The organism is Ochrobactrum sp. WV_118_8 (assembly GCF_039631535.1).
Classification (GTDB): Bacteria; Pseudomonadota; Alphaproteobacteria; order Rhizobiales; family Rhizobiaceae; genus Brucella; species Brucella anthropi.
Window position 1 is genome coordinate 55,508 of the sequence record NZ_JBDIUZ010000001.1, and the last position, 114,168, is coordinate 169,675.

Here is a 114,168-nt window from a genome sequence, read left to right on the forward strand (position 1 = left end):
CTTGAAAGAACCACCACGATCAATCGCCGTTTTCAGCGCATTGGCCGCTATAAGCGCCGTCGCATCGGGCTGGCGTGAAGCCTGGGTGACCTTCTCCTGCAAGGAGGTCAGTTTCGATTCGAGCGATGAAATCGTGCCGCTGTTTCCCGAAACTCCGGCTGTCGCCTCATCCGCCCGGCTCTGTGTCGCTGAAAGCTTGCTTTCCAGCGCGTCCAACCGCTCGGTCAGAGCAGTGGTATCGACTGCCGCGTCCTGCTCAGCCTCTTTCGGCAAGGCGGCAAATTGCTGCTGAAGATCGGCGAAGGAACCTGCCACCGCCTCTGCCTTGATCTCGGCTGCCTGAACATTCTTTTCCAGAGCCGCAAGCTGCGCGCGGCTTGTATCGTCAAGCGGCGCCGGCGTCGGATTGGTCCGCAAGTCGGCGATCTGCTGTTCCATATGCGCAAGCTGTTCCGCTGTCACTCTCGCGCCCGGAGAGGGGATAACATTGCCCCATTGCAGCGCCAGCAAACCGCCAAGCCCGATTACACCACCAGCAATACCGGCCAGAAGATGCGACGCGCCCGCACCGCTCTTTTGAGCAGTCTGCTGGGTTTCCGGTTTCACGCCCGAGGTAAAAGGTGGTTTGGTATAAGTCGAACTTTCCGGCGTTTCCGTCTTCACGGTCTTTTCGGCAGTCGTCGCTTCGGGTTTGGGTGATACAGGCTTCGGGGTTTCAGATTTTGAGAAATTTCCCACCGGCTCCGCATCTGGCGTCGCCTTCGCCGGTTCGTCAACCCGCTTCACATCCGATGGATCAAGATTGATTGTCACAGGATTACGGGCCGATTTGGAGTGTCGCGGAGTGCCGGGTTTCGCCATGGATCCTCTCGTAAATGCCGATTGGTTGCCTCAAACTCTAACAGATAAAATCGCCAGATGAAGGAAGGTTGCGCCGAAATGAGTCAAAGTTTGGCAAACAGCCGGAAAAGTCCGCCTTCATCCGGATGGTCTGCGACAAGCGCATTTGCCCGCCAGAGCGACGGCAACCGGTCGGCCACACGGGCAGAAATGCATAAAAACCGCGTTTTCTCGTCAAAAGGCGGCGCGATTTCATGCATCGCTTCGACGAAGCTCGTCGCGGCAACGCCGGAATAGAGCATGACCGCGACAAAAGGCGCGCCGTCAAGCACATTCCGAAGTGCTGACGCAGAATAAGGAATTGTCTCCGTGTCATAGACATCGGCAACATGCATATCGAGTTTGGCGGCCTGTATCTCGTCCTCGAACACCGGTTGGCGCACCCGTCCGGCGAGATAAAGAACACGGGATTGTTCGGGAAGATCGCGCCGCATCGTCGCTGCAAGACGAACCGCATCACCGCCCCCGTCGATCACATGACCGAACCCGGCCTTCTGCGCTGCCTGCGCTGTTCCCTGTCCCACAGCAAAGAGCGGCAGGCCAAGAAACGGCTTCAGCCGTTCCGTGTCGATATGGTGAAAGGCATTGGCGCTCGTCACTGTCAAAGCCGCAAACGGGCCATCGGGCAGAGCAAAGGAAAGCGCAACGGTTCGGCTCAGTGGAAGGAGAACCGGCTCATAGCCTCTCGACGCCAGTTTGGCGGCAGTCTCGGAGCCAGCCGGCTGTGGCCGCATCACCAGAACGCGACCAAGAGATGCGATTTGTGCTGGCCCCGCCAAATCTACTCCCAGCCCTCGAAGAATTGGGGACCAGCCTTCGCGCGCAGATGCTCCGCGGCTTCTTTGCCAAGAACGGCGGCATTTGATGCCGGACCTTCCGTCCTTATCTCGTGCGCTTCAGACCCGTCCGGCTTCAAAATCATGCCGTGAAAGGAAACCGTATCGCCGTTCACGGTTGCAAGACCGGCAATCGGCGTGCGGCAGGAACCGTCAAGGGCAGCCAGAAATGCCCGTTCGCAGGCAAGTGCAATACCAGTCTCGCGATGCGCAAGGGGCGCCAGCAGCGTGTCGATACGCGTATCGCCGATACGGGTCTCGATGCCGATGGCACCTTGTCCCGGCGCAGGCGGGAAGCTTTCCGGATCGGCCAGGTCTGTAATGACATCGCCTAGCCCCAGACGCCGCAACCCCGCACAGGCGAGAAACGTCCCGTCGACTTCTCCGGCTTCCAGTTTGCGAAGGCGAGTATCGACATTGCCGCGGAAAATCACCACTTGAATGTCGGGACGAAGACGGCGGATCAAAGCCTGACGACGCAATGATGACGATCCAACAGTTGCACCCTGCGGCAGATCGATAAGGCGGGAGGCCGTACGACCGATAAAGGCATCGCGCGGATCTTCGCGCTCAAGGAAAACAGAAAGATGCAGACCATCGGGCAGAACCGTCGGCATATCCTTGGTCGAATGGACCGCAAGATCGATTCGACCATCCGTCAGCGCCTGCTCGATCTCTTCGGTAAAAAGCCCCTTGCCGCCGATCTCGGAAAGCGCGCGATCCTGAATACGGTCGCCCGCCGTCGACATGGGAATGATTTCAATAGCTTCTTCCGGCAGACCATGTGCCTCCATAAGGCGACGACGCGTTTCGTAAGCCTGGGCGAGAGCAAGCTTGCTGCCCCGCGTGCCTATCTTCAACGTGCCATTCTTTAAGGATGCTGTTTGCATATTGCGTCGTCCATGGTACCGGATTTTTTCAATGAATTATGAGACAGGCAGGGTCTAACCGCAAATGCGCATTCTTGGAATAGAAACAAGTTGCGACGAAACAGCCGCCGCAATCGTCGAACGTGACGATCAAGGTGAAGGACGGATTCTGTCCAATGTGGTTTTGAGCCAGATCGCCGAGCACGAACCCTATGGCGGTGTGGTGCCGGAGATTGCCGCACGCGCCCATGTCGAAGCGCTGGACCGGCTGGTTGCGCGCGCGCTCGAAGATGCCGACATGAAGCTTGCCGATGTCGATGCGGTGGCCGCCACGGCAGGACCGGGGCTGATCGGCGGACTGATCGTCGGGCTGATGACCGCCAAGGCACTGGCCATGGCGGCACAGAAGCCGTTTTATGCCGTCAACCATCTGGAAGGCCACGCATTGACGGCGCGTCTGACCGACGGCCTGCCGTTTCCTTATCTGCTGCTGCTCGTTTCCGGCGGTCATACGCAGATGGTGCTGATACGCGGTATTGGCGACTACGAACGCCTCGGCACCACTATTGACGACGCGCTGGGCGAAGCCTTCGACAAGACGGCAAAGCTTTTGGGTCTACCTTACCCGGGCGGTCCGGCAGTCGAACGTATGGCGCTTCAGGGCAATCCGAAGCGATTCGCCCTGCCGCGACCGCTGAAGGGCGAAGCACGGCTCGATTTTTCCTTTTCCGGTCTCAAGACGGCAGTGCGCCAGACGGCAACAGAACTGGTTCCATTGTCGGTGCAGGACGTGGCCGATATTTGCGCCTCTTTCCAGGCTGCAGTCGCCGACACGCTGTCCGACCGGGTGGGCCGGTCACTTGAACGTTTCAGAAACGAATTTCCCGATTGCGAAACACCGGCGCTTGTCGTTGCGGGCGGGGTCGCGGCCAACAAGACCTTGCGCGGCGCGCTCGAAACTCTTTGCGCCCGGCACGGTTTCAGCTTCATCGCTCCGCCGCTCGATCTGTGCACCGACAATGCTGCAATGATTGCCTGGGCCGGTGCCGAACGGGCCGCAACGGAAGCTCCTGATTCGCTCGATCTTGCACCGCGCTCGCGCTGGCCGCTTGACGAGAAGTCGGCTCCGCTGATCGGAACCGGACGACGTGGAGCCAAGGCATGAGCGAAAAGACTAGCAAGATTGCTATTCTGGGTGGTGGTGCCTGGGGCACGGCCCTTGCGGCTATGGCATGCAGCCGCGGCCATGATACATGGCTTTATGCTCGCGACGAGGCGATGGTCGAAGCCATCAACCGGACACACCGCAATCCGCGCTATCTGGGCGAGATCGACCTTCCCGGCGCTATAAATGCAAGCACGGACGTGGCTGCTGCCGCCGAACATGCGGATGCCGTTCTGGCCGTCATTCCCGCGCAGGCCATGCGCGCCGGGCTTTCGCAGTTGAGCAGTCTTATTCCGCAAACCGCACCCGTCGTGCTCTGCGCGAAAGGGATCGAACGCAGCACCGGACGGCTGATGTCGGAAATCGTAGCCGAAGTTCTGCCGAACCATCGGATCGCAGCGCTATCCGGTCCGAGTTTTGCAACAGACGTCGCCAGAGGACTTCCGACCGCTGTGACGGTTGCCTGCGAGGAAGCAGCAATTGCCGATCGGCTCGCAGCACTTTTGTCCGGTCCAGCCTTCCGATGCTATTCGACAACCGATCTCAAAGGGGTCGAAATCGGCGGTGCTTTGAAAAATGTCCTCGCTATTGCTGCCGGTGCTGCCGTCGGGCGCGGGTTCGGCGCAAGCGCACAGGCTGCTCTCGTCACGCGCGGGTTTGCGGAACTCCGCCGTATCGGTCAGGCCATGGGTGCCAGACCCGAAACCATCATGGGGCTTTCCGGCCTTGGCGATCTGATGCTGACCTGCTCTTCGTCGCAGTCACGCAATTACTCCTACGGGCTGGCACTCGGACGCGGCGAGGATCTGACCAATCGCCCGCTTGCCGAAGGCGTGGCGACCGCACCGATTGCCGCCGAACTATGCCGCAAACATGCTATCTCCGCTCCCATCATCGATGCGACGGGAGCACTGCTTGACGGCACCATCACCATTGACGAAGCCGTGACGGCTCTGCTCAACCGACCACTCAAGACCGAGGACTAGAGCGTGATCCCGAAAGTGGGAACCGGTTTTCGGACAAGATCATGCTCGAACGGAAAGGATAATTGACAATGCTTTTTGCTCTTCTGTGCAACGACAAGCCGGACCATCTGCAAGTGCGCCTCGATACGCGCCCTGCACATCTCGACTATCTCAAGGGTCTTGGTGACGGGCTGAAGTTCGCAGGCCCATTCCTCGGTGAAGACGGCAAGCCAAACGGCAGTCTGGTCGTTGTCGAAGCTGCCGACAAGGCCGCAGCAGAAAAGATCGCTGCCAATGATCCGTACGCACTGGCAGGCCTGTTTCAGAACGTAACTGTGCGTCCGTGGAATTGGGCGATCAACAATCCCGCCAACGCTTGAGGCTCATGACTGATGGCTTATTGGCTGTTCAAATCCGAACCGTTCAAATGGTCATGGGAAATGCAGAAAGCCCGTGGCGAAAAAGGCGAGCAATGGGATGGTGTGCGCAATTATCTGGCGCGCAACAACATGCGCGCCATGAAACTGGGCGACAAGGGCTTCTTCTATCATTCCAACGAAGGGCTGGAAGTCGTCGGCATCGTCGAGGTCTGTGCGCTGGCGCATCATGACAGTACGACGGACGATCCGCGCTGGGAATGCGTGGATATCAGAGCTGTGCGCGACATGCCGAAGCCGGTAACGCTGAAAGATGTGAAAGCCAATCCGAAGCTAGAGAAGATGGCGCTCGTCACCTCGATGCGTCTTTCGGTGCAGCCAGTGACGGAAGATGAATGGATCGAAGTCTGCCGCATGGGCGGACTGGACGCAAAGAGCGCTTTGGCATGAGCATGTCTGCATCCCCAAACCGGTTCCCGCTTTAGGGAGACATGCTCTGATGCTCGATCCGGCACATAAAAGCGCGCGTGATTTCATTCTGGCCAATACCAGCCTGCAAGCGCCGCCGCACGTGCCGGAAATTCGTCTGCATCTGGCCGATGAAGCGCACGACCTCTGGCACAAGACCGAGGAAGAGCTTGCTACAATCGGCCTGCCACCGCCCTTCTGGGCTTTCGCCTGGGCTGGTGGTCAGGGTGTGGCACGCTATATCCTTGATCATCCAGAAACGGTGAAAGACAAGACGGTACTCGATTTTGCATCCGGTTCCGGCCTTGTCGCCATTGCCGCCATGCAGGCAGGGGCATCAAGCGTGCTGGCGTCGGACATCGATCCCTTCGCGCTTCCCGCCATCGAGATCAATGCATCGGCCAATGGCGTGTCGGTTGCTCCCTCTCTGGATGACCTCATCGGCAATGACGGTGGTTGGGATGTGATCCTGGCAGGCGATGTCTTTTATGAAAAGCCACTCGCCGAGCGGCTTATTCCCTGGTTTTCAAAACTTGCCGAACGTGGCGCCCGTATCGTCGTCGGCGATCCGGGACGCGCCTATCTACCGAAAGACCGGCTGCAGCAACTTGCCGTCTATACCGTGCCTGTTACCCGCGCCCTTGAAGACGCTGAAGTGAAGCGAACGACCGTCTGGGCGTTTATTTAAGCAAATTTCTTCGCACCCGCCACACACACGACGACCACCGCTGCCGTCGCGACCATACCCATGCTGACGGGTTCCCCCGCAATACCGGCAGCCAGCATAAGGCCAAAGAAAGGCTGGAGAAGCTGTAACTGGCCGACAGTGGCGGCACCACCCTGCGCAAGGCCGCGATACCAGAAGAAGAAGCCGATCAGCATCGAAAACAGCGAGACATAGCCGAGGCTTATCCAGGCTGGCGTGCCGATGCCTGCCCATGTCTCCGGACGCGTCAAAACACTCAGCGGCAGCATGACCGGCAGCGAGAACACCAGCGCCCAGCAGATAACCTGCCAGCCGCCGAGCCTGCGCGAAAGCTGCGCGCCTTCGGCATAGCCCAGACCGCAGACGATAACAGCAGCGAGCATCAACACGTCACCCAGAAGCGTGGACTGGCTTCCCTGCCCATAGGCATAGGAAGCGACAATGAGGCTTCCAACCACTGAAAACAGCCAGAACATCGGGCGCGGATGCTCACCACCGCGCAGGACAGCGAAGATTGCCGTGGCGAGCGGCAGAAGTCCGATAAAGACAATCGCATGGGCGGATGTCATATGCTGGAGGGCAAGCCCCGTCAGAAGCGGGAAACCGACGACCACGCCAAGCGCCACAACAATCAACGAGATGGCATCGTTACGGCGGGGAAAAGGTTCCCGAAACGCCAGCAGAAGCGCCATGCCAAGCAGTCCCGCGATAGACGCTCGCGCCATTGTCAGAAACGTCGGATCGATATCGATCACCGCCAGCCGCGTTGCCGGCAGCGAGCCGGAAAAAATCAATACGCCCAAAAACCCGTTGACCCATCCGGCGGTCTTATTCCCAACATTCTCACGCATAGTGTCTTTTCGACTTTCTCTAAAATCGTATAAGGATTCGTGAGACAATGCCGCGGAACTGCCCGAATAATCAGAGACAGTTTCGGGACAATTCTGGCAAACTGTACTGGTACAAGGGATAGTACAGATGATTTCGACGGGCCTTCTGCGCAGCCTCGAAGCTGTAGAAGCCGCTTACGCAAGCGGAGAAATCGAGCGTGGCGATGAAAACGCTACCGCCGACAGGACCCCGCTCGTTGAAAAGGTGATGGGCATTATTCGCGGACGCATTACGGCGATGAGCCTTGCGCCGGGTGCACGACTACCTTCCATCCGTCGCCTCGCCGAAGCGATGAATGTCTCGAAATCCACTGTCGTCGAAGCCTATGACAGGCTGGTGGCGGAAGGCATAATCCAGTCGCGCCGCGGTGCCGGTTTCTATGTTTCGGAGCGCGCTCGCCAGCCATTTTCGCTGGCCACCAACACACCGCACAAGGAACGCCAGATCGATCCTTTCTGGGTCATGCGACAGTCACTTGAGGCAGACGACACCGCACTTAAACCGGGGTGCGGATGGCTACCCGACACGTGGCTTCCACAGGAAGCGATCCGCCGGGCGATGCGCGCGGTTGCTCGCGACGAGGGGAGCAATATTGCCACCTATGGCGAACCGCTCGGTTTCCGCCCCCTGCGCCAGCACCTTGCTCACCGACTCGGTGAACAAGGCATCGACGTTTCGAGCGGAGAAATATTGCTGGCCGATTCCGGCACGCAGGCCATCGACCTGATCTGCCGTTATCTGTTGCAACCGGGCGATACGGTTCTGGTCGATGATCCCTGCTACTTCAACTTTCAGGCCGTGCTTCTGACACACCGTGTAAAACTGGTCGGCGTGCCCTATACCCATACCGGCCCGGACCTCGAAGCCTTTGCGAGAGCAGCCAGCGAACACGCGCCGAAACTCTATATATCCAATGCCGGATTGCATAACCCGACCGGCGGTTCGATGACGCCAGCCACGGCCCACCGGCTGCTGAAGCTCGCCGAAGCGCATGGCGTCACGCTGGTCGAAGACAATATCTTCGGCGACTTCCACCCCTCGCCTACCCCGCTTCTTGCCGAACTGGACGGGTTCGACCGCGTCCTGCATGTTGGCAGTTTCTCCAAGACGCTGTCCGCCGCAGCCCGCGTCGGCTATATCGCCGGACGTCGCGACTGGATCGACGGGCTGACCGACCTGAAGCTCGCCACCAGCTTCGGGGGCAATGTGTTGTCGCAACAGATTGTGCATGCGCTTTTGACCGATGGTGCCTATCGCCGCCACGTGGACAGCCTGCGCGCCAAACTGGCCGATGCGATGACGCTCATCGCCAGCCGCCTGAAGGCAGAGGGCCTCACGCTGTGGACCGAGCCGCAAGGCGGCATGTTTCTATGGGCTGAATTGCCGGATGGGCTGGACTCCGGCCAGATTGCGCGGCATGCTCTGGACAAAGGCGTCGTGCTTGCGCCCGGCAATGTCTTCAGCCCGTCACATACGGCCAGCCGTTTCCTGCGCTTCAACGTTGCGCAATCGCTGGAGCCGTACATTTTCGCTGTGCTGCGCGATGCGATGAGAGACGCGCGCACCAAAATCGACAGCTGAAAAACTCCCTCAACATTAGCACTCCCGTATCGAAAACAATTTCAAGCAAAAGAGACACAGTCATCTAGACGGCTGCGGTTATACTCCTGCGACATGTCTTTGGAGGAGACATCGCGCATTTCGTCGTCAGTTGGGTGTCGAAAGACATGCCGTCATGACGATCCAGCGCAGGGAGAACGGAGAGAGCAGGCTGGCGTTATGTTCGCGCCTGCTGGGAGGGAGTAGCATTGAATACGCACCAGTCCGGGGCGGATACGCTTTCGCGTCCCGAAGATGAAAAACTATCTGTCGCTGCCAATCTGGCATATGGTTTTCAGCATGTGCTGACCATGTATGGGGGCATCGTGGCAGTTCCGCTGATCATCGGTCAGGCGGCTGGTCTCAGCCCAACCGAAATCGGCCTCTTGATCACAGCATCGCTTTTTGCCGGTGGCGTTGCCACCGTCCTGCAAACCGTCGGCATACCTTTTTTCGGCTGCCAGCTGCCTCTGGTCCAGGGCGTCTCTTTTTCGGGCGTCGCCACCATGGTGGCCATCGTCACATCGAGCCAGACCGGTGAAGCCGGCTTGCAGGTCGTGCTGGGAGCCGTCATTGCGGCAGCCGTCATCGGCCTTATCATCACGCCGATATTCTCACGCATCACGCGTTTCTTTCCGCCGCTCGTCACCGGTATCGTCATCACCACCATCGGCCTGACGCTGATGCCTGTTGCGGCGCGCTGGGCAATGGGCGGAGACAGCAACAGCCCCGAATTCGGCAGCATGGCCAATATCGGTCTTGCCGGCCTCACACTGGTCATCGTGCTCATTCTCAGCAAGATGGGCAATGCCACGATTTCGCGACTTTCGATCCTGCTCGCGATGGTCATCGGAACCTTTATCGCCTGGGCGCTCGGCATGACCGATTTTTCGCGGGTGAGCGAAGGTTCAATGGTGGCGCTGCCGGAAATCTTCCACTTCGGCATGCCGATATTCAGCCTCGCCGCAACGCTCTCTATGTTCATTGTGATCATGGTCACGCTCGTCGAGACTTCCGCCGATATTCTGGCGGTCGGTGAAATCCTCGGTACGAAAGTGGATTCGCGACGTCTCGCCAACGGCCTGCGCGCGGATATGCTTTCAAGCATCCTGTCGCCGGTTGTCGGTTCCTTTACGCAAAGCGCCTTCGCACAGAATGTCGGCCTTGTCGCTGTGACAGGCGTGAAGAGCCGTTATGTCGTGGCAACTGGCGGGCTGATCCTCATCACGCTCGGCCTCCTGCCGGTGATGGGTCGGGTGATTGCCTGCGTTCCTCCGGCAGTTCTGGGTGGAGCGGGTATCGTCCTGTTCGGCACGGTGGCTGCAAGCGGCATCCGCACACTCGCCAAAGTGGACTACGAGAACAATATCAATCTCATTATCGTGGCAACCTCGATCGGCTTCGGTATGATCCCGATCGCCGCACCCCAGTTCTATCATAACTTTCCGACCTGGTTTGAAACCATTTTCCACTCCGGCATCAGCTCGGCAGCGTTGATGGCCATTGCGCTCAACCTGATGTTCAATGAAATCAAATTGGGCAACAGCAACCAGATGTCAGTCTTCGCGGAAGGTACGGAACGCATCATCCGCCATCACAACATCTCGGAGCTGCATGACGGAGATTATTTCCTGAACGGCAAGCTCTACGATGCCAAAGGCAATGAAGTCAGGGTCGTTGCTGCTGCCGCCGCACACTGAGACGATTATCTCAGGACACGGATCATGGTTCGGTCCGTCAGATGAGGCAAGAGGCGCGCCATGTCGGCGCGCCTCAATGCTATGCAGCCTTCTGTGGGCGTATAGCCGGGTCGGGCAAGGTGAAAGAAGATTGCACTGCCGCATCCGCGACGGCGCGGCGCAATATTCCAGTCCATGACAATGCAGACATCGTAGAGATCATCACGCCGCCACATATCCTCGTGGCTTGCCGCATAAGGCAGCCTTACCGGGCGGTTGTAATTGGCGTCAGACGGTGCATCACACCAGCCATCCAGACGGCGGATGCGCCCGAGCGGCAACCGCGATGACGGCAGCATACCCTTGTCGCCGCGCCGGTATCCATAGAGCAGCCGCATGGTTGCCAGAGGCGTTGCTCCGTCGCCTTCACGCTTGAAAGCGCTGATTCCCCCCTTGCCAAGAGCGCATTCCAGCACCAGATTGCCGGCAACAAGCAAGCCGCGAGTCTTGTGGCCCGGTTTGGCCCGCACATCGATAATGCCAATTCCCCGGCTAATTTCGTGTCTGGCCAAGCCCCCGCCTCCGTGTCATGCATGTTTCAAACCGTTGTCGGCGAGAGCAAAAATCTCTTTCGCGTTTCGCCGCTTCAACTTGTCTCCATTAAATGTCATAAAACACCAAGAGCCATTTAAATCAAAGAGTAACGAGGACAGGCATGACAGGCCGTACGATACTGATTGTGGACGATGACGAAGATCTCCGTTCTATCCTCGTCGAACAGCTGGAGCTGTGCGAAGAATTCCAGATTTTGCAGGAAGACAATGCCACCAAGGGCATCCAGACTGCACGAAACGGCATTGTAGACCTCCTGATCATGGATGTCGGCCTGCCGGATATGGATGGACGTGAAGCCGTAAAATTGCTGCGCAAGGGTGGTTTCAAGGCACCGATCATCATGCTCACCGGCCACGATACGGAATCGGATACGATTCTCGGCCTCGAATCGGGCGCCAATGATTATGTCACCAAGCCGTTCAAATTCGCAGTGCTTCTGGCGCGCGTGCGCGCGCAGCTGCGTCAGCACGAGCAGAGCGAGGACGCGACCTTCATCGTCGGCCCTTATACGTTCAAGCCCGGCCAGAAACTCCTCATCGACGAGAAGGGCAGCAAGATTCGCCTCACCGAAAAGGAAGCGGCGATCATCAAGTATCTCTATCGCGCCGGCGACAAGGTTATCGGCCGCGATGTGCTTCTTGAAGAAGTATGGGGTTATAATTCAGGTGTGACCACGCATACGCTGGAAACCCACGTCTATCGTCTGCGCCAGAAAATCGAAAAAGATCCGTCCAATGCGGCGCTTCTGGTCACAGAAAGCGGGGGATACAAGCTTGTCCCATGATGGACAGCGCCCGATGCAGGTGTATTGACGACCCATGGCGCTTGATGACGATATTCGCATTCTCGGCACGGTAGGCCTGTTCGAGTCTTTTACGCCCGAACAGTTGCGGTTGCTTGCCTTCGGTGCGGAACGTCTCGTTCTCAGGGCCGGACGTGAGCTTTTCCGTGAAGGGCAAAGTGCCGACTGCGCCTATATCGTCGTATCGGGCAATATCACCCTGTTTCATGAACAAGACGAAGGGCGGATTGCGATCCGCCCCGTCGGCCCTGGCGCCATGATTGGCGAAATGGCGTTGATCGCGCAGACCTCGCGTCTTACCGGTGCAGTCGCCGAAGCGGAAACCGAGGTTATCCGCATCAGCCGCGCAATCTTCCGTCGCATTCTGGAAGAATATCCCGAAGTGGCGGCGGCACTCCATGCGCATGTCAGTCGCAATCTGCTGGAACTGATCGGCGAAATCGAAAAGGTCGCACCCCGCCTGAATAGCGATTGACCCTTTTCAGAGTTCAATCACCCTTTCCATTCCGATGGCATTGAGAAAAGCCTGATCGTGGCTCACGATGATCAATGCTCCCTCATAGGCATTGAGAGCGGTTTCCAGTGCCTCGATGGAATCGAGATCGAGATGATTGGTCGGTTCATCAAGGATCAGAAGTTCGGGAAGCTCTGTTCCACCCAGAACGCAGGCAAGTGCCGCCCGCAACAATTCGCCTCCACTGAGACTGTTGGCAAGCCGAGAAGCCCCCTCGCCGCGAAACGAAAAACGCGCCAGTGCTGCACGGGCATCATTGTCGTTCGACCCCGGATTGAGACGCCGATAGTTTTCATAAAGGGTCTGGCCGCGATCCATCAGGCTCATCTGCTGGTCAAACATCACCATGCGCTCCGGGCGCATGACGGTTCCGGCCAAAGGTTGAAGCTCCCCCGTAATCAGCCGCAACAGGCTGGTCTTGCCTGCGCCATTCGGCCCTGCGACAACCACACGCTCGGCTCCCACGATCTTCAATGACAGGTCGCGGATCACCGGGTAGTCGGCTTGCGGTCCGCCCGAGACACTTCGCATATCGAGCATGACGCGACCGGAAGGCGGAACCGCACCAGCCACATTGAAATGCATCGGCCTTACTCGCTCGACTTTTGCTTCCGCCTCCTGCAACTGCTCGTTGGCCCGGCTAGACTGGCGTTCCGCCAGTGCATCGCCCCGGCCTTTCGATTGCTGCGCACGGTCCTCCCGGGCATCGAGCAGCATTTTGCTCATTCCTGCATCGGCGCGTGATTTGCGACCGCGCGCATCGCTGCGCGCCTGTCTTTCGGCTGCAGCCTGTGCCTTGCGCTCCACCTGCTTGACTTCACGCCGTGCCGTTACGAGATCGCGCACCGCCGTCGCGCGCTCTTCGGTCTTTTTTGCGTGATAGAAGTCCCAGTTGCCGCCATAGAGCCGAAGCCCGTCCGGAGATAATTCTGCTATCGCATCCATGGACTGCAACAGTTCGCGGTCATGGCTGACCACCACGGCTGCACCGCGCCAGGCGGTCAGCAAACCGACAACTGCCAAACGACCGGCACGATCAAGATTATTGGTCGGCTCGTCCAAGAGAATGAGATCAGGCTTGCGAAATATGAGGGCTGCAAGCGCCGCGCGCGTCTGCTGACCTCCACTCAAGGTCGACAGGAGTATCTCGGAAGCCATATCAGGCAATCCAAGCCGCTGCAGCGCGTCGGTAAAGCGCTGCGGCAGAAGCCAGTCGGCCTCACTAAGATCGCTGTCACTGGCCAAGCCCTGTTCGACACGTGCCAGTATATCGAAATCTGTGCGCGCATCGAAAAGATCAGCCAGCGTCTCGGAATCATCGCCGCCGACGTTCTGCCGCAAAACACCGATGGTTCCGTTCACCGTCACATTTCCGCTTGTCGGAAGCAGTGCGCCATTCATCACGTGCAGCAGCGTCGATTTCCCGACGCCATTGCGTCCGACCAGACCGATACGGCCTGCGGCTATGCTGAAATTAATGGATTCGAAGAGAGTACGGCCATCAGCCGTAACGCAGGAAACATCCTGAAGTGTAAGAAGAGCAGACATCGCGAACCATGGAAACGTTGAAAACACTGGTCATTTGAAACAGTGCAATCCGATCCATCGTTCTTCTCTCCTCTTCTAAACCGGCTCTTATATAGGCCTTACGATCCGATCAATCCAGATCGAATGTCGCAATGACTGGCACATGGTCCGATGGGCGGTCCCAACCGCGCGCATCGCGAAGGATTTGCAGACCCTGCATATACCCTTCAAGATCGGCAGAACCCCAGACGTGATCCAGCCTGCGGCCACGATCCGATTCGGCCCAATCCTTGGCGCGATAGCTCCACCAGGTGAAGATTTTCTGGTCCGCCGGAATAAGCTGTCGCATCAGGTCGCTCCAGCCACCCTTCACACGCAAATCTTCCAGCGTTTCGGTTTCGATCGGCGTATGGCTGACGATCTTGAGCAACTGCTTGTGCGACCAGACATCGTTTTCGAGCGGAGCAATGTTGAGATCACCAACGAGAACGGAAGAATGTCCGTCTTTCCGGTCGGCGACGATAGCGCGCATTTCTTCGAGAAAAGCGAGCTTATGCGCGAATTTCGGATTGATTACCGGGTCCGGCTGATCACCGCCCGCAGGAACGTAAAAGTTATGAATACGGAGCTTCTTACCGCCCGCCTCGACGACAGCGCTCAAATGGCGGCAATCGCCCATGTCGCAGAAACCGATCTTTTCCACGCCCGTCAGAGGACGCCGCGATATCGTAGCAACGCCGTGGTAGCCCTTCTGACCGCTGATCGCGATGTGCTCATAGCCAAGAGCCCGGAACCCTTTCGACGGAAACAGATTATCGGGGCACTTCGTTTCCTGAAGGCACAGAACATCCGGCTGATAATCGCGCAGAAACTGTTCGACCAGCGGCATACGCAGACGAACGGAATTGATGTTCCAGGTAGCAACGGAAAAGGCCATGAAGATAGGACTCGCAGCAACGAAAAAGATGCTGCGAACCTAATCATTTATCCGGCAAATGCAAACGGCTTGCCTATCACAAACTGACGATTACTGACCTTTGCGCTTCATTGCGATGCGCTGATAGTCGATCTTGAACATATCGTCGGTGAAACGCACGCCGCTGCGCACGTTGAAGATCATGACAGTGGTATCAAGCTTCTGGGCATCGGTGATGGTCCACTGCTTCAGCTCGTAGGATTTAGGGTCGAACATCATGGTGATTTTCGAATCGCCAAAGATCGACTTGTCGCCCAGGACCAGCGTGGTCATGTCCGGCTCCTGCTTCACATTCTGAAGACGGCCACCACCCAGATCAATCCGATCTGCCAGCAGAAGCTTCAAGGGCGTCTTCGAAAGCGGATAGAGATCCCAGGTATCAAGCTTGCGATTGTTGATGACGACCGATTCGCCATCCGAAATCACCCGGATTGGAGAATTATTGTAGTTGAAGCGAATCTTGCCCGGACGCTCGATATAGAAAGTGCCGCCCGTCTGTTCGCCCTTCGGGCCGAACTGTACGAACTCGCCGGTCATTGTACGCACCGATGAAAAATGATCGGCGATCTGCTGTGCCGCCGCACCGCCGCCTGCCCCCTGCGCCATCGCGGCGACGGGAGCGAGAACCAGCGACGTCATGCCAAGCCCAAGCGCTCCCATTCCCAGCACGGCGGCAAGGCGACCAGCTTTCGCGAAGGCGGAGAAACGGGAGAACATCATCGACAAACTTTCTCTTTTCATCATTCTGTTTAACTACGCCGCCAGTTGGGCGCGAGTATGGCCATCAGAAATCATCGTCGCCAGTGGGAACCAAAATTTCACGCTTGCCCGCATGGTTGGCCGGACCGACAATGCCCTCCTCTTCCATGCGTTCGATGATTGAGGCAGCCCGATTATAACCAATACCGAGACGGCGCTGGATGTAGGAAGTCGAAGCCTTCTTGTCACGCAGCACCACGGCCACGGCCTGATCGTAAGGATCGTCGGAATCTTCCAGATTGCCGGTTCCAGCCGGGCCGCCGCCTTCGTCGTCTTCTTCATCCTCGGTGATGGCATCGAGATATTCCGGCACACCCTGCAGCTTCAGATGCTGCACGATGCGTTCCACCTCGTCGTCGCCGACGAATGGTCCGTGCACGCGCTGGATGCGACCGCCGCCAGCCATGAAGAGCATATCACCCTGGCCGAGAAGCTGTTCGGCGCCCTGCTCACCCAGAATGGTGCGGCTGTCGATCTTCGACGTCACCTGGAAGGAAATACGGGTCGGGAAGTTCGCCTTGATAGTGCCGGTGATGACATCGACCGAAGGGCGCTGCGTCGCCATGATGACATGGATACCCGCCGCACGGGCCATCTGCGCCAGACGCTGCACTGCACCTTCGATATCCTTGCCGGCGACCATCATCAGATCCGCCATTTCGTCGATGATCACGACGATATATGGCATCGGCTCCAGATCGAGCTCCTCCGTCTCGTAAATCGCCTCGCCGGTATTGCGATCAAAGCCGGTCTGGACCGTACGTGCAATCGGCTCGCCCTTCTTCTGCGCAAGGCCGACGCGCTGGTTGAAGCCGTCAATATTGCGAACGCCGACCTTCGACATTTTGCGATAACGGTCTTCCATTTCGCGTACGGTCCATTTGAGCGCGACCACGGCTTTCTTGGGATCGGTTACGACAGGCGTCAGCAGATGCGGAATGCCGTCATAGACGGAGAGTTCCAGCATCTTCGGATCGATCATGATCAGGCGGCATTCCTGCGGTGTCATGCGATAAAGCAAGGACAGGATCATTGTGTTGATCGCCACCGACTTACCCGAACCGGTCGTACCGGCGACGAGAACGTGCGGCATCTTCGCGATATCGGCGATCACCGGCTCGCCATTGATGGTCTTGCCGAGCGCAAGCGCCAGTTTCGCCTTCGACTGTTCGAAGTCGCGACTTGCCAGCATCTCGCGCAAATAAACCATTTCACGCTTCGGATTCGGCAGTTCGATGCCAATGGCGTTACGGCCGGGAATGACGGCCACGCGTGCTGCAATCGCGCTCATCGAGCGGGCGATATCGTCGGCAAGACCGATGACGCGCGAGGACTTGATTCCCGGTGCGGGCTCCAGTTCGTAAAGTGTCACCACCGGACCAGGCTTCACATTGATGATTTCACCACGCACGCCGAAATCTTCCAGCACACCTTCCAACAGACGGGCGTTCTGTTCCAGCGCATCCTTGGAAAGCGCGGGATCGCGCTGGACGAGCTTCGGTTCGGCAAGGAAATGCAGCGATGGCATTTCAAACACGCCGTTGTCCTTGAGGAAGGACGGCTGCGCCTCGCGCTGGGCGCGGGCACCGGGTTTCGGCGACGGAGCGGCCTGTTCCACGCGAGCCTTTCGGCTACGCGGCGGCGGCGCATCGTGCCATTCCTGACCGGCGAGCGGCGCATCGTCATCCATATCGTCCATATCGAAAGGCGGTTCGTCATCGGCAGCCGCTGGCGCCCCGAAACCGGGTTCGCGGCGCGGCGCATTGCGTGTTTCGGCGTTGCGGCGCACAACGCGCATATCGTCGAAATCTTCCGCGCGCGGGCGACGACGGCCAAGCCCCGTCAGGCGCTTGAAGTTCGCGGTCGTGGTCAGTACCAGATGGGTGAGCGCGCCCATAAGCTGGAAACCACCACCGGCTGATGTTTCATCGTCCTCGTCATCTGCTGCGAAATCATCCTCCTCCGCGCCACGGCGGCCCGAGGGCTGTGCAGGATTGACGATCCCCACACCGCGCCCAATGATACCGCTGGCGAAAAGGCAGAGCCAGAAGGCCGGTACGGCGAGGATAAGCGCAATGCCTGAAGCGATCGCGCCTTGCGGGAAACTGCCAAGGAAAAGACCCGGGAACTTCAGGATCATGTCGCCGAAGACGCCACCGAGACCAATCGGCATCGGCCAGCTTTCCGGCACGGCGAAGCAACTGGCGATGGCTGCAAACAGGAGTGCAGCGCCGAGCCACGCGAAACTGCGCTTGGCTACGCGGCCAATGCCGCCGCGTGTCATCATCAGCAGCGACCAGACGGCGAGCGGAAGCAGAGCGGGAACACTCGCCAGACCGAAAAACTGCATGGCAATGTCAGAGAACACTGCGCCCGGATAACCCAGCGCATTCGTTACCGGATTGTCGGTCGCATGGCTGAAGCTCGGATCGGCAACATTCCAAGTCGCCAATGCGCCGACCGCCATGCCGGTGAGCGCCAGAAGCCCCAATCCGAACAGGATATAGAACTGCCTGCGGAAGAGATTGGCCAGTTTTAGCCTGTCTTCCGTAATCCGCTCGTCACGCAGCGGGTATGAGGGCGAATATCCTTGCCGCATATAGCCTGTCCCGAACCGAAAATATTTGCTGGCCCCTGAGCGGAAATGCTCCGGGCACATTGAATCGGTCCGATCCTAGTCGCGGGATGGTTAATTCCTCATTAACCATGCATCAGGCCACAGATAAATCCTGTCGACAAAATGAAAAAGGCGCGGTTTTCCGCGCCTTTTTCCTCTTGAGACAATCCCGCTCTATTGAACGGATTCGCCGTGCAAAGCGATGTCGAGGCCTTCGATCTCGGCCTGTTTGCTGGGGCGCAGGCCCATGACGGCCTTGACCACGTAAAGAATGATCGCGGTGGCGATCGCCGTATAGACAATCGTGATGGCAGCACCGAAGAACTGCTTGCCGATGGTTGCACCTTCGCTGGCCGGGTTGATCGCCGCATCGGCGAAGAGACCGGTCAGCACCGCACCGACGAAGCCGCCGACACCATGGACGCCGAACGCATCGAGCGAATCGTCATAACCGAGAGCATGCTTGATCTTTACGGCCGCCACATAGCAAACCGCACCAGCCACGATGCCGATGATGAGCGCACCCATGGGGTTGACGAAACCGGCGGCAGGCGTAACGGCAACAAGGCCGGCAACGGCGCCTGAAATGATACCGAGCACGCTCGGCTTGCCTGCAATCGCCCATTCCACAAACATCCAGGCCAGAGCCGCACCAGCAGTCGCAACCTGCGTATTGAGCATGGCGACGCCAGCAAGTGCATTGGCACCGACAGCGGACCCGGCATTGAAGCCGAACCAGCCAACCCACAGAAGGGCAGCACCAATGACCGACAGCACGAGATTGTGCGGCGCCATATTGGTGTGGCCGTAACCATCGCGCTTGCCGATGATGAGAGCCGCAACCAGACCGGCCACACCGGCATTGATATGGACGACCGTGCCGCCAGCAAAATCAAGCACGCCATCCGACGCCATGAAGCCGCCGCCCCAGACCCAATGCGCGACCGGGATATAGACGATGAACAGCCAGAGGGTCAGGAAGACAAGCATGGAGGAAAACTTCATGCGTTCGGCAAACGAACCGGCGATAAGTGCGGGCGTGATCACCGCAAAAGTCATCTGGAAGGTGATGAACACATATTCGGGGATCGTTCCCGTCAGCGATTCCATCGTGACGCCGGAGAAAAAGGCCTTGGAAAGACCGCCAATATAAGAGTTGAGCGATCCACCATCGGTAAAGGCCAGCGAATAGCCTGCAACCATCCACAGAATGGACATGAGACAAGTAATGGCGAAGCTCTGCATCACCGTGGAGAGCACGTTCTTCTTGCGCACCATGCCGCCATAGAACAGAGCGAGACCCGGTATAGTCATCATCAACACAAGCGCGGTTGAAGTCAGCATCCACGCCGTATCGCCCGTATCGAGGGTTGGTGTCGGTGCGGCGTCCTGTGCCAATGCCGTCCCGGCCATGGCGACGAGCGCAGGCAGGGTAGCCAGAAGGGCCGTTTGCTTGTTTCTTCCTGTTATGAGCATCGAATTTCTCCGTCGAAGGGCGGCTTCAAACGCGGCTGCGCTGGAAAGACCGGTTCAAACAGAGAGAAACAAAAATCGTGCCAGTTGGCCCTGGCTGGCAAATTAACTGCAAATTTTCTGATATTCGGTGCGCCGGATGCGGAAATTCCGGGCCATGGAAGAGGTGGTGCCGCTACGATTTCGAATCGAATGACGCCGTAAGTGATTCATTCGATTCGGTTTTTGCACCACGAGCATTCTACTAATCAGCAGCGAAATGCCTTATTTTTAATCGACTGATTGATGTGCGATTAAAAAATAATCAATTCTTTTTGTCATGGACGCGGATCAACCCTTCCTGCGCGACCGATGCGATCAGCACGCCATCGCGTGTATAAAGCGCACCCCGGTTGAAACCGCGCGCGCCGGAGGCGCTGGGGGTGTCCTGCGTATAGAGCAACCAGTCATCCAGCCTGCATGGACGATGAAACCACATGGCATGATCGAGGCTTGCAACCTGCAGATCACGGTCGAAAATGGTGCGGCCATGCGGATGCAGGGACGTATCGAGCAGCGTCATATCGGAGAGATAGGCGAGAATGGCGGCCTGCAATGCCCGGTCATCCGGCACGATACCGCGCGCTCTGACCCAGACATGCTGGACAGGCTCAAGCTTCTCGCGCGAGAAATAATGGGTCAGCGAGACAGGCTTGATTTCGATAGGTCGCTCCCGCTCCCAGTATTTGCGCACATTGGGCGGCGCCATATGGAGATATTGCTCCTTGATGTCGCGATCGCCGACAAGCTGCTCAGGCATCGGTAGTCCTTCCGGCATGGGAAGCTGGTGATCGAGCCCACCCTCATCCACCTGAAACGAAGCCGAAAGGGAAAAAATGGCCTTGCCATGCTGCTTTGCCAGAACGCGCCGTGTGCTGAAGCTCGATCCGTCGCGGATGCGGTCCACCTCATAGACAATCGGGATCGCTGGATCGCCGGGCCGCACGAAATAGGCATGCAGGGAGTGGACATGTCGCTCGGGCTCAACCGTGCGCTGCGCTGCGATCAGCGCCTGCCCGATCACCTGCCCGCCGAAAACCCGCTGCCAGCCGACCTGTGGACTGTTGCCGCGGAACAGATCCACCTCAAGAGTTTCCAGATCGAGGATGGAAAGAAGCTCACGCATTGCGTCAGTTTGAGCCTCAGCGGACTTTTCTTGATCGGTCATGGACAGCCTGTCTCCTGCAACCATATATATGCTTTGGGTTCTTGTTTGAGCCGGAGCATTGGAACCTGTCAAGAACCGTGCGGGAGAAGCTGTATCGGCAGAGGCCCGGATACCTCGCTTCGGCAGTTCGCGTTCCGACATGCACCGCGGCAAAATATCGGGTTTCTTGGACAACGATATATGCCAAAACACCGCTAGAGCGGTTCCAGTCAAACCAGAATCGTGGAACCGCACTATCTCTTTGTTTCTAAGCATTTGCCTGGCGCAAAACCGCTTCGCACTTTTGCTGGAAATGCTATCGTGAGATAGATTCTCGAAAGGAAATGACTATGGCCGCCCGGAAGAAGCAGGAAGCAGCACGCAGTAACGATGTGGTGATTGCAGGCGGCGGCTATGTCGGGCTCGTCACGGCAGTTGCGATCAAATCGGCGGCACCGCATCTTTCTGTCACCGTGATCGACGGTGCACCGGCTGGTGCCTGGAAGAACGACCCGCGCGCTTCCTCGATTGCCGCGGCTGCATCACGTATGCTTGACCAGCTCGGCTGCTGGCAGGAAATCCTTCCCGAAGCCCAGCCCATCACGGAAATGGTCATCACCGATTCGCGCACTTCCGATCCGGTGCGCCCGGTTTTTCTCACTTTCGAAGGTGAAGTCGAACCCGGCGAACCTTTTGCCCATATGGTGGAAAACCGTGTCCTTAACACCGCCCTCCATAATAAGGCCGAAGCGCTCGGAATTGTCTTCCTTGAAGCCACCAGTGTTGAGAATTTCAACACTCTCCCTGAAGGAGTAACCGTCACCCTCTCCAATGGGGATACGCTTGAAACGCGCCTGCTGATCGCCGCAGATGGTGCGCGCTCCCGCCTGCGTGATCTTGCTGGCATCAAGACCGTCAACTGGGATTACGGCCAGTCCGGCATCGTGTGCAATGTCGCCCATGAACTGCCGCATGGCGGCCGGGCTGATGAGCATTTTCTTCCAGCCGGTCCATTTGCGATCCTTCCGTTGAAGGGTAATCGCAGCTCACTGGTCTGGACCGAGCGCACATCGGATGCCGAACGCCTCATTCGCGAAGACGACTTCGTATTCGAGGCTGAACTGGAACAGCGCTTCGGGCATCGTCTCGGCGTCCTGCATGTCGAAGGCCCGCGCCGCGCCTTCCCGCTCGGCCTGACGCTGGCACGTGAATTCGTGAAGCCACGTTTCGTGCTGGTGGGCGATGCGGCGCACCGTATCCATCCCATTGCCGGTCAGGGCCTCAATCTTGGCTTCCGGGATGCCGCCGCAATTGCCGAAGTCGTGGTCGAAACGGATCGCCTCGGCCTCGACATCGGTTCATTTGCCGCTCTGGAGCGTTATCAGTCCTGGCGTCGCTTCGATACCGTGCAGATGGGTGTGACGACGGACATCCTGACCAAGCTTTTCTCCAACGACAACCCGGCCATCCGCTCTATCCGCGATATTGGTCTGGGGCTCGTAGACCGGGTACCGGCGTTGAAATCCTTCTTCATCAAGCAGGCCGCCGGTCTTTCAGGCGATACGCCGCGCTTGCTGAAGGGACAGGCTATCTGAATTCTCGCCAAGTTCTGGTTGATTGCTGGAAGCCGTGGTCAAGCGCCCTATATCGGTAGCGGAAATCCCAACCGAGAGGAGAGCTTCCCATGGACAGAAAAGCAACCGCCGTCTGGCAAGGCACGCTGAAGGAAGGCAAAGGCACCCTCAACACGCAAAGCGGTGCACTGAAAGACCTGCCTTACGATTTCAAAGCTCGTTTTCAGGACGAAAGCGGTCGCTCCGGCACCAATCCGGAAGAACTTCTGGGTGCTGCTCACGCAGGCTGCTTTGCCATGCAGCTTTCCGCACTCCTGACGGAACACGGAACACCACCGGAAAAGCTGGAAGCAACTGCGGCAGTCACTGTCGGCCCCGCAGCTGGCGGTGGCTTTGAGATCAGCCGCAGCGCGCTCACGCTCAATGCCTCTATTCCCGGCATTTCGGTCGAGGATTTCGAAGCGCTCGCCAACAAGGCCAAGCAGTCCTGCCCTCTCTCGAAAGCACTGGGCGCCATTGAAGTTACGCTGGACGCAAAGCTGGTCTGAAAAATTCCAAGACGCGGAAATGATGAGCGGGCGCAAGCCCGCTTTTCTATTCGGGCAGGTGGCAAACAGCCTCGATATTATGCCCATCCGGGTCCGTCACGAAAGCAGCGTAGTAATCAGGATGGTAATCGGCACGCAAGCCGGGTTTGCCGTTGTCGGCCCCCCCGGCAGCAATTGCCGCTTCATAAAAGCGGTCAACCTCGGAGCGGGTTCCAGCCGAAAAAGCCACATGAAGCACGCCATCGAGCTTCGCGCCCTTCTGCTTGCCGATCCAGAATTCCGGCTTGCCATTGCGGCCATACCCTACCCAGTCGCCGAACTCCATGGCGCGGCTTATGCCAAGGGGGGCGAGTGCCGCATCATAGAATGCTCGCGACTTGGACATGCTGGAAATGTTGAAACCAATATGATCGAGCATGATTGCCCTGTCTCCGATGGATCTATTCTCCAATGAGATATCGGCGCAGCTACAAAGATCAAGCCTTCTGCGATGGCAACCAGAGCTCTGATCAAGAAAAAGGGGAAGGTTTGCACCTTCCCCCTTCTCAAATTCCAGATCAGTCACGCTACTAGACGCGGCGTTCGACCATCATCTTCTTGATATCGGCACAAGAGACGTGGAGGCCACAGGCCGACAGAGACCGCGGATAAAAGCGATTGCCGCGATTACACGCGGCGCTCGACCATCATCTTCTTGATTTCGGCAATCGCCTTGGCAGGGTTCAAGCCCTTCGGGCAGGTCTGCGCACAATTCATGATCGTGTGGCAGCGATAGAGCCGGAACGGGTCTTCGAGATTGTCGAGGCGTTCGCCCTTGGCTTCGTCGCGGCTATCGATCAGCCAGCGATAAGCTTGCAGCAGCACGGCAGGACCGAGATATCGGTCGCCGTTCCACCAGTAGCTCGGGCACGAGGTCGAGCAGCAGGCGCACAGAATGCACTCGTAGAGACCGTCGAGCTTCTGACGGTCCTCATGGCTCTGCAGCCATTCCTTCTGCGGCTCCGGCGAAACCGTCTTGAGCCATGGCTCGATGGAACGATGCTGGGCGTAGAAATTGGTGAGGTCCGGCACAAGATCCTTCACCACCGGCATATGCGGCAGCGGGTAAACCTTGATGGCACCCTTGATGTCGTCCATGCCCTTGGTGCAGGCAAGCGTGTTTGCGCCGTCGATATTCATGGCGCAGGAACCGCAAATGCCTTCACGGCACGAACGGCGCAGCGTCAGGGTCGGGTCGATCTTGTTCTTGATATAGAGCAGACCGTCCAGAACCATCGGACCGCAATCGTCGCGATCGACATAATAGGTGTCGATGCTCGGATTGGCGTCGTCGTCCGGCGACCAGCGATAGATACGGAATTCGGTAACCCGTTTCGCACCGTCGGGGCGCGGCCAGGTCTTGCCCTCTTGCGGGCGCGAATTCTTGGGAAGTGCGAGTTCAACCATTGCTCTTTCCCTTGATTAGTAAACGCGCTTCTTCGGCGCAATCTTGGCGAGGCTGATGCCGCCTTCCTCTTCCGTCGTCAACGGATCGAGGTGGACAGGACGGTAGTCAAGCTTGACCTTGCCATCCGGCGACAGCCAGGACAGGGTGTGCTTGCGCCACACGGCATCGTTGCGATCCGGGAAATCCTCATGCGCATGGGCACCGCGGCTTTCCTGGCGCGCTTCGGCGGAAACAACCGTCGTCAGCGCATTCGCCATCAGGTTTTCCAGCTCGAGCGTTTCGACGAGATCGGAGTTCCAGATCATCGAACGGTCGGTAACCTTGATGTCCGGCAGTTCATGCCAGAGCTTTTCCATGCGCTCTACGCCTTGCTTGAGCGATTCCGACGTACGGAACACAGCAGCATCTTCCTGCATGGTACGCTGCATCTTCTCGCGCAGTTCTGCGGTCGGCTGGGAGCCGTTGGCAAAACGCAGACGATCGAAGCGCTCCATGATCTTGTCGCAGGCGGTAACGTCGAGGTCCGGAATCTTCGACTTGCGATCAATGACCTGCCCGGCGCGGATTGCAGCCGCACGACCGAACACCACAAGGTCGATCAGCGAGTTGGAGCCGAGACGGTTTGCGCCGTGCACCGAAGCGCAGCCCGCTTCGCCGACAGCCATCAGGCCCGGCTGTACGCGGTCTGGATCAGCCTCGGTCGGGTTCAACACTTCGCCCCAGTAATTGGTCGGAATGCCACCCATATTGTAGTGAACCGTCGGGAGAACCGGGATCGGTTCCTTGGTCACATCGACGCCTGCGAAAATCTTGGCCGATTCCGAAATACCCGGCAGGCGTTCATGCAGAACAGCCGGATCGAGATGGTCAAGATGCAGGAAGATGTGATCCTTGGCCTTGCCGACGCCACGGCCAGCACGGATTTCCATGGTCATGCAGCGCGAGACAACATCACGCGAGGCAAGATCCTTGGCCGAAGGAGCATAACGCTCCATGAAGCGCTCGCCTTCGGAATTGACCAGATAACCGCCTTCGCCGCGCGCGCCTTCAGTAATCAGGCAGCCAGCGCCATAGATGCCAGTTGGATGGAACTGTACGAATTCCATGTCCTGCAGTGGCAGGCCGGCACGTGCAACCATGCCGCCACCATCGCCGGTGCAGGTATGAGCAGAGGTTGCCGAGAAATAGGCACGGCCATAACCGCCCGTCGCCAGAACCACCATCTTGGCCGAGAAGCGATGGATCGTGCCGTCATCAAGGTTCCACGCCACGACGCCGGTGCAGACACCGTCGGTCATGATGAGATCGAGCGCGAAATATTCGATGAAGAACTGCGCGTTGTTCTTGAGCGACTGGCCGTAGAGCGTATGCAGGATCGCGTGGCCGGTACGGTCGGCAGCAGCACAGGTGCGCTGGACCGGAGGACCATCGCCAAAATTCTGCATGTGACCGCCGAACGGGCGCTGATAGATCTTGCCTTCTTCCGTACGCGAGAAAGGCACACCGTAGTGTTCCAGTTCGTAGACGGCGGCAGGCGCTTCACGCGCCAGATATTCCATCGCATCGGTGTCGCCGAGCCAGTCCGATCCCTTGACGGTATCGTACATGTGCCACTGCCAGCTGTCCGGGCCCATATTCTTGAGCGAAGCGGCGATGCCACCCTGCGCTGCGACCGTATGCGAACGGGTCGGGAAAACCTTGGTGATGCAAGCCGTCTTCAGGCCTTGCTCGGCCATGCCGAGCGTTGCGCGTAAGCCCGCGCCGCCAGCTCCGACCACCACCACGTCGAACTTGTGATCGACATAGGTATATTTGCTTGCCACGGCAGCATCGGCCGCGTTGTTTACTGCACTAGCCATCGGGCTATCAACCTCCGAAGCTCAGCTTGAGAATCGCAAAAATGCAGGCAAAGCCGACCACCGCTGTAAAGAAGGTGTTCAACATCACCAGCACGACCTTCATGCCTTCGCCATGCACATAATCTTCGATAATGACCTGCATACCCAGGCGCATGTGATAAACGCCAGTCAGAACGAACAGCGCCATCACGATTGCCGTGAAGGGATGCGACAGGGCAGCCCGGACTTCCGCATAGCTTGCGCCATTGAGCGAAATGACCAGACCGATGAAAAACATGACCAGCGGCACAAGAGCGGCGGCACTCAAGCGCTGATACCAGAAATGACCGGTGCCTTCCTTGGCTGATCCCAGACCCCGAACCTTGCCGAGCGGGGTGCGCATATCATTGTTCATACCGTTCATGAAACCAGCTCCCCTTAGCGCACCGAATAGGCAACGACCCAGACGAGGATCGTGGCGATGACGGAGAAAACGACGGTCGCCCAGGCGATCTTCGAAGCTGTGTGCTTTTCAAGACCAGCGCCCGTATCCCAGATCAGGTGACGAACGCCACCGGCCAGATGGTGCAGAAGCGCCCAGGTATAGCCGAACAGGATCAGGCGACCGATCCAGGACGAGAACAATGCGTTGACGAAATTGAAGCACTCTTCGCTGACCGCAGCCGAAATCAGCCAGGCTGCCAGCAACAGGGTGCCGAAGTAAAGTGCGCCGCCCGTGATGCGATGGACGATGGACATCGTCATCGTAATGACCGGCTTGTAGATGGACAGGTGCGGCGACAAAGGACGCTGGCGCGTTACAGTCGGTTGTGTCATGGCTCTGTAGGCTTCCCTGACGTTTCTCTCCGGCCACACCCCGCTGACGAAGATCAGCGAAGCAGCCAGGTTGCGGGTTCTCCCGAACCCCAGTTCGACGTCGTCCAAAGCACAGGGAACCGGACTTTACGATCCCGCGCCGGTACGACCCAATAAAATATGGCTGGACCGTGGCGTACGGCCCTATGTGGCGCTTTCTACTGCGCTTTTACCATCACGTCAAAGAAGCTTTTTCACGAAAAGACTAACAATTGGTCGCACCTGGGCGACACATTCGCGTGATTGCGGCATTCAAACGATTGAAGACCACAATCGGCAAAAACATGTGTAATTTCATCAACTTTTGGGAAATCGATCAACTGCCGAATCGAATCACGTAGCTCGACCAGTCCGCAGCCGTAGCAATCTGTTCATAGAGCTTGCGCCCGTCTTCCGGCACGCGCGGCGCATTAAGCACCAGCTTGGACCAGCTGCGCTCTTCCGCCTTGTCGGCAAGCACGTCGATCAGCGCCTTGGCTATGCCCTTTCCGCGATGATCGTGATGCACATAAATATGGTCCACCTGCCCTGCACGCAGACCCGTCACGGGTTCGGGCAAATCGTAGAAGATCACGAAGCCGACCAGATTTCCGTCGACCCTGGCCCCCAGAGTTTCAGCGGCGCGATCCTGAAGCAGGTGTTCGGCATAAAAATCATCGGGGCGGCGTGGAGCGCCGCGCTTCAGCGCCTGCGCATAGCTTGCCAGCAGCGGCGCGAATTCATGGGCATCACGCAGATGGAGGAGCGCAATATCGACGGCATGATCTTTGGTCATTGGACGTTCCTTGGCGTTTCCAGCTCTTCCGCCTGCGACCTGCGAAGCAGTGGCGCACGAGAAGACCGGTTCGATTTTAGCCAGCACGGATGACAAAGGTAAAGAAAGAGTTAAGATAGTCCTCATTCTCTTTGGGATCATGCACGATGAGGCTCGATCAACGATGGCAAACTGCAAACGGCTGATACTTGGTCTGGTTGTCGTCGGCGCCCTTGCGCTGACCGGTCCCGCGCTTGCCGAAGAAGCGATGCGCTCCGTCGATGCGTCGGGAAACCTTGTCGTCCAGATGCCGGATAATGGCGCCAAGATCATCCGGGTCGGCGCGGCGCAGAAGCCAGTTTTGCCTTCGCCGCAACGCATGAAGGTGATTACCGCGCCGCGGGATCACACGGTTGCCTATATCGTCGCCAAGCCCAACAGCAATTGCGAGAGCGCAGTCGTGCTGCACGGACGCTCTTTCATGTATGGGATCGACCGCGGGGAAACGCCGGTCCTCGACCATGCAGGCTGCGGCTATCAATAGGATTCGTTCAACGCCCGGCCTTTGAGCGGAATTCCACCACGTTTTCGTCCACCAATATCGGCAGAGCGCTGCGGACGCAGTTGCGCCCTCCCTTCTTCGCTTCATAAAGCGCCCCGTCGGCCCGCTTGTAGAGATCGGAAAACACATCGTCGAATTCCATTTCCGCGATACCGAAGCTCACGGTGAATTCAATCCCGCCGTTCCTGCCCGGAATATGGATATCGCGACAGACAAGCCGGGTCTTGTCCGCAAATCTCCATGCGGACTGGATCGTATTGCCCGGTAGAATGATCGCGAATTCCTCGCCGCCAATACGCGCGGTAATCCCACCCTTGGCATTGGCTGCCTTGCGCAATTCGGCGGAGAAAGCGGCGATGACGCGATCTCCCAGCGCATGACCATGTGTATCGTTGATTGCCTTGAAGTGGTCGATGTCGCACAGAACAAGCGACAGAGCCTGCCGCATGCGTTTCGACTTTTCAATTGCAGCCTCGGCGCGAAACTCAAAACCGCGCCGGTTGAGCAACGTCGATAGCTGGTCCGTTTCCGAGCGGATCAGCATATTGGCGATCAGCTCCCGCATCAGGCTCAAGAGCAGAAGCAGCCCGCCTGCGACGGAAAGAGCAGCACCGATTGACTGCGAGAACATTGCATAGGTCGTATCGATATAATCAGCCGGTTCAGCACCCGCGCCTCCCGACAGCACGGCGATGACCGGCTTGAACAGGAAGTGGACGGCGCTGATACCAAACAGTATCGCCATCAAGGTATCGATACCGTTGCGTTCCACCCGCAGGATCAGCCACACTGCCAGAAGGAGTACGAGGAAATAGGGCGCCTGATAAAGCAGCATGCCGATCATCTGGCTGCGGGCAATGTCATATATGCTGTAGACCGCGGCGAGAGATGCAATGGTCAGCAGACCGAGCGCAATCCACGGCACCGGTCGGGCATACATCCGCGCCAGACCGACGACCAGACAGGACAATGTCAGGTAATAGGTCGAAAAGGCGAGCATATAGCCGAGGCGGGGATTGGGAATGGAAGGCATGGCAAGCTCTGTCAGGAAATAGAGCATTGCGAAAATAAAGCCGAAGGAGAAGACAGGCGCGGCCGCATTATCCCGCGCATAAACGGCAATGCCGAGAAATGCGAAAGCAAACAGACCGGAAACGGTCATGTTGATCAGGAGGATAAAGTCGGCTCCATTCATCGATGCTCTTCCCCGTGCTGGCTGTCAAAGGCTCCCAGACGCCAGCCACCCCATTCCTCCTTACAATCAAAGCGTGAAAAAGCTGCTAATATACAGCCAAAGAAAAACCGCCGGGATGAACCGGCGGTTTGATCTTTCCAGAAGCGCTTCAAAAACGCTTCGTCAGGTGTGAAACCTCAGTTCCACTCGCGAATGTCGACGAAATGTCCAGCAATTGCCGCAGCGGCAGCCATGGCTGGCGACACGAGATGGGTGCGGCCCTTGAAACCCTGGCGGCCTTCGAAGTTACGGTTCGAGGTCGAAGCGCAACGTTCGCCCGGCTTCAGGCGGTCGTCGTTCATGGCCAGACACATGGAGCAACCCGGCTCGCGCCAGTCAAAGCCGGCTTCGATGAAGATCTTGTCGAGGCCTTCAGCTTCCGCCTGTTCCTTCACGAGACCCGAGCCCGGCACGATCATGGCGTTGACGCCAGCCGCAACCTTCTTGCCAGCGGCCATGCGCGCTGCGTCGCGCAGATCCTCGATACGGCCGTTGGTGCAGGAACCGATGAAGACGCGGTCGATCTTGATGTCGGTCATCTTGGTGCCCGGCTTCAGACCCATATAGTCCAGAGCACGCCACTTGGATGCACGCTTGGTTTCGTCCTTGATATCGTCGGGATTCGGCACGATGTCCGTGACGAAGACCACGTCTTCCGGTGAGGAACCCCAGGAAACGACCGGCGAAATCTTAGCGGCATCCAGTTCGACGATCTTGTCGAAATGTGCACCCTCATCCGAATGCAGCGTCTTCCAGTACGAAATCGCCTGTTCCAGCGCTTCGCCCTTCGGCGCGCGTGGCTTGTCCTGCACATAGGCAAAGGTCGTTTCATCCGGCGCGATCAGACCAGCGCGCGCACCGCCTTCAATCGACATGTTGCAGACCGTCATGCGGCCTTCCATCGACAGCGAGCGAATAGCGCTACCGGCATATTCGATCACATAACCGGTGCCGCCCGCAGTGCCGATTTCGCCGATGATGGCAAGCGTGATGTCCTTGGCGGTGACGCCGGGAGCCAGTTCGCCCTCGACACGCACCAGCATGTTCTTGGCTTTCTTCTGGATCAGCGTCTGGGTAGCCAGAACGTGTTCCACCTCGGAGGTGCCGATACCATGCGCGAGCGAACCGAAAGCGCCATGCGTGGAGGTGTGGCTATCGCCGCAGACGATGGTCATGCCCGGCAGGGTGAAGCCCTGCTCCGGTCCGACGATGTGCACAACACCCTGACGGCGATCACGCTCGGAATAATATTCAACGTTGAAATCCGCAGCATTCTTGGCCAGAGCCTCGACCTGAATGCGGCTTTCCTCGTTCTTGATACCGTTGATGCGGTCTGGCGAGGTCGGAACATTGTGATCGACCACGGCCAGCGTCTTTTCAGGATGACGCACCTTGCGGCCAGCCATGCGCAGGCCTTCAAAAGCCTGCGGACTCGTCACTTCGTGCACAAGATGGCGATCAATATAAAGGAGGCAGGTTCCGTCTTCCTGCTGATCCACTACATGGTCGTCCCAGATCTTGTCGTAAAGTGTACGCGGCGCGCTCATTGCGAGAGGTCCTTTGAATAGTTCTTAACTTTGGCTGTCATATGCACCCGCCATCACGGTTCGTCAAGAAACTGAAACCGCAACAGGGTGTCGCAGTAACAATCTTGCGAGATATGGGCGGAATTATGCAATATGTTACGCAGCCCGTCGCATTTGGCAAATAAAAAAGGCGACCCGAGGCCGCCTTTTTCAAACAGATTGCTGTGAAGCTTATTCAGCAGCAGCCTTGGCGGCTTCGGCCTTGGCAGCGGCAGCCTTGTCGGCTTCGCGCTCGGCCTTGGTACGGTTGTCTTTCTTTTCAGCAATACGGGCAGCCTTACCGGTAAGGCCACGCAGGTAGTAAAGCTTCGCGCGACGAACCTTGCCGCGGCGAACGAGTTCAACGCCTTCGACGATCGGCGAGTAAACCGGGAATACGCGCTCTACGCCTTCGCCGTACGAAATCTTGCGAACGGTGAAGTTTTCGTTGAGGCCAGCGCCGGAACGGGCAATGCAGACGCCTTCATAGGCCTGCACGCGGGTACGCGTACCTTCGGTAACGCGAACCTGAACGCGAACCGTATCGCCCGGCTGGAAATCTGGAAGCTTGCGCTTTTCTTCGATCTTTGCTGCCTGTTCGGCTTCAAGCTGACGAATGATATCGGTCATCGTCTCTCTCCTTCTTGAATTCTTCTCAAACAGTCAGAGCGCTCTGCACTTGCCGCCAAGCAATCCTTGGCCCTGCGGCTATGCCCTCAATTTCAGGCAGGAGCGGTACACCATTTATTGGTTTAGGACGTTTCGGGCTTTGCCCGAACGAGATATTACAATGTCGGTACTAGCCCGAACTCGCGCGGCAATACACCATTGCCGCCAATGAATCAATATCAGGACAAGAAAATCGCCTCAGATACGGCCCAGATGCGTGTCCTTGAAACCGGTTCCATATTTGAGACCGAAGCCAAGCGCGCGGTCGACGCCGATATGCACGGCCCAGATCAGTGCCATAGCGATGCAGATCTGCCAGTTCATCGCCCAGCCCAGAACTGCGAGAAGCACAACGCCGATCCAGCTATGGGCGATATTATAGACCACCGCGCCGGTGCGCGGCCCCTTCATATAGCCGAAGAAAGACAGATCGGGCGCCAGAATGAGCAGGGCGAAAAGCCACCAGCTTGCACCGCTGACCCAATAGGCTCCCAGCGCCAGCAGCGCGAGGGAAAGACTTTCGAGCCGCTGGATCAGGTTCATTTGCGTTTGCCCTCGCTATAGGCTTCCCAAAGATCGGGACGCCGTTCCTTCGTGATCCGTTCGGCCTGCTCATGCCGCCATTTATCGATTGCGCCATGATTGCCAGAGGTCAGGATTTCGGGAATGGGCCTATCTTCCCAAACCTGCGGACGGGTATAATGCGGATGTTCGAGCAAGCCGGTCTCAAAACTTTCGGTCTCTCCGGATTCGCGATTGCCCATCACGCCCGGCAAAAGCCGCACGATTGCATCAAGCAAAACGATTGCCGCGGTTTCTCCACCCGACAGGATGTAATCGCCGATCGATACTTCCTCGAGATTGCGCGCCTCGATGACGCGCTCGTCCACACCCTCGAAACGACCACAAAGAATGATCGCGCCCGGTCCGTCGGCCAGTTCGCGCACGCGCTTCTGCGTTAGCGGCTTTCCGCGCGGGCTCATCAGCAGCGTCGGACGGCGGCCGTCGGCAACCGAATCCAGCGCGCGGGCGATCACATCCGGCTTCATCACCATGCCAGCGCCACCACCGGATGGCGTGTCATCGACCATACGATGCTTGCCTTCCGCAAAATCGCGAATCTGCACCGCATCGAGCTGCCATTTGGCCTCGCTGAGTGCCTTACCTGCAAGCGAAGTGCCAAGGGGGCCGGGAAACATTTCCGGATAAAGCGTCAGCACCGATGCATGAAAGAAGCCGGGCTCATCATCGACCCTTGAAACGTCGGTCATGACTTCTTCGGCTTTTTCTTTTCGTTCTGCGGGCGTTCATCCTCATCGTCGGCGATCAGTCCGGCGGCATAGGGCTCGACCAGCAGCGTGCCCTTGTCCAGATCGATTTCCGGTACGGCTGCCTCCGTGAAAGGAATAAGCATCGGGCGCTTGCCCTTTTCGCTGAGCTCGATGAGGTCGCCGCCACCGAAATCGAACAGGGCGCTCACCACGCCATAGGTCTTGCCTTCGGCATCCACCGCCAGCAAGCCGATCAGGTCGGTCTGGAAGAACTCATCTTCGTCCAGTTCGTCGTCCGGCAGCTGCGAACGATCAATGAAAAGTTCGGTCCCGTTCAGCGCTTCGGCGGCATTACGATCATTGATGCCCTTGAAGCGCACGACCACAACCGTCTTTGCAGGACGAGCTTCCAGAATCTCGTAACTCTTGCCCTGTTCGTCATAGAGCAGGCCGTATTCGGCAATTGCCAGCGGGTCGCCGGTAAAGGTCTTTACTCTCACTTCGCCACGCGTGCCATGGGCGGCACCAATGACGGCAAGCTGGATCGGGTTTTCTGGACGCGGCATTGCCAACCTTGTTTCTGCTGCTCGAATAGAACTATTTTTCGTTCAATAACCCTTTCGTCAGCGCAATTCACCTCAATTCGTAAGAATAGTGCTTTTCGTCCCACGAACAACCAGCCGGTAACCTATCGCTGGCAGACTGTCCGTCCATCCAGAATGAACGACCGGCTTGATTATGACAACGAACAGCGAATTTCTGATCCCTGCCCGCGCCGACCTCGCAGCGGCGCGTGAAGAATGGTTGAAGACGCTGAAGGATGCGCGCCGCCTGTCGGAAAACACACTCGAAGCCTATGAGCGCGACACACGTCAGTTCCTCAATTTTCTGACTGGGCATCTGGGCGAACCGCCATCGCTGAAAGATGTTGGCAATCTACGGATCGCCGACCTGCGTTCGTTTCTGGCCAGCCGTCGCAATGAAGGCGTCGGTGCCCGCACGCTGGGCCGCGGGCTTGCCGGTGTGCGCTCGCTTTTACGCCATCTGGAAAAACGCGGCCTGGCCAATGCGGCAGGCGCAAGCGCCATGCGTGCGCCGCGCCAGCCGAAATCACTGCCGAAACCATTGACCGCCGAAGACGCCCGGCGCGTGGTTGCAGCCGATGGGCAAATGGCGGAGGAGCCATGGATTGCCGCGCGCAACGCAGCCGTCCTGACCTTGCTCTACGGTTGCGGCCTGCGCATTTCGGAAGCGCTCGGCCTGATGGGTGATGCACTGTCTGACAGCACTGCCCGTTCGATCACCATTACGGGCAAGGGCAGCAAAGCGCGCCTCATCCCGCTTCTGCCCATCGTGCATCGCGCCATTGCACAATATCGAACGCTTTGTCCGTTCGACCTTTCCGCCGACAAACCGCTTTTTCGAGGCGCCAAGGGTGGTGTGCTGCATGCTGCGATCATCCAGCGCGAAATGCAGAAACTGCGTGCTGGTCTCGGCCTGCCCGACAGCGCGACGCCGCATGCGCTGCGCCATTCCTTCGCCACCCATCTTCTGGGGCGAGGCGGTGATCTCAGGACCATCCAGGAGCTGCTTGGCCATGCAAGCCTCTCGACCACACAGGTCTATACCGGCGTGGATACCGAGCGACTGCTGGAAGTCTATGACAAGGCACATCCGCGCGCTTGAGAAGTCGCTGGCATCGGCAAAAACCGCCCCTATATTACTCTCATGAAAAAGCTGCTTCTCGTTCTTCTCTATGCCTGTCTGGCAGGCACGGTCTCGGCTCGCGCCGACGATGCACCTGCCGCTTGCGCCGTGCACGGCATCAATCTCATTGACGGGTTGGAGGCAAAAGACCCGGCAAGTTGGCAGGAAATACAACGCGAAGCCGATGCTGTACCCAATCGCAAAGGGCTTCTTTGGAAAATCGATAAAGACGGCGTCGAACCGTCCTATCTCTTTGGCACGATCCATCTTTCCGATCCGCGTGTTTTGACATTGCCGAAAGCTGCCGACGAGGCCTATCGGTCAGCAAGCACTGTCGTCATCGAAACGACGGATATTCTGGACCCGAAGGCTTTCCTGCGTCTCAAGCTCGAACAGCCCGACCTGCTGCTCTTCACTGATGGCAGCACCTTGAAGTCGCATATTCCGCCCGAGCGGCGGGAGGAGATCGAACAGAAGCTTGCAGAACGCGGTATCGTTCTCGACGCGGTTGCAAAAATGAAGCCGTGGGTGCTGACCAGCCTGCTCGCACTTCCAAAATGCGAGAGGGAGCGCAAAAACGATGGCGAGAAATCGCTTGATGAAAGGCTGGCTCTCGACGCACAGGCCGAGGGCCGCAATGTTTTGGGCCTGGAAAGTGCAGCAGAACAACTGGTCGCGATGAACCGGATGCCGCTCGACTTCCATCTCCGCAATCTGGTGGCTACCGTCGACTATGGCGACAAGGTCGAGGATGCCATGGAGACCACGACCGCGCTCTACCTCAAGGGCGAGATTGGCATGATCATGCCGTCGCTCCGAAAGATCGTTCCCGACAGTCTTTCCGAAGCAGACTATGAACTATTTCTAAAATATCTCATTTCCGACCGCAATCAGGTCATGACGGATCGTGCCGTTCCGATCATCGACAAGGGAAATGCCTTTATTGCCGTCGGCGCCCTGCATCTGCCGGGCAAGGACGGAATAATTGAACTGTTACGCGCAAAAGGCTATCGGGTGAGCCCACTATAAAACCTCTAAGCTAGAATATTGCTAGTCGGCTTTCAGATCGGTGATGCTGTTTTCAATGGCCGTTATATTGAGCTCGAGTTCGGCAATCTGTCTCAGTATCGATTTTCCCGGAAGCGCCTCTTCCCGTGCCGCTTCGTCGAGAAGCTTGAACTGTTCATCGCGCAGAAGCGAAGAGAGCTTTTCGAAGCGCTCAATGGTTTTCAGGTTCTCTTTCGACGGCATTATGTCATTCCTCAAATTTCGGCGTGGTTTACGATCGCTCTCAACGACCCGACCTCATCAATGATTTACAGTGATAAAGCCAAGATGGCCAGTTGATCGACCATAGTCCCTATTACCGGATCGCTTCCGTGATTGAATATACATATCAATGTGCAGTTTCGCTTGGGTTAATAGAATCCTCGCCGAATTGCATTGTATAGCTATTAATTCATAGCTCCTCTTATATTAGATTTCTTGGAACTAAGCGCTCTTTCTCGCATTGATATACACCGGGTTTGTTATCGCAACGCATGACAACACACATTTGAGGCGGTCGGAGCACAGATTGGCTCATGTATGACCGCAAATGCCCGGCCAACCGTCATTTCCCAAACGTCGCTTCGATGACGAAAGGGACCATTGGAGGAGCCCGTTATGGTTGATCCCCTTGATCCACGAAATAGCGACCCGCGCACAACTTCCGATCCGCGCCTGTCAGACCCTTCCGGAATGCCGCCACCTCCGCCCCCGCGCGGCGGAAGTGGCTATCTGCTTGGTGCGGTGCTTCTGGCAGCGATCATTATCCTCGCTTACTTCTTCTACCGGAATGGCAGTGGAACGGATACTGCGGCTCCACCTCCCCCGCCGCCGACGACACAGAGTGAGCCTGCCACACCGGCTCCAGCCCCACCGGCACAAAATTAAGCATTAACGAAAAAGGCCCGCATCAGCGGGCCTTTTTATAATCATATGGTTGCAGCCAATTACATATGGATCGGCTTGGCAAAGGTCGCCAATGCGGATTCGCGCACAGCTTCCGACATGGTCGGGTGAGCATGGCAGGTGCGTGCCAGATCTTCCGACGAGCCGCCAAACTCCATCAGAACAGCCAGTTCGTGGATCATTTCACCGGCATTATAGCCGAGGATATGAGCGCCCAGAACGCGGTCCGTTGCCTTGTCGGCGAGGATTTTCACGAAGCCGTCGGTGTGCTGCATGGCGCGTGCACGACCATTGGCCGTGAACGGGAACTTGCCAACCTTGTAGTCGATACCGGCAGCTTTCAGCTCTTCTTCGGTCTTGCCGACCGAAGCGACTTCCGGCTGCGTGTAGACGACGCTCGGAATGACATCGAAATTCACGTGACCGGCCTGACCGGCAATGATTTCGGCAACCGCAATGCCTTCGTCTTCGGCCTTGTGCGCCAGCATCGGACCCTGCACCACGTCGCCGATGGCATAGATGCCTTCGACATTGGTGCGCCAATGGTCGTCGATTGCAACACGGCCGCGATCATCGACATTCACGCCCGCTTCCTGAAGGCCAAGACCATCCGTGTAAGGACGACGGCCGGTCGCGATCAAAACTGCATCAGCTTCAAGCGTTTCAGCCGCGCCACCCTTCACCGGTTCGAAGGTCACCTTCGCGCCCCCGGAATTGGCCTTGCCGGCTTTCTCGACGCCTGTAACCTTGGCGCCGAGCTTGAAGGCAATGCCCTGCTTTTCGAGCAGGCGCTGGAACTGCTTCGACACTTCGCCATCCATGGGCCCGAGCACCTTGTCGAGATACTCGACGACCGTGACCTTCGCACCAAGACGCGCCCAGACGGAACCAAGCTCCAGACCGATCACGCCGCCGCCGACAACGATCAGGCTGCCCGGAACCTTGTCGAAGGAAAGCGCGCCAGTCGAGGAAACGATGACCTTCTCGTCAATATCGACCTTGACGCCCGGAATGCCCGCAACATCGGAACCGGTGGCAATGATGATGTTCTTTGCTTCGATTTCCTCGACCTTGCCGTCTTCAGCGGTCACGGAAACCTTGCCCTTGCCAACGATCTTGCCAGTGCCGATGAAGGCCGTGATCTTGTTCTTCTTGAACAGGAATTCAACGCCCGTGACATTGGCCTTTACGGTCGTGTCCTTGTGCGCCAGCATCTTTCCCAGATTGAGCTTCGGCGTCACTTCCACGCCGAGCGTGTCGAAGGAGTGACCGGCTTCAGCGAAAACTTCCGACGCATGCAGAAGCGCCTTGGAGGGAATGCAGCCGATATTCAGGCAGGTGCCACCGAAGGTCTTGCGCTTCTCCACAACAGCAACGGAAAGACCAAGCTGTGCAGCCTTGATCGCGGCGACATAACCGCCAGGGCCCGTACCGATGACAACCACATCGTATGACATTGAACTATCCTTCTTCAGTCTGTCCTGAACGTTTTTCGAACGCCCCGTTCATCCGGGCCCGTTCTCTCATTCGAAATTATTCACATGCAACCGGTGCCTACAGGGTGCCGGTTATTCCTCGTCTGGTGAACATCCCTGAAAGCGGAATGCTTCCCACTGAAGCGGCTTTTCAGGTTTCGCCGCTCCAAAATCATAACCATCAAGCGCCGTCACCAGATCAGGCAGCAGGATTGCCTGCGCCGCCGGTTCTTCCGCCTTGGGCAGGACATCGGCTTCCGCGCCTTCCTTCAGCGAATAGATGACGCTTTGCCAGATGCTGCAATCATCGAGATCTTCCGGGTTGGAACCGTCACCCTTGCAATTGAAGGTCAGCAACGCATAGGGACGCGCCACACCTTCTTCCGGCCAGATCACCATGCCGCTCAGCTTGAACTCGGGCTTATCATTGGCCGTGATGGTGAATTCATTCGTCGGTGCCGGTGACATTTTCAGGTCGTTCGGCTGCTCCGGACGGAAGGTCAGCGTATAGGCATCGTCGCGATCACGATAAATCGCCCGGTTCTGGGTGCAGGCCGCCTGAACCGCGGTCGAGAACACGGTGAGCGCAAGCACCGAAACGGCGGCAGTTCTGAAAAGCTTGTTTGCAGCGTGCATCTGTCGGTTCTCCCTGAATGTTCCGGTTGAGTGTTTCCGGCAGCGAATCGAGGTTCAGTAAAACTGAACCTGTTGCTTCTTACATAGCCTTTTCGGTGGCAAGTTTAAGTCCCAGCGCGATGAAGACAACGCCGCTGGTCCGATCAATCCATTTTGAGGCGCGCGAGAAGGCCGCACGCATCTTCGGCGTCGTCATGAAAAGGCTGACACCGACGAACCAGGAGATCAAGGCGGTTGCCATCACAACACCGTAACCAAGCTTCACTTCGGTCGGTGTATGGGCATGAACGACCGTCGAGAAAATCGACAGAAAGAAGAACACTGCTTTCGGATTGAGCGCATTGGCCGCAAAGCCGAGGCCGAACGCCTTGGCGAAGCTCTGCTGCCTATGCGGTTCCTTCGGCGCCGCTTCCACATCGATTTTTGTCGTTCCAGCGCGCAACGCCTTGATGCCGATATAGACCAGATAGGCCACACCGCACCATTTGACGATATTGAACAGATAGATCGACTTGGAAATGATGAGCCCGAGACCCAAAACCGTATAGGTGACATGCATCATCAGGGCGGCGCCAATGCCGAAGCTCGTGATGATCGCCTCGCGACGGCCATGCAGCAGCGACTGCCGGATAACCATGGCGAGATCGGCGCCAGGGGAAACGATGGCAAAGACGAAAATCGCCATCAGGGATGCAAGTTCGAACAGATAGGGATGCATCGCGTTTCCTTCATTGCGCGTGTTTCACGCGCAGGCTGTCATCACAGAACCAAAGCCAGAAGCATGATACCGAGCCCCACCAGACTAATGAGCCAGACGAAGGAACGGAAATAGGGAATGCCCGCCAGATAAAGCGGGATATAGACGATGCGGCCGAAAAACCAGAGCCACGAGCCGACAATCCCCCATCCGGACGGATCGCCTTTCAGCACGAGCGCCAGCGCCAGACCGATGAAAGCCGGATAGGTCTCACGGAAATTGGCAGAGGCCCGCTCCGCGCGCCCGGCAAATTTACCGGAGGGTTTCAAACCCTCGTCGCGCGGACCGGCATTCCATCGAGAGCCGAGTTCCTTCGTCGCCGCAAAGCCCTGCAGGAGGATATGAACCACCAGCAGGACAACGCTCAAGCCGACCAACGGCAGAAACGGAGATGCGGAGAAGACGCCCGGCTCCATCGTTCGTCCTTAGAGATCAAGAACCAGACGTTCCGGATCTTCCAGGCTTTCCTTCACGCGCACGAGGAAGGTCACGGCTTCCTTGCCGTCCACGATGCGGTGATCGTAGGACAGGGCAAGATACATCATCGGACGGATCACGATCTGACCGCCGACGACAACCGGACGTTCCTGGATCTTGTGCATGCCAAGGATACCCGACTGCGGAGCGTTCAGGATCGGCGAGGACATCAGCGAACCGTACACGCCACCATTGGTGATGGTGAACGTGCCGCCCTGCATGTCAGCGACCGAAAGCGTACCGTCGCGTGCTGCCTTGGCAAGACGTCCCAGTTCCTTTTCAACGCCGGCAATCGAAAGCTGGTCGGCGTCACGGATGACCGGAACCACAAGGCCCTTGTCCGTGCCGACGGCCATGCCGACATGGGCGAAGTTCTTGTAAATGATGTCCGTGCCGTCGATCTCGGCGTTAACAGCCGGGATTTCCTTCAGCGCATGGGTCACGGCCTTGGTGAAGAAGCCCATGAAGCCGAGCTTCACGCCATGCTTCTTCTCGAAGACGTCCTTGTACTTGGTGCGCAGTTCCATGACCGCAGACATGTCGACTTCGTTATAGGTCGTCAGCATGGCGGCGGTGTTCTGGGCATCCTTCAGACGCTTGGCGATGGTCTGGCGCAGACGGGTCATCTTCACGCGTTCTTCGCGCGATGCGTCGCCAGCCGACGATGCCGGACGGGCAGCGGCCGGTGCGGCCGGAGCCGGAGTAGCGGAAACACCCTTGGCGATAGCGTCGAGCACGTCGCCCTTCAGCACCTGACCGCGCTTGCCGGAACCGTCCACCTGATCGGCGGAGAGGTTATTTTCAGCAAGCAGCTTGGAGGCAGCCGGGGCAGGCTGCATAGCCGGGCCCGACGAAGCCGAAGCGACAGGTGCTGCAGCCGGTGCAGCGGCAGCAGGCTTGGCTTCTTCCTTCTTCGCAGCAGGCGCCGCAGCGACGGCAGAGCCATCGGTGGAAATCTGGCCGAGAAGCGCATTGACCTCGACCGTGTCGCCTTCCTTGGCCGTGATTTCAGCCAATACGCCAGCAGCAGCAGCCGGAACTTCCACTGTCACCTTGTCGGTTTCCAGTTCCACCAGCGGTTCATCGATGGCGATGGCGTCGCCGACCTTCTTGAACCATTTTCCGATGGTTGCCTCAGTAACGGACTCCCCAAGCGTGGGAACGCGAATTTCGGTGGCCATGGTTTCTTCTTCCGTTGATCTTCAAACTTTAGATTTTGTGTTCAATTCAGGTTGGAGCAGTTCCGAAAAACTGCTCCAGAACTCTAACCCGGATCAGTTACCGAGCGCATCCTCAAGGAAAGCGGCGAGTTGCGCAAGATGCTTCGACATCAGACCCGTTGCAGGCGATGCAGCGGCCGGACGGCCTGCATAGCGCACGCGCTGATGCTTGGCGTCGATATGAGCCAGCACCCATTCCAGATACGGGTCGATGAACGACCATGCGCCCATGTTCTTCGGCTCTTCCTGACACCAGACCATTTCCGCATGGCGGAAGCGTGACAGCTCATTGATGAGTGCCTTGGCCGGAAACGGATAAAGCTGTTCGACACGCAGCAGGTAGACGTCATCGATGCCGCGCTTTTCACGCTCTTCGTAAAGGTCGTAATAGACCTTGCCCGAGCAGAGAACGACGCGACGGATCTTTGCATCCTTCTGAAGCTTGATGCCTTCGTCCTTGTTGTACTGCGCATCGTCCCACAGCAGACGGTGGAACGACGATTCGCCCGACAGTTCGTTGAGGGTCGAAACGGCACGCTTGTGACGCAGCAGCGACTTCGGCGTCATCATGATGAGCGGCTTGCGGAAGTCGCGCTTCATCTGGCGGCGCAGAATATGGAAGTAGTTAGCCGGCGTCGTAACGTTGGCCACCTGCATGTTGTCTTCCGCACACATCTGCAACCAGCGTTCCAGACGAGCCGAGGAGTGTTCCGGACCCTGACCTTCATAACCGTGCGGCAGAAGGCAGACGAGACCGGACATGCGCAGCCACTTGCGTTCGCCAGACGAGATGAACTGGTCGAACACGACCTGTGCACCATTGGCGAAATCGCCGAACTGGGCTTCCCACAGAACCAGAGCGCGCGGGTCGGACAGCGAATAGCCGTATTCGTAGCCCAGCACTGCTTCTTCCGAGAGCATCGAGTTGATGGCCTCGTAGATCGCCTGACCCTTCTGGATATTGTTGAGCGGGATGTAGCGGTTCTGGGTTTCCTGATCGTAGAGAACCGTGTGACGCTGCGAGAAGGTGCCGCGTTCGACGTCCTGACCGGACAGGCGGATCGGGCTGCCTTCAGCAACCAGCGAACCGAATGCCAGCGATTCAGCCGTCGCCCAATCGATCCCTTCGCCCGTTTCCATCATCTTGGCACGGTTGTCGAGGAAGCGCTGGATCGTGCGATGGACGTGGAAGTCCTTCGGCACTTCAACCAGCTTCTTGCCGATTTCCTTGAGCGTCTTCATCGGTACGGCAGTCTTGCCGCGACGCTGTTCGTCGGCATTGTCCGCGGTGCGCAGGCCAGCCCAAGCGCCGTCCAGCCAGTCGGCCTTGTTTGGCTTGTAGCTCTGTCCGGCGTCGAATTCGGTTTCCAGATTTTCGCGCCACTGCGCTTTCATCTGGTCAATTTCTTCCTGCTTGATCAGGCCTTCAGCAATCAGCTTGTCACTGTAGAGCTGAACCGTGGTCTTGTGTGCACGGATCGCCTTGTACATCAACGGCTGGGTGAAGGACGGCTCGTCGCCTTCGTTGTGACCGAAGCGGCGATAGCAGAACATGTCGATGACCACCGGCTTGTGGAAGGTCATGCGGAATTCGGTCGCAACCTTGGCAGCGAACACCACGGCTTCCGGATCGTCGCCATTGACGTGGAAGATCGGCGCTTCGATCATCTTCGCAACATCCGACGGATAAGGCGACGAACGCGAGAAGGCCGGATTGGTGGTGAAACCGATCTGGTTGTTGATGATGAAATGCAGCGTACCGGCGACGCGGTGCCCCTTCAGGCCCGAAAGGCCGAGGCACTCGGCCACAACACCCTGACCAGCAAAGGCAGCATCGCCATGCAGGAGCAGCGGCAAAACCTTGGCGCGCGTTGCAAGCGGAACCATGTCGTCACGGGTGCGACCAGCCAGCAGGTCCTGCTTGGCACGGGCCTTGCCCATCACGACGGGGTTGACGATTTCGAGGTGCGACGGGTTGGCGGTCAGCGACAGGTGGACCTTGTTGCCGTCGAATTCACGGTCCGACGAAGCGCCCAGATGGTACTTCACGTCGCCCGAGCCTTCCACGTCGTCTGGCGCATAGGAGCCGCCCTTGAACTCGTGGAAGATAGCGCGATGCGGCTTGCCCATGACCTGGCTAAGCACGTTCAGACGGCCACGATGGGCCATGCCGAAGATGATTTCCTTGACGCCCATGGCGCCGCCGCGCTTGACGATCTGCTCAAGGGCCGGGATCAGCGATTCACCGCCATCGAGGCCGAAACGCTTGGTGCCCTTGTACTTGACGTCGATGAACTGCTCGAAACCTTCCGCTTCGATGAGCTTCGACAGGATGGCCTTCTTGCCTTCCGGCGTGAAAGCAACCTTTTTATCCGGACCTTCGATGCGTTCCTGAATCCAGGCTTTTTCAGCCGGATCGGAGATATGCATGAATTCGACGCCGATCGTGCCACAGTAGGTACGCTTCAGAATGTCGAGCATTTCCGGCACGGTCGCATATTCGAGGCCGAGCACGTTGTCGATGAAGATCTTGCGGTTGTAGTCAGCTGGCGTGAAACCGTAGTTTTCCGGCTCCAGCTCGTTATAGTCGTTCGGCTTTTCGGAGAGACCGAGCGGATCGAGATTGGCGTGCAGATGGCCACGCATGCGGTAGGCGCGGATCATCATGATGGCGCGAACGCTGTCGCGTGCAGCCTGCGTGATCTCTTCGCTGGTAAGAGCCGCGCCGGTAGCACCCTTCGCTTCGCCCTTTGCAGCCTTGCCTTTCAGCTTGTCGGTGACGTGCTTTTCAACTTCAGCCCAGTTGCCATCAAGCGCGGAAATCAGTTCGCCATTGGCTGCAATCGGCCAGTTTTTCCTGGTCCAGGACGCGCCTTCAGCGTTTTTCTTCACATCGTCGGCATTGTCGCCCAGCTTCGCGAAGAAATCGCGCCACTGCGGATCGACCGAATTCGGATCGTCCTCATACTTGGCGTACAGCTCCTCAATATAGTCGGCATTGCCGCCATAGAGGAATGAGGTAAGGGCGAAAACGTCGTTGGCTTGTTCTTGCCTTGCCATAGCCTATCCGGAGCAGCGCTCCGTCTCCTTGTCAGTGGCTCATCTTGCGCGGGCCGGAAGTTCGAAACTTCATCCCTCACGCCGCCGGGGAGGAACCGCTACAGACCCCGGCATGACTAAACTCTACGCGTCGGAACGGATATCCGTCCCTCTAATCCGGATCACATGACCCGTTGTTATGCTAAACCCGGCAGCGGCTTTCGCCGCCGCCGGGATATTCAGACCGATACGCGATCTCAGCCCTTGAGGACTTCGACCAGCGTCTTACCGAGCTGCGCCGGCGACGGCGACACGCGAATGCCGGCCGATTCCATGGCAGCAATCTTGTCTTCCGCGCCGCCCTTGCCGCCGGAGATCACGGCGCCAGCATGGCCCATGGTGCGTCCGGCAGGAGCCGTACGGCCAGCGATGAAGCCGACCATCGGCTTCTTGCGACCGCGCTTGGCTTCGTCCTTGAGGAACTGGGCCGCATCTTCTTCAGCCGAACCGCCGATTTCACCGATCATGACGATCGACTTGGTTTCGTCGTCGGCCAGGAACATTTCCAGCACGTCGATGAACTCGGTGCCCTTGACCGGATCGCCGCCGATACCGACAGCTGTGGTCTGGCCGAGGCCTTCGTTCGAGGTCTGGAACACTGCTTCATAGGTAAGCGTGCCGGAGCGGGAAACAACACCCACCGAACCCTTCTTGAAGATATTGCCCGGCATGATGCCGATCTTGCATTCTTCAGGGGTCAGGATGCCCGGGCAGTTCGGTCCGAGCAGGCGCGACTTCGAGCGTTCCAGACGCTCCTTGACGCGAACCATGTCCATGACCGGAATGCCTTCGGTGATGCAGACGATGAACGGGATTTCAGCTTCGATGGCTTCGATGATGGCATCGGCAGCACCTGCTGGCGGAACGTAGATCACCGACGCGTCTGCACCTGTGCGTTCCTTGGCTTCGGCAACGGTTGCGAAGATCGGAAGCTTTTCGCCCTTCTGGCCTTCCCAGGTTTCGCCACCCTTCTTCGGATGGATACCGCCGACCATCTGCGTGCCGTAGTAGGCAAGCGCCTGTTCGGTGTGGAAGGTGCCGGTCTTGCCGGTCAGGCCCTGTACGAGAACCTTGGTGTCCTTGTTGACGAGAATGGACATGCCTTAATTCCCCTTCACTGCAGCGACGATCTTCTGCGCCGCATCGTCGAGATCGTCGGCCGAAATGACGTTCAGGCCGCTCTCGTTGATGATCTTCTTGCCGAGTTCGACATTGGTGCCTTCGAGACGGACAACCAGAGGAACCTTGAGGCCGACTTCCTTGACCGCAGCGATCACGCCTTCGGCAATGACGTCGCACTTCATGATGCCACCGAAGATGTTGACCAGAATGCCCTGGACAGCCGGATCAGCGGTGATGATCTTGAACGCAGCCGTCACCTTCTCCTTGGAAGCGCCGCCACCAACGTCGAGGAAGTTGGCAGGTTCTGCACCGTAGAGCTTGATGATGTCCATCGTTGCCATGGCAAGGCCTGCGCCGTTGACCATGCAGCCGATATTGCCGTCGAGAGCCACGTAAGCGAGATCGTACTTGGAAGCTTCGATCTCTTTTTCGTCTTCTTCCGACAGATCGCGCAGTTCCTGAATGTCAGGATGACGGAACAGCGCATTGCCGTCGAACGATACCTTGGCGTCGAGAACGCGCACGCGGCCATCGGTCATGACGATCAGCGGGTTGATCTCGAGAAGGCTCATGTCCTTTTCGGTGAACGCCTTGTAGAGGATCGGGAACAGCTTGACGCCGTCTTCACGAGCCTGACCTTCAAGCTTCAGCGCGTCGGCGAGCTTGCTGGCGTCTTCGTCCGTTACGCCCTTGGCCGGATCGATGGCGACAGTCACGATCTTTTCAGGGGTTTCTTCGGCAACGGCTTCGATGTCCATGCCGCCTTCGGTCGAAACGACGAAAGCCGGACGACCAACGGTGCGGTCGATCAGGATCGAGAGATAGAGTTCGCGATCGATGTCGGCGCCGTCCTCGATGTAAAGACGGTTGACCTGCTTGCCGGCAGGGCCGGTCTGCTTGGTGACGAGCGTGTTGCCGAGCATTTCCTTCGCATTGGCAACCACTTCCTCAACCGACTTGGCGAGGCGCACGCCGCCCTTTGCATCGGCTGGCAGTTCCTTGAACTTGCCCTTGCCGCGTCCACCAGCATGGATCTGGCTCTTGACGACATAAAGCGGTCCGGGAAGCGTCTTTGCCCATTCTTCCGCCTGTTCGACGGAATAGACAGCCACACCATTGGCGATCGGTGCGCCGTAGGTGTGAAGCAGGCGCTTGGCCTGGTATTCGTGAATATTCATCTGGTTGTCCTCTACGGATTCCCGACCGATTCAGCGAGCCGGTACGGCCCGAATCTTCGACCGATAATTGACAGCCGGAAAAGGCCGGAGCCGCACAAATGCGACAATCCGGCCTTGTCTGGAATTTTACTTCAGCGACGGAGCGATGCCGATGCAGGCTTCGCAAAGACCGGCGACCGAAGCCACCGACTTGTCGAATTCAGCCTTTTCGTTCTTGTCGAGATCAATTTCAATGATGCGCTCGACGCCATTGGCACCGATCACGGTCGGCACGCCGACATACATGTCCTTGACGCCGTACTGGCCCGTAAGCTGGGCAGCAACCGGCAGGACGCGCTTCTTGTCCTTGAGGTAGGATTCAGCCATCTGGATGGCCGATGCAGCCGGAGCGTAGAAAGCCGAGCCGGTCTTGAGCAGGCCGACGATTTCCGCGCCGCCGTCACGGGTGCGCTGGATGATCTTGTCGAGCTTGTCCTGGCTGGTCCAGCCCATCTTGACGAGATCCGGCAGCGGGATACCGGCAACGGTCGAGTAACGGGCCAGCGGAACCATGCTGTCGCCGTGGCCGCCCAGCACGAATGCCGTGACGTCTTCAACCGAAACGTTGAACTCTTCCGAGAGGAAATAACGGAAGCGGGCGCTGTCGAGAACGCCAGCCATGCCGACAACCTTGTGCGCCGGAAGACCGGAGAACTTCTGCAGCGCCCAGACCATGGCGTCCAGCGGGTTGGTGATGCAGATGACGAAAGCTTCAGGGGCGTATTTCTTGATACCTGCGCCAACCTGTTCCATCACCTTGAGGTTGATGCCCAGAAGGTCGTCGCGGCTCATGCCCGGCTTGCGCGGCACGCCTGCGGTCACGATGACAACGTCTGCGCCTTCAATTGCTGCGTAGTCGTTGGCGCCGGTGTATTTCGCATCAAAACCGTCAACCGGAGAAGATTCGGCGATATCCAGTCCCTTACCCTGCGGGATGCCTTCCGCAATGTCGAAAAGGACGACGTCGCCGAGTTCCTTCAGACCAGCCAGATGGGCGAGCGTGCCGCCGATCATGCCGGAGCCGATGAGGGCAATCTTGTTGCGTGCCATGATTGTTTCTTTCCTCACTTTTGATCCAGAGACGCATCAAGCCATCCGGAATCCTCGCCGGAAACGCTCAAGCGTTGGAACTGCGAGATAGGACTCTTTGGCGATAAACTCAACTCATTATTTTGCGACTAATGTTTTCAATCGGTTAGAATTAATGGTTCTTACGTAAACGTAAGATAATTTGTCAATATCAAGGCAAAACCACCCTCTCCTACCGCCGCGAACCATCCCCGGCGAAGCGGTGAAGGAGCGACTGGCAAGCTGCCAATTCCAACAACGTTGTGCACCTGTTCAAAACCGGCCCCGATTTAAAACTGATGCCGTATCAGAAGTCCGGCACGAACGCGCCACCGCCTTCCGCATGAATTGCGTGAGCAACATAGCCCACCGGGCTTATAAGTCCAGTCTGTGGCAGTCTGATGATGGGGCAGTCTGATGATGATAGCGGGAAGGGTCGACTTCAACCGGCCTTGCCGGGTGGCTCCGCCAGATAGTCCGCGCTCTGCATCTCGAAAAGACGGGAAGCGGTGCGATCGAACTCGAAGGCCTCCGTGCCCTTGCTGGCGAGATAGAGCTTTTCCGGTTGGGCTTCAGCCGAAATGAACACCCGCGCGTGGTGATCGTAGAGTACGTCGACCAGCAGAATGAAGCGTTTGGCCTCGTTGCGGCGTGAATAGTCCAACACCGGAACATCATCGATGAACAAGGTCGGATAGTGCTTCACGATGGCGATATAGTCCGAGGCACCAAGCGGCTTCGAACAGAGCGCATCGAAAGTGAAGCGTGCCGCACCATGCACGGCACGGGCGACCTCGATGTCGCGCCCCTTGATGCGGATGACATCCGGCTTTTCATGCGCACCGTCCTTTTGCGCCACCCAGGCCGCCTCCATGCGCTTGGTCGTCTCAGAACCCAGCGGTGACAGATAGACCGGCTGGCGGTCGAGCTTTTCGAGGCGGTAATCGGTGCGCGAATCGAGATTGATCACATCGACATGCTGCTTGAGAATATCGATGAAGGGCAGGAAAAGCTGCCGGTTCAGTCCGTCGCGATAAAGATTGTCCGGCGCAACGTTGGACGTCGCCACCAACACCACTCCACGCGCGAACAAGGCACTGAACAGGCGCGACAGGATCATCGCATCGGCAATATCCGTCACGGTGAATTCGTCGAAACACAGCACCCACGCCTGTTGGCTCAAGGCATCGGCGACCGGCGGGATCGGATCGTCCTGCTTGGTCTCGCCACGCTTCAACGCCTGACGATGCGCATAGATGCGCTCGTGCACATCGGCCATAAAATCATTGAAATGCGCGCGACGTTTGCGTTCCACCGGAAGAAGCGAAAAGAACATGTCCATCAGCATGGTCTTGCCGCGCCCGACCTCGCCGTGCACGTAAAGCCCCTTGATGACGCTCGTTGCCTCCTTGCGCTTGCCGAACAGCCAGCCGAGCGCGCTCGACTTGCGTGACAGGCGTTTGGTGCAGATTTCCTCGATCAGCCGGTCATAACGGACGGTGAGTTCGAGTTGAGCAGGATCGGCTTCCACATCGCCCGCCACGACCATCGCATCGTAATGTTCGCGGACGGAGGGGAAGGCTTTCAGATTACCGTCGAAAGACATGATTGCTTCCGTTCAACCTTTCAATTGCAAAAACGGCGGACCATCTCGCGATGATCCGCCTGTCTTTAAGCGAAAGAATGTCTTAGCGCGAAAGCGACACGGCCTGCCCGCCTGAAGTCTGTCCGTCGAAGCGGCTCTGTCCCGAAGAATAGAGCGACGCGACGGTGCCGCCATTCGCATCATAGAGAACGAGCTGCTTGCCGTTGACGGCCCAGGAAGCGAGATTGCCGAGTTCGCCCGGGCAACGCAGCGGACCAGCGCGATAGCCCTGACCATACTTGGTCTGCGGCGTCGCGATCTTGCAGCTCTGGCCGCCAAGCGATGCGTTCCAGACACCGGCGACGGAGCCTGGCGTCAGATCAGGCGCGGATGCCGGCGGCAGGCTTGCAACCTGTGTGCCGGGCTGTGCATTCGGATCCGTGGTCGGAGCCGTCGGGAACTGCGAAGCATTAGGAGAATTAAGGTTGCCCTTCTGCACCGAGCCTGCCGGAGCCGCATTCACGGGCGGCGGTGGCGGTGGTGGCGAAACCGTATCGAGATTGCCGAACCGGGAGCTCTGGCACCCGGCCAGGACAATGCCAGCCGCCGCGAGGCTGAGCAGACTTGCTTTCGAAATTCCCATCTGGTTCTCCATTTCCGCATTTCTCATCAGGGGTGGGGATGCCCCGGACTTCCTACCGAAGCCCTGCAATGTGACAATATTGGACCGATAAAATGGCTATATGGTTAAAAAAGCAACACCGGCACCTGTCATTTTTGCCCCCCAAACCCTTCAAGAATGCTTGAAACCGCTTAATAATCTTGAAACTGGGACAGGAAGGCCACAGTTTCTCCGATATTGGCGCCTCTCCTGCGCGAACATCCGGGCCGCAACTTTTCGCAATCTGTCGCGGGTACTGGCAATTTGCGGGCTTTTCCGCCATATAGACGCTAATTGTCCCATAGGCTTTATCGACCAAAGCCACAGGAAAACGGAACCACGATAGTTATGGCCACCAAGGCAGCCTTCGCCAAGATGAACGGGCTCGGCAATCAGATCATCGTTGCCGACATGCGCGGTCGCGCGGACCGGATAACGCCTGAAGCTGCGATCCGTCTTGCAGGCGACAGCGAAACCGCCTTCGATCAGATCATGGCGATCCACGATCCGCGCACGGCGGGAACCGACAACTATATTGCGATCATCAATTGCGACGGCACGGAAGCGCAGGCTTGCGGCAACGGCACACGCTGCGTCGTTCAGGCGCTGGCCGCCGAGACCGGTCGGCAGGCCTTTACTTTTGAGACCCGCGCCGGAATTCTGACCGCGACCGAACACGAACACGGCCTGATTTCAGTCGATATGGGCAAGCCGCGCTTCGATTGGCAGGACATTCCGCTTGCCGAGGAATTTCGCGATACGCGCATGATCGAACTGCAGGTCGGCCCCATCGACGCGCCGGTTCTGCATTCGCCGTCGGTTGCATCCATGGGCAACCCGCATGCAATCTTCTGGGTCGACCGTGATGTCTGGTCCTATGAGCTGGAAAAATTCGGACCGCTTCTGGAACATCATCCGATCTTTCCGGAGCGCGCCAATATCTCCATAGCCCATGTCACCTCGCCCGAGACAATCGATCTGCGCACATGGGAGCGCGGTGCAGGTCTGACCCGCGCCTGTGGTTCCGCCGCCTGCGCCGCCGCCGTATCGGCAGTGCGCACGCGCCGCACCGGGCGCACAGTCACCGTCAATGTTCCCGGTGGCCCGCTCAGGATCGAATGGCGCGACGACGATCATGTCATGATGACCGGCCCCGCCGAATGGGAATTTTCAGGCACTTTCGATCCTGCGTCCGGCGAATGGAGCCGCGACGCCCAGAATGACAAGCCAACTGACAGGGGTGCAGCCTGATGTCGGTGGAAGTCGTAACATTCGGATGCCGTCTCAACACCTATGAATCAGAGGTGATGAAACGCGAAGCCGATGCCGCCGGACTTGGCGAATTGAAGGATGGCGCGATCATCTTCAACACCTGCGCCGTGACGGCAGAAGCCGTGCGACAGGCGCGTCAGGCGATCCGCAAGGCCCGCCGTGAAAACCCGGAAGCCCGCATCATCGTCACCGGATGCGCAGCACAGACCGAAGCGGACAATTTTGCCGCCATGGACGAAGTCGACCTCATTCTTGGCAATGAGGAAAAACTGAAATCCAATTCCTACCGGATGCTGCCGGATTTCGGCGTCAACCAGTTCGAGAAAGTGCGTGTCAACGACATTATGGAAGTGCGCGAAACCGCAAGCCATATGGTCGATGCCATCGAAGGTCGCGCGCGCGCTTTCGTGCAGGTGCAGAATGGCTGCGATCATCGCTGCACCTTCTGCATTATTCCCTATGGTCGTGGTAATTCCCGCTCCGTTCCGATGGGCGCGGTGGTGGATCAGGTCAAGCGCCTTGTCGGCAACGGTTATGCCGAAGTGGTGCTGACCGGCGTGGACATGACCTCCTACGGTCCCGATCTTCCGGGAAGCCTGCGTCTCGGCAAGCTGGTGAAGACTGTTCTCAACCAGGTGCCGGATTTGCGGCGCCTGCGTCTTTCCTCCATCGATTCCATCGAAGCCGATGACGATCTGATGGATGCGATTGCCAATGAAAAGCGCCTGATGCCGCATCTGCATCTGTCGCTACAGGCGGGCGACGACATGATCCTGAAGCGCATGAAGCGCCGCCACTTACGCGACGATTCGATCCGCTTCTGCGAAACAGTACGTGGGCTTCGTCCTGACATCGTCTTCGGCGCGGACATCATCGCCGGTTTCCCCACCGAAACCGAAGACATGTTCCGGAATTCGCTGAAGATCGTCGAGGAATGCGGACTGTCCCACCTGCACGTCTTCCCCTACAGCGCACGCGAAGGCACCCCCGCCGCCCGTATGCCGCAGGTGCGGCGCGAAATCGTCAAGGAACGTGCGGCACGCCTGCGCGCGGAAGGCGACCGCGCTTATGAAAAACACCTCGGCGCGCTGAATGGCACCTTGCAGCGCCTTCTCGTCGAGAAGGAAGGTATTGCGCGCACCGAAGGCTTTACACTGGCATCGGTGGACAGCGGTGCACCGGGCGAAATCATCGAACGTATCGTGACAGGGCATGACGGTGAAAAACTCCTCACCCGTCAGGCAGAGCCGCAAGCGGCTTAAAGCTTAAGGGCATCAGATTTCATGGCAATGGGTTTCATCAAGAAAATGTTCTCCTTCGGCAAGAAGGAGGTCGAAGAAAAACCAGTCGAACAACCGGCTCCCGATGCCGTGGAAACGGCTTTAGAAACACAACTTCCTGAAACCGTCGAAGCGCCCAAAGAAATCGAAACAGCCGTCGTTGAAGTGGTCGTTTCCGAACCGGAAGTGCCAGTGATCGCCAGCGAGCCTGAGCCGATTGATGCGCCTGCGTCTGAAACGGTTGAGGAAGAAAAGACTGAACCGGAGCATCCGGTTGCCGAGATCGAAATCCCGATTGAACAGCCTCCGGTGATGGAACCAATCGCGGTCGAAGCACCTGCGCCAGAGCCTGCTATTGAACCCGTTGTCGAACCCGAGTCGGAACCTGCTGTCGAACTCGAACAGCCCGAAGTCGCAAAAGCTCCTGATGCACCTGTGGTAGAGGAAGCGGTCGAACCTGCACCTCAGCCGGAACCAGTGAAGCCCAAGAAGGTCAAAGTCGCCAAGGCCGTCGAGGAACATAAGGAAGAAGCGCCGGTTGAGGCAGCGCCTGAGCCAAAGCTGTCCTGGTTCGAGCGTCTGCGTCGCGGCCTGCTCCGTTCATCGAATTCATTGAGCGAATCCATCGGCGGCATTTTCACCAAGCGCAAGCTCGATGACGACACGCTGCAGGATCTCGAAGACGTGCTGATCCAGGCTGATCTCGGGCTTGAAACCGCCATGCGCGTGACCGATGCACTTGCCTCGGGTCGCTACGGCAAGGACGTGACGGGCGAGGAAGTGCGCACCATCATGGGCGCGGAAATCGAAAAGGTTCTAGGCCCGGTGGCAAAGCCGCTGGAGCTTGACCTGTCACACAAGCCGCATGTCATCCTCGTGGTCGGCGTCAACGGCACCGGCAAAACCACCACCATCGGCAAGCTTGCCGCAAAGCTTACCGCAGGCGGCCTCAAGGTCATGCTGGCGGCAGGCGACACATTCCGCGCAGCAGCAATCGAGCAGTTGCATATCTGGGGCGAGCGCACCGGTTCGCCGGTCGTGTCCTCCAAGCTCGGCGCCGATGCGGCAGGGCTTGCCTATGATGCATGGGAAAAGGCCAAGGAAGCCGGCAGCGACGTTCTCATTATCGATACGGCAGGGCGGTTGCAGAACAAGGCCGAACTGATGGACGAGCTTGCAAAGATCGTGCGCGTTCTGGGCAAGCATGATCCGGAAGCGCCGCATACGGTGCTGCAGACACTTGATGCCACCACCGGCCAGAATGCCCTTAATCAGGTCGAAATTTTCAAGAGTATTGCCGGTGTCAACGGTCTGGTCATGACCAAGCTTGACGGCACGGCACGGGGCGGCATTCTTGTCGCCATCTCGGCCAAGCATAAACTGCCGATCTATTTCATTGGCGTCGGCGAAGGTGTCGACGATCTGGAACCCTTTGCGGCCAAGGATTTTGCCCGCGCCATCGCAGGAGTTGCCTGATGGAGCATCCCGTTTTCGAACGCGATCCGTCACAGAAAAGCGAAGCCGAACGCCGGGAAGTCCCGCCGCTGCTCAAGCTGGCGCTGGAACTGGGACCGCTTCTGGTGTTCTTCTTTGCCAATGCGCGTGGCGAAATGCTGATCGAGCGTTTTCCGGTGCTGGCGTCCATCGGCGCACCGATCTTTCTGGCAACGGCACTATTCATGGGCGCGACCGTAATCGCGCTCGCCATTTCATGGACAATGACGCGCACCCTGCCCATCATGCCGCTTGTCTCCGGCATCGTCGTGCTGGTGTTCGGAGCGCTGACGCTCTGGCTGCACAACGACACCTTCATCAAGATGAAGCCCACCATCGTCAACACGCTGTTTGGTGCGATCCTGCTCGGCGGGCTCTTCTTCGGCAAGTCCCTGCTCGGCTATGTGTTTGATTCGGCCTTCCGTCTCGATGCCGAAGGCTGGCGAAAACTGACGCTGCGCTGGGGGCTGTTCTTCATCTTCCTCGCCGTGGTCAACGAGGTTGTCTGGCGGAATTTCACGACCGATGCCTGGGTATCGTTCAAGGTGTGGGGCATTATGCCCATCACCATTGTCTTCACGCTTTTACAAATGCCGCTTATCCAGAAGCATTCACTGACGGAAGACAACAAGACCGCATCATAACGGGAGGACGGACACCATGAACGGGATCGCAGCACGGCTTGAAATCGAACAGTTCATCTGCCGCAGCGACAATTACGGCGCCCTCATCCACGATCCCCAAAGTGCACTGACAGCATCCATCGATGCGCCCGATGCAGCGGCGATCGAGGCCGCGCTGAAACGGCGCGGCTGGACGCTCGATTTCATCTTCACAACGCATCACCATCTCGATCACGTCGAGGGCAATGATGCGCTGAAGGCGAAATACGGCGTCAGCATCATCGGCCCCAAGGCCGAAGAAACAAAGATTCCCGGCATCGACCGCACGGTGAAGGACGGCGACGAATTCACCTTCGGGCTCTTCCGCGTCAAGACCATCGCGACGCCCGGCCATACGGCGGGCGAAGTGTCCTATTACCTTCCCGATGCGAAAGCCGTCTTCACGGGCGATACGCTGTTCGCGCTTGGTTGCGGGCGGCTTTTCGAGGGAACGCCGCTCACCATGTTCCAGTCATTGCAGAAGCTGGTTGCGCTTCCCGGCGACACGGCGGTTTATTGCGGTCATGAATATACCGAAAGCAATGCCCGATTTGCGCTGACCATCGACCCCGCCAATTCCGCCCTCAAGGAGCGTGCCGCCGAGATTGCGCGGCTTCGCGCCGCCGATCGCATGACATTGCCATCAAGCATTGCGCTTGAAATGGCGACCAATCCCTTCCTGCGCTGGCATGATGCAGGCATTCGCAGCCGCCTCGGCCTGCAGGATGCACCCGACGAAGCCGTGTTTGCCGAAATCCGAAAGCGCAAGGATATGTTCTGACATATGCTATTGCTATTGCTATTTGAGAGCGCGAATCGTTCCACAGTTCGAGGATAGAAGAATGACGGTGTTTTCCCGTTTCAAGATTGCAGGCTGCGCCGTTTTCCTCGGCCTTTTCCCCATTGGCCTTTCTCTTGTCGCCGTGCCCGTTTCCACAAGCGTCGCGTTTGCCGACGACCTGCTTGATGTCGCACCGAAGCAGACGCCTGCCGAAATCAACAATTTCAAGCTGAGCGAAGATTTCCTGTCGCGCATGGAAAAAGTGCAGGAACAGCTGGGTGGCATGGAACTTTCAGCGACCGAAGAAGAAGGACAGGATGCCACACCTTCCTTCGACAAGATGGTGAAGAGCGTCGAATCCCGTCCGCAGGTCGTGGAAGTGCTCAAGGCCCAGAACATCACGCCGTCCGATTATATCCTCGGCTATTTCGCCCTGATGAGCAGCCTTGCAGCAGCTGATGCCGAAAGCGAGCCGCAGTTGGTTGATGAGTTGAAGGACATCAATCCCGAGCACCTCGCTTTTGGCAAGCAATATAGCGAACGCATCCGCGTTCTGATCGGCGAGTAACACGGCTCGAAGGAAGAGACACGAACCGGCGGTTTCGCCGGTTCTTTTGTTTTATCGCACCGGTTGCCTCAGAAGCCGCAAAGCATTGATTGTCACAAGAACGGTGGCACCGGTATCGGCCAGAATTGCGGGCCAGAGGCCTGTAATACCCAGCACGGTGGTCACCAGAAAGACAGCCTTCAATCCGAGCGCTATGGCAATATTCTGATGGATATTGCGCATGGTTCGCTTGGAAAGGTCGACCATCGCTGCCACATCGCCAACCCGGCCATGCAGAACCGCAGCGTCCGCCGTTTCCAGCGCCACATCCGTACCGCCGCCCATGGCGATGCCGACATCGGCTGCAGCAAGGGCCGGCGCATCGTTGATGCCGTCACCAACCTTGGCGACGATCAGACCTTCTTTACGCAACTCGCCGACAATACGCTGCTTGTCTTCCGGCAGAAGCTCAGCCCGCACTTCGATCCCGAGATCGCGTCCGATTGCTTCCGCCGTGCGGCGATTGTCACCGGTCAGCATGACGGTGCGAATATTGGCCGCTTTCAATTCCTGCAAACCGGCAATGGCATCAGCGCGCGGTTCATCACGCATGGCGATTGCACCGGCAATCTTGCCATTAGCGACAAGGACAGAAACGGTCTTGCCTTCGTCGTTGCAGGCGGCAATGCGGCTCGCCAGTGCATCCGGAATGGCCGCAATATCATTGGCGGCGCGGCGCGACCCCAGAAACAGGTCCATTTCGCCAACCGCCCCAGACACACCCTTGCCGCCATGGGCCTTGCCCTGCGTGATGACAGACAGTTTCAGGCTGCGCTGTTCTGCAGCACCGACAATCGCCAGCGCCAGCGGATGGCTTGAGCCCGCATCCAGAGACGCGGCAAGACGCAGCACTTCATCCTCGGACAAGTCGCCTGCAAGAACATCTGTCACCTTCGGCTTGCCTTCGGTCAGCGTGCCGGTCTTGTCGAAACAGGCCGCCGTGATCTTGCCGATGGTTTCCAGCACAGCGCCGCCCTTCATGAGAAGGCCGCGCCGGGCACCCGACGACAGAGCCGCTGCAATTGCAGCAGGCGTGGAAATGACCAGCGCACAGGGGCAACCGATCAGAAGGATCGCAAGACCCTTGTAAACCCATTCATTCCAGTCACCACCCGCAACAAGCGGCGGCAGAATGGCGACGAGCGCCGCCACAACCACAACGCCCGGCGTGTAATAGGTCGAGAAACGATTGATGAAACGTTCGGTCGGCGCCTTGGCTTCCTGCGCTTCCTCGACCAGCCGCACAACCCGGGCGATGGTGTTGTCCTGCGCGGCAGCCGTGACCCGGACCCGCAACACACCATCACCATTGATCGTGCCAGCAAAAACCGTGTCGCCTTCGGCCTTCCCGACCGGGGTGCTTTCACCGGTGACCGGCGCTTCATCGACAGCGCTCTCGCCCGTCAGGATTTCACCATCCGCAGGCATACGGTCGCCGGGGCGCACGGAAATCACATCGCCGACCGCCAGACTGTCGGCGGCAACTTCCGTGGTCGCACCATTTCTCTCAAGGAAGGCAGTCTTCGGCACCAGCGCAGTCAGGGATTGAATGCTGGCACGCGCCTTACCTGCAGCAACGCCTTCCAGAAGCTCACCGACCAGAAACAGAAAAACGACGGCTGCAGCTTCCTCGGTTGCGCCGATAAACATTGCGCCGATGGCGGCAATCGTCATCAGCATCTCGATGGAGAATGGCGTGCCGTTGATGGCCGCCATATAGGCACGCTTGGCAATCGGCACGAGACCGATCAGCATCGCAGCCGTGAAGGCCCAAAGCGCGATGGACGGATAAAGATGTCCGACAATATAGGCCGCGACCAGCCCGCCGCCACAGGCCAGCATCATCTGGCCCTTTTTCGAACGCCACCACGGCAGCGGCTTTGTCGGCGCGGTCGCCTTTGGTGCAGAACCGGCCCCGGGCACAACGGTTGTGGCAAGGGCAGTCTTGTAGCCCAGTGCCGTCACTTTGCCGGCGATTTCGTCGCTCTTCGCCGTTCCATCATGATTGACGGTCATTGCGCCATTGGTCACGGAAACGGACACATCCGTCACGCCGGACAGGCGCCGTACGGCAGTATCGATCTTGGCCGCACAGGATGCACAATCCATGCCATCGACCTGAAAGCGGAAACTGTTGGAGGTTACAGCAATAACCTCGTCGTGGGCTTCATGATTGTGTTCATGGGCGTGATCGTGATGATCATGATGGCCGCCGCACGCACCGTGGTCGTGGTCGTGGTCGTGGTCGTGGTCGTGGTGAGAATGATCGTGCGAATGCTCATGCTTCGCCAGTGCTTTTTCCTTGACGGTTTTTTCGGGAGCCATCGGCTCCACACTATAGCCGAGGCTACGCACCTTGCTTGCGATCTTGTCAAGATCGCCTGTTCCATCATGGCTGACGGTCATCGTGCCTGCCGTGACAGAGACGGACACATCCTCGATACCGCGCACGCGCCGCACGGCAGTATCGATCTTGGCTGCGCAGGATGCGCAATCCATGCCGTCGATGCGAAAGCGAATCTGGTTCAATGTTTCACTCATGATCTGCTCTTTTCAGCACTGCTCTTGAATTGTGTTGAGCAAGGTCTACATCCTCTAGTGACTAGAGGAGCAAGCGGAAAATGATCATGAATGTATCGATCGGAGAAGCATCAAAAGCGAGCGGCGTCAAAGTGCCGACGATTCGTTATTACGAGCAGATCGGCCTGCTACCCTCACCGCCGCGCACTGATGGCAATCGCCGCCTCTATGACCGGCAGGATGTCCAGCGGCTGCTTTTCATTCGCCACGCACGCGATCTGGGTTTCGAGGTGGATGCGATCCGCACGCTTCTTGATCTTCAGGATAATCCCGACCAATCATGTTCGGCGGCCGATGCCATTGCACGCGCACGCTTGAGCGATGTCGAACACCGCATCGCAAAACTGCTATCGCTTAAAACCGAACTGCAGCGCATGCTGGAATGCACTGCACATGGCCGCATCGACCAGTGCCGCGTGATCGAAATCCTCGGCAACCATGAGGAATGCGTGCACCCGAAGCATTAACTGGGACCGGCTGCCGGTCAGTTCACCTTGGAAAAACGGGTGGCTTCGATCTTGAGCGTGCCGATCTGCGTGCCGATTCGCGCCACGACGGGCGCATAGATGCCCGAATTGCCGAGCGATGCGAAGGAAATCGTGATCCGGCTGCGATTGCTCAGATAATCGATAGCCTTCTTGCCCTTCTGATATCCGGAAATCGGAACGAACTTTGCCGAGCAGACGACCGATTCGCCGGTAAAGCCGTCGGTCGTGAACGATTCGGTGCCATTGAAGGAAAGCTTGATCTCCGCGCGGGTCTGACCGTCGAAAACGCTCAGCGACCGGTCACAGACCGCCCGACCGCTCTTTGCAGGTATCATGAGCGCGCTCAGCGGATCGCTCACATTGAGAAGGTCCTGCGGTGATGTTTCCACCCACGGGTCGCGCTTTTTCACCGGAGGCTGGTTTTCTGCCGCGACGACATTGCCATTGGCGAAGCGGATCGTCGTGCTCTTGTTCTTGCGGCCATGCTTATAGGCGAGATCGAAGCTCTTCGGCACGACCTTGCCCCCAACGGCGCTCCCGGTAACGTGCACGGTGCCGTCCGTATCGTCGAACACACGCGCCAGACCGGAAGTCAGAAAACGGCCATTGAGATTGTAATTGGCGCCATTGACCGTGGTTTCTATGGCAGACCGCGCAATCGAAAGTCCGAAAATGGAAATATCGTATTCGGTCCGATAAAGATCGTTGGCCCTGGCCGGCCCGCTAGCAATCGTTAATCCCGCAAAGATCAGGCCCGCAAAGGTCAACACACCATAATGCGCCAGCCGCTGCCAGACGGGCTTCAACTCATGCGACGGTTCGATCATGCGCGCATTCCTTTCGCTAAAGCACGTCGTGGAAGAGAGAGACCGTTTTCCATAAAGACATGCGTAAAGACAAAAACTCAAAGCAAATTCGCTTTATCCTATCTTGCGACTTGTTTTTCGCCTGGTCGTCTCCTGATGGTTTTCAACCACATTGAAACGCCCAAAAGTTGCGTGGGATTCTTCGATACAGTATCTGTGTAAGCCAAGCAAAACTGGCGAAGTTATGATCGCAAGCTTTCGTGAAGACCGTGCGAAAGCCGGAAAACCGCGTCTTTGCGCGATGGATACGGAATCTCACTTGACTGCAACGGCTGCTGTCACTATAGAAACGCGACTTTCCCAATAGGCCGCCTGTCCGAGATCGCGCGCCAGCAGCATCAAACTGCGTTGATTGCTTGAATTCGGACATTCGGGTCGGGGCCTGAAGAACGTAATTGAAGGTGAGACCAAAATGTCCCGCGCTTGTGAATTGACCGGCAAGTCGGTCCAGTACGGCAACAATGTCAGCCACGCGAACAACAAGACGCGTCGCCGCTTTCTGCCGAACCTCTGCAATGTTACGCTGATGTCCGAAACGCTCGGCCAGAGCTATCGCCTGCGCGTTTCCGCCAACGCTCTGCGTTCGGTTGAACATCGCGGCGGTCTCGATGCGTTCCTCGTCAAGTCTGACGACAAGGAACTTTCGCAGCGCGCTCGCCTGCTGAAGCGTCAGATCGCAAAGAAGCAGGCTGAAGCAGCAGTCGCTGCCTAAGCTTCCGGCCAAAAATTTCGACAAAAAAGGCCGGCTTTTGTCGGCCTTTTTTGCTGGTTCCATCACCCAGGATAAAAAAATGTCAATCGAGACACCTTCTTATTCCCGGCTTATGCCTGCGATACTGGCTATGTGCGTGGCAGTTGCCGCGTCGAACATACTTGTCCAATATCCATTCCAGCATTTTGGCCTCGGTGAAGTGCTGACCTACGGCGCCTTCACCTACCCCATCGCCTTTCTGGTCAATGACCTGACGAATCGCCGCTTCGGCCCCGCTGCCGCGCGCAAGGTCGTCTATGCCGGCTTCGTGCTTGGCGTCATCATGTCGGTCTGGCTCGCCACGCCGCGTATCGCGATTGCCTCCGGCTCCGCTTTCCTTCTCGCACAGCTGATGGACATCACAGTCTTCGACCGCCTGCGTCGCAAGACCTGGTGGAAGGCTCCCTTTGCTGCCGCCATGTTCGGTTCGGTGCTCGATACAATCCTGTTCTTCTCGATTGCCTTCGCAGCCGGCTTCGCCTGGATCGACAAGCTGACCGGAATGCCCGATTCGTCGCTTGCCGAACCGGCATCCTTCCTCGGCCTTGGCGTGCCGCTCTGGGCATCGCTTGCTTTCGGCGACTTCTTCGTGAAGGTCATTATGGGAACGCTGATGCTGATCCCCTATGGCGCAATCCTCGCCGTCTTTGCCCCGACGCTTTACGCGCCAAACCGGACAAACGCTGGCTGATATTCTCGAGGATTCACGATCCGTTGAACGCAACGAAAACCGGTTTTCCTCAATAAATATCCCCTGTATGAACCGCTCTCCGACAGACCGCAGGTTTTTCCTGCGGTCTTTCTTTATCGGAACGGATTTCTATATTACGTATAGAAAGCAAAAGACGCCTGAAATTATTCAAGCGTCGGCTTTCCTCTTTCGGTTTGACTATATTTATATTTAGGTAAGGATTGATTAGATGTCCTTGAATAAGGAAAAGCTTCCACTCGTCATTATTACCGGCGCAAGCTCAGGCATTGGCCTTGCCACTGCAAAAATGTTTGCCCATCGCGGTCATCCATTGCTGCTTCTGGCGCGCCGACTGGACGCGATGGAAAAGCTCAACCTGCCAGACACGCTCTGCAAATCCGTCGACGTCACTGACCGGAAGGCGCTTGTGGCAGCCGTCCAGGAAGCCGAAGCCAAGTTCGGTCCTGCCGATGCTATCATCAATAATGCCGGTGTGATGTTGCTGGGTGAAGTGAGCAAGCAGAACCCGGATGAATGGGACCGGATGCTGGAGGTCAATGTCAAAGGCCTTCTCAACGGCATTCATGCTGTCTCGGCTGGCATGGCTGCGCGCAAGCACGGCACAATCATCAACATCAGCTCGGTGGCTGGCCGCAAGACCTTCGCCAATCATGTCGCCTATGTTGGCACGAAGTTCGCCGTGCACGGCATGTCGGAAAACCTGCGCGAAGAACTTTCGCCACATAATGTCCGTGTCGTGACGATCGCGCCGGGCGCCGTGGAAACGGAACTTCTGAGCCATACCAGCGACGCCGGTATCAAGGCCGGTTACGAAACATGGAAGAAAGAAATGGGCGCGCCCGTGCTTTCAGCCGACGATGTGGCTCGCGCCATTCTCTATGCCTATGAACAGCCCCAGGGCGTGTGCATACGCGAAATCGTTCTGGCTGCAACCAAACAGCAGGCATGAAAAAGGGCGCTTCAAGCGCCCTTTTCTATTCCTGATTTTATCGTCCGCCAGCGCGGCGCTGTCGCCCGCCCGAGGCTGCAGCACCCTGCTCCTCGAACAGCGAGGCGAGCTGCTCCGTCATCGCGCCTGCCAGTTCTTCCGCATCAACTATGGTGACAGCACGCTGATAATAGCGCGTGACATCATGGCCGATACCGATTGCAATCAACTCCACCGGAGAGCGTGTTTCGATCTCTTCAATCACGGCGCGCAGATGGCGTTCGAGATAGTTGCCCGGATTGACGGAAAGTGTCGAATCGTCGACGGGGGCGCCGTCCGAGATCATCATCAGGATCTTGCGTTGCTCGGGACGCGCCAGCAGCCGCTGATGCGCCCAGATCAGCGCCTCACCGTCGATATTTTCCTTGAGCAGGCCTTCGCGCATCATCAGGCCGAGATTGCGCCGTGCCCGCCGCCAGGGCGCATCGGCGCTCTTGTAGACGATATGGCGCAGATCATTGAGGCGACCCGGATTGGCAGGCTTGCCGCGTCCAAGCCACGCTTCGCGTGACTGGCCACCCTTCCACGCCTTGGTGGTGAAACCGAGAATCTCCACCTTCACACCGCAACGCTCCAGCGTGCGGGCCAGAATGTCCGCACAGGTCGCGGCGACCGTGATCGGACGACCACGCATGGAGCCGGAATTGTCCAGAACCAGCGTCACGACCGTATCGCGAAAATCCGTATCGCGCTCCTGCTTGTAGGAAAGCGGCTGCGTCGGATCAATGACGATGCGTACCAGACGGGCCGAATCGAGATAGCCCTCTTCCAGATCGAAATCCCAGGAGCGATTCTGCTGCGCCATCAGGCGGCGCTGCAAGCGGTTGGCCAGTCGCCCCACCACACCCTGCAGATTGGCAAGCTGCTTGTCGAGGAAGCTGCGAAGGCGGTCTAGTTCCGCCTCGTCGCAAAGATCAACCGCTTCAACCTCTTCATCGAACTCTCGCGTGAAGACCTTGTAGTCGACATGTTCGGCAAAATTGGCGAAAGGCTGGTTCGGACGGCGTGTATCGCCCGGCGTTTCCGCGTCGATATCGTCGCTGTCATCCATGTCGTCGGCAGAAGCATCGGCGGCGTCCATTTCGCCCTGCTCGCCTTCATCGCTCGAACTGTCGGATTCTTCGCTTTCAGCGGAATCGGAACCTTCCTGGCTCTCGTCGCCACCTTCCTCGTTCTCGTCGGAATCCGGCGTCTGCTCGTCGTTCTGCTCTTCTTCGTCGCTCGGTTCTTCCTGCGACAGCTCCTCCGCCATATCCATGGAGGCGAGCATGTCACGCACCGTGCGCGCAAAGGCCTGCTGGTCTTCGAGATTGTCGCCAAGCCGCGCAATGTCGGCCGCAGCCTTCTGCTCGATCCACTCCCGCCACAGCTCGAGCACCTGTCCGGCTTCGGCAGGGGCGGACCGTCCGGTCAGCTTTTCACGCAGCAGAAGCGATACAGCTTCCTCAAGCGGCGCATCTTCCTTGGCGGTAACTGCAGAGAAATTGGCTTTCGAATATTTGTCCGCAAGCATGGTGGTGAGATTATCCGCCATGCCTGCCATGGCGCGGGCGCCGATGGCTTCCACACGCGCCTGCTCGACAGCGTCGTAAATCGCGCGCGCCTGCTTTCCTTCCGGAGCAAGGGCCGCGTGAATGCGCGGATTATGACGTGCCTGACGCAGCGCCATGGAATCGCCGAGGCCACGGGTGACGGCGATATCGTGCGCAGTCGGGCGCTTCGGCAGATCGGGAAGACGGGCGCGATTGGCGCTTAATGCCGGGCGGTCGTTGGTGAACGCCACTTCCAGCTCATGCTCACCGGAAATGGCACGGACACAAGCCGTTAGAGCGCGCTTGAACGGTTCGGAATCCACCGGTCCCGGTTTACGCTCGCGCGAATTATCGCCTATTCCTGACTTCTGGCCCGACATATGCCTATCCTGACTTCGCTTTCAAGCAAGGGCGAAGCTCATCGCCCCCGCATCAGACAGTGCGCTGCCGCCGGACATGCTCAGGCGGCAGGCTTCTTCCGCATCAAGCGAGAACGATATTCGCTGCCGATTCGGGCAGCTCTACGCCGAAAGCGCGCTGATAGAACTCGGCCACGATCGGGCGTTCCAGTTCGTCGCACTTGTTGAGGAAGGTCAGGCGGAAGGCAAAGCCGACATCGTTGAAGATCGCGGCGTTTTCGGACCATGTGATGACCGTACGCGGGCTCATGACGGTCGAGAGATCGCCATTGATGAAGGCCTGACGGGTCATGTCGGCCACGCGCACCATCTTGTTCACAATCTCGCGGCCTTCGGCATTCTGGTAATGCTTGGCCTTGGCGAGAACGATATTCACTTCATTGTCGTGCGGCAGATAGTTCAGCGTCGTCACGATGGACCAGCGGTCCATCTGCGCCTGGTTGATCTGCTGGGTGCCGTGATAGAGGCCGGTCGTGTCACCGAGGCCGACGGTGTTGGCAGTGGCGAACAGACGGAAAGCCGGATGCGGATGGATAACGCGGCTCTGGTCGAGCAGGGTCAGACGGCCCGAAGTTTCCAGAATGCGCTGGATCACGAACATCACGTCCGGACGACCCGCATCATATTCGTCGAAAACGAGAGCCACATTGTGCTGATAGGCCCAGGGCAGGATGCCGTCCTTGAATTCGGTGACCTGCATGCCGTCTTTCACGACGATGGCATCCTTGCCGACGAGATCGATACGGCTGACATGGCTGTCGAGGTTGACGCGCACGCAAGGCCAGTTGAGGCGGGCTGCGACCTGTTCAATATGGGTCGACTTACCGGTGCCGTGATAACCGGAAACCATCACGCGGCGGTTATAGGCAAAGCCTGCAAGGATCGCGAGCGTCGTCTGACGGTCGAAAAGATAATCCGGATCAAGCTCCGGCACATAGGAGTCGCCTGCCGCATAGGCTGGCACCGTCATGTCGGAATCGATCCCGAACACTTCGCGCACCGAAACCGTTGTATCCGGCAAATTGGCTATATCCCGCTCAACCTTGTTCATCATGCCTCCAGAGCGGCAGGCAGCGACCGGCCGCGAATTAATACCGGCAAGCTACCGACCGGCAACTTTCACCCGTGGGCATGTTTTTCCGGCGAGCCGGACGGTATGCCCCTTCCGTAATTCGTTGCGGGCATCCGTGCTTGCGTCCACGCAATCGCGCGGCAGAAGAATGTCCGTCGGAGCTGTCGGCGACAGCCCCATAGTCGGCCTTTCAGACCCAAACAGGCTTTAGCAAAAACCTGCCTGCTTGAGCAATTGATAAGCCTGAATAACATCGCGAAATCTTTCTTCCGATCCGCGATCACCACCATTCGCATCGGGATGGTGCTGTTTTACCAGCTCTTTATAGCGCGCCTTGATCTTATCGCCAGTCGAATTTGGTTCAAGACCGAGTGTCGCCAGCGCCTTTATCTCGAGCGTACGCGGCTTGCGCTGCGCTTTCTGGCCCGGCGCATGTCCCTTGGCTTCCTTGAAAAGGTTGAAGGGATCGCGGATGCGGTTGTGATAGGAAGCCGAACCGGAACGTACCTTCGCCATGTCCGGCGACGTGCGCGGCTTGGCGGTGGAGTTCGCCGTCGTCGACCATGTCGGTCGATGACCCGTGATCGCATCCTTCTGGAATTTCGCGATGTCGCCATCCGAAAGACCAGAGAAGTAATTGAAATTCTTGTTATATTCCCGCACGTGATCAACACAGAAGCGGAAATATTCACCTTCGCGCATGCGTCCGACAGGCGCGCGATGCGTGCCTGGCTTGTCACACCCGTCCCACTGGCAGCAAGGCCCCGAAGCCTTCGCTTCCGCGGTCTTCTTGGGCTTGATGCGGATACTGTCGAAAAATTTTGAGTTCGTTGTCATCGAATCGAATTATGCGGATTATGAGTTGCTGAACAAGAATTGACATTTCGTCCGGTCTGGCTTTTGGCCATTTCAACTGGGCGAAATTTTGAAGCAGGTTGCTTTCCTGTGCGGATTTGCCCCACCTTTTGCTGCCGAAGCAACGTTATATGAGGCACAGCGTCTATATGGGGAGAAGTGGTCCAAATGTCCATTCACAATAGCAAACAAAGCGCGATGGAAGCGAAACTGACCACGGCTTTCGCTCCCGAACGGCTTGAAGTCATTAATGAAAGCCATCTCCACGCCGGACATCATCACGAAGAGCGCGGCCATCATGAAGTCTATGACGGCACCGGCGAAACACACTTTCGCATCCGTATCGTTGCCCAAGCTTTTGCCGGAATGAGTCGCATTCAGCGCCACCGCGCCATTAACGAACTTTTGAAGGAAGAACTGGATAGCGGCGTCCATGCACTTGCACTGGAGCCTTCCGCTCCTGGCGAAGCAACACGGCGCTGAGCAGCTTCACGACTACCCATCACTTGGCATCCGGCCTCGACATGCCGTCCCAGACGGGAACGTCTCTTCCCCTGATCAGATCCGGCGTAAACCATGGTCTATATTACAAAGGCGCCCTTTCGGGCGCCTTTGTAATATAGACCAGATAGATCGAACTTTGCGGAGAAAAGAAATTCCAGGATAGTATCTAGTGCAAGTACCAATAGACCAGGACTGTATTTCTCTAATTATAAAGTAGGCCGTAGGCGATTTTCTCCGTAGTTTTCGTATCCAAACATAAGTCATATATAATGAATGCTACCGGATTATTAGCAGCCTTATTGTTGCGAAAAACAATGTTATAGAAGCGTATATTCTCAATAATTTCAAATGAATTTTTTTCTATTACTAGTAGTTGTATCCGAGATATATTAGACTAGAATAATATTATAATATTATGTCGTTTTATTATTACTTATATTTAATACTGAAACGCGCACAAGAAATCGGAAAAAACAACGCCAGCCCGGCCAGATTTTCCGGCCGAAAACTGGCTTTAATCTGGGATTAAAATATTCAGAAACAAAGTGTTAGGTGGAAACTGCTCCCGTGATAGCTTTCAGCGCGGCAGCGCGGCAACTATGGGCGCAGGCTTTCCATCGGCATCAAGTGGCACGATGCGCAGCCGTGTCAGGCGATTCTTTTCCTTCTTCAGGACGGAAAAGCGCTTCCCGTAAAAGGTGAAAGCCTGTTTCACTTCGGGAATGGTCTGGGTCTCATGAATGACCAGACCGGCAATCGTTGTCGCTTCCTCATCCGGCAAAGACCAGTCAAGCGCGCGGTTAATATCGCGAATCGGCAGCGATCCGTCGACAATCACCGAACCATCCGGCTGCAGGCGGACACCCTGGATTTCGATGTCGTGTTCGTCGGCAATATCGCCGACGATTTCTTCCAGAATATCTTCAAGCGTCACCAGCCCCTGCACGTCACCATACTCGTCGACGACGATGGCAATATGCGCCTTCCGGCGGAGAAACGCGTCGAGCTGGTCCTGCAACGTGGTCGTGTCGGGCACGAACCACGGCTTGCGCGCGACCTTCATGATGTCGATGCGCTTGAAATCATTGTCGACGTCGTAAAGCGCGCGCAGCAGGTCCTTGGTGTGGATAATGCCGACAATATTATCGATATCGTCGCGCCAGAGCGGCATACGTGTATGCGGGCTGGCCAGAATATCGCGCACGATCTCATCCGCCGGAGCATCGGCATTGACGGTGCCCATCGAGGTTCGGTGCACCATGACGTCGCTGACTTCCAGCTCCTTGAGGTCGAGCAGGCCGCCCAGCTGGTCACGATCTTCCTTGATGAGCGACTTGTCGCGATGCAGCACCTCGACCGCGCCGCGCAATTCCTCCTGCGGGCTCAACATGGACCGACCGGCGGCAAGATTGATGCCGCAAAGCTTCAGGATCGCGCGCACAATGCGGTTCACCGCACTGGAAATCGGGCCGAGGATCAGGACGACCAGCGACACGCCGCGTGCAACGGCAAGCGAAAACCGGTCTGGACCGGAAATCGCCCAGGATTTCGGCAGCACTTCCGCGAAGATGACCAGAATGACCGTCATTGCCAGCGTGGCATAAGCAACGCCCGCATCGCCGAACAGGTTCAAAAAGATGCTGGTGGCAATGGAGGACGCCAGAATATTGGCGAGGTTGTTGCCGATCAGAAGCGCACCGATCAGCCGGTCGCGGCGACTGATGAGGCGCTGGACCAACCCTGCGCGCTCGTCGCCATTATGTTCGAGCGTGTGCATCCGGGCTCGAGACGCCGCCGTCAGCGCCGTTTCGGACCCGGAAAAGAATGCTGAGAGAATGACGCAGAGCAGGATGATGCCGCACATAACCCAGAGCTCGAAAGCCATCCGCCTTATCCTCTTATTTCGTTTCCAGACGTTCTTTCAAAAATTCCAGCACGGCGGCCGGTGGCACGTCCTTGGCAATAAAGGACTGGCCGATGCCGCGCGTCAGGATGAAGGTGAGCGCACCACGCGCCACTTTCTTGTCCTGCGCAATATAATCCATCAGCTTTTCCGCCGGTGGCAACCCGCCCGGAACATCCGACAGCCTGTATGGCAGCCCGACGGCTTTCAGATGCGCCTCAACGCGCTCCGCATCCTCAATGCCGCACAGGTTCATCTTGACCGAGAAGCGATGGGCCAGCGCCATACCGATAGCGACACCTTCACCATGCACAAGACGGGTCGAATCGTAGCCCGTTGCCGTTTCCAGCGCGTGGCCGAAAGTATGACCGAGATTGAGAAGCGCCCGGTCACCGGTTTCGCGCTCGTCGCGCGCAACAACGGCCGCCTTGCAGCGGCAGGATTCAGCGATGGCTTGCGTCCGTGCCGCCCCGCCGGAGAAGACCTCCTGCCAGTTCTGTTCCAGCCATTCAAAAAAGTCCGGACGGTCGATCAGACCATATTTTGCAACTTCGGCATAACCGGCGCGGAATTCACGCGGGCTCAGCGTGTCGAGAACCTCCGTATCGGCCAGAACCAGCTGCGGCTGATAAAAGACACCGACGAGATTTTTACCGTGTGCCGTGTTGATCCCGGTCTTGCCACCGACCGAGGAATCCACCTGCGACAGGAGCGAGGTCGGCATCTGAACGAAATTCATACCACGCCGCACGATACCGGCGACGAAGCCCGAAAGATCGCCAACCACACCGCCGCCAAATGCCACGACCGCGTCACCGCGCTCCAGCCGCGCCGCCAGTACGGCATTGGTGACGGTTTCCAGCGCACCGAAGGATTTGGACTTTTCACCCGGCGCAACAATCACCGGCGTCACATCGATACTGGCCTTGGCGAAGCTTGCTGTCAGGCGCTCCAGATGAGCCTTGGCAACATTTTCGTCCGTCACCACCGCCACGCGCACGCCTTTCAGACGCTTCGCCAACTCCTCGCCTGCACGATCCACCAGCCCCTTGCCGATCAGAATATCGTAGGAGCGGTCGCCAAGCGACACGGGAACAGTCGTAACATCCTGGGCGATGGAAGGCGCGTTCATGCGTAGTCTCCAATACATGCGGCGAAGACATCGGCGGCTTGTTCTACCGGACCGATTATGCCTCTAATCTTTCAAGATGATCCGCCAGAACATCGAGCAGTTCCGCAGCGATCACTTCCTTCTTGTCATCCCGCGTCATCAGCTGAAGGTCGGCCAGTGCATAGACAGGATAACGTTCATTCATCAGCCGCAGCATGACGCCGCGCGGATCGCTGTTTTTCAGCAGCGGGCGGTTCTGGCGGCGCGATACGCGCTCCATCAGAATATCGATTTCCGCATTGAGCCAGACGGAAACACCTGCACGACCGATTGCCGCGCGTGTTTCGGCATTCATATAGGCCCCGCCGCCGGTGGCCAGAACCATCGGTCCGTCTTCGAGCAGGCGCATGATGACCCGACGTTCGAGATCGCGGAACTCGACCTCGCCATATGCTTCAAACAATTCAGGAATGGTCATGCGGGAAACCGCTTCGATCTCCGTATCGGCATCGCGAAACGGCAGGCCGAGCAAGGCTGCAGCCTTGCGTCCGACGGTGGATTTGCCTGCACCCATCAGCCCCACGAGTACCACGACTTTCGAACCGAGAAGATCGCGGATCAGCTCCGCTTTCTCATGTAGATTGTTTTGTTTTGTCGTACTGCTCATTGACCTCGTCCATTTGTTCCGGTTCCACATGAAAAACAGGACGACGTCAATTGCTTTGATTGGTTTTCAGGGCGTGCATGGCCGCAAGCAAGGCTTTTTTGCATGATTGGGCTCTTGTCTCCTCTTTCATTCCTTCTCCTTGCTTTCATTCCTCCTCCTTGCTTTCGTCCCCCTCCTTGCTTTCGTCCCCCTCCTTGCTTTCGTCCCCCTCCTTGCTTTCGTCCCAATGCCACAGCATAAAAGATGGATGCCTACGCTAACGCGCCTCGTTCTCTTTCTCGCCCTTGTCGCCGCCGTCGTTTATGGCGCGATGTATACACTTGCCAATTTCGTTGAGCCGGACACACGCGAGATCACCGTCGAAATACCGGCTTCGAAGCTGAAACCTGTCACGATTGCGCCTCCGCCAGCTCCCGCAGCCGAGCTTGCCCCTGCGGAGACCGCCGATACGGCGCCCCAATCGCCGCAGACACCGCAGGAGTGACGATGCGCGCATCGCTGGCGATCGAGAACTTTCTGGAAATGATGAGCGCCGAACGGGGCGCGGCGGAAAACACGCTTGAATCCTACCGGCGCGATCTTGAGGTGGTGGCAGAGGCGCTGTCGACCCGAGGCGTCAATCTTGCCGAAGCGGGAGCGGACCATATTCGCAGCGCCATTGATGCCATGGCAACGGAAGGTTTTGCCGCGACATCGCAAGCCCGGCGTCTGTCGGCGCTACGCCAGTTCTTCCGCTTTCTCTATTCGGAAGGTTATCGGCAGGACGATCCAACCGGTACGGTCGATGCGCCGAAAAAGCAGAAGCCTTTGCCGAAAATCATGAGCGTTGAGAACGTCACAAAACTACTCGACCGCGCAGCACTTGAAACCAGCGAAGAAGCGGAACCGGCAGAGCGCTTCAAGGCGCTGCGCCTTCACGCTCTCATTGAAACACTTTATGCCACTGGCATGCGCGTTTCCGAACTTGTTGGTCTGCCGGTCGGCGTCGCGCGCACCGACCACCGCTTCCTACTGGTTCGCGGCAAGGGCTCCAAGGAACGCATGGTCCCGCTTTCGCCCAAGGCACGTGAGGCGTTGCAGCGCTTTCTCGCCTTGCGGGATTCCCTGCCTGGCAGCGACGACAATCCGTGGCTTTTTCCGGCTTTTTCGGAAAGCGGCCACCTGGCGCGCCAGGTTTTTGCACGCGAACTGAAAGGGCTTGCCGCGCGGGCGGGATTGTCGGCGGCAGCCGTTTCACCGCACGTGCTCCGCCATGCCTTTGCCAGCCATCTGCTGCAGAACGGTGCCGATCTGCGTACCGTGCAGCAATTGCTCGGCCACGCCGACATTTCAACGACGCAAATCTATACGCATGTGCTGGAGGAAAGACTGCATAAGCTTGTCAGCGAGCATCATCCGCTTGCCGATTAGCCTCTGTCCGGTTATGAGAAAGTCGAAAATTTGCAAGATGAGCCAGTAGTGAATATGTAAAGCGCCGTAAAACAGCCTTTTTCAGGCTCGCAATAGCGCTAATCCCTTTGGAAAAAGCACGAACAGTCAGGCCCGATGTACAACTATCTCGACTTTGAAAAACCCGTCGCCGACCTTGAAGGCCAGATTCTTGAGCTCAAGAAGCTCGCGCAGGAACAAGGCAGCGTCGAGATGAGCGACGAGATTCGTCGCCTCGAGAAGCGTTCGGCCGATGCGCTGAAGGACATCTATCGCAAGCTGACCCCGTGGCAGAAGACGCAGATCGCCCGCCATCCGGACCGTCCGCATTGCCTGGAATATATTGACCGGCTGTTCACCGAATTCACTCCGCTCGCCGGTGACCGCAAGTTTGCCAATGACGAAGCTCTCCAGACTGGTTTTGGCCGCTTCAACGGTCAGGCCGTTGCGATCATCGGGCAGGAAAAAGGCTCTGACACCAAGACGCGCCTGAAGCACAATTTCGGCTCGGCCCGTCCGGAAGGCTATCGCAAGGCCGTCCGCATCATGGAAATGGCAGACCGTTTCCAACTGCCGCTCATCACTTTCGTCGACACGGCAGGCGCCTATCCGGGTGTCAGCGCCGAAGAACGCGGCCAGGCTGAAGCCATTGCGCGCTCGACTGCAGAATGCCTCCGACTGCGCGTTCCGGTCATCTCGATCATCATCGGTGAAGGCGGTTCTGGCGGCGCAATCGCCATTGCCGTTGCAAACCGCGTCTATATGCTTGAGCATTCTATCTATTCGGTGATCTCGCCCGAAGGTGCTGCGTCGATCCTCTGGCACGATTCCACCCGCGCCAAGGATGCCGCCTCGAGCATGCGTATCACCGCACAGGACCTGTTTGACCTGAAGGTCATTGACGGTGTCATTCCTGAACCTATGGGTGGTGCGCATCGCGGCAAGGAAGCCGTCATCGATGCGGCTGGCGATATTATCGCAGCATCGCTGCGCTCGATGAAGGATATCGACGGCGAAACGCTGAAGCAGGAACGCCGCCAGAAATTCCTCGAAATCGGCCGCAACATCTGATTTTCACCGCGAATTGGAGCGCATCCCGAAAAGTGTAATACGGTTTTCGGAATAAGATGCGCGGTTCAGAACAAAAAGAAGACCTGTCCGGGAGGCCTCGCGCCTCCCGGATTTGCATCATGCTGCAAATTCGGCCATATTGCCGACGCGCTGGATTTTAGCTATCTGAGCAAGGATTTATAAACGATACCGTAAGGTTTCGGTTTTAGAATTCGACGTTCAGGAAATTGGCTTTTGCTCATAAAGTCTCTGGCGTAGCTCTAACAGACTCGATGCGACATGAAGATCAGAACCGCAATTCTAGGCTCCGTAATGGCAACCGCGCTCCTCGCCGGCTGTCAGGGTTCGTCCGTATCCGATCTAAGCCTCCGGGCCGAGAAGCCGCTTCCCGAGAAAGTCGTTGCCAAGATGAAGGCGAAGGGCATGACCCGCACCTCGCCAATCATGGTACGCATTTTCAAGGAAGAAGGCACACTCGAGGTCTGGAAGCAGAAGAACAACGGCAAGTACGACCAGATCGCATCCTACGACATCTGCAAATGGTCGGGCAAGCTCGGGCCGAAATATATCGAGGGTGACCGTCAGGCGCCGGAAGGTTTCTACAACGTCCGTCCCGCCCAGATGAATCCGAATTCGAGCTATTATCTCTCGTTCAACATCGGCTTCCCCAACGCCTATGACCGCGCCAATGGCCGCACGGGCCAGCACCTGATGGTGCATGGCGCATGCTCGTCGTCGGGCTGTTACTCGATGACCGACGAACAGGTTGCCGAGATTTACGCCTTCGGTCGCGACGCCTTCAAGGGCGGCCAGCGCGATTTCCAGATTCAGGCATTTCCGTTCCGTATGACGGCTGCCAACATGGCGCGTTACAAGAGCGACCCGAATTATTCCTTCTGGAAGATGCTGAAGCAGGGCTACGACTCTTTCGAGGTCACCAAGGTGCCGCCGAAGGTCGATGTTTGCGAAAAGCGCTATGTGTTCAACGTCGCGACACCGGACGGCCAGCCTCTGTCCGCAACGGACGCCTGCCCGCCTTCGGCTGGCGGCGAGGCCATGTCCTATGCGTCTTACGAAAAGACCTATCAGTCGGCATTCAGCGCCAGCCAGAAGGCACCGGCACCATCTATTCAGGGCATCGCCGAAGCCAAGCTCGTCTCCGCCTGGAGCGCTGCGCGTGCACGCGGTGAAAAGGTAACGCGGGAACCGCCGTCACTCACCGCTTCTTCCGCTGAAAAGGCGGGCGCACCGGACATTCGCCCGGCAACGCCAGCCGCACAGCCGACAGCCATTGCTGCAACGCACCAACCGGCTGCTGTTCCGGCTCAGCCGACGACACAGACCGCAGCTGTGCCCGCACCACAGCCAAATCCGGCTGCAGCGCAGGCTGCTCAGTCTGTTTCACCCCAGGTCTCTCCAATGACGACCGCCAGCACGGTGGCGCAGAATGTCGAACAGCCGGCAGCTGTCGCAGCCCCCGAGCCGAAGAAGCCATGGTGGAAGATCATCGGGAACTGATGGCCTTGCAGGATGACATTCCTGTCTACGACCTGAGGGGGCTTAAATGCCCCCTTCCGGTTTTGAAAACCCGCAATCGTCTGGAAAAAATGCCGAGCGAAGCGCTTCTCTGGGTGGAAGCGACCGATCCGCTGTCCGGCATCGACATCCCGCATTTCTGCGCGCAGGAAGGCCACACCCTGGTCGCACAGGAGCACCAAGGGACGTTGCATCGCTTCCTTATTCGAAAGAAATAAGTATCAGCTCCGGGGCGAAAAACCCGGAATAGCCAGCGGATTTTCCATCAGCGCGGCACGGTCTGGCCTATCGAGCGCAGGACGCCCCAAAAACGCATCGAACAGCTCACGCACATAGGTTTCCGGCAGATCCTTCACGATCATCACCAGAAGCGTTTCCCGCTTATCCTGCGGCCATTGCGGCAGGCGTGCTGGCGGATGGAAAATCTTCTGCACCCCGTGAATGACGACAGGGCGATCCGGGTCTTCGGCAATCTGCACGATCCCTTTCACACGCAGAAGCTTTTCCCCATGCGTTGAACGCAGAAGATCCAGGAACATATCGAAGGTCGATAGCGGGATCGGCGCATCGTGACGAAGCGAAAAGGACCGGATCGCATCGTCATGGTGATGATGATGCGCATGGCCATGATCGTGATGGTGTTCGTGGTGATGAGGATGGTCGTGATCGCAATCCGGCCCGCAAACATGGTCATGCCCGTGATGCGAATGCCCATGATGGGAGTGGTCATGATGACCATCCTCATAGGCTTCCGCCTTGAGCCAGCGCTGCACGTCCGCCGATTTCGTTTCCGGATTATAGAGACCGCATTCAAAAAGCGCCGCATAACCCGTGCGCTGTTCACCGGCTTCCAGAATGTCTGCGCCGGGATTGAGCGCATGAAGACGCGCCTTCAATGCTGCCAGTCCTGACTGCGCTTCCGGCAGATCGGTTTTGGTCAGCACGATGCGGTCGGCCATTGCCGCCTGCTTGACGGCTTCCTCGTGATTGTCGAGCGTCGCCATGCCGTTGACGGCATCCACGGTCGCCAGAACACCGTCCAGCCTGAAAGCCTGCATGAGCACCGGATGCCCCATGATCGAATGCAGCACCGGCGCCGGATCGGCGAGCCCTGTGGTTTCGATGATGACGCGTTTCAGCGCCTTGATGCGCCCGGTCTGGAGACGGTCGATCAGGTCGGCCAGCGTATCCACCAGCTCGCCGCGCACCGTGCAGCACAGGCAGCCGTCGGAAAGCTCGATCACGCCCTCGCTCGCCTGCTCAACCAGCAGATGATCAATGCTGATCTCGCCGAACTCGTTGATGATGACCGCCGTATCGCTCAGCGCCGGATCTTTCAGAAGCCGGTTGAGAAGCGTCGTCTTGCCTGAACCAAGAAAACCGGTCAGCACGGAAACGGGAATGGGATTCGGCATATCAGTTGATCGCGGTGGTATTGGCACCGGCGGAACGCTGCGGACGCGGCATTGGCACCGGAATCTGCGAAATGTCGAGCTGGCTCGGGCGGGTCGTCGGACCCGGTTCGGAAACCAGACCGACGCGAACCGGAACCGGATCGCGATCCATCGCATGGATATAAGGCGAATTGATTTTCAACTTGCCCTCGACATCGCGACCGTCCCAGCGATCGGCCATGGCCTGCTGGCTGCAGATAGCCTTGCGCATATCGACGGCCTGATTGAGATTTCCGCCGGCTGCGGGGCGCAAGGTCGCCAATGTAGCGCCACCGCTCGCATTTGCCCTGAAAGCGTCAGTCATCAGCTGTGCTGCCTGAACCGCGCGCGCTTCCTGCCGGTCCGCACCGAGAACAATTGCCAGCACGGTCCGACCGTTGCGCGTGGCCGAACTTGCAAGATTGAAGCCGGATGCACAGACGAAGCCGGTCTTCATCCCGTCCGCCCCGTCATAGCGGCCAAGCAAAATGTTGTAATTGGCCTGAACTTTCTTGCCCGCGCCCGGATCGATCGCCTCGGTCGCAAAATAATGCGCATATTGCGGAAATTCGCGGCGCAGCTGCACGGCCAGAACCGCCAGATCGCGTGCCGTTGTGTAGTTATTGGGATTATGCAAGCCGTTCGGATTGGCGAAATGCGAGCCGACCATACCGATACGCTGCGCTTCCGCATTCATGCGCTGCACGAAACCGGATTCCGTTCCACCCACGGCCTCGGCAACGGCCACAGCAACATCATTGGCCGACTTAACCAGCATGATCTTCAACGCCGTATCGAGCGTCATGACCGATCCCGGCTTGTAGCCCATCTTGCTCGGCGGCTCCTTGGCGGCGTTGACCGTCATGCGCACCGGCGAATCCAGCGTCATCTGGCCCGACTGAAGCGCACGGAATGCCACATAGGCCGTCATCATCTTGGTCAGGGAAGCGGGATACCAGCGCTGAAAAGCTTCCTGCTGCTGGTAGACCTTGCCGGTTGCCACATCCACTGCGATCGAGGGATTAGCGGCGGCGGACGCCAGTGCGGTCGCGGACAAGCCAACAGCTGCAAACCAGATTTTCAATGATTTCGACATCATTCCGTAGTTCCAATCGAAATAGCCTGCAACTTCTGCGGGTTCGAATTGCTCTATAATGGGAGATTAACGCTTTCTTTATCTATGCCATGTGGCGATGAAAAGGCAAACAGGGATTGCCCGCTTTCACCGAAACGTCATATCCTGTTTCCTTCAAATCACGCCCAATCCGGGGAGCCATCAGAAAATGCCAGTGTTGAATCGTGCCGTTGAAACGCAAGCGGAAATTGCCGCATGGCGCCGAAAACTGCACCAGAATCCTGAACTTCTCTACGACGTGCACGAAACTGCACAATTTGTCGAAGACAAGCTGAAATCCTTCGGTTGCGATCTTGTGGAAACAGGCGTCGGACGCACAGGTGTGGTCGGCATCATCAAGGGTCGCCATGGCGATGGCCCGGCAATTGGCCTGCGCGCCGACATGGATGCCCTGCCCATCACCGAAACGAGCGGTGTCGAATGGGTCTCGCAAAATCCCGGCAAGGCGCATTCCTGCGGCCATGACGGACACACCTCAATGCTGCTGGGCGCAGCACAATATCTCGCGGAGACCCGCAATTTTCGCGGTTCGGTAGCGCTTCTGTTCCAGCCTGCCGAAGAAGGCGGCGCCGGTGGCCTCGCCATGGTCGAGGACGGCGTGATGGACCGTTTCAACATTTCGGAAGTCTACGGCATCCACAATATGCCGGGCCTGCCGGTCGGACAGTTCGCGATGCGAAAAGGCCCGATCATGGCCGCAACCGACGAATTTGACCTTTTCATTACCGGGCGCGGCGGCCACGCAGCGCAGCCGCATCGCACCATCGATCCGATTCTGGCAGGTTCCCAGCTGATGATCGCCCTTCAGGGCATTGTTTCGCGCAATGTCGATCCGCTTGATTCACTTGTGATCTCGGTGACGAAGTTCATTGCAGGCGAAGCTTATAATGTGATCCCGGAAAAGGCGACGCTGTCGGGCACTGTCCGCACGCTCAAGAAGGAAACCCGCGCCTTTGCCGAACGCCGTATCCGTGAAGCTGCCGCCGGTATCGCAGCCGCCACCGGTGCGGAAATCACCGTGCGCTACAAGAACAATTATCCGGTCACCTTCAACCACGATGCACAGACGGAGTTTGCCGCCCGCGTCGCCAGCGCTGTGGCGGGCGAAGGCAAAGTGGATGAGAGTGTCGAGCCGATGATGGCGGCGGAAGATTTTTCTTACATGCTGGAAGCGCGCCCCGGCGCCTATATCTTCCTCGGCAATGGCGATACGCCCGGCCTTCACCACCCGGCCTATGACTTCAATGACGATGCCATTCCCTATGGCGTCAGCTATTTTGTAGCGGTAGCGGAAACGGCGCTTGCCGCCTGATGCCTGAATAAATCCGCCTGCCCCGCTTTTTGCGGGGTTGGCGACCAGCATGAAAAACAGTATGTGTCTGAAAGCATTCGCAATGCTGGAATCACCGGCGAATGCTCATCGGTTGGTCCCGTAGCTCAGTAGGATAGAGCGACAGATTCCTAATCTGTAGGTCACAGGTTCGATTCCTGTCGGGATCACCACCGCATTTCACCCCTCATACGGCCAGTTGGCCTGCGAGAAGACACCACCATCGACCCAGATCGTCTGGCCGGTAACAAAACGCGCCGCATCGGAAGCAAAGAACAGGACCGGGCCGGAAATGTCCTCCGCTGTTCCCACCCTGCGCAGCGGCGTGATGCGTGCCCAGGTGCCGGCATAGTCGGGCTGTTCTTCTGCCGTGCGTTCATTGAGGATCGCGCCGGGGGCCACGCAATTCACCCGGATGCCGTGCGGCCCAAGCTCCACCGCCGAAGCCTTGGTGAACTGCTCTATGCCGCCCTTCGATGCTGTGTAGGAAACCAGTTTCGGAAAGGCGAGCTTGTTGCAGCCTGATCCGATATTGACGATGGCGCCGCCCTTGTCGGCCTCCACCATGCGCTTCGCGGCAGCCTGCGTGTTGAGGAAGCAGCCTTTCAGATTGGTGCGGATGACATCGTCCCAACCATCCTCGGAAAGTTCCAGCAAGGGTGCCCAGGTCTGGATGCCTGCATTGTTGACCAGCACATCGGGCGCATCACCGAACCAGTCACAGACCTCATCGAAGAAGGCTTCGACCTCGACACGTCTTCCGACATCGCAGCCAAGCCCCAGCGCCTGACCACCCGCTTCTTCGATGGCTTCGACGAGCGATCGTGCAGCTTCGTCATCGTGCTTGTAGCTGAAGGCCACCGTGTAGCCCGCATCGGCAAAAGCACAAACGAGATGCCTTCCAATGCCGGTACTCCCGCCCGTGACGACTGCAAACTCACCCATGCCAAATCCCTCCCGGAAGTATTCCCGGTCACGAATTTAATAGGTTTTCAGCGATGGTAAACCGGCAAAAAACAAAATAGCTTCCGTATAAATGCGAGGAGAGAAAATGAACCCTGACATCAAGGAAGCCAATGGCGCGTGCCACTGCGGAACGGTGCGCTTTCGTGTTAAACTTTCGGATGGCCTTAACACTGCACGCCGTTGCACCTGCTCCTATTGCCGGATGCGCGGGGCCGTCGCCGTTTCGGCTGATCTTGATGGGCTGGAAGTGCTTGAAGGTAAAGAGGCGCTGACGCTCTACCAATTCAATACCGGCGTCGCGAAACATTATTTCTGCTCGAAATGCGGAATTTACACCTTCCACCAGCGCCGTTCCAATCCGCGCCAGTTCGGCGTGAATGCGGCTTGTCTGGAGGGTGTATCACCATTCGATTTTGCGGTCGTCGAGGTGAATGACGGCGTGAACCACCCCTCCGACAATCCGAAGCGAAAAGGCTCGGATGTCGTGGGCTATCTGCGTTTTGAACCGGTCGTTGACGGGGACTAAATCCGCGCGCGCCGCTTGTGCTCGTTCTTCTCCCATGAAAACAGAACTGGCGGCAGCGGATCAAGACCGCGAATAATATCCGCACCCTTTTCGCCGATCATGATGGTCGGCGCATTGGTGTTGCAGGACGGAACGCGCGGCATGATCGAACTATCGCAAACCCGCAGACCTTCCAGACCGCGCACTTTCAGATCAAGATCAACAACGGCCATCGCATCGGTTCCCATCTTGCACGTGCCAACCGGATGATGATCAGTCTTGGCATTGGCACAGGCATAATCGAACAGATCGTCTTCACTGACGACCTTCGCGCCCGGCAGGCGTTCGGCCATGACAAAGGGCTTCAACGCATCCTGCTGCATGATTTCGCGCGCGATCTTTAAACCCTCAAGCGACATCTTGCGATCATGCGGATCGCTCCAGTAATTGGGGTCGATCAGCGGTGCCGCAGCCGGGTCGCTGGAAGCGAGCCGCACCGTTCCACGCGAGCGCGGGTGCAGATAGGCAGAATTGAGCGTTACGCCTGCATTCTTGAGCTTCTCGACACCGGCCTCGATCCCCGAACCAAGCCCCAGATGGAACTGAATATCCGGCGAACGTGCATCCGGGTCGGCATACCAGAAACCGCCGGTTTCAAAGAGGCTTGATGCCACCGGGCCAGAGCGCAGCAGAATATATTGCAGCCCCGCGCCCAGTGTCCGGTGCAGCTTTGCCACGCCATCATAGGTGTGATCGCCGGTGCATTCGGCAATGACAAATAGGTCGAGATGATCCTGCAAGTTTTCGCCCACACCCGGCAGATCATGCTTGACCGCGACACCCGCCTTTTTCAGATGATCGGCAGGGCCGATACCCGATTGCAACAGAAGCTTCGGTGAGCCGATAGCGCCGGACGAGACAATCACCTCACGGTTTGCGCGCAAAACCTCGCCGTTCATCAGTGTTACGCCGGTGACTAGGGTCTTTTCCAGATCGATACTGCGCACCGGCGCATTCATCCGCACGGTAAGGTTCTTGCGATCCCTGATCGTCGCGAGATAGGCAAGGGATGCTGACGAGCGGCGGCGATTGCGCTGGGTGAGCTGATAAAAGCCGACACCTGCCTGTTCGCGACCGTTGAAATCCGGATTATAGGGAATGCCCAGTTCTTGCCCGGCGCGGATATAGGCATCGCAAATCGGCAATGGCGCGGATGGCATCGAAACGCCAAGCGGCCCGCCATAGGAATGAAAATCATCGTTGAAGCGCTGATTGTCTTCGGCGCGTTTGAAATAGGGCAGCACATGGCGATAATCCCAGCCGGTACAGCCATCCTCGCCTGCCCAGAGATCATAATCGGCGGCATTACCGCGCGTATAAATCTGCGCATTGATGCTGGAGCCACCGCCGATGACTTTCGCCTGCGTATAGCGAAGCACACGGTTTTTCAGATGTTTCTGCGGAACGGTTTCCCAGCCCCAGCTCGCCACGCCCTTGGTCATCCTGGCAAAGCCGGCAGGCATGTGAAACAGTGGATTCCAGTCGCTTCCTCCGGCTTCCAGCAGCAAGACTTTCACCGAAGCATCTTCGCTCAGACGATTGGCGAGAACACAACCGGCAGGCCCGCCGCCAACGATGATATAATCGTAATTCATTTGTTTCTCCTCCCGAGAAACTAAAGCTTCGCAATAGACAGGCCGCCATCGGCGTTGATCACCGAGCCTGTTGCGAAAATGAAATTTCCGCCCGCAAGCCCGGCCGCGATGGCGCCGACATCGCCTGCCTCGCCCCAGCGTTTCATCGGCACCAGACCGGCTTCGATCAGCCCGTCATAACGCTCGGCAACTTTGGCTGTCATATCGGTGCGGATGATACCGGGGCGCACCTCGAACACACCAATCCGCGCTTCAGCCAGACGCAACGCAAGCCCCTGCACGAAGGCGGTCAACCCAGCCTTGCTGATGCAGTAATCAAGCCGCTCCGGCGAAGTCATCACTGACGAAACCGAACTGATCGTCACGATACTGCGTGGGAAACGCACTTCGGTTGCGGCAAGCATGGCCTTCACCACAGCCTGGGTGAAAAACACCGTGCCACGCAGGTTCACATCCATGATCGTGTCGAAGTTTTCGGGCTTCAGACCCAGAAAATCCCCGCGTTCGACCGAACCCATGCCTGCATTGTTGACCAGACAATCGATGCCGCCAAATTCCTTCAGCACCGCGGAGACAGTTGCCTCATGCATTCCAACGGCAGCCAGATCGCTTTCAAAGAAAACCACCTTTCCGCCAAGCGCGCGCAATTCATGGATGACGGCATCGTCACGCTCGCGGTCGGTAATCGCCAGATCGAACCCCTTGGCGGCCAGAGTGCGGGCAATGCCAAGCCCGATGCCACGCCGCCCACCGGTTACCAGTGCAACAGGTCGTTGATGGTTCATGCCAGCACCTCCCGGTTAAGACTGTCCGCCACGCGCAACGCCTGTGCGGCGATGGTCAGCGCCGGATTGACCGCCGCCGATGTCGGCAGGAACGACGCATCAACCACATAGAGATTGGGATGATCGTAAGCGCGGCAATATGGATCAAGCGGCGCCGTCGCCGGATCGTTGCCGATACGCACAGTGCCGCATTGATGCGATGGCGTACGCCGGTCAAAAGCCCGTGACAGCACCACCGGAAAACCTGCCTGCCTGAGTGCTGATTTGAGCTTATCGACCAGCATCAGATGCGCTTTCCAGTTGCTGCGCACCCAATGCAGAATGATGCGATCGCCATCCACTGTCACGCGGCTTTCCGGCGATGGCAAATCTTCGCTCATCGCGTAAAAATCGATCGTATGACGTGCAATGCGGTTCAGCAGCCATTCCGGCACGCGGGGCATATTGGCTGTCAGGATTTCGCCCGACACACGGCCAAGCAGTTGTACATTGCCAAGCGGCGGTCCGCCTGCTCCATCCGACAGATAGTAATCATTGAAACCGAAAGTCTTCTGGTGGATGGAATCGTTGCGATAGCGCGGGTCGAAAGCAATCACCGCGCTGGAATTGTGGTTCATGAAATTGCGGCCCACCTGATCAGAACGATTGGCAAGGCCGGAGCGCAGCAGAAGCGCTGCCGACTGCACCGCACCGGCTGAGAGAATAACGAGCTTGGGGCGCAGCACCAGCGTCTCACCATTCTTCACATAATGAACTGCGGTGATCGCCTTTCCATCCGGCCCGGTTTCCAACCGCGTCGCCCGCGCTTGAGTTTCAAGCCGCACATTCGGATATTCAAGCGCCTGCGCAAGCGGACAGGATTCCGCATCCATCTTGCCGTCATCGCTATTGGGAAATGCATCCCATGGCGTTTTAGCCTTTGCCAGCCAACGGTCGATATCGACACCCAACGGCAAGGAAGCCGGGTGAAGTCCCGCTTTCTTTAATCGGGCACGCACATCGGCCATTGGCCGTTCGTCATGGATCGCCGGATAGGGATAGGACTTTGAATGTTCCGGTTCGGTCGGATCATCGCCCAGTTCACCCCGCACCTGAAAAAGCTGCTCAGCACGGCTATACCACGGCTCCAGCTCCTCATAGGCGAATGGCCATGCCGGAGACACACCTTCCAGATGCGTCATCTCGGCAAAATCCTCGCGGCGATAACGGATCAGCACCGCGCCAAAGAACTTGGAATTACCGCCAACATTATAATAATTTCCGGGATTAAACGGCGTGCCATCCGTCTCGTACCAGAACTCTTTCGGGCGAAAAAATCCACGCTGGAAAATGGCGCGCGGGTCGCGATTTTCCGATCGGTCCGGCAAGCGCTCCCCCGCCTCAAGAATGAGAATGTCGGCACCTGACGCGGCAAGACCGGCAGCCATTGTCGCGCCGCCGATACCCGATCCGATGATGACGATATCCGGCTGTCCTCCCAAAGCCGTCACTCCCTACTTAGCCTGCGGCATCCACCATCCGGTGCGCGCACCGATATGCATGTTGAGCGTCTTGGTTTCGGTATAATCCTCCACCGCATGACGGCCCAGCTCGCGGCCCAGACCCGATTGACGATAACCGCCAAAAGGCAGTTCCGGCGTGCCGTCCATGAAGGTGTTCATCCAGACTGTGCCAGCGCGCACTTTGCGACCAATGCTCATGCAGGTGTCGAAATCGCGGCTCCACACGCCAGCCGACAAGCCATAATCAACCGCATTGGCAATCGAAATTGCCTCATCCACCGTATTAAAAGACAGCACCGACAGAACCGGCCCGAACACTTCTTCACGCGCCACGGCCATGTCGGCTTTCACACCTGCAATAATGGTCGGTCCCATATATTGGCCAAGGCCGAGATCCAGCACATCGCCGCCATGGGCAATTGCGGCACCGGCCTTTTTGGCCTGATCAACATAGGTGCCAACCTTCGTCAGGTGCTGCGGCGTGATGATCGCGCCCACCTGCGTGCTGACATCAAGCGGATCACCAACGATCACCTTTTTCGACAGATCGGCCACGCGTCCGACAATCTCATCGACAATCGAGCGATGCACGATCAGCCGCGAACCGGCATTGCAGCATTCGCCCGCATTGAACCATGCGCCAAAAACGGCAGCATCGATAAAGGCATCCATATCCGCATCAGGAAACAGGATTTGCGGGTTCTTGCCGCCAAGCTCCAGCGATACTTTTTTCAGCGTTTGTGCGGCGTTGGCCATGGTCAGCTTGCCCACACCGGTTGAGCCGGTGAACGAAACCATATCAACATCCGGATGCGTACTCATATGCTGGCCGACATCAGCGCCCGTTCCGGTGATGATATTGACAACACCGTCCGGCACGCCTGCTTCGGCCAGAATTTCGCCGAGCAACAATGTCGAACCGGACGTCAGTTCCGAAGGCTTCACCACCGCCGTACAACCCGCCGCCAGTGCGAATGGCAGCTTCTGGCCCACGATCAGGAACGGGAAATTCCACGGCGTGATGATGGAAACGACACCAATTGCCTCGCGCAACACGACGCCCAAAGTACCATCGCCGAGCGTATTGTAGCTCTCGCCATGCAGATCACGCGCAAGCGCTGCCGCATAGCGCCAGATGTCAACCGAGCCTGCAATCTCGCCGCGCACCTGAGAAATTGGTTTGCCGGCTTCAATCGCATCGAGATAGGCGAGCTCTTCCGCCCGCGCTTCAATCAGATCGGCGGCTTTCAGCAAAACCAGCGAACGCTGCGATGCCGTTTTGGACGACCAGCGCCCGTCATCGAAAGCTTTTCTGGCAGCAGCAACGGCCAGTTCCACATCGGCCTTGTTGCCCGCCGGATAGCGGCTCACCGTGACGCCATGGCCGGGCGCAACACGCTCGATGCTGCCGCCGCTCTGGCTTTGCACCCATTGGCCATTGATCAGCATGGAGAATTCGCGGACTTCCAGCCCGGTCAAAGGCTGTGGTTTGACGACAACGCTCATTACCATTCTCCCTTGAAATTTGCTTCGCGCTTTTCGCTGAACGAACGCACGCCTTCCTTCAAATCACCCGTCTTGGCGACAAGGATCGATCCCAGCGCCTCGACAGCGGTTCCATTGTCCTCGCCATTGGCGACGGACAGCATCAATTTGGAAATTTCCAGCGCAGCCGGTCCGCGCTTGGCCACCCGCGCCGCATAGTCCTGCGCCGCCTGCAAGGCTGCACCCGTCTCCACCACATGATCCACCAGCCCATGCGACAGCGCTTCTTCTGCGGTAAACATCTCGCCGCCCAGCACCATGCGGCGCACAATCTGCGCACCGAAACGGCGCACAAGGCGCTGCGTGCCCGACCAGCCGGGGATCATGCCGAGCGAGGTTTCCGGCAGGCCGATCTTGGCCTGTCGCTCAACGATGCGGATATCGGCAACGCCTGCCAGTTCCAGCCCGCCGCCCAGCGCATGACCGTTCATCGCTGCAATCAATGGCACACGCAAAGTCGCAAGCCGCTCGAACACACGATGACCGTAGCGCACCCAGGCATGGCCGAATTCCTGCGGTTCCATGCCGCCCCATGCCTTGATGTCACCACCGGCGGAAAAGGCTTTGCCCTCACCGGTCAGGATCGCTACCCGCACGGTGCACTCCGCTTCCACCCGATCACAGGCCGCAGACAATTCGTGCAGAAGCTCGATATCAAACGCATTGAGCTTTTCGGGCCGCTTGATGGTCATGACGGCGATGTGGTTCTCAATCGAGATGTCTATCCGTTGAGCCATTTAAGCCTCCAGCTTTCGCGCAGGCTTTTGCGGCAATTCAAGTCCGATCGGCTCGTCACGGAACAGTGCCTCATCCATGAGTTTAAGCTGATCCGAAACAATCAGCGGAAACTCAGCCTGGTCCAGAATATGCGTCTGCAAATCCACACCCGGCGCAATCTCGGTAAGCACAATGCCTTCTGGCGTGAGCTTCAGAACCGCACGTTCGGTGACATAGGTAATGTCCTGTCCCTGTTCGACACCGCGCGGACCGGAGAAGGTGACATGTTCAACCTCATTGACGAGCTTTTTAAGCTTGCCTTCCTTCTCAATCACCAGCTTACCGTCAGCGACCGACAATTTCGCCCCGGCATTGAACATGCCTGAAAAGACGATCTTTTTGGCTCTTGCGGTAATATCGACAAAGCCGCCAGCGCCCGCCGTTACATGCGGACGGAATGACAGCTTCGACACATTGACCGAGCCGTCGCGTCCGATCTCAAGAAAAGACAGAAGCGAAACGTCGAAGCCAGCGCCCTGAAAATAAGTGAACTGATAGGGTGACGGCATATAGGCGTCAGCATTCGACGCGCAGCCAAAGGCAAAATCCAGCAACGGCACACCGCCAACCGCACCCTGCTCTATCACCCAGGTCACAGCACCATGCAGACCTTCTTCGAGCAAAATGCGCGGCACATTGGCGGAAATGCCAAAGCCCAAATTGACCGCACTTCCCGCCTGCAATTCCTGCGCGACACGCCGCGCAATCGCTTTCTGAATATTGAATTCGGCCAAACGGAACGTATCGAGCGGACGGAAAATCTCGCCGGAAATTGCCGGATCATAAAGCGTCTGTGTTGTCTGCTTCTGGTCGGGATCAACCACGATATAATCGACCAAAACGCCCGGCACCCGCACATTATGCGGTTTCAGCGTGCCTTCCTTGGCAATGCGTTTGACCTGCGCAATGACGATACCGCCATTGTTGCATGCAGCCAGCGCCTGATCAAGACCACCAAGATAAGCACCCTCATGTTCATAGGTGAGATTGCCGCGTTCATCAGCAGTCGTTGCCCGGATAATCGTGACATGCGGCACGATATTGGGGAAATAGAGCCAGTCCTCACCTTCAAAACTGACCTGTTTAACGACCGGCTCCTCGCGCGCCTTGTCATTCATCGCCGTACCCTGACGCTTGGGATCAACGAAGGTATCAAGCCCCACCTTGGTCAGCACGCCGGGGCGTTTGGCGGCGGCTTCGCGATGCATGTCGAACAGAATGCCCGACGGGATATTATAGGCCGGAATCTCATTATTGGTGATCATCTGCCAGATCAGCGGAGGCTCGGCGCTCGATGGTCCTGACGGATAGGAACCGCCGATGATCTTTTTGAGAAGCCCCTTTTTGGCGATGTAATCGACACCCTTGATGCCACTCATATCGCCAGCCGCAATCGGATGCAGCGTGGTTATATTCTGGGGATGACCGGTTTCATCAAACCGCTCGCCAATGGCTTTCAGCATCATGTCAGGACAGCCGAGGCCACTCGACGAAGAAACCGAAACGACAGCGTTGTCGGGAATAAGTCTTGCGGCTTCTGCAAAGGAAATATGTTTGCTCATAATTCTCAAAGTCCTGAATGAACGGCGGTAGCCTTGCCGGTCTTTGCGGCCTCAAGCACAGCAAGCCCGGTCGCCAGCGACCAGATGCCGTCCTCCAATGTTGCCGATGGCTGGCCCTTGCCAGCAACAGCATCATGGAAAGCCTGCAAGGCGGTTTCGTAGAGATTTTTCTGATCCAACGGCAATTCGTGCTCGCCGTCCTTGTCACGCAACAGCACCGAACCGACCGGCTTTTGCGTCATGACATTGCGTGCAATGAGCGAGCCTTCGCTGCCATGCACTTCAAAGCCGGTTTCCGCATATTTGGTGGTGAAAGCATCGTGGAACTGGGCAATCACACCGGATGGGAAGCGTAGAACGCCCATCACACCGTCTTCCAGCCCTTCGCCACCAAGGCCACCTTGCTGGCTGAAAGCGACCGCCTCAACCGGATCCTCACCAAGCACAAAACGCAGCGTGTCGGCATCATGCACGGTAATATCGAGAATGACGCCACCGCCCGCATCGGGCCGCTCGATGCGCCAGCCTTGCAGATGTGGCGGCAGATAAACCGCATGGAAAACCCGCGCACCCAACACTTTGCCGATCCTGCCACTGGCAATGGCATCACGCATGGCACCGTGGCTTGCGGCATTGCGCAAGTGATGATTGGTACCCGCAACCATGCCCGCCTCGCGAACCGCTTTCAACATCTGGTGCGCGTCAGAAAGCGTCAGTGCCAGCGGCTTTTCGCAGAGAATATGCTTGCCTGCTTTGGCGGCAGCAATCGCCTGATCACGATGCAATTCATTGGTGGTGGAGATATAGACAGCGTCGATTTCCGGATCGGACAACAGCGCATCAAGGCTTGTCACAGAGCAGGCAATCCCGTTCTCGCGGGCATAAGTTTCTCCACGTGCAGCATTGGTGCTGTAGACGGACACTACTTCGCCACCGGTGGCGCGAATAGCTCCGATCACCCATTCTTTTGCAATGGTGCTTGCGCCTATAAGGCCCCACTTTGCCATGCGAGTTTCTCCTCATTTTTGAACGGCGCACCACAACTTGCACGCACCGCAAGACGCACCGACAAGCGCTGCGCCTCCGCCTCCACCCGTTCCGAATTGATCTGCTTCAGCAAAAGCTGCGCCGCACGTTCTCCCAAACCTTGCGGATCGACAGCCACAGTCGTCAGTGCCGGAACAGCGGTCTTTGCCTCGATCACGTCGTCAAAACCAACCACGCCAAAATCCCGGCCCGGCTCCAGATTTGCAGCGCGCAAACCATCGCAGACCCCAAAGGCCACAGCATCATTGAAGCACACCGCTGCCGTCGGCTTCATGCCGTGCCGCAACATGCGCTCAACTGCTTCAACACCGCCAGCGCGTGAAGGCGCAGAGGTGAAGACCAGCGCATCATCAAACACGATGCCTGCCTGCTCAAGTCCCGCACGATAGCCCGCAACTCTCTCAGCAAAAACAGCGGTATCCGCATAGCCGCCCATGAAAGCGATTACGCGATGCCCTAGCGACACCAGATGTTCAACCGCCTTTGCCACGCCGCCGCGATTATCCGAAACGATGGAAGAAACGCCAGATCCCGGCACATCGCGCACCATCTGCACAACCGGCAGGCCACTTTTTGCCAGCGGTTTCAGATCATTAGCCTCGGTTCCACGCGCTGGCGAAACGATCAGCCCGGCAATGCCATGTTCACGCATCGAAGCAATCACCTCGCGCTGACGATCAATGCTTTCCGCCGTGTTGGCGAGAAACTGCACATAGCCCGCCGACTGCATGACACGGTCCACGCCTACGGCCAGTTCGGCAAAGAAGCTGTTGGTCAGGTCATTGACCACAAGGCCGATGATTTTCGACTTCGCCTGGCGGAGATTGGCAGCCGAACGGTTATAAACATAACCGAGTTTCTCGATTGCCTCCTGCACCTTGGCGCGGGTTTCGGCATGAACAAGCGGACTGTCACGCAGCACCAGCGAGACAGTCGATTTCGACACGCCAGCCTCGCGCGCAATGTCGATAACGGTGACGCTGTTCTTGCTCATGCCCTACTCCGGTTTCGATTGCTGATTTAATTGGAACGTTCCAATACTGTCAAGAGCGGAGGCGGAAGCCGCTATTTTCCCTCGCTTCGCCACAATTGAAAGCCGGTTTTTAGGCGCATTTTCTGCGAGAGCGTGTACTTTTCACCTAAAATCACGCAAATCGCATTTCTGCCTTAATTTTTGACCGGATTGTCATTTGGAACGTTCTAAACTAACAATCAGATATTCAGGCGGAGGAACGATAAGGGCATGAGCAACCATCAAGTGACATTGCCGGATAGCAAGGGAAGCCTGCATTCCTACACGCTGACCGGGACACCAACCTCACGTCCAGCAAACCCGCCGCAGTTCAATCGCATTGCCTATGCAGCAGCGCATGTGGTTTCCGATCCGCTGAAAGATGCCCGTCCATGGAACGACCCGGCGATCGACTGGGATGCGACCATGGCTTTCCGGCATCATCTGTGGAGCCTCGGCTTCAACATCGCGGAAGCGATGGATACGTCACAGCGCGGCATGGGACTGAACTGGGCAGGTGCGCAGGAACTGATCCGCCGTTCGCTGGCAGACAGCAAGACCGTAGCGGGCGCCGATCTCGCGAGCGGTGCAGGCACTGATCATCTTGATCCCGCCGATGCGAAAAGCCTCGATGACGTCATCAAGGCCTATGAAACACAGGCCGACTTCATCGAGAAACATGGCGGGCGTTTCATCCTGATGGCAAGCCGCGCCCTGACGCGCATCGCCAGGTCCCCCGACGATTACGCCAAGGTCTATGGCCGGATTCTCGGTCAAGCCCGCGACAAAGTCGTGCTGCACTGGCTGGGCGATATGTTCGACCCGCAGCTTAAAGGCTATTGGGGTTCGGAAAATTTCGACAATGCGCTTGATACGGTGATCGGCATCATTGAAGCCCATCGCGACAAGGTGGAAGGCATCAAAATCTCGCTGCTGGAGGAGCGCTACGAAATCGCACTGCGCGACCGCCTGCCGGAAGGTGTTCTGTGTTTCACAGGTGATGATTTCAACTATGCGCCGCTGATCGAAGGCTACGGAAACAAGCACAGTCATGCGCTGCTCGGTATCTTTGATGCGGTCGCACCACAGGCGTCCAGCGCGCTCGCGGCACTGGCCGCAGGCGACAATGCCCGCTTCCGCGCCATCATCGAGCCAACAGTGCCGCTATCGCGGAAAATCTTTGAGGCACCGACACAATATTACAAGGCTGGCGTCGTGTTCCTGGCCTGGCTAAACGGTCACCAGAACCATTTCACCATGCCAGCCGGAATGCAGTCGGCGCGTGGCATTTCGCATTACGCCGACATATTCCGCCTTGCCGATCAGGCCAATGTTCTCGACCAGCCAGACCTCGCCATCAGCCGCATGAAACAGCTTCTGGCGATTTACGGCATGGAATGAAAACAGGCGGTGGTCTATTTCTGCGCATATCTTTATCCCGAAACCGGTTTCCACTTTCAGGAGACATGCTTGCACCGCCTGTCTTTAAGAGTACTCAGCGCCAGCCAAGTGCTGGCGCAACATGCTTGAGGATCGACTCGATTACATGCGCGTTGTAGTCGACACCAAGCTGGTTCGGCACCGTGAGAAGCAGCGTATCGGCTTCAGCAATCGCCTCATCCTTTTCGAGTTGCTTGATGAGCTTATCCGGTTCGGCCGCATAGGACCGCCCGAAGACGGCTCTCAAATCCTCTTCAATGTAGCCAATCGAATCCTGCTCGTTGCTACCGCCACCAAAATAAGCCCGGTCGCGGTCATCGACCAGCGCGAAGATGCTGCGGCTCACCGAAACACGCGGCGTGCGGGTGTGTCCAGCTTCCTTCCAGGCTTCACGATAGGCGCGGATCTGCTTGGCCTGCTGGATATGCAGCGGCTCACCTGACTCGTCCTTCTTCAGGGTTGAGCTTTGCAGATTCATGCCAAGCTTTGCCGCCCAGATAGCTGTCGCATCCGAGGCAGCACCCCACCAGATGCGATCCCGAAGACCTTCCGAATGCGGCTCAATGCGCAGCAGACCGGGAGGGTTCGGAAACATCGGGCGCGGATTTGGCTGGGCGAAGCCCTGCCCCTTCAGCGCTTCGAAGAACACCTCGCCATGCTTGCGACCCAGATCGGCATCGGTCATGCCCTCTTCCGGCGCATAGCCGAAATAACGCCAGCCATCGATCACCTGTTCGGGTGATCCGCGGCTGATGCCAAGCTGCAAACGGCCTTTGGAGATCAGGTCCGCAGCACTGGCATCTTCGACCATATAGAACGGGTTTTCATAACGCATGTCGATGACGGCTGTGCCGATCTCGATCTTGCTCGTCTTGGCGCCGATGGCTGCGAGCAGCGGAAATGGCGAGGCGAGCTGGCGCGCAAAATGATGCACACGGAAATAGGCGCCGTCCGCGCCCAGTTCCTCGGCGGCAACAGCAAGGTCAATCGATTGCAGAAGCGCATCGCTTGCGGAACGGGTTCCCGATTGCGGCGATGGCGACCAATGACCGAAGGAAAGAAAGCCGATTTTCTTCATGATGATGTTCCCTGATTGCGGGCAAAAGATAATTGTTATCGCCAAATATGGCGGCGCGCCGCCAGATTGAAAGGGTGCTGAACACAGTGTTCAGCATTTGAACCCCGTCAGAATTCGAGCCGCTTTTTGTTGCGGGCATATCGTGTTCAATCCGGACAGGTTGCCGGACAGGCTGCCTGACAGATTACCCCACACGTTGACAGTCTATCCGGACCCGATTAAGCCTCAAATCTGGCGGATAAACCTTCAATCTGAGGTTATTGGAGAAAAGGTGTTTGCCGATAAGCAACGCACCAAAACAGGGGAGATTTTCATGCGTTCTATGCTTCTGGCCTTGCTGGCCGCAACGGCCATTGCCACCTCGGCACAGGCAAAAGACGTAACCGTCGCCGTAACCGCCATCGTTGAACATCCGGCCCTCGACGCCGCGCGCGACGGCGTGAAGGATGCGCTGGCCGAAGCTGGCTACAAGGAAGGCGAAAATCTCAAATTCGTCTATCAGTCCGCACAGGGCAACCCGGCAACCGCAGCACAGATCGCCCGCCAGTTCGTCGGCGAAGGCCCGGATGTGATCGTTCCGATCTCGACACCTTCGGCACAGGCTGTCGTTTCGGCAACCCGCGATATTCCGGTCGTGTTCACCGCTGTTTCCGATCCGCTCGGCGCGCAGCTCGTCAAGGACATGACAAAGCCGGGCGGCAACGTGACCGGTCTTTCCGATATGTCGCCGGTGGCAGAGCACATCAAGCTCATCAAGGAAGTGATGCCGAACATCAAGAAGCTCGGTTATCTCTACAATTCCGGTGAAACCAATTCCGTGTCGCTTCTGGCCGCACTGAAGGAAGCAGCTTCCGCCGAAGGCATCGAAATCGTTGAATCGGCTGCCACCAAGTCGGCTGAAGTTCAGGGTGCAGCGCGCGCCCTCGTCGGCCGTGCGGACGCCATGTATGTTCCGACCGACAACACCATCGTTTCGGCTCTGGAAAGCGCCGTCGGTGTTGCGGAAGAAAGCAAACTGCCGCTCTTCACTGCAGACACGGATTCGGTCAAGCGTGGTGCACTCGCTGCCCTCGGCTTCAACTATTACGATGTCGGCAAGCAGACCGGCGCCGTCGTGGTGAAGATTCTCAAGGGTGAAAAGCCAGGCGATATCGCTGTCGACATCGCCAAGGGCACCGATCTCGTCATCAATCTTGGCGCTGCCAAGAAGATGGGCGTCGAATTCCCGCAGGCTGTTATCGACCGCGCGACCAGCAAGATCGACTGATCGGCCTCCATATTGTAACTGGAACAGGGCGGGATGAACTCCCGCCTTTTTCTTTGAAATCTCTTTCCAACAGTTGAGCCTTTGAAATGCCCGCCATTCGCATCCTTCCCGCTGATGGCAACACCAATGGCTGGAGCAGGATGTTACCAGTTCGCACGCCAAATGCAGCGCTCAAAGGCGATATCAAGGCCGACTGGATCGTACTCGGTGCAGGATATGCAGGCTTAGCCGCCGCGCGACGTCTGGCCGAGAACCGCCCCAACGATCAGATTGCATTGATCGATGCGCAGGAAGTCGGAAAAGGGACATCGGGACGCGCTGCAGGCTTTGCCATTGATCTGCCGCACAATGTCAGCTCGTCGATGGAGGAGCTGGCCAAGTCGCACAGCTACCGTGCGCCGGCGCGCGCAGCCATAGACCATCTCAAACAGCAGATTGACCAGCATGGCATCAACTGCGACTGGCGGCAGGATGGAAAGTTTCACGCGGCCGTTTCGGATCAGGGGATGCGTGAGGTTCTTGAGCCAACCGTCAAAGAGCTGGAGCGCCTTAAGGAACCATTCGACTGACTTGAAGGCGACGCTCCCACCAAGCGGCTCGGGACAAGCCATTTCAAGGCCGCCATTTTCACCTATGGCACCTCGCTTTTAAACCCGACAGCTCTGGTGCGTGGCCTTGCCGACAGCGTGCGCGCTTTGCCTGGGAGCTATGGCGCGCACGCGGTGAAGTGTGACCGAAAGCGATCGAACCGAATGTTGTGATAGGCCTATTCACCCATCACGGTTTTCCCGGGCTGAATTGCCGCGACAGCTTCCATGTGAAACTATGCTGCAGTGCGCCGTTGGTCGTTCCAATCTGGGTACTGTAGTCGAGGCCAAGGGACCAGCGCCTGCCGATCTGATTGTCAACTCCCGCCCCTATTTTGAAGCTGTCACGGTATGATGCGTCGACTTCAATTGCATAAGGCATAAAGCCGCCTATATCCGCATAACCTATTCTTGCCTGACTGGCGCCGGCAAAATCGTGCGAATATTCCAGGCGTCCGCGCAGTTTCAGTATCCCCCAATCCATGGGAACTGAATATTCGGAACGAATGCCGACCGTCGTAGAGAGGAGATCCACGGCCTGCTTGTCGAATGCGAGATTAAAGATGCCCGCGCCTGTTTCATCAAACGCGCCCAGCATTGTATGTGCCGCGTCGAGACGTGCGTAAGGAGAGAGCAGCCACGCATCATTGCGATACTCGTATCCCAACGTAACGGACCCGAAGACTTGCTTGCCGAGACGCTGGCCGCTTGCGGTTTCACCCGTTGCGGTAACATAGCGATTGCTGTCGAATTGCAGCCAGCCATAACCCAGAACCCCGTCAAGAAACATGTTTCGATACGAACGGAAGCTGCCGTAAAGCGCAGTGCTGAACATATCCCCGTCGTTTCGTGTGCCTCGTTCTCCTATGTCAGTGACGACACGCCCATATCCAAAGCCGATGCCGCCGGTGAATGACGGCGAAAAGCGATAATCGATGCCGCCGCTTATGCTGGTACCGGAATTCTTCTGGTTTGTGCCGTTATCATCGTCATTTTTACCGTAAGCCAGCGCGCCATTCGTCCACACTGAAAAGTGACGCTGAAACGACGAACAAGTGTCGTTCAGACCAGCATTCCGCAATTTGTCGAGAATATTCAAGTCCGGATGCAATTGCTGGTCATCAAGGCTTAAATTGATTCCAACAGAGTTCACGCGGCATTTACCTTCACTGTGCAATTGTTCCAACCGCTGATTGAAGTTTTCCAATTGCGTCTTGGCCAATTGGTTCGCAGTATCGACCTGTGCGCGCACAAGTCCGATGACTTCCTCGTCCTTGGATGGATCCGGACGCGCAACCACATCAATCGTTACAACTGCCGGGTTAGACGCTCCACGAGCGTTTGCAAGCGAATAGGTCAATTTCGTGCCACCGGAGAACGTTGTGGAAGCAGCGAAATAAAGGAAATACGCTTTTCCTTCACGTTTGATCCAGGTGTGACCTGCAGACTGTTCTGGCGTGGTTATAATTCGTGCATCGGTGAAAGGTCCTTCGGTTGCTCCCTCCGTCAGATTCAGAAACGCCGTGGTACCTGCCATCACTCTCATTGAATGGGATTGCGCAACCGGTAATGCTTCAGCGACAACCAGCGTATAGGTCATATGGCCCTCGTAGCCTTCCTTGTCGGTCGCGGTGACCTTCACGTCAAAACTGCGCGCCTCGGTAGGCGTGCCTTTGATCTTGTCTCCGGTGAGGCTCAAGCCTTCTGGCAGACCTTCAGCCTTGTAGGTGTAAGGTGCCGTGCCGCCGCTGACGGACAAGGTGGTCTCGGCATAGACCTGATTGATCTTGCCAGCCGGCAGCGCTTTCGGTGTAATTTCAATCGTGGGCGCGGCAGCAATGACCAGCGTATAGGTCATATGGCCCTCGTAGCCTTCCTTGTCGGTCGCGGTGACCTTCACGTCAAAACTGCGCGCCTCGGTGGGCGTGCCTTTGATCTTGTCTCCGGTGAGGCTCAAGCCTTCCGGCAGACCTTCAGCCTTGTAGGTGTAAGGCGCCGTGCCGCCGCTGACGGACAAGGTGGTCTCGGCATAGACCTGATTGACCTTGCCAGCCGGCAGCGCTTTCGGTGCAATTTCAATCGTGGGCGCGGCAGCAATGACCAGCGTATAGGTCATATGGCCCTCGTAGCCTTCCTTGTCGGTCGCGGTGACCTTCACGTCAAAACTGCGCGCCTCGGTGGGCGTGCCTTTGATCTTGTCTCCGGTGAGGCTCAAGCCTTCTGGCAGACCTTCAGCCTTATAGGTGTAAGGCGCCGTGCCGCCGCTGACGGACAAGGTGGTCTCGGCATAGACCTGATTGACCTTGCCAGCCGGCAGTGCGTCCGGTGCAATGGCAATGGCGGGCGCGGCAGCAATGACCAGCGTATAGGTCTTTTTGCCCTTGCAGCCTTTCTTGTTGCAGCCTTTCTTGTCGGTCGCGGTGACCTTCACGTCAAAACTGCCCGCCTCGGTGGGCGTGCCTGTGATGATACCGCTCGTTGCGTCAAGCGTCAGATCGGCCGGCAGCTTGTTCGCAAACCACGTGTAAGCTCCGCTGCCACCTGTGGCTGCAAGCGTGGTTGCAGGATAGGCGACACCGATCCGGCCCGGCGAAAGGTTCTCTGTCGTGATGTCCACATCGGCTGGGTCAACATGAACGCCAACATATGCATATTCATTACCTAATACTTTATTTTGGAAGAAGGAAAAAAGGTAATCTCCAGCTTTTGTTGGAGTTCCTTCAATATAACCTAAGTTGGAATTGTTTGTGCGGTATTTCAAACCCGGAATTTCATCGCAATCCTTTTTATAATTACAAGGATACCAAGTAGCACTTCCGTGCTCGCCGGGAAGTATTACTTTAGTACCAACTGGTTTCCCAACCTGGAACTTGTAATCATAGTGCTCATTTTGAGCAAAAGAATTTCCAGTTGGAAATAGCAATGCCATGAAAGTTAATGAAATACCAAAAACTGAATGTATTATTTTCCGAAAAATATAATTTTTATTATATAAAAATATGTGTTTTTTAATTCTTTCGTAAAAAATAATATAAAATTCAAAATTAAAATATCTTTAAAGACCATTTATTCCTCAGTAATAGTAAATTATAATAGAGAAATTTTCTATCTGATCGAATCAGATCGACACTCTAGCTATTTTTTTAACGCACATCTTTCCAGAAAACCGTTTCACAATTTTTGTTATGCTCTCTAATTATAAAAAAATAGAAATACTATATGTTATTATATGAATACGGTATTTATTCGATAAAACTACATTACTAAAATTCATTATATATACCAAAAGGTATTTCTCAAACTCCAATAAATTGGATAAGCCACACACATATTTGATCGGACAGCTGGCATAAACAGAAGGACCTAAGCACGGGCCTTTGTCTATCGATGTACTAGGAGCCTGAATCAAAAACGACATGTGTGAAAATGGAGATATTCGGGTACTGGAGCGGAGTGTACTTAAAGGTGCGCGAGCACCAGAAAGCAGACAAATCGCCCTTGCAACATAGCCTGGGTGAGCCTTAAGGCTCACCCAGTGCAGAGTGAATTCTTGCAACGGTGCTCCCCCGGAATGGTATTTTTGGGTGCATTTGCAGTGATAATGCTTGCGCACTGCGGCTTTTTGCGTTGTATCCCGAAAACGATATGACAAGAACAACCGTAGTCATTGCGGCAAATGAAATTGAGGGTGCATTTGCGGTCGGCAGGAGCAAGTTCACTCTGTGGGCATAAACCGGGGAAATGTTTCAGGTGACAGTTTCACCGGAAGCGAACTCAGAACAAAACCGGTCGTGACTGAAGCTGGCCGCGCTGAAGCGGCGATCTTTCGTTTTGGTCACGGCGAGAAACAAGGAATGACATTGTGAGTCAGATCGCCTTCTGGGGTGCGGTCGAATTGGGCCTCGTCTTCGCATTTGTAGCCATCGGCGTCTATCTGGCGTTCCGCGTCCTCGATTTCCCCGATCTGACGGTTGACGGTTCGTTTCCGCTGGGCGCTGCCGTAACCGGTGTACTGATTCTGGCGGGAATGAATGCCTGGCTGGCGGCAGCCATCGCCATGGTTGCGGGTGCTGCTGCCGGGCTTGTGACCGCGACGCTGAACGTGCGTTTCAAGATTCTCAATCTTCTCGCCTCCATTCTGACCATGATCGCGCTGTTCTCCGTCAATCTGCGCGTCATGGGGCGTCCGAACATCGCGCTCATCAATCAGGACACCATGCTGACGCCGTTCTTCGGACACGGCATTCCCGAATATTATGTACGTCCGCTGTTCCTTTTCGTGCTGGTCGCCATTGCGGTATTTGTCGTCTGGCGCTTTCTGGAAAGCGATATGGGTCTTGCCATGCGCGCAACCGGCGCCAATCCGAGAATGGCGCGTGCACAGGGCGTTCGCACCGACAGGCAGATCTATCTCGGCATGGCGCTGTCGAACGCACTGGTGGCGCTCGGTGGCTCGCTCTTCGCACAGACCAACGGCTTTGCCGATGTGACCTCCGGCGTCGGCACCATCGTGGTCGGCCTTGCAGCGGTCATCATCGGTGAAACGCTGTTGCGCAGCCGTTTCATTCTGGTGATCCTGATTGGTTGTGTACTCGGCTCGATCATCTATCGTATCGCCATCCAGTTTGCGCTTTCGAATGGTGACGTTCTTGGCCTGCAGGCATCCGATCTCAACATTGCGACCGCCCTTCTCGTTACCTTCGCCCTGATATTGCCGCGCCTGCGTCGCGGAGGAGCATCGGCATGATCGAACTTTCCAATCTCGATGTCGTGTTCGGTCGCGGCACTCCGCTCGAAAAGCAGGTCTTGAACAAGATCAACCTGACCATGGATCAGGGTTCCTTCGTCACGGTCATCGGATCGAACGGCGCAGGCAAATCCACGATGCTGGGTGTTCTTGCAGGCGATGTGATCCCCACCGCTGGCAAAGTGGTCATCAGTGGCAAGGATGTGACCCGCAAGCCCACTGCCGAGCGGGCCGGTCTTGTCGCCCGCGTGTTCCAGGACCCGCTGGCAGGCAGCTGCGGTACGCTGTCAATCGAGGAAAACCTCGCGCTGGCTGCTTCGCGCGGCAAGACGCGCGGCCTCACCCACGCGCTCAATTCCAAGCGTCGCGCATGGTTTCGCGAGCGTGTGGCGAGCCTCAATCTGGGGCTGGAAAATCGTATGCAGGACCGCATGGAACTTCTCTCCGGCGGCCAGCGTCAGGCCCTGTCACTGATCATGGCGACGCTTTCCGGTTCGGAAGTACTGCTGCTCGATGAGCATACAGCAGCGCTTGATCCCGGCATGGCCGAGTTCGTGATGGAACTGACCCGGACGCTGATTGCCGAGAATAAGCTGACCGCGCTGATGGTCACCCATTCCATGCGGCAGGCGCTCGATTATGGCGACCGCACGATCATGCTGCATGGCGGCAAGATCCTGCTCGACGTGACCGGCGACAAGCGCAAGACGCTGGGTGTGGAAGACCTCATCGAAATGTTCCGCAAGGTGCGCGGCCAGACGCTCGATGACGATGCGCTGCTGATCGAATAGGAACCTCGTGTTGACGGCGCGCAGCGCAGTATTGCAACCGCTGTTCCGCTGTGCATCGCCGACTTTTCATTCTACATAGGCATCTAGTGCAAAGATGCCTTGCTGCCAGCCATTATATGAATGGACTCGACGCCGGAAAGCATAAGGCTGGCGGCGGCTTCGGACTTGAAGCCGGACATGGAGCAGATGCCCCATTTGATACGGCTGAGCTCTTATTTTCTATCTTATCTTGGTGATAGTCATGACGCCGGTCGTAAAACCGTTTCTCTGTACACCATTTTGAAAACTGTGATTAAATTGACTGCTATTGCCGACGTAAACGGGCTTTCCGTTAACGGAAAACGTCTTTCTGCTATCCAAGAGAGTTAACATGAATGCGTTAGCGTCAGGCATATCAATAGCAATAGTCCCTCTGGAGCTTACACCAAAATCCAGAATTGCTTCTGGATACGGCGCTGCTTCATTCTGGGTCTGAAGAGGATCTCCTCCACTTGTCTGAGCCAGAATATTTAACTGCGGCGAACCATCGGCAAGAGAAATTCGCCATTCCCTCTCGGGTGAGTTGCTTGCATAAATCCTATTCGTAGAGAGATTGAATTCCGATGTGTCATACAGTTTCGTTAGGCCAGTGTAAGGCGTTACGTGTTCTTCGAAGAAATTTAGTCTGGCATTGTCATAGACAGAAAACTCTCCCCCCCAGAAAATATTGAGCCCTGAGAAAGTCAGCTGTGAAGCATCATACATTTCAACCCGCACACTACCATACTCGCCGCGCGATCTCGTCTCCATTTGAACACCAGGGTGTTCCAAAACCATCGAACCTTCACGCTGTAGAGTTAAGCTGAAAGAACGCTCATTTCCCAGGCACAATGCGCCACTCGTGCGCTGGGTTAACGCAAAGTGGCCAGACAAAATGCCAAACTCTGTGACTGTGTCGATGAAAGTATCAGGATCGCTTTCGGAGTCAGGCCAGTAAACGTCAGAATTGGTACTCAGAGTTAATGATTTTCCTTCAGCATCCATGATAAATCCAGCGCCGACATTTTTACTGAAATCAGTATCTATTTCTTGATCATCTCCACACGATTGATCATAAACTTGGGTTTCGAATGGGCTCCACTTGGTATATATTTTCATTATTTCTCTTTCTTTGAAGAATAATTCATAATTCTTGCTTTTTTACATTAGCCATCAGATAAAAATGTTCGGCTTGGAATAGGTCACCCGACCGGAATATGATATTGTTCTTAATCTGTCCTAGGCTTCGATAACCATGCAGCACCAAGTCATCCGGCTTATGAGGCGGATGAAAACTATTGCTCAATTTGATCATGGTTTCGAGCTGCTAAGCGTAGCAGCTCGAAATTGGGATGTGGCAAACCCGCAATCGAGGCCGATCTCGGCCTACATTAATCGCAACAGAACTTCGAACAGACTTTAACGCCGAGCGTTTCGAAGTGACTCGACGCTGATTGCCAGCAGACATTGGCGGATGATGGGGATAGCGAGCGCCGCATTTTGGCGGCTTTCGAGAACGGCGCGCTGCAGGCGCTCCATAACGCGCGCGAGGCTTTCGCCGGTCCAGCGGCTTACTGAATTCTCGACCAGTTTCTTACGGTTGAAGAAGATTGGCGGACGAGCCGCAGCCACAACGACGGACGCGCTTTTACGCTCGGTATCGGCAATGTGGCGCAAGGTCTGTACCTGCTGAAACTGGCGAATCGCCGTGTTGAGCAGGAGAAACGGCGCGGTGCCGGATTTCACGACACGGTCGAAGGAGACTTCGAAACGCGGAAGATCGCCAGCCAAAACCGCATCGATCACCTCATCCGTGGAAAGACCGGCAACATCGCCGACCGCTTCACGCACATCGTCTATATCGATCCGCTCCTTGCCGCGTGCATAGAGGCAGAGCTTTTCGAGTTCACCCCGCGTGGCGAGACGATCACCGCCCAGACTTGCCCGCAGCAGCTGCCGCCCGTCGAGTGTGATCTGCATCTTCCATTCCGCCAGAACGTCATCAATGACACCATCAATACCCCGGCTGTCGTCGGCAAAGCAGGGCAAGGCCATACCTGCGGAAGCATTCTCGACAGCGCTGCGCAGACCCGCGCCCTTCTTGAGATCTCCGGCTTCGACCAGAACGAATGTCTCAAGCGGCGGTTCGGTCGCAAGCAGCTTGATCGCTTCCGCCAGCTTCTTCTGGCCTGCAGCATTCTTGATCCAGATCAGGCGCTGGCCACCGAACATAGAGATGGTGCGAGCTTCATCGGCGAGTTTCGCCGGGTCGGCCTCGATCTCATCCGCTTCCATGCGAATGACGGCGAACGGGTCGTCCAGCGGCAGTTTGCTTGCTTCGGCAAAACGGCGCGCACGCTCGCTCACCAGCCCCTTGTCGGGGCCGTAAAGCAGCACGACCGGAAACGAACTCGTCGGCCTTGCCAGAAAACTATCGACTTCGTTTGCTTTCTTCTGCGCCATTGCCACTCACTAGCGCAATTCGCTTCCAAACGAAACAGCCACCGGTCGAACTGACGAGCGGCTGCGAAACAAAATGGTTCATAAAGTTACGAGTTATGCTGTGGGAGCGCTGTTTGACTGCGGCCTCTAACTTGAAGCGATGACGGATCATAATTGCCTTTTGACGCGGCGGTGATCATATCTATTGATGTACTTGTTGGAACGAATAGCGGTGGGCTTTGCAGCCTGACTAAGCCAGTTCTCCGCATCGCGTTACAATATAGGTGTTGTGTTGGTTTGGCTGCTGTAAATGAAAAAGCTCGCCGCAATGAAATGCAACGAGCTTTTATGTTCAACTATTCAGATAAAAGATCAGCTCTGAAGCCGGCGGCAAATCTCGTCGAGTTGCTCAAGAGAACTATATCGAATCTTGACCTCACCGCCGCGATCACGATGATTGATCTCAACCTTCATGCCAGTAACATCAGAAAGCAGCTTTTCGAGTGCTTTGGTGTCGGCATCTTTCTCAACAGGTCCTGCTTTACCGGGCTTGGCTTCCGCACCACCGCGTGCTTCCGCCTGCGCAAGCGCTTCCACCTGGCGTACCGACAGACCATCTTTGACAATCCGCTCAGCCAGTGCGGTCGGGTTTTCCATCGTGATGAGACTTCGAGCATGACCTGCCGAAAGCGCACCATCGACAATGAAATCCTGCACGGGTTGCGGCAATTTCAGCAGGCGCAACGTATTGGCGACATGGCTGCGGCTCTTGCCGATCACCTGTGCCAGATCATTCTGCGTATAGTCGTGATTATCGATAAGCTGTTGATATCCCAACGCTTCTTCGACCGCATTCAGGTCGGCGCGCTGCACGTTTTCGATGATCGCGATCTCAAGTGCGACACGATCGTCGACGTCACGAACAATAACCGGGATCGTATCGACACCGGCCCGCTGCGAAGCGCGCCAGCGACGCTCACCAGCAATCAATTCGAACCGGTCCGGCTGCCCTGGTGCCGGTCGCACGACGATCGGCTGTACGACGCCATGTTCCTTGATCGACTGCGCCAGGTCCTCCAAGTCACCTTCTGAGAACATGCGACGCGGATTGCGCGGATTGCGCGTAACGAATTCAATCGGAACATTCCGTTCGATGGGAACAGGTGCCTTACGCTCTTCGGCAGGGCGGTCGATTTCGCCGATCAGCGCCGCTAATCCGCGGCCAAGGCGCTTTTTTGAAGGATCATCATTCATCGTTCGGCTTATTCCTGAATTGTTTCGTCGTCGAATCGATTGGTTTAAGCGGCCTGCAATTGTCGCTCGCGCTGGATAACTTCCGATGCGAGTTGCAAATAGGCCTGACTGCCGGCGCATTTCAAATCGTAGAGAATTGCCGGTTTACCGTGTGATGGTGCTTCCGAGACGCGCACATTACGCGGAATGACAGTACGATAGACCTTCTCACCCATGAAAGCGCGAACATCATCCACCACTTGCGCAGCGAGATTGTTGCGGCTGTCGAACATGGTCAGCACAATACCCTGGATCGAAAGCTCGGCATTGATCGACGACCGCACCTGATCGACCGTCTGCAAAAGCTGGCTCAAGCCTTCCAGGGCAAAGAACTCGCATTGCAGCGGCACCAGAACGGAATCGGCTGCAGCCATGGCGTTCAACGTCAGAAGATTGAGCGACGGTGGGCAATCGACAAGCACATAGGAGAATCGCTCCGACACGGAGGAATCGAACCGCAAAGCATCACGCAAGCGCCGTGTACGATCGGCCGACTGCGCAATTTCCATTTCAATGCCAAGAAGATCCAGCGTCGATGGTACGATATGCAGATTGGGAACATCGGTTGGCATTGCAGCATCAGGAACTGACGATTCCTGCGTCAGCACGTCATAGGAAGACAAAGGCCGGTTGCGGCGATCAATACCCAAACCGGTGCTGGCGTTGCCCTGCGGATCGAGATCGACAATCAGTACCGTCTCGCCGATAGCCGCCAATGCCGTAGCCAGATTGATGGCGGTGGTAGTTTTACCCACGCCGCCTTTCTGGTTTGCAATGGTTATGATTCTGGACATTTTGTTCATCACCGTCGCCTTGCTGCTGCCCGCCCCTTCGAAATTTCCAGCCATCAAGCGATTTTGCGCCGAAGATTGGTGATTTCGAGTATGACCGAAGCCTGATCGATAGTACTTTGATGTTGTACCAGATCGAAACTCCAACCGACACGGCTTTCGTCTATCTCGCGCTGATAATCCCGACCTTTTTGGAAGAGAGCTTTGGCGCCATTGGTCAGCCACGGCTCCGTCAGACCGAAAAGATCGTTCAGCGACGCCAATGCGCGTGCCGTAACCACTTGTGGTGTTTCAATTTTCTCCCACATCGCTTCAATGCGGGCGGAATGGACCCGCGCCGGTACGTGCAAATGTCCCGCTGCAGTGCGCAGAAACGCCGCCTTTTTCCCTGCGCTCTCAATAAGATCGATAGCGCCGCCTGGTTGCTCGGCGAGGAAACAGGCTGTCACAATGCCCGGAAATCCGCCGCCAGAACCAATATCCAACCAGTGCTTGGCATCACCCGCCAAGGGAAATAGCTGTGCACTATCCAGAATATGACGGGTCCACAACTCGTTCAGAGTAGAGGGGGACGCAAGATTGATCGCCTTCGACCATTTGCGGAACAAGTCTTCAAAGGCGATCAGGCGGTTCGCTGTTTCACGTGAAACAGCGGGAACGATTGCTTTCAGACTTTCAAAGCGAGTATCGGCGCTCATGCAGCGCCCTGCCCTTCAGACAATTCCGATGCAGCCCGCTGGCGATATCCGAATTTCTTGATCTGTGCGATAAGGAGCGCCAGTGCTGCCGGTGTCATCCCGTCAACGCGCTGCGCCTCGGCAATTGTTTCCGGCTTGCGCTGCTTGAGCTTATGCTTCAACTCATTGGAAAGACCGGATATTCCATCAATGTCCAACCCTGCTGGAATGAGCAGTTGCTCCTCGCGCTCCATCACTGCAATGTCGCTTTTCTGCCGATCCATATAGACGGCATATTGAGCCTCGATCTCCAGCGCTTCCCGCGTTGCCGGATCGACAGCTCCGAGTTCAGGCCAGATTGACTTCAACCGATCCAGATCAATCTCCGGGTAGGACAGAAGATCATAGGCCGAACGGCGCACGCCATCCTGATTGAGACGCAGATCGTAACGGCTGGCCAGATTGGGCGTAATGGTCAGTGACTGTGTCAATGACCGCGCCTCATCCAACGCCGTTTCCCGCGCTTCAAATCGTTCCTTACGTGCGTGCCCCAATATACCGAGCTTGTCCGCCAGTGGCGTCAGGCGCTGATCGGCATTATCCGCGCGAAGCGACAGACGAAATTCTGCACGTGATGTAAACATGCGATAAGGTTCGCTGACCCCGCGTGACGTCAGATCATCAACCATGACGCCGATATAGGCTTCCGTGCGCTGGATAATGACAGGATCGCCACCAGAAGCTCGACGCGCGGCATTGATGCCCGCGAGCAAGCCTTGTGCGCCCGCTTCTTCATAGCCAGTCGTGCCGTTGATCTGCCCCGCCAGAAACAGACCGGTAACTTTCCGGGTTTCAAGGCTGCGCTTCAACTCACGCGGATCAATGAAATCATATTCAATCGCATATCCGGGCTGCAGCATAGCGGCTTTTTCAAGCCCCGGTATGGTCTTCAATATGTCGAGCTGCACATCTTCCGGAAGCGATGTCGAAATGCCGTTTGGATAAACGGTATCGTCGTCCAGCCCTTCCGGCTCGAGGAATATCTGGTGGCCGTCACGGTCGCCGAACTTGACAATCTTGTCTTCCACCGAGGGGCAGTAACGGGGACCAATGCCCTCGATCGAACCAGAATACATAGCCGAACGATGCAGATTGGCCCGAATGACAGCGTGGGTTTCCGGCGTTGTGCGGGTAATGCCACAATCGATCTGCGGTGTGGTGATCCGATCCGTCATGAGAGAGAACGGCACAGGCTCCTCATCGGCGGACTGCATGTCAAGGCTTTGCCAATCAATAGTACGCCCATCCAGTCGTGGCGGCGTGCCTGTCTTGAGACGCCCAAGCGCAAAGCCGAACGAGGTCAGGCGTTCGGAAAGACCAAGCGCTGGCTTTTCGCCCATGCGGCCAGCTGGAATCTTCTTTTCCCCAATATGGATCAACCCATTCAGGAACGTGCCGGTTGTCAGAACGACAGCGCCACATGACAGGGTCCGCCCATCGGACAAAACAACCCCGGTGATGCGTCCGTGTTCTTCCCGAAGGTCGTGCGCGCCGCCTTCGATAACAAATAGATTGTCCTGGGCCGCGATCATCTTCTGCATGGCAAGCCGATAAAGCTTGCGGTCAGCCTGGGTTCGAGGTCCGCGAACAGCAGGCCCTTTTCGGCGATTCAGTAGACGAAACTGGATACCAGCTTCATCCGCGACACGCCCCATCAAGCCATCGAGTGCATCGATCTCACGCACAAGATGCCCTTTTCCCAGCCCGCCAATGGCAGGATTGCAAGACATAACGCCAATAGTATCAAAGCGATGTGTTACAAGCGCAGTTCTGGCGCCGGCGCGCGCAGCCGCTGAAGCGGCCTCGCATCCTGCGTGGCCGCCGCCGATCACAATGACATCAAAGACTGTGGCTTCGGTCGAACTCATTTGGTTCATCCTGACGCAACTCGAATCCGTTTCTGAAAGATGTCTCTTTGACACGAATAGGCTTGAAACGGAAGATCAAATTGGTCGTCGACTTGATCAAATCTCGGCGACGAGCCGACTCACGGATGAAGGAGTGAGTCAATCACCTTGGCGAGATTCCACAGATGTTTCACGTGAAACAATTTTCAGGATCAATCGGCCCGTGTTTCACGTGAATCATTTTCCGATGCAGAACTGAGAGAAAATAACGTCCAAAATCTCCTCCACATCGACGTCACCAGTAATACGTCCGAGATATTGGGATGCAAGGCGCATGTTCTCTGCGCGGAGTTCAAGCGGAAGGTTCGTACCGTTTATTGCTCTATCGATCTCGGTGACGGTAGATCGCAGAAGGTTGATATGTCTCTGCCGCGTGGGCACGGCATCCTCAATCTGGCCTATCTGTTCTTCCGCGAAATTCTGCAGATTCGTGAGTAATTGGTCCAGTCCTTCGCCAGTTTTTGTTGAAATGCGGTAGGTCCAGCGATCGGCAGATTCAGCATTCAGATCAGCTTTTGTACCGATTTTCCATAAAGCTTCCGGTATTTCGTCGGAAGCGACGGCTATAGGATCGTTCATATCGTCAAGCAGCAGAACCAGATCGGCATCAACCATACGCGCGCGGGCGCGTTCAATCCCGATCTTCTCGACGGAACTATCAGTCTCCCGCAAACCTGCCGTGTCTGTCACGTATACCGGGATGCCGCCCAGATCGAGTTTGACTTCCAGAAGATCGCGGGTCGTTCCCGCCTCTTCCGAGATGATCGCTACTTCGCGACCAGCAAGAAAGTTTAGCAGGCTGGATTTACCGGCATTCGGTGCACCAACAATCACGACATGCAGTCCGTCGCGCAACATCGAAGCGCGCTTGCCGCTCGCTATATGGTTCTCGATCTCGCTCTTTAACAGTGTCAGTGACTGCCAGACCTGCTCCGATACGGAACCAGGAACATCGCTTTCATCGGCAAAGTCGAGTTCCGCTTCGATAAAGGCGCGCGCACGCAACAGACGCTGACGCCATTCCGTATAAAGCTCGCGCTGCGTGCCCGATGCAACCTGCAAAGCAAGCCGCCTCTGTCCCTCGGTTTCTGCGGCGATCAGATCCGCAAAGCCTTCGGCGATCGTCAAGTCCATCTTGCCATTGGAAAAAGCACGTCGCGTAAACTCTCCAGCTTCCGCTATACGGCAACCATGCAGCTCTCCCATTTCCGACAAGAGCTTCTCAACGACTGCTTTGCCGCCATGCAAATGAAATTCGGCGCAATCTTCGCCGGTAAAACTGTTCGGTCCAGGGAAAAAGAGTACAAGTCCTCGGTCGATTGGGTCACCATTTCGGCTACGGAATAGCTTGTAGGCTGCATATCGTGGTGTCGGTATGGAGTCGACTATCGTTTCGAGTACGAATCGAACTTTGGGGCCGGAAATGCGTACCACAGCAACGCCGGATGGCAGACGCCCGCTCGATAAAGCAAAAATCGTATCTTGAAGGGAAGCGATCTCGCTCATTTCATTTCCTGACCTATAATCAATAAGGACGAAAGCAACCAAACGGATGCTGATGGAATGGCATATTCATTCGTGCAGTGAAAGAAAAGCCTTATGACAGAGTTAGACCGCAATCGCCTTGCTGAAGAACCGAGTGCCTATCTGCGCCAGCACGCCAATAATCCTGTTCACTGGCAGCCGTGGGGTAAAGAGGCGTTGGATGCTGCGAAGGAGCTCGACCGGCCCATTCTGCTTTCGGTTGGCTATGCGGCCTGCCACTGGTGTCACGTCATGGCGCATGAGTCCTTTGAAAATCCCGAAGTGGCGGAAGTAATGAATGCCTTGTTTGTCAATGTGAAAGTGGACCGCGAGGAACGGCCCGACCTAGACCAGATATATATGGCAGCGCTTGGAGCGATGGGACAACAGGGCGGCTGGCCGCTCACCATGTTTTTGAGGCCAGATGGCAAGCCCTTCTGGGGAGGAACCTACTTTCCCCCGCACAAGCGCCACAACATGCCCGGCTTTGTCGATGTGCTGCATGCGGTTAATAACCTTTGGAATAAGGATAAAGAAAAAATTAACCATAATGCGCAGGCTGTGTTCGATCATCTCGAAGGCAGGCTGGCAGCGCAGATCGCGCCGGTGGTGAACGAAGTCGAACGATTTGACGAGATTGCGACACGCATCAACAGCCTGATTGATCCGGTCCGGGGCGGAATAGAAGGAGCACCGAAATTCCCCAACGCGCCTTTCATGGACAATCTGTGGCTCTCTTGGCTCTACGGGCGTAATGAGACGCATCGGGACAATTTCCTCCTGTCTCTCAAGGTGATGCTGCAGGGCGGGATTTACGACCATCTGGGTGGTGGGCTTTGCCGCTATTCCACCGATGCCAATTGGCTGGTCCCGCATTTTGAAAAAATGCTCTACGACAATGCTCAATTCATTCGACATGCGAATTACGCTTTCGCCGAAACCGGAAATGATTTGTTTCGTTTACGAATCGAAGAAACTATCGATTGGTTGATCCGTGAAATGCGTTTGCCCGACGGAAGTTTTGCATCCAGCCTCGATGCCGACAGCGAAGGCGAAGAAGGACGGTTTTACGTCTGGAGCGAGCAGGAAATCGATCAGGCGCTTGGCAACGATAGCAAAACCTTCAAGGACTATTACGGCGTCACAGCGGGTGGAAACTGGGAAGGCCAGAACATTCTGAATCGCCTTGATGCCGTCGATGGTGATGCGATCCTGCCGCCATTGATCGAAACATCGCGGCAAAAACTGCTGGCACGTCGTGAATTGCGGGTACGGCCCGGACGCGATGAAAAAGCACTGACCGACTGGAACGGACTTGCTATCCGGGCATTGGCCGAAGCAGGTCGGAGTTTTGGAAGACAGAACTGGATCGACCTCGCGGTTGATGCCTATCGCTCCATAGCGAGCAGTTTTCGTGATGGACGCATCGCACATTGCCGCATGGAAAACTCTCTTCTCTACCCTGCCCTTTCGACCGATTATGCATCGATGATCAACGCAGCTATAGCCCTTTATGAGGCAACGAGCGAATGGGCTTATATCGATGACGCATTGAAACTCAAAAAGGCGCTCGATGACAGCCATCGCGATGGTGCCGGTAATTATCGCCTGTCGGCGCTGGACGCTGATGACGTCATCCTGCACGCTTATGGCAATTATGATGAAGCGATACCGAGCGCGACCAGCCAGATCATCGAAGCACTGACAAGACTGTTTCTGGTGACGGGCAATATCGATCTCTATCAAAGCAATGAGAAGCTGATCGAACAGGCGCTTGGCCGAGCCTTCGCACAGCAATATGGGCAAATTGGAATATTGAATGCGGCCCGTTTTGCAGCTGAACCACTTTCTCTTGTCGTGGCCTCAGACGATAACGCCGAAGAACTTGTTTCGACAGCGAATCGAAATCCAGACCCAAGACGCGTAGACAAGTTCGTGCGGTTCGAGATTGGCAAGACAGTAGAGCTACCGACCGGGGGAACTGCAGAGCCTGAGCATCCATCAGCCTGGTTCTGCAAGGGACATGTCTGTCTGCCGCCTGTCCAGAATGCTGATGCTTTGCGACTGCTCCTCGGCAAGGCATCCTGAAATAAGAAGCGCCGCAACGGTTTCCCGTGCGGCGCTTCTCAAACGGTTTTAACCGAGTAATTTTTACGTATTCATCGAATCGAAGAATTCGGAATTGCTCTTGGTCTGCTTGAGCTTGTCTATAAGGAATTCGATCGCATCGGTCGTGCCCATCGGCGCGAGAATACGGCGCAGAACAAAGATCTTCTGGAGATCGGCGCGCGGTACGAGCAGGTCTTCCTTGCGGGTGCCGGACTTGAGAATGTCCATGGCCGGGAAGATGCGCTTGTCGGCAACCTTGCGGTCAAGCACGATTTCCGAGTTACCGGTGCCCTTGAATTCTTCAAAGATCACTTCGTCCATACGGCTGCCCGTATCGATCAGCGCGGTTGCGATGATGGTCAGCGAACCGCCTTCTTCGATATTGCGCGCAGCGCCGAAGAAACGCTTCGGGCGCTGCAATGCATTGGCGTCCACACCGCCGGTCAGAACCTTGCCGGAAGACGGCACAACCGTGTTGTAAGCGCGGCCCAGACGGGTGATCGAGTCGAGCAGGATCACAACATCACGACCATGTTCGACAAGGCGCTTGGCCTTTTCGATGACCATTTCAGCCACCTGAACGTGACGCGCTGCCGGTTCATCGAAGGTCGAGGAAATCACTTCGCCCTTCACCGAGCGCTGCATGTCGGTCACTTCTTCCGGACGTTCGTCGATCAGAAGAACGATCAGATAGCATTCCGGATGATTTGCGGTGATCGAATGGGCGATGTTCTGGAGAAGAACAGTCTTACCGGTACGTGGCGGAGCGACGATCAGGCCGCGCTGGCCCTTGCCGAGTGGTGCCACCAGATCGATGACACGCGGCGAAAGATCCTTGGAAGTTGGAACTTCCAGTTCCATCTTGAAGCGCTCATTCGGGTAGAGCGGCGTCAGATTGTCGAAGTGAACCTTGTGCCGGATTTTTTCCGGATCCTCGAAATTGATCGAATTGACCTTGAGCAGCGCGAAATAACGTTCGCCTTCCTTGGGACCGCGGATCGGACCTTCGACCGTGTCACCGGTCTTGAGAGAAAAACGACGCAGTTGCGAGGGTGAAATATAAATATCGTCTGGGCCCGGCAGGTAGTTGGCATCAGCAGAGCGCAGGAAGCCAAATCCATCCTGCAGCACCTCGACGACGCCCTCGCCGATAATTTCGACGTCCTGGGCCGCCAGCTTCTTGAGGATCGCGAACATCAGTTCCTGCTTGCGCATGGCGCTCGCGTTTTCGACCTCAAGTGTTTCGGCAAAAGCCAGCAGCTCCACCGGTGTCTTGTTCTTTAGTTCTTGTAGTTTCATTTCCTGCATGGATGAGGAACTCTTTTTAAAATGTAAGGAGAAAATGCAGTTGTTCGGAAAGGTGGCCACCTGAACGTCGTGACCGGCATCGAAGGCCTGCTGTCTTGAAGGGAAGAGGCTTCCTACATACTGACTTGCAGCATGCAGAGCAAGCCTCATGTAGGGATAGCGCGAAATTTCTGCAACAGAAAAATGGCAGAAACCCGGCGAGCGGGTTTCTTTCTCGAGACTGTATTCCGATTAAAATGGCTTAACGATCACCAGTATGACGATCAGAATCATCAAAATCGTCGGCACTTCATTGATGATTCGCCAGTGTTTGGCCGAGCGCATATTGCGGTCTTCAGCAAAAAGTCGGGTCGACTTGGCGAGATAGCCGTGCAGGCCGGACATCAGCACGACCAGCAGCAGTTTTGCATGCAGCCAGCCACCCTGGAAACCGAAGATTTCCCAAGCCATCCAGAGACCGGCAATCCAGGTCACGATCATGGCCGGATTGATGATGAAGCGCAGCAACCGTTTCTCCATCACCTTGAAGGTCTCCGATGTTTCGGAACCAGGCTTTGCAGCGCAGTGATAGACGAAGAGGCGCGGCAGATAGAGCATCCCCGCCATCCATGCGATGACGGCAATCACATGCAGCGACTTGATCCAGAGATAGGCGTCGGCTGGATTCACGTGAAACAATGCCCAAACGCCAAGCGCGACCACAACCAGCGAAACAACAGTGCGAATGGCGACTGCCGAGCCGCGATTTTCCGGAGCTGTCTGGCTCATGATTTTCCTCCGCGAATACGGTCGATCATGCGCTGAACATTTTCAATCGGCGCCTGCGGTGTGATTCCGTGACCGAGATTGAAGATCAGCGGACCCTGGCCGAGGCGTTCGAGAATGGTGTCCACGCCTTCATCCAGCGCATTGCCGCCTGCTACAACGCGCAGCGGATCGAGATTGCCCTGTATCGCGCCTTCTTCCTGAAGGGCGGCAGCAAAGGAAAAGGGAACGGACCAGTCGAGACCGAGCGCATCCACACCGGTTTTTTCGCGATAGCCTGCATAAAGCATTCCTGCCCCTTTCGGAAAGCCGATGATGCGCGCCTCCGGATAAACCGCCCTCACCTTCTGGACGATCCGGGCAACGGGCCGGATGCAGAAACGTTCAAAGCAGTCCTCATCCAAAACGCCCGACCATGAATCGAAAATCTGAACCGCATCAGCACCGGCATCCAGCTGCTCGATAAGATATTCGGCAGAAACATCGGCAAGATCGTTCAGGAGCTTTTCAAAAGCTTCGGGGAAGCGATAGGCGAAAAGACGGGCGGGTGCCTGATCCGGCGTGCCGTGACCGGCAATCATATAGGTCGCAACGGTCCAGGGAGCGCCACAGAAGCCCAGCAGCGTGGTTTCATCGGGCAACTGCTCGCGCAGCAGCCGAACCGTCTCGTAGACCGGCTCCAGCCTTTTGGCGACACCTTCCGTCTCAAGCCAGAAAATCTCGTCCGCATCAATCGGTGTCATCAAAGGTCCCTTGCCTTCTTCAAAGCGAAGGTCACGTCCAAGGGCGTGGGGGATGACAAGAATATCTGAAAAGAGAATGGCTGCATCAAAGCCAAACCGGCGGATCGGCTGAAGGGTCACTTCGACAGCAAGATCGGGCGAATAGCAGAGATCGAGAAAGCTCCCCGCCTTTTTCCGCGTCTCGCGATATTCGGGAAGATAGCGTCCGGCCTGGCGCATCATCCAGATGGGAGGTGGAAAGACCGTTTCACCGTCAATCACTCTCAAGACTTTGCGCTTCATCTGATTTTTATCCGCCCTGTTGGTTACCTGATCCGGTTTGGTCTGAAGTTATCCAGTCCGGCTCTCATAAAGAAAGGATGATTCAGGAATCTTTTGATTCTTAGAGTCTGTTGGAATCGGGGATTAAGGTCTGTCCCTGTTTTCCCCACAGTTCCGAATTTGCCATGTCATCCTGTGCAATCATTCACCGATAGTCTGACCAAATACAATGAAAACTCAATTCCCTCTTTTAATATAAAGGGTTACCAATTGACGCAGTTCATGAGG

106 protein-coding genes and 1 tRNA gene (1 of these 107 running past the window's edge) are annotated in these 114,168 nt (G+C 57.0%); 40 read left to right on the forward strand and 67 right to left on the reverse strand.

All coding sequences use genetic code 11. The annotated features are described in order from the left end of the window. The 3 genes from ABDF71_RS00295 to hemC form a co-directional block, all read right to left on the reverse strand. A protein-coding gene (locus tag ABDF71_RS00295) for a COG4223 family protein (protein WP_010657550.1) crosses the window boundary here: on the reverse strand, positions 1–861 show its 5' portion. The gene continues 483 nt to the left of window position 1, outside the view; 861 of the gene's 1,344 nt are visible here — the first part of the coding sequence; it begins with the start codon at positions 859–861; its stop codon lies beyond the left edge, outside the window. A gap of 83 nt (positions 862–944) precedes the next feature. Continuing rightward, positions 945–1,634, reverse strand: coding sequence for a uroporphyrinogen-III synthase (locus tag ABDF71_RS00300; RefSeq protein ID WP_043061810.1), 690 nt, complete (start codon positions 1,632–1,634; stop codon positions 945–947). A 47-nt stretch (positions 1,635–1,681) separates the two neighbouring features. Beyond that, a complete protein-coding gene (gene hemC / locus ABDF71_RS00305; protein WP_010657552.1) occupies positions 1,682–2,626 on the reverse strand; it encodes a hydroxymethylbilane synthase in 945 nt (314 codons plus the stop codon). 64 nt (positions 2,627–2,690) lie between these two features. On the opposite strand from hemC, the gene tsaD reads away from it, so the two are divergent. The 5 genes from tsaD to ABDF71_RS00330 all read left to right on the forward strand — a co-directional run bounded on the left by tsaD (position 2,691) and on the right by ABDF71_RS00330 (position 6,268). After that, positions 2,691–3,770: a tRNA (adenosine(37)-N6)-threonylcarbamoyltransferase complex transferase subunit TsaD gene (gene tsaD, locus ABDF71_RS00310; RefSeq protein WP_151663730.1), complete on the forward strand. Its 1,080-nt coding sequence runs from the start codon at positions 2,691–2,693 to the stop codon at positions 3,768–3,770. Next, a complete protein-coding gene (locus tag ABDF71_RS00315; protein WP_010657554.1) occupies positions 3,767–4,756 on the forward strand; it encodes an NAD(P)H-dependent glycerol-3-phosphate dehydrogenase in 990 nt (329 codons plus the stop codon). Before tsaD ends, ABDF71_RS00315 begins: the two co-directional genes overlap by 4 nt. Before the next feature lie 68 nt (positions 4,757–4,824). Beyond that, positions 4,825–5,115, forward strand: coding sequence for a YciI-like protein (locus ABDF71_RS00320; protein ID WP_010657555.1), 291 nt, complete (start codon positions 4,825–4,827; stop codon positions 5,113–5,115). Positions 5,116–5,127: 12 nt separating this feature from the next. Next, entirely contained in the window at positions 5,128–5,562 is a 435-nt protein-coding gene (locus tag ABDF71_RS00325; protein WP_010657556.1) for an EVE domain-containing protein, read from the forward strand. A gap of 49 nt (positions 5,563–5,611) precedes the next feature. After that, positions 5,612–6,268 carry a class I SAM-dependent methyltransferase gene (locus ABDF71_RS00330; RefSeq protein WP_029929700.1) on the forward strand — a complete coding sequence of 219 codons (657 nt, stop codon included), beginning with the start codon at positions 5,612–5,614 and terminating at the stop codon, positions 6,266–6,268. On the opposite strand, the gene ABDF71_RS00335 is transcribed toward ABDF71_RS00330, so the two are convergent. After that, positions 6,265–7,137, reverse strand: a complete 873-nt coding sequence (locus ABDF71_RS00335; RefSeq protein ID WP_010657558.1) for a DMT family transporter — start codon at positions 7,135–7,137, stop codon at positions 6,265–6,267. The genes ABDF71_RS00330 and ABDF71_RS00335 overlap by 4 nt on opposite strands. A gap of 127 nt (positions 7,138–7,264) precedes the next feature. On the opposite strand from ABDF71_RS00335, the gene ABDF71_RS00340 reads away from it, so the two are divergent. Together ABDF71_RS00340 and ABDF71_RS00345 are read left to right on the forward strand one after the other, a co-directional pair. Continuing rightward, a complete protein-coding gene (locus ABDF71_RS00340) occupies positions 7,265–8,758 on the forward strand; it encodes an aminotransferase-like domain-containing protein (RefSeq protein WP_500060770.1) in 1,494 nt (497 codons plus the stop codon). Between the two features lie 227 nt (positions 8,759–8,985). Continuing rightward, a complete protein-coding gene (locus tag ABDF71_RS00345; protein ID WP_012091153.1) occupies positions 8,986–10,476 on the forward strand; it encodes a nucleobase:cation symporter-2 family protein in 1,491 nt (496 codons plus the stop codon). A 5-nt stretch (positions 10,477–10,481) separates the two neighbouring features. Here ABDF71_RS00345 and ABDF71_RS00350 read toward each other — a convergent pair whose 3' ends face one another. Beyond that, positions 10,482–11,027 carry a L,D-transpeptidase family protein gene (locus ABDF71_RS00350; protein WP_094514463.1) on the reverse strand — a complete coding sequence of 182 codons (546 nt, stop codon included), beginning with the start codon at positions 11,025–11,027 and terminating at the stop codon, positions 10,482–10,484. 143 nt (positions 11,028–11,170) lie between these two features. Here ABDF71_RS00350 and optR point away from each other — a divergent pair, with 143 nt between their 5' ends. Continuing rightward, positions 11,171–11,854, forward strand: a complete 684-nt coding sequence (optR, locus tag ABDF71_RS00355; protein ID WP_006467959.1) for a response regulator OptR — start codon at positions 11,171–11,173, stop codon at positions 11,852–11,854. Positions 11,855–11,888: 34 nt separating this feature from the next. Next, positions 11,889–12,347, forward strand: a complete 459-nt coding sequence (locus ABDF71_RS00360) for a cyclic nucleotide-binding domain-containing protein (protein WP_071632642.1) — start codon at positions 11,889–11,891, stop codon at positions 12,345–12,347. Positions 12,348–12,353: 6 nt separating this feature from the next. Here ABDF71_RS00360 and ABDF71_RS00365 read toward each other — a convergent pair whose 3' ends face one another. The 6 genes from ABDF71_RS00365 to tesB form a co-directional block, all read right to left on the reverse strand. Further along, positions 12,354–13,934, reverse strand: coding sequence for an ABC-F family ATP-binding cassette domain-containing protein (locus tag ABDF71_RS00365; protein ID WP_151663727.1), 1,581 nt, complete (start codon positions 13,932–13,934; stop codon positions 12,354–12,356). Between the two features lie 109 nt (positions 13,935–14,043). Next, entirely contained in the window at positions 14,044–14,850 is an 807-nt protein-coding gene (locus ABDF71_RS00370) for an exodeoxyribonuclease III (protein ID WP_500060774.1), read from the reverse strand. A 90-nt stretch (positions 14,851–14,940) separates the two neighbouring features. Next, positions 14,941–15,609: an outer membrane lipoprotein carrier protein LolA gene (locus ABDF71_RS00375; protein ID WP_029375810.1), complete on the reverse strand. Its 669-nt coding sequence runs from the start codon at positions 15,607–15,609 to the stop codon at positions 14,941–14,943. A 64-nt stretch (positions 15,610–15,673) separates the two neighbouring features. Then, on the reverse strand, positions 15,674–18,247 hold the full coding sequence (locus tag ABDF71_RS00380; RefSeq protein WP_151663726.1) for a DNA translocase FtsK: 2,574 nt from the start codon (positions 18,245–18,247) through the stop codon (positions 15,674–15,676). A 192-nt stretch (positions 18,248–18,439) separates the two neighbouring features. After that, on the reverse strand, positions 18,440–19,741 hold the full coding sequence (locus ABDF71_RS00385) for an ammonium transporter (RefSeq protein ID WP_010657567.1): 1,302 nt from the start codon (positions 19,739–19,741) through the stop codon (positions 18,440–18,442). A 301-nt stretch (positions 19,742–20,042) separates the two neighbouring features. Continuing rightward, positions 20,043–20,945, reverse strand: coding sequence for an acyl-CoA thioesterase II (tesB, locus tag ABDF71_RS00390; RefSeq protein ID WP_010657568.1), 903 nt, complete (start codon positions 20,943–20,945; stop codon positions 20,043–20,045). Between the two features lie 329 nt (positions 20,946–21,274). Here tesB and ABDF71_RS00395 point away from each other — a divergent pair, with 329 nt between their 5' ends. Further along, a complete protein-coding gene (locus ABDF71_RS00395) occupies positions 21,275–22,519 on the forward strand; it encodes a ubiquinone biosynthesis hydroxylase (RefSeq protein WP_151616160.1) in 1,245 nt (414 codons plus the stop codon). Between the two features lie 89 nt (positions 22,520–22,608). After that, positions 22,609–23,046: an OsmC family protein gene (locus ABDF71_RS00400; protein WP_010657570.1), complete on the forward strand. Its 438-nt coding sequence runs from the start codon at positions 22,609–22,611 to the stop codon at positions 23,044–23,046. A gap of 46 nt (positions 23,047–23,092) precedes the next feature. On the opposite strand, the gene ABDF71_RS00405 is transcribed toward ABDF71_RS00400, so the two are convergent. From ABDF71_RS00405 to ABDF71_RS00430, 6 genes are all read right to left on the reverse strand, one after another. Beyond that, positions 23,093–23,464, reverse strand: a complete 372-nt coding sequence (locus ABDF71_RS00405) for a VOC family protein (RefSeq protein WP_010657571.1) — start codon at positions 23,462–23,464, stop codon at positions 23,093–23,095. A 248-nt stretch (positions 23,465–23,712) separates the two neighbouring features. Continuing rightward, the gene (locus ABDF71_RS00410) at positions 23,713–24,492 is read right to left on the reverse strand and encodes a succinate dehydrogenase iron-sulfur subunit (protein ID WP_010657572.1); all 780 of its coding nucleotides are present in this window, start codon (positions 24,490–24,492) and stop codon (positions 23,713–23,715) included. Positions 24,493–24,507: 15 nt separating this feature from the next. After that, the gene (gene sdhA, locus ABDF71_RS00415; protein WP_012091143.1) at positions 24,508–26,352 is read right to left on the reverse strand and encodes a succinate dehydrogenase flavoprotein subunit; all 1,845 of its coding nucleotides are present in this window, start codon (positions 26,350–26,352) and stop codon (positions 24,508–24,510) included. Positions 26,353–26,359: 7 nt separating this feature from the next. Next, positions 26,360–26,755 (reverse strand): succinate dehydrogenase, hydrophobic membrane anchor protein, encoded by a 396-nt coding sequence (sdhD, locus tag ABDF71_RS00420; RefSeq protein ID WP_010657574.1) that lies wholly within the window; start codon positions 26,753–26,755, stop codon positions 26,360–26,362. A 14-nt stretch (positions 26,756–26,769) separates the two neighbouring features. Beyond that, complete coding sequence (sdhC, locus tag ABDF71_RS00425) at positions 26,770–27,168, reverse strand: succinate dehydrogenase, cytochrome b556 subunit (protein WP_010657575.1); 399 nt, start codon at positions 27,166–27,168, stop codon at positions 26,770–26,772. A gap of 355 nt (positions 27,169–27,523) precedes the next feature. Beyond that, complete coding sequence (locus ABDF71_RS00430) at positions 27,524–27,982, reverse strand: GNAT family N-acetyltransferase (RefSeq protein ID WP_010657576.1); 459 nt, start codon at positions 27,980–27,982, stop codon at positions 27,524–27,526. Positions 27,983–28,145: 163 nt separating this feature from the next. Between ABDF71_RS00430 and ABDF71_RS00435 the strand changes: the two genes are divergently transcribed. Continuing rightward, on the forward strand, positions 28,146–28,505 hold the full coding sequence (locus ABDF71_RS00435; RefSeq protein ID WP_151616159.1) for a hypothetical protein: 360 nt from the start codon (positions 28,146–28,148) through the stop codon (positions 28,503–28,505). A 7-nt stretch (positions 28,506–28,512) separates the two neighbouring features. Here the strand turns inward: ABDF71_RS00435 and ABDF71_RS00440 are convergent, their stop codons facing one another. The 6 genes from ABDF71_RS00440 to rimM all read right to left on the reverse strand — a co-directional run bounded on the left by ABDF71_RS00440 (position 28,513) and on the right by rimM (position 33,828). Beyond that, positions 28,513–29,718: a GGDEF domain-containing protein gene (locus tag ABDF71_RS00440; protein WP_500060781.1), complete on the reverse strand. Its 1,206-nt coding sequence runs from the start codon at positions 29,716–29,718 to the stop codon at positions 28,513–28,515. A 176-nt stretch (positions 29,719–29,894) separates the two neighbouring features. Then, the gene (gene leuC / locus ABDF71_RS00445; RefSeq protein WP_029929676.1) at positions 29,895–31,304 is read right to left on the reverse strand and encodes a 3-isopropylmalate dehydratase large subunit; all 1,410 of its coding nucleotides are present in this window, start codon (positions 31,302–31,304) and stop codon (positions 29,895–29,897) included. A 210-nt stretch (positions 31,305–31,514) separates the two neighbouring features. Further along, entirely contained in the window at positions 31,515–31,952 is a 438-nt protein-coding gene (gene rplS / locus ABDF71_RS00450) for a 50S ribosomal protein L19 (protein WP_006467977.1), read from the reverse strand. A gap of 237 nt (positions 31,953–32,189) precedes the next feature. Next, on the reverse strand, positions 32,190–32,534 hold the full coding sequence (locus ABDF71_RS00455; protein ID WP_012091140.1) for a DUF4260 domain-containing protein: 345 nt from the start codon (positions 32,532–32,534) through the stop codon (positions 32,190–32,192). Continuing rightward, a complete protein-coding gene (gene trmD, locus ABDF71_RS00460; RefSeq protein ID WP_029929674.1) occupies positions 32,531–33,262 on the reverse strand; it encodes a tRNA (guanosine(37)-N1)-methyltransferase TrmD in 732 nt (243 codons plus the stop codon). Before trmD ends, ABDF71_RS00455 begins: the two co-directional genes overlap by 4 nt. Then, positions 33,259–33,828, reverse strand: a complete 570-nt coding sequence (gene rimM / locus ABDF71_RS00465; protein ID WP_151616157.1) for a ribosome maturation factor RimM — start codon at positions 33,826–33,828, stop codon at positions 33,259–33,261. Before rimM ends, trmD begins: the two co-directional genes overlap by 4 nt. Before the next feature lie 172 nt (positions 33,829–34,000). Here rimM and ABDF71_RS00470 point away from each other — a divergent pair, with 172 nt between their 5' ends. Both ABDF71_RS00470 and ABDF71_RS00475 read left to right on the forward strand, forming a co-directional pair. Beyond that, entirely contained in the window at positions 34,001–34,948 is a 948-nt protein-coding gene (locus ABDF71_RS00470) for a tyrosine recombinase XerC (RefSeq protein ID WP_151616156.1), read from the forward strand. A 42-nt stretch (positions 34,949–34,990) separates the two neighbouring features. Then, complete coding sequence (locus ABDF71_RS00475; RefSeq protein ID WP_151616155.1) at positions 34,991–35,998, forward strand: TraB/GumN family protein; 1,008 nt, start codon at positions 34,991–34,993, stop codon at positions 35,996–35,998. 21 nt (positions 35,999–36,019) lie between these two features. Here the strand turns inward: ABDF71_RS00475 and ABDF71_RS00480 are convergent, their stop codons facing one another. Further along, positions 36,020–36,220 carry a hypothetical protein gene (locus tag ABDF71_RS00480; RefSeq protein WP_010657585.1) on the reverse strand — a complete coding sequence of 67 codons (201 nt, stop codon included), beginning with the start codon at positions 36,218–36,220 and terminating at the stop codon, positions 36,020–36,022. A 414-nt stretch (positions 36,221–36,634) separates the two neighbouring features. Here ABDF71_RS00480 and ABDF71_RS00485 point away from each other — a divergent pair, with 414 nt between their 5' ends. Next, positions 36,635–36,904, forward strand: coding sequence for a hypothetical protein (locus ABDF71_RS00485; protein WP_010657586.1), 270 nt, complete (start codon positions 36,635–36,637; stop codon positions 36,902–36,904). A gap of 59 nt (positions 36,905–36,963) precedes the next feature. On the opposite strand, the gene lpdA is transcribed toward ABDF71_RS00485, so the two are convergent. The 11 genes from lpdA to ABDF71_RS00540 form a co-directional block, all read right to left on the reverse strand. Beyond that, entirely contained in the window at positions 36,964–38,379 is a 1,416-nt protein-coding gene (gene lpdA / locus ABDF71_RS00490; RefSeq protein WP_012091134.1) for a dihydrolipoyl dehydrogenase, read from the reverse strand. Positions 38,380–38,490: 111 nt separating this feature from the next. Then, complete coding sequence (locus ABDF71_RS00495; RefSeq protein ID WP_151616154.1) at positions 38,491–39,033, reverse strand: hypothetical protein; 543 nt, start codon at positions 39,031–39,033, stop codon at positions 38,491–38,493. A 79-nt stretch (positions 39,034–39,112) separates the two neighbouring features. Continuing rightward, a complete protein-coding gene (locus ABDF71_RS00500; protein ID WP_151555398.1) occupies positions 39,113–39,751 on the reverse strand; it encodes a LysE family translocator in 639 nt (212 codons plus the stop codon). A gap of 41 nt (positions 39,752–39,792) precedes the next feature. Then, positions 39,793–40,206, reverse strand: coding sequence for an MAPEG family protein (locus tag ABDF71_RS00505; protein WP_151663723.1), 414 nt, complete (start codon positions 40,204–40,206; stop codon positions 39,793–39,795). A 9-nt stretch (positions 40,207–40,215) separates the two neighbouring features. Further along, entirely contained in the window at positions 40,216–41,448 is a 1,233-nt protein-coding gene (gene odhB, locus ABDF71_RS00510) for a 2-oxoglutarate dehydrogenase complex dihydrolipoyllysine-residue succinyltransferase (protein ID WP_151663722.1), read from the reverse strand. Between the two features lie 93 nt (positions 41,449–41,541). Then, complete coding sequence (locus tag ABDF71_RS00515; RefSeq protein ID WP_010657592.1) at positions 41,542–44,547, reverse strand: 2-oxoglutarate dehydrogenase E1 component; 3,006 nt, start codon at positions 44,545–44,547, stop codon at positions 41,542–41,544. A gap of 236 nt (positions 44,548–44,783) precedes the next feature. Beyond that, positions 44,784–45,686, reverse strand: a complete 903-nt coding sequence (gene sucD, locus ABDF71_RS00520) for a succinate--CoA ligase subunit alpha (protein WP_010657593.1) — start codon at positions 45,684–45,686, stop codon at positions 44,784–44,786. Between the two features lie 3 nt (positions 45,687–45,689). Next, positions 45,690–46,886 carry an ADP-forming succinate--CoA ligase subunit beta gene (gene sucC, locus ABDF71_RS00525; protein ID WP_010657594.1) on the reverse strand — a complete coding sequence of 399 codons (1,197 nt, stop codon included), beginning with the start codon at positions 46,884–46,886 and terminating at the stop codon, positions 45,690–45,692. A gap of 126 nt (positions 46,887–47,012) precedes the next feature. Further along, entirely contained in the window at positions 47,013–47,975 is a 963-nt protein-coding gene (gene mdh / locus ABDF71_RS00530; RefSeq protein ID WP_010657595.1) for a malate dehydrogenase, read from the reverse strand. Positions 47,976–48,435: 460 nt separating this feature from the next. Further along, positions 48,436–49,599 (reverse strand): cell division protein ZapE, encoded by a 1,164-nt coding sequence (gene zapE / locus ABDF71_RS00535; protein ID WP_012091129.1) that lies wholly within the window; start codon positions 49,597–49,599, stop codon positions 48,436–48,438. 82 nt (positions 49,600–49,681) lie between these two features. Then, positions 49,682–50,221 carry a protease inhibitor Inh/omp19 family protein gene (locus ABDF71_RS00540; RefSeq protein WP_010657597.1) on the reverse strand — a complete coding sequence of 180 codons (540 nt, stop codon included), beginning with the start codon at positions 50,219–50,221 and terminating at the stop codon, positions 49,682–49,684. A gap of 366 nt (positions 50,222–50,587) precedes the next feature. Here ABDF71_RS00540 and dapF point away from each other — a divergent pair, with 366 nt between their 5' ends. The 6 genes from dapF to ABDF71_RS00570 all read left to right on the forward strand — a co-directional run bounded on the left by dapF (position 50,588) and on the right by ABDF71_RS00570 (position 56,296). After that, positions 50,588–51,490 carry a diaminopimelate epimerase gene (gene dapF / locus ABDF71_RS00545; RefSeq protein ID WP_500060790.1) on the forward strand — a complete coding sequence of 301 codons (903 nt, stop codon included), beginning with the start codon at positions 50,588–50,590 and terminating at the stop codon, positions 51,488–51,490. Beyond that, complete coding sequence (gene mtaB, locus ABDF71_RS00550) at positions 51,490–52,773, forward strand: tRNA (N(6)-L-threonylcarbamoyladenosine(37)-C(2))-methylthiotransferase MtaB (protein ID WP_010657599.1); 1,284 nt, start codon at positions 51,490–51,492, stop codon at positions 52,771–52,773. Before dapF ends, mtaB begins: the two co-directional genes overlap by 1 nt. A gap of 21 nt (positions 52,774–52,794) precedes the next feature. Then, positions 52,795–54,267 (forward strand): signal recognition particle-docking protein FtsY, encoded by a 1,473-nt coding sequence (gene ftsY / locus ABDF71_RS00555; RefSeq protein WP_500060792.1) that lies wholly within the window; start codon positions 52,795–52,797, stop codon positions 54,265–54,267. After that, entirely contained in the window at positions 54,267–54,929 is a 663-nt protein-coding gene (locus tag ABDF71_RS00560) for a septation protein A (protein WP_010657601.1), read from the forward strand. The genes ftsY and ABDF71_RS00560 overlap by 1 nt, the downstream gene beginning before the upstream one ends. Positions 54,930–54,945: 16 nt before the next feature. Beyond that, a complete protein-coding gene (gene gloB, locus ABDF71_RS00565; protein WP_151663719.1) occupies positions 54,946–55,728 on the forward strand; it encodes a hydroxyacylglutathione hydrolase in 783 nt (260 codons plus the stop codon). 61 nt (positions 55,729–55,789) lie between these two features. Then, complete coding sequence (locus ABDF71_RS00570) at positions 55,790–56,296, forward strand: hypothetical protein (protein ID WP_061344549.1); 507 nt, start codon at positions 55,790–55,792, stop codon at positions 56,294–56,296. Between the two features lie 51 nt (positions 56,297–56,347). On the opposite strand, the gene ABDF71_RS00575 is transcribed toward ABDF71_RS00570, so the two are convergent. Beyond that, positions 56,348–58,876, reverse strand: coding sequence for a heavy metal translocating P-type ATPase (locus ABDF71_RS00575; protein WP_500060795.1), 2,529 nt, complete (start codon positions 58,874–58,876; stop codon positions 56,348–56,350). Positions 58,877–58,956: 80 nt separating this feature from the next. Here ABDF71_RS00575 and ABDF71_RS00580 point away from each other — a divergent pair, with 80 nt between their 5' ends. Continuing rightward, the gene (locus ABDF71_RS00580) at positions 58,957–59,382 is read left to right on the forward strand and encodes a MerR family transcriptional regulator (protein WP_012091121.1); all 426 of its coding nucleotides are present in this window, start codon (positions 58,957–58,959) and stop codon (positions 59,380–59,382) included. A gap of 17 nt (positions 59,383–59,399) precedes the next feature. Here the strand turns inward: ABDF71_RS00580 and ABDF71_RS00585 are convergent, their stop codons facing one another. Next, on the reverse strand, positions 59,400–60,230 hold the full coding sequence (locus ABDF71_RS00585) for a DUF3108 domain-containing protein (RefSeq protein ID WP_029929652.1): 831 nt from the start codon (positions 60,228–60,230) through the stop codon (positions 59,400–59,402). Between the two features lie 451 nt (positions 60,231–60,681). Between ABDF71_RS00585 and rpmB the strand changes: the two genes are divergently transcribed. The 3 genes from rpmB (at position 60,682) to ABDF71_RS00600 (ending at position 62,681) form a co-directional block, all read left to right on the forward strand. Further along, positions 60,682–60,981 carry a 50S ribosomal protein L28 gene (gene rpmB, locus ABDF71_RS00590; protein WP_010657607.1) on the forward strand — a complete coding sequence of 100 codons (300 nt, stop codon included), beginning with the start codon at positions 60,682–60,684 and terminating at the stop codon, positions 60,979–60,981. A 79-nt stretch (positions 60,982–61,060) separates the two neighbouring features. Then, entirely contained in the window at positions 61,061–61,711 is a 651-nt protein-coding gene (locus ABDF71_RS00595; protein WP_029929650.1) for a queuosine precursor transporter, read from the forward strand. Positions 61,712–61,940: 229 nt separating this feature from the next. Then, positions 61,941–62,681 carry an SDR family oxidoreductase gene (locus tag ABDF71_RS00600; RefSeq protein ID WP_151663717.1) on the forward strand — a complete coding sequence of 247 codons (741 nt, stop codon included), beginning with the start codon at positions 61,941–61,943 and terminating at the stop codon, positions 62,679–62,681. Positions 62,682–62,718: 37 nt separating this feature from the next. Here ABDF71_RS00600 and cobT read toward each other — a convergent pair whose 3' ends face one another. The 4 genes from cobT to ABDF71_RS00620 form a co-directional block, all read right to left on the reverse strand. Then, complete coding sequence (gene cobT, locus ABDF71_RS00605; protein WP_151663716.1) at positions 62,719–64,632, reverse strand: cobaltochelatase subunit CobT; 1,914 nt, start codon at positions 64,630–64,632, stop codon at positions 62,719–62,721. Between the two features lie 103 nt (positions 64,633–64,735). After that, on the reverse strand, positions 64,736–65,722 hold the full coding sequence (cobS, locus tag ABDF71_RS00610; RefSeq protein ID WP_010657611.1) for a cobaltochelatase subunit CobS: 987 nt from the start codon (positions 65,720–65,722) through the stop codon (positions 64,736–64,738). A gap of 228 nt (positions 65,723–65,950) precedes the next feature. Continuing rightward, the gene (locus ABDF71_RS00615; RefSeq protein WP_010657612.1) at positions 65,951–66,580 is read right to left on the reverse strand and encodes a J domain-containing protein; all 630 of its coding nucleotides are present in this window, start codon (positions 66,578–66,580) and stop codon (positions 65,951–65,953) included. Then, positions 66,577–66,774 (reverse strand): hypothetical protein, encoded by a 198-nt coding sequence (locus tag ABDF71_RS00620; RefSeq protein WP_080514313.1) that lies wholly within the window; start codon positions 66,772–66,774, stop codon positions 66,577–66,579. Before ABDF71_RS00620 ends, ABDF71_RS00615 begins: the two co-directional genes overlap by 4 nt. Here ABDF71_RS00620 and ABDF71_RS00625 point away from each other — a divergent pair. Next, positions 66,767–67,081: a BolA family protein gene (locus ABDF71_RS00625; RefSeq protein WP_010657613.1), complete on the forward strand. Its 315-nt coding sequence runs from the start codon at positions 66,767–66,769 to the stop codon at positions 67,079–67,081. The genes ABDF71_RS00620 and ABDF71_RS00625 overlap by 8 nt on opposite strands. 598 nt (positions 67,082–67,679) lie before the next feature. Here the strand turns inward: ABDF71_RS00625 and ABDF71_RS00630 are convergent. Genes ABDF71_RS00630 through ABDF71_RS00640 form a run of 3 tightly spaced genes read right to left on the reverse strand, consistent with a single transcriptional unit; the run spans position 67,680 to position 70,783 of the window. Beyond that, the gene (locus tag ABDF71_RS00630; RefSeq protein WP_010657614.1) at positions 67,680–68,987 is read right to left on the reverse strand and encodes an HlyC/CorC family transporter; all 1,308 of its coding nucleotides are present in this window, start codon (positions 68,985–68,987) and stop codon (positions 67,680–67,682) included. Positions 68,988–69,000: 13 nt separating this feature from the next. Then, a complete protein-coding gene (aroB, locus tag ABDF71_RS00635) occupies positions 69,001–70,137 on the reverse strand; it encodes a 3-dehydroquinate synthase (RefSeq protein WP_151663715.1) in 1,137 nt (378 codons plus the stop codon). Between the two features lie 55 nt (positions 70,138–70,192). After that, positions 70,193–70,783 carry a shikimate kinase gene (locus ABDF71_RS00640; RefSeq protein ID WP_010657616.1) on the reverse strand — a complete coding sequence of 197 codons (591 nt, stop codon included), beginning with the start codon at positions 70,781–70,783 and terminating at the stop codon, positions 70,193–70,195. Between the two features lie 247 nt (positions 70,784–71,030). Here ABDF71_RS00640 and ABDF71_RS00645 point away from each other — a divergent pair, with 247 nt between their 5' ends. From ABDF71_RS00645 to ABDF71_RS00665, 5 genes are all read left to right on the forward strand, one after another. Continuing rightward, positions 71,031–71,267: a hypothetical protein gene (locus tag ABDF71_RS00645; RefSeq protein ID WP_010657617.1), complete on the forward strand. Its 237-nt coding sequence runs from the start codon at positions 71,031–71,033 to the stop codon at positions 71,265–71,267. A gap of 2 nt (positions 71,268–71,269) precedes the next feature. After that, on the forward strand, positions 71,270–72,193 hold the full coding sequence (xerD, locus tag ABDF71_RS00650) for a site-specific tyrosine recombinase XerD (RefSeq protein ID WP_151663714.1): 924 nt from the start codon (positions 71,270–71,272) through the stop codon (positions 72,191–72,193). A 135-nt stretch (positions 72,194–72,328) separates the two neighbouring features. Continuing rightward, positions 72,329–73,282 carry an acetyl-CoA carboxylase carboxyltransferase subunit alpha gene (locus tag ABDF71_RS00655; protein ID WP_151616144.1) on the forward strand — a complete coding sequence of 318 codons (954 nt, stop codon included), beginning with the start codon at positions 72,329–72,331 and terminating at the stop codon, positions 73,280–73,282. A 279-nt stretch (positions 73,283–73,561) separates the two neighbouring features. Beyond that, the gene (locus tag ABDF71_RS00660) at positions 73,562–74,800 is read left to right on the forward strand and encodes a L,D-transpeptidase family protein (RefSeq protein ID WP_151616143.1); all 1,239 of its coding nucleotides are present in this window, start codon (positions 73,562–73,564) and stop codon (positions 74,798–74,800) included. After that, a complete protein-coding gene (locus tag ABDF71_RS00665; protein ID WP_235916994.1) occupies positions 74,779–75,036 on the forward strand; it encodes a sulfurtransferase TusA family protein in 258 nt (85 codons plus the stop codon). Before ABDF71_RS00660 ends, ABDF71_RS00665 begins: the two co-directional genes overlap by 22 nt. A 3-nt stretch (positions 75,037–75,039) precedes the next feature. Here ABDF71_RS00665 and ABDF71_RS00670 read toward each other — a convergent pair whose 3' ends face one another. Further along, positions 75,040–76,233: a CobW family GTP-binding protein gene (locus ABDF71_RS00670; RefSeq protein ID WP_151616141.1), complete on the reverse strand. Its 1,194-nt coding sequence runs from the start codon at positions 76,231–76,233 to the stop codon at positions 75,040–75,042. Between the two features lies 1 nt (position 76,234). Next, positions 76,235–77,350 (reverse strand): D-alanyl-D-alanine carboxypeptidase family protein, encoded by a 1,116-nt coding sequence (locus ABDF71_RS00675; protein WP_012091110.1) that lies wholly within the window; start codon positions 77,348–77,350, stop codon positions 76,235–76,237. A 184-nt stretch (positions 77,351–77,534) separates the two neighbouring features. Here ABDF71_RS00675 and ABDF71_RS00680 point away from each other — a divergent pair, with 184 nt between their 5' ends. Together ABDF71_RS00680 and ABDF71_RS00685 are read left to right on the forward strand one after the other, a co-directional pair. After that, the gene (locus ABDF71_RS00680; protein WP_151616140.1) at positions 77,535–78,698 is read left to right on the forward strand and encodes a M20 aminoacylase family protein; all 1,164 of its coding nucleotides are present in this window, start codon (positions 77,535–77,537) and stop codon (positions 78,696–78,698) included. A gap of 114 nt (positions 78,699–78,812) precedes the next feature. Continuing rightward, positions 78,813–78,889 (forward strand) — tRNA-Arg (locus ABDF71_RS00685). Between the two features lie 7 nt (positions 78,890–78,896). On the opposite strand, the gene ABDF71_RS00690 is transcribed toward ABDF71_RS00685, so the two are convergent. Further along, entirely contained in the window at positions 78,897–79,661 is a 765-nt protein-coding gene (locus ABDF71_RS00690) for an SDR family NAD(P)-dependent oxidoreductase (RefSeq protein ID WP_151616139.1), read from the reverse strand. Between the two features lie 106 nt (positions 79,662–79,767). On the opposite strand from ABDF71_RS00690, the gene ABDF71_RS00695 reads away from it, so the two are divergent. Further along, complete coding sequence (locus tag ABDF71_RS00695) at positions 79,768–80,208, forward strand: GFA family protein (protein WP_029926351.1); 441 nt, start codon at positions 79,768–79,770, stop codon at positions 80,206–80,208. On the opposite strand, the gene ABDF71_RS00700 is transcribed toward ABDF71_RS00695, so the two are convergent. The 8 genes from ABDF71_RS00700 to ABDF71_RS00735 are packed head-to-tail and all read right to left on the reverse strand — an operon-like array spanning position 80,205 to position 90,054. Beyond that, on the reverse strand, positions 80,205–81,842 hold the full coding sequence (locus ABDF71_RS00700; protein WP_500060804.1) for a GMC family oxidoreductase: 1,638 nt from the start codon (positions 81,840–81,842) through the stop codon (positions 80,205–80,207). The two genes, ABDF71_RS00695 and ABDF71_RS00700, sit on opposite strands and share 4 nt — an antisense overlap. A gap of 20 nt (positions 81,843–81,862) precedes the next feature. Continuing rightward, positions 81,863–82,627, reverse strand: a complete 765-nt coding sequence (locus ABDF71_RS00705; RefSeq protein ID WP_151616670.1) for a 3-ketoacyl-ACP reductase — start codon at positions 82,625–82,627, stop codon at positions 81,863–81,865. Next, the gene (locus tag ABDF71_RS00710) at positions 82,624–84,108 is read right to left on the reverse strand and encodes an FAD-dependent oxidoreductase (protein ID WP_151616679.1); all 1,485 of its coding nucleotides are present in this window, start codon (positions 84,106–84,108) and stop codon (positions 82,624–82,626) included. Before ABDF71_RS00710 ends, ABDF71_RS00705 begins: the two co-directional genes overlap by 4 nt. Positions 84,109–84,120: 12 nt before the next feature. Beyond that, complete coding sequence (locus ABDF71_RS00715) at positions 84,121–85,641, reverse strand: aldehyde dehydrogenase family protein (protein ID WP_151616671.1); 1,521 nt, start codon at positions 85,639–85,641, stop codon at positions 84,121–84,123. Continuing rightward, positions 85,635–86,411 carry an enoyl-CoA hydratase/isomerase family protein gene (locus tag ABDF71_RS00720; protein WP_151616672.1) on the reverse strand — a complete coding sequence of 259 codons (777 nt, stop codon included), beginning with the start codon at positions 86,409–86,411 and terminating at the stop codon, positions 85,635–85,637. The genes ABDF71_RS00715 and ABDF71_RS00720 overlap by 7 nt, the downstream gene beginning before the upstream one ends. Continuing rightward, positions 86,412–88,013: an acyl CoA:acetate/3-ketoacid CoA transferase gene (locus tag ABDF71_RS00725; RefSeq protein ID WP_151616673.1), complete on the reverse strand. Its 1,602-nt coding sequence runs from the start codon at positions 88,011–88,013 to the stop codon at positions 86,412–86,414. Positions 88,014–88,018: 5 nt separating this feature from the next. Next, positions 88,019–89,020, reverse strand: a complete 1,002-nt coding sequence (locus tag ABDF71_RS00730) for a Gfo/Idh/MocA family protein (protein ID WP_500060807.1) — start codon at positions 89,018–89,020, stop codon at positions 88,019–88,021. After that, complete coding sequence (locus tag ABDF71_RS00735) at positions 88,999–90,054, reverse strand: LacI family DNA-binding transcriptional regulator (protein ID WP_500060809.1); 1,056 nt, start codon at positions 90,052–90,054, stop codon at positions 88,999–89,001. The genes ABDF71_RS00730 and ABDF71_RS00735 overlap by 22 nt, the downstream gene beginning before the upstream one ends. Positions 90,055–90,303: 249 nt before the next feature. Between ABDF71_RS00735 and ABDF71_RS00740 the strand changes: the two genes are divergently transcribed. Beyond that, on the forward strand, positions 90,304–91,473 hold the full coding sequence (locus tag ABDF71_RS00740; RefSeq protein WP_151616676.1) for a dihydrodipicolinate synthase family protein: 1,170 nt from the start codon (positions 90,304–90,306) through the stop codon (positions 91,471–91,473). Positions 91,474–91,567: 94 nt separating this feature from the next. Here ABDF71_RS00740 and ABDF71_RS00745 read toward each other — a convergent pair whose 3' ends face one another. Continuing rightward, positions 91,568–92,590 carry an LLM class flavin-dependent oxidoreductase gene (locus ABDF71_RS00745; RefSeq protein WP_151616677.1) on the reverse strand — a complete coding sequence of 341 codons (1,023 nt, stop codon included), beginning with the start codon at positions 92,588–92,590 and terminating at the stop codon, positions 91,568–91,570. 313 nt (positions 92,591–92,903) lie between these two features. Here ABDF71_RS00745 and ABDF71_RS00750 point away from each other — a divergent pair, with 313 nt between their 5' ends. Together ABDF71_RS00750 and ABDF71_RS00755 are read left to right on the forward strand one after the other, a co-directional pair. Beyond that, positions 92,904–93,857: an ABC transporter substrate-binding protein gene (locus tag ABDF71_RS00750; protein WP_010657637.1), complete on the forward strand. Its 954-nt coding sequence runs from the start codon at positions 92,904–92,906 to the stop codon at positions 93,855–93,857. Positions 93,858–93,943: 86 nt separating this feature from the next. Continuing rightward, a complete protein-coding gene (locus ABDF71_RS00755) occupies positions 93,944–94,426 on the forward strand; it encodes an FAD-dependent oxidoreductase (RefSeq protein WP_235917040.1) in 483 nt (160 codons plus the stop codon). Positions 94,427–94,634: 208 nt separating this feature from the next. Here the strand turns inward: ABDF71_RS00755 and ABDF71_RS00760 are convergent, their stop codons facing one another. Continuing rightward, entirely contained in the window at positions 94,635–97,061 is a 2,427-nt protein-coding gene (locus ABDF71_RS00760) for an autotransporter domain-containing protein (RefSeq protein ID WP_500060812.1), read from the reverse strand. 1,245 nt (positions 97,062–98,306) lie between these two features. Here ABDF71_RS00760 and ABDF71_RS00765 point away from each other — a divergent pair. After that, complete coding sequence (locus ABDF71_RS00765) at positions 98,307–99,191, forward strand: ABC transporter permease (protein ID WP_010657640.1); 885 nt, start codon at positions 98,307–98,309, stop codon at positions 99,189–99,191. After that, positions 99,188–99,982 (forward strand): ABC transporter ATP-binding protein, encoded by a 795-nt coding sequence (locus ABDF71_RS00770; protein ID WP_012091078.1) that lies wholly within the window; start codon positions 99,188–99,190, stop codon positions 99,980–99,982. Before ABDF71_RS00765 ends, ABDF71_RS00770 begins: the two co-directional genes overlap by 4 nt. A 219-nt stretch (positions 99,983–100,201) precedes the next feature. On the opposite strand, the gene ABDF71_RS00775 is transcribed toward ABDF71_RS00770, so the two are convergent. The 7 genes from ABDF71_RS00775 to mnmE form a co-directional block, all read right to left on the reverse strand. Beyond that, on the reverse strand, positions 100,202–101,119 hold the full coding sequence (locus tag ABDF71_RS00775; RefSeq protein WP_500060815.1) for a hypothetical protein: 918 nt from the start codon (positions 101,117–101,119) through the stop codon (positions 100,202–100,204). A 300-nt stretch (positions 101,120–101,419) separates the two neighbouring features. Beyond that, positions 101,420–102,463 (reverse strand): DNA polymerase III subunit delta, encoded by a 1,044-nt coding sequence (gene holA / locus ABDF71_RS00780; protein ID WP_151615979.1) that lies wholly within the window; start codon positions 102,461–102,463, stop codon positions 101,420–101,422. Between the two features lie 351 nt (positions 102,464–102,814). Continuing rightward, positions 102,815–103,696, reverse strand: coding sequence for a ParB/RepB/Spo0J family partition protein (locus ABDF71_RS00785; protein WP_010657644.1), 882 nt, complete (start codon positions 103,694–103,696; stop codon positions 102,815–102,817). Between the two features lie 44 nt (positions 103,697–103,740). Continuing rightward, positions 103,741–104,538, reverse strand: a complete 798-nt coding sequence (locus tag ABDF71_RS00790; protein ID WP_010657645.1) for a ParA family protein — start codon at positions 104,536–104,538, stop codon at positions 103,741–103,743. A 44-nt stretch (positions 104,539–104,582) separates the two neighbouring features. Next, a complete protein-coding gene (rsmG, locus tag ABDF71_RS00795) occupies positions 104,583–105,224 on the reverse strand; it encodes a 16S rRNA (guanine(527)-N(7))-methyltransferase RsmG (protein ID WP_500060818.1) in 642 nt (213 codons plus the stop codon). After that, positions 105,221–107,131: a tRNA uridine-5-carboxymethylaminomethyl(34) synthesis enzyme MnmG gene (mnmG, locus tag ABDF71_RS00800; protein WP_500060820.1), complete on the reverse strand. Its 1,911-nt coding sequence runs from the start codon at positions 107,129–107,131 to the stop codon at positions 105,221–105,223. Before mnmG ends, rsmG begins: the two co-directional genes overlap by 4 nt. Positions 107,132–107,347: 216 nt before the next feature. Continuing rightward, complete coding sequence (gene mnmE / locus ABDF71_RS00805; protein ID WP_500060822.1) at positions 107,348–108,676, reverse strand: tRNA uridine-5-carboxymethylaminomethyl(34) synthesis GTPase MnmE; 1,329 nt, start codon at positions 108,674–108,676, stop codon at positions 107,348–107,350. A 93-nt stretch (positions 108,677–108,769) separates the two neighbouring features. On the opposite strand from mnmE, the gene ABDF71_RS00810 reads away from it, so the two are divergent. Beyond that, positions 108,770–110,782 (forward strand): thioredoxin domain-containing protein, encoded by a 2,013-nt coding sequence (locus tag ABDF71_RS00810; RefSeq protein ID WP_010657649.1) that lies wholly within the window; start codon positions 108,770–108,772, stop codon positions 110,780–110,782. A 63-nt stretch (positions 110,783–110,845) separates the two neighbouring features. On the opposite strand, the gene rho is transcribed toward ABDF71_RS00810, so the two are convergent. The 3 genes from rho to hemE form a co-directional block, all read right to left on the reverse strand. After that, positions 110,846–112,111: a transcription termination factor Rho gene (rho, locus tag ABDF71_RS00815; protein WP_012091070.1), complete on the reverse strand. Its 1,266-nt coding sequence runs from the start codon at positions 112,109–112,111 to the stop codon at positions 110,846–110,848. A 231-nt stretch (positions 112,112–112,342) separates the two neighbouring features. Then, the gene (gene hemJ, locus ABDF71_RS00820; RefSeq protein ID WP_010657651.1) at positions 112,343–112,879 is read right to left on the reverse strand and encodes a protoporphyrinogen oxidase HemJ; all 537 of its coding nucleotides are present in this window, start codon (positions 112,877–112,879) and stop codon (positions 112,343–112,345) included. Continuing rightward, a complete protein-coding gene (hemE, locus tag ABDF71_RS00825; protein ID WP_010657652.1) occupies positions 112,876–113,901 on the reverse strand; it encodes a uroporphyrinogen decarboxylase in 1,026 nt (341 codons plus the stop codon). The genes hemJ and hemE overlap by 4 nt, the downstream gene beginning before the upstream one ends. Between the last annotated feature and the right edge of the window lie 267 nt (positions 113,902–114,168).

What these genes read in the sequence shown, in the direction of transcription:
- ABDF71_RS00405 (WP_010657571.1), bottom strand. Translation starts at nt 23,464, where the DNA reads ATGCTCGATCATATTGGTTTCAACATTTCCAGCATGTCCAAGTCGCGA.
- mtaB (WP_010657599.1), top strand. Translation starts at nt 51,490, where the DNA reads ATGTCGGTGGAAGTCGTAACATTCGGATGCCGTCTCAACACCTATGAA.
- ABDF71_RS00385 (WP_010657567.1), bottom strand. Translation starts at nt 19,741, where the DNA reads ATGCTCATAACAGGAAGAAACAAGCAAACGGCCCTTCTGGCTACCCTG.
- rho (WP_012091070.1), bottom strand. Translation starts at nt 112,111, where the DNA reads ATGCAGGAAATGAAACTACAAGAACTAAAGAACAAGACACCGGTGGAG.
- xerD (WP_151663714.1), top strand. Translation starts at nt 71,270, where the DNA reads ATGCGCGCATCGCTGGCGATCGAGAACTTTCTGGAAATGATGAGCGCC.
- ABDF71_RS00455 (WP_012091140.1), bottom strand. Translation starts at nt 32,534, where the DNA reads ATGAACCTGATCCAGCGGCTCGAAAGTCTTTCCCTCGCGCTGCTGGCG.
- rimM (WP_151616157.1), bottom strand. Translation starts at nt 33,828, where the DNA reads ATGCCGCGTCCAGAAAACCCGATCCAGCTTGCCGTCATTGGTGCCGCC.
- ftsY (WP_500060792.1), top strand. Translation starts at nt 52,795, where the DNA reads ATGGCAATGGGTTTCATCAAGAAAATGTTCTCCTTCGGCAAGAAGGAG.
- ABDF71_RS00600 (WP_151663717.1), top strand. Translation starts at nt 61,941, where the DNA reads ATGTCCTTGAATAAGGAAAAGCTTCCACTCGTCATTATTACCGGCGCA.
- ABDF71_RS00495 (WP_151616154.1), bottom strand. Translation starts at nt 39,033, where the DNA reads ATGCACGCTGCAAACAAGCTTTTCAGAACTGCCGCCGTTTCGGTGCTT.
- aroB (WP_151663715.1), bottom strand. Translation starts at nt 70,137, where the DNA reads ATGAACGCGCCTTCCATCGCCCAGGATGTTACGACTGTTCCCGTGTCG.
- ABDF71_RS00810 (WP_010657649.1), top strand. Translation starts at nt 108,770, where the DNA reads ATGACAGAGTTAGACCGCAATCGCCTTGCTGAAGAACCGAGTGCCTAT.
- ABDF71_RS00560 (WP_010657601.1), top strand. Translation starts at nt 54,267, where the DNA reads ATGGAGCATCCCGTTTTCGAACGCGATCCGTCACAGAAAAGCGAAGCC.
- ABDF71_RS00750 (WP_010657637.1), top strand. Translation starts at nt 92,904, where the DNA reads ATGCGTTCTATGCTTCTGGCCTTGCTGGCCGCAACGGCCATTGCCACC.
- sdhC (WP_010657575.1), bottom strand. Translation starts at nt 27,168, where the DNA reads ATGACACAACCGACTGTAACGCGCCAGCGTCCTTTGTCGCCGCACCTG.
- sucC (WP_010657594.1), bottom strand. Translation starts at nt 46,886, where the DNA reads ATGAATATTCACGAATACCAGGCCAAGCGCCTGCTTCACACCTACGGC.
- hemC (WP_010657552.1), bottom strand. Translation starts at nt 2,626, where the DNA reads ATGCAAACAGCATCCTTAAAGAATGGCACGTTGAAGATAGGCACGCGG.
- ABDF71_RS00615 (WP_010657612.1), bottom strand. Translation starts at nt 66,580, where the DNA reads ATGACAACGAACTCAAAATTTTTCGACAGTATCCGCATCAAGCCCAAG.
- ABDF71_RS00620 (WP_080514313.1), bottom strand. Translation starts at nt 66,774, where the DNA reads ATGGACATTTGGACCACTTCTCCCCATATAGACGCTGTGCCTCATATA.
- ABDF71_RS00725 (WP_151616673.1), bottom strand. Translation starts at nt 88,013, where the DNA reads ATGAGCAAACATATTTCCTTTGCAGAAGCCGCAAGACTTATTCCCGAC.
- ABDF71_RS00625 (WP_010657613.1), top strand. Translation starts at nt 66,767, where the DNA reads ATGTCCATTCACAATAGCAAACAAAGCGCGATGGAAGCGAAACTGACC.
- ABDF71_RS00580 (WP_012091121.1), top strand. Translation starts at nt 58,957, where the DNA reads ATGATCATGAATGTATCGATCGGAGAAGCATCAAAAGCGAGCGGCGTC.
- ABDF71_RS00630 (WP_010657614.1), bottom strand. Translation starts at nt 68,987, where the DNA reads ATGGCTTTCGAGCTCTGGGTTATGTGCGGCATCATCCTGCTCTGCGTC.
- ABDF71_RS00655 (WP_151616144.1), top strand. Translation starts at nt 72,329, where the DNA reads ATGTACAACTATCTCGACTTTGAAAAACCCGTCGCCGACCTTGAAGGC.
- ABDF71_RS00360 (WP_071632642.1), top strand. Translation starts at nt 11,889, where the DNA reads ATGGCGCTTGATGACGATATTCGCATTCTCGGCACGGTAGGCCTGTTC.
- ABDF71_RS00790 (WP_010657645.1), bottom strand. Translation starts at nt 104,538, where the DNA reads ATGAACAAAATGTCCAGAATCATAACCATTGCAAACCAGAAAGGCGGC.
- ABDF71_RS00595 (WP_029929650.1), top strand. Translation starts at nt 61,061, where the DNA reads ATGTCAATCGAGACACCTTCTTATTCCCGGCTTATGCCTGCGATACTG.
- ABDF71_RS00730 (WP_500060807.1), bottom strand. Translation starts at nt 89,020, where the DNA reads ATGGCAAAGTGGGGCCTTATAGGCGCAAGCACCATTGCAAAAGAATGG.
- holA (WP_151615979.1), bottom strand. Translation starts at nt 102,463, where the DNA reads ATGGCGCAGAAGAAAGCAAACGAAGTCGATAGTTTTCTGGCAAGGCCG.
- ABDF71_RS00325 (WP_010657556.1), top strand. Translation starts at nt 5,128, where the DNA reads ATGGCTTATTGGCTGTTCAAATCCGAACCGTTCAAATGGTCATGGGAA.
- gloB (WP_151663719.1), top strand. Translation starts at nt 54,946, where the DNA reads ATGAACGGGATCGCAGCACGGCTTGAAATCGAACAGTTCATCTGCCGC.
- leuC (WP_029929676.1), bottom strand. Translation starts at nt 31,304, where the DNA reads ATGAGCGCGCCGCGTACACTTTACGACAAGATCTGGGACGACCATGTA.
- rsmG (WP_500060818.1), bottom strand. Translation starts at nt 105,224, where the DNA reads ATGAGCGCCGATACTCGCTTTGAAAGTCTGAAAGCAATCGTTCCCGCT.
- mnmG (WP_500060820.1), bottom strand. Translation starts at nt 107,131, where the DNA reads ATGAGTTCGACCGAAGCCACAGTCTTTGATGTCATTGTGATCGGCGGC.
- ABDF71_RS00740 (WP_151616676.1), top strand. Translation starts at nt 90,304, where the DNA reads ATGAGCAACCATCAAGTGACATTGCCGGATAGCAAGGGAAGCCTGCAT.
- ABDF71_RS00670 (WP_151616141.1), bottom strand. Translation starts at nt 76,233, where the DNA reads ATGCCGAATCCCATTCCCGTTTCCGTGCTGACCGGTTTTCTTGGTTCA.
- ABDF71_RS00675 (WP_012091110.1), bottom strand. Translation starts at nt 77,350, where the DNA reads ATGATGTCGAAATCATTGAAAATCTGGTTTGCAGCTGTTGGCTTGTCC.
- ABDF71_RS00410 (WP_010657572.1), bottom strand. Translation starts at nt 24,492, where the DNA reads ATGGTTGAACTCGCACTTCCCAAGAATTCGCGCCCGCAAGAGGGCAAG.
- ABDF71_RS00645 (WP_010657617.1), top strand. Translation starts at nt 71,031, where the DNA reads ATGCCTACGCTAACGCGCCTCGTTCTCTTTCTCGCCCTTGTCGCCGCC.
- mnmE (WP_500060822.1), bottom strand. Translation starts at nt 108,676, where the DNA reads ATGAGCGAGATCGCTTCCCTTCAAGATACGATTTTTGCTTTATCGAGC.
- sucD (WP_010657593.1), bottom strand. Translation starts at nt 45,686, where the DNA reads ATGTCCATTCTCGTCAACAAGGACACCAAGGTTCTCGTACAGGGCCTG.
- ABDF71_RS00540 (WP_010657597.1), bottom strand. Translation starts at nt 50,221, where the DNA reads ATGGGAATTTCGAAAGCAAGTCTGCTCAGCCTCGCGGCGGCTGGCATT.
- optR (WP_006467959.1), top strand. Translation starts at nt 11,171, where the DNA reads ATGACAGGCCGTACGATACTGATTGTGGACGATGACGAAGATCTCCGT.
- ABDF71_RS00335 (WP_010657558.1), bottom strand. Translation starts at nt 7,137, where the DNA reads ATGCGTGAGAATGTTGGGAATAAGACCGCCGGATGGGTCAACGGGTTT.
- trmD (WP_029929674.1), bottom strand. Translation starts at nt 33,262, where the DNA reads ATGACCGACGTTTCAAGGGTCGATGATGAGCCCGGCTTCTTTCATGCA.
- lpdA (WP_012091134.1), bottom strand. Translation starts at nt 38,379, where the DNA reads ATGTCATACGATGTGGTTGTCATCGGTACGGGCCCTGGCGGTTATGTC.
- ABDF71_RS00570 (WP_061344549.1), top strand. Translation starts at nt 55,790, where the DNA reads ATGACGGTGTTTTCCCGTTTCAAGATTGCAGGCTGCGCCGTTTTCCTC.
- rplS (WP_006467977.1), bottom strand. Translation starts at nt 31,952, where the DNA reads ATGACCGATATCATTCGTCAGCTTGAAGCCGAACAGGCAGCAAAGATC.
- zapE (WP_012091129.1), bottom strand. Translation starts at nt 49,599, where the DNA reads ATGTCTTTCGACGGTAATCTGAAAGCCTTCCCCTCCGTCCGCGAACAT.
- ABDF71_RS00315 (WP_010657554.1), top strand. Translation starts at nt 3,767, where the DNA reads ATGAGCGAAAAGACTAGCAAGATTGCTATTCTGGGTGGTGGTGCCTGG.
- ABDF71_RS00320 (WP_010657555.1), top strand. Translation starts at nt 4,825, where the DNA reads ATGCTTTTTGCTCTTCTGTGCAACGACAAGCCGGACCATCTGCAAGTG.
- ABDF71_RS00475 (WP_151616155.1), top strand. Translation starts at nt 34,991, where the DNA reads ATGAAAAAGCTGCTTCTCGTTCTTCTCTATGCCTGTCTGGCAGGCACG.
- ABDF71_RS00755 (WP_235917040.1), top strand. Translation starts at nt 93,944, where the DNA reads ATGCCCGCCATTCGCATCCTTCCCGCTGATGGCAACACCAATGGCTGG.
- tsaD (WP_151663730.1), top strand. Translation starts at nt 2,691, where the DNA reads ATGCGCATTCTTGGAATAGAAACAAGTTGCGACGAAACAGCCGCCGCA.
- rpmB (WP_010657607.1), top strand. Translation starts at nt 60,682, where the DNA reads ATGTCCCGCGCTTGTGAATTGACCGGCAAGTCGGTCCAGTACGGCAAC.
- ABDF71_RS00660 (WP_151616143.1), top strand. Translation starts at nt 73,562, where the DNA reads ATGAAGATCAGAACCGCAATTCTAGGCTCCGTAATGGCAACCGCGCTC.
- ABDF71_RS00700 (WP_500060804.1), bottom strand. Translation starts at nt 81,842, where the DNA reads ATGAATTACGATTATATCATCGTTGGCGGCGGGCCTGCCGGTTGTGTT.
- ABDF71_RS00365 (WP_151663727.1), bottom strand. Translation starts at nt 13,934, where the DNA reads ATGTCTGCTCTTCTTACACTTCAGGATGTTTCCTGCGTTACGGCTGAT.
- ABDF71_RS00585 (WP_029929652.1), bottom strand. Translation starts at nt 60,230, where the DNA reads ATGATCGAACCGTCGCATGAGTTGAAGCCCGTCTGGCAGCGGCTGGCG.
- hemJ (WP_010657651.1), bottom strand. Translation starts at nt 112,879, where the DNA reads ATGAGCCAGACAGCTCCGGAAAATCGCGGCTCGGCAGTCGCCATTCGC.
- ABDF71_RS00770 (WP_012091078.1), top strand. Translation starts at nt 99,188, where the DNA reads ATGATCGAACTTTCCAATCTCGATGTCGTGTTCGGTCGCGGCACTCCG.
- tesB (WP_010657568.1), bottom strand. Translation starts at nt 20,945, where the DNA reads ATGACCGATCAAGAAAAGTCCGCTGAGGCTCAAACTGACGCAATGCGT.
- ABDF71_RS00485 (WP_010657586.1), top strand. Translation starts at nt 36,635, where the DNA reads ATGGTTGATCCCCTTGATCCACGAAATAGCGACCCGCGCACAACTTCC.
- ABDF71_RS00575 (WP_500060795.1), bottom strand. Translation starts at nt 58,876, where the DNA reads ATGAGTGAAACATTGAACCAGATTCGCTTTCGCATCGACGGCATGGAT.
- ABDF71_RS00400 (WP_010657570.1), top strand. Translation starts at nt 22,609, where the DNA reads ATGGACAGAAAAGCAACCGCCGTCTGGCAAGGCACGCTGAAGGAAGGC.
- hemE (WP_010657652.1), bottom strand. Translation starts at nt 113,901, where the DNA reads ATGAAGCGCAAAGTCTTGAGAGTGATTGACGGTGAAACGGTCTTTCCA.
- ABDF71_RS00300 (WP_043061810.1), bottom strand. Translation starts at nt 1,634, where the DNA reads ATGCGGCCACAGCCGGCTGGCTCCGAGACTGCCGCCAAACTGGCGTCG.
- sdhD (WP_010657574.1), bottom strand. Translation starts at nt 26,755, where the DNA reads ATGAACGGTATGAACAATGATATGCGCACCCCGCTCGGCAAGGTTCGG.
- ABDF71_RS00430 (WP_010657576.1), bottom strand. Translation starts at nt 27,982, where the DNA reads ATGACCAAAGATCATGCCGTCGATATTGCGCTCCTCCATCTGCGTGAT.
- ABDF71_RS00480 (WP_010657585.1), bottom strand. Translation starts at nt 36,220, where the DNA reads ATGCCGTCGAAAGAGAACCTGAAAACCATTGAGCGCTTCGAAAAGCTC.
- ABDF71_RS00705 (WP_151616670.1), bottom strand. Translation starts at nt 82,627, where the DNA reads ATGAACCATCAACGACCTGTTGCACTGGTAACCGGTGGGCGGCGTGGC.
- ABDF71_RS00775 (WP_500060815.1), bottom strand. Translation starts at nt 101,119, where the DNA reads ATGAAAATATATACCAAGTGGAGCCCATTCGAAACCCAAGTTTATGAT.
- ABDF71_RS00640 (WP_010657616.1), bottom strand. Translation starts at nt 70,783, where the DNA reads ATGAGCAGTACGACAAAACAAAACAATCTACATGAGAAAGCGGAGCTG.
- ABDF71_RS00690 (WP_151616139.1), bottom strand. Translation starts at nt 79,661, where the DNA reads ATGGGTGAGTTTGCAGTCGTCACGGGCGGGAGTACCGGCATTGGAAGG.
- ABDF71_RS00715 (WP_151616671.1), bottom strand. Translation starts at nt 85,641, where the DNA reads ATGGTAATGAGCGTTGTCGTCAAACCACAGCCTTTGACCGGGCTGGAA.
- odhB (WP_151663722.1), bottom strand. Translation starts at nt 41,448, where the DNA reads ATGGCCACCGAAATTCGCGTTCCCACGCTTGGGGAGTCCGTTACTGAG.
- ABDF71_RS00375 (WP_029375810.1), bottom strand. Translation starts at nt 15,609, where the DNA reads ATGATGTTCTCCCGTTTCTCCGCCTTCGCGAAAGCTGGTCGCCTTGCC.
- ABDF71_RS00370 (WP_500060774.1), bottom strand. Translation starts at nt 14,850, where the DNA reads ATGGCCTTTTCCGTTGCTACCTGGAACATCAATTCCGTTCGTCTGCGT.
- ABDF71_RS00515 (WP_010657592.1), bottom strand. Translation starts at nt 44,547, where the DNA reads ATGGCAAGGCAAGAACAAGCCAACGACGTTTTCGCCCTTACCTCATTC.
- ABDF71_RS00340 (WP_500060770.1), top strand. Translation starts at nt 7,265, where the DNA reads ATGATTTCGACGGGCCTTCTGCGCAGCCTCGAAGCTGTAGAAGCCGCT.
- ABDF71_RS00440 (WP_500060781.1), bottom strand. Translation starts at nt 29,718, where the DNA reads ATGAATGGAGCCGACTTTATCCTCCTGATCAACATGACCGTTTCCGGT.
- ABDF71_RS00745 (WP_151616677.1), bottom strand. Translation starts at nt 92,590, where the DNA reads ATGAAGAAAATCGGCTTTCTTTCCTTCGGTCATTGGTCGCCATCGCCG.
- ABDF71_RS00470 (WP_151616156.1), top strand. Translation starts at nt 34,001, where the DNA reads ATGACAACGAACAGCGAATTTCTGATCCCTGCCCGCGCCGACCTCGCA.
- dapF (WP_500060790.1), top strand. Translation starts at nt 50,588, where the DNA reads ATGGCCACCAAGGCAGCCTTCGCCAAGATGAACGGGCTCGGCAATCAG.
- ABDF71_RS00330 (WP_029929700.1), top strand. Translation starts at nt 5,612, where the DNA reads ATGCTCGATCCGGCACATAAAAGCGCGCGTGATTTCATTCTGGCCAAT.
- ABDF71_RS00695 (WP_029926351.1), top strand. Translation starts at nt 79,768, where the DNA reads ATGAACCCTGACATCAAGGAAGCCAATGGCGCGTGCCACTGCGGAACG.
- ABDF71_RS00395 (WP_151616160.1), top strand. Translation starts at nt 21,275, where the DNA reads ATGGCCGCCCGGAAGAAGCAGGAAGCAGCACGCAGTAACGATGTGGTG.
- mdh (WP_010657595.1), bottom strand. Translation starts at nt 47,975, where the DNA reads ATGGCACGCAACAAGATTGCCCTCATCGGCTCCGGCATGATCGGCGGC.
- ABDF71_RS00785 (WP_010657644.1), bottom strand. Translation starts at nt 103,696, where the DNA reads ATGAATGATGATCCTTCAAAAAAGCGCCTTGGCCGCGGATTAGCGGCG.
- ABDF71_RS00735 (WP_500060809.1), bottom strand. Translation starts at nt 90,054, where the DNA reads ATGAGCAAGAACAGCGTCACCGTTATCGACATTGCGCGCGAGGCTGGC.
- ABDF71_RS00720 (WP_151616672.1), bottom strand. Translation starts at nt 86,411, where the DNA reads ATGGCTCAACGGATAGACATCTCGATTGAGAACCACATCGCCGTCATG.
- ABDF71_RS00505 (WP_151663723.1), bottom strand. Translation starts at nt 40,206, where the DNA reads ATGGAGCCGGGCGTCTTCTCCGCATCTCCGTTTCTGCCGTTGGTCGGC.
- cobS (WP_010657611.1), bottom strand. Translation starts at nt 65,722, where the DNA reads ATGAACAAGGTTGAGCGGGATATAGCCAATTTGCCGGATACAACGGTT.
- cobT (WP_151663716.1), bottom strand. Translation starts at nt 64,632, where the DNA reads ATGTCGGGCCAGAAGTCAGGAATAGGCGATAATTCGCGCGAGCGTAAA.
- ABDF71_RS00380 (WP_151663726.1), bottom strand. Translation starts at nt 18,247, where the DNA reads ATGCGGCAAGGATATTCGCCCTCATACCCGCTGCGTGACGAGCGGATT.
- ABDF71_RS00435 (WP_151616159.1), top strand. Translation starts at nt 28,146, where the DNA reads ATGGCAAACTGCAAACGGCTGATACTTGGTCTGGTTGTCGTCGGCGCC.
- sdhA (WP_012091143.1), bottom strand. Translation starts at nt 26,352, where the DNA reads ATGGCTAGTGCAGTAAACAACGCGGCCGATGCTGCCGTGGCAAGCAAA.
- ABDF71_RS00500 (WP_151555398.1), bottom strand. Translation starts at nt 39,751, where the DNA reads ATGCATCCCTATCTGTTCGAACTTGCATCCCTGATGGCGATTTTCGTC.
- ABDF71_RS00680 (WP_151616140.1), top strand. Translation starts at nt 77,535, where the DNA reads ATGCCAGTGTTGAATCGTGCCGTTGAAACGCAAGCGGAAATTGCCGCA.